This window comes from Phycisphaeraceae bacterium (assembly GCA_020851465.1).
GTDB lineage: Bacteria > Planctomycetota > Phycisphaerae > Phycisphaerales > Phycisphaeraceae > JADZCR01.
The window spans coordinates 1-115343 of sequence record JADZCR010000008.1 but is presented as its reverse complement, the minus strand read 5'-3'; the positions used below and the strand labels follow the sequence as shown (position 1 = coordinate 115343).

66 protein-coding genes (1 of these 66 running past the window's edge) are annotated in these 115343 nt (G+C 59.5%); 31 read left to right on the top strand and 35 right to left on the bottom strand.

The window, feature by feature from the left end; translation table 11 throughout:
- Positions 1–43: the end of a glycosyltransferase family 39 protein gene (locus tag IT444_10790; protein MCC7193256.1), read on the top strand. 1670 nt of this gene lie to the left of the window's left edge; only the last 43 of its 1713 coding nucleotides appear in the window; the start codon falls outside the window, past its left edge; it ends in the stop codon at positions 41–43.
- Between the two features lie 164 nt (positions 44–207).
- Positions 208–846 carry a PilZ domain-containing protein gene (locus IT444_10785; GenBank protein MCC7193255.1) on the top strand — a complete coding sequence of 213 codons (639 nt, stop codon included), beginning with the start codon at positions 208–210 and terminating at the stop codon, positions 844–846.
- Positions 847–983: 137 nt separating this feature from the next.
- Here IT444_10785 and IT444_10780 read toward each other — a convergent pair whose 3' ends face one another.
- Positions 984–1190, bottom strand: coding sequence for a hypothetical protein (locus tag IT444_10780; protein MCC7193254.1), 207 nt, complete (start codon positions 1188–1190; stop codon positions 984–986).
- A 296-nt stretch (positions 1191–1486) separates the two neighbouring features.
- Complete coding sequence (locus IT444_10775) at positions 1487–2995, bottom strand: hypothetical protein (protein MCC7193253.1); 1509 nt, start codon at positions 2993–2995, stop codon at positions 1487–1489.
- A 516-nt stretch (positions 2996–3511) separates the two neighbouring features.
- On the opposite strand from IT444_10775, the gene IT444_10770 reads away from it, so the two are divergent.
- Positions 3512–3961, top strand: a complete 450-nt coding sequence (locus IT444_10770; protein ID MCC7193252.1) for a SprT-like domain-containing protein — start codon at positions 3512–3514, stop codon at positions 3959–3961.
- Positions 3962–3991: 30 nt separating this feature from the next.
- Here IT444_10770 and IT444_10765 read toward each other — a convergent pair whose 3' ends face one another.
- Both IT444_10765 and IT444_10760 read right to left on the bottom strand, forming a co-directional pair.
- Positions 3992–6190, bottom strand: a complete 2199-nt coding sequence (locus tag IT444_10765) for an ankyrin repeat domain-containing protein (GenBank protein ID MCC7193251.1) — start codon at positions 6188–6190, stop codon at positions 3992–3994.
- Positions 6191–6373: 183 nt separating this feature from the next.
- On the bottom strand, positions 6374–7621 hold the full coding sequence (locus tag IT444_10760) for a hypothetical protein (GenBank protein ID MCC7193250.1): 1248 nt from the start codon (positions 7619–7621) through the stop codon (positions 6374–6376).
- A gap of 125 nt (positions 7622–7746) precedes the next feature.
- On the opposite strand from IT444_10760, the gene IT444_10755 reads away from it, so the two are divergent.
- A complete protein-coding gene (locus tag IT444_10755; GenBank protein ID MCC7193249.1) occupies positions 7747–8700 on the top strand; it encodes a methyltransferase domain-containing protein in 954 nt (317 codons plus the stop codon).
- 44 nt (positions 8701–8744) lie between these two features.
- Here IT444_10755 and IT444_10750 read toward each other — a convergent pair whose 3' ends face one another.
- Positions 8745–9629, bottom strand: coding sequence for an OmpA family protein (locus IT444_10750; protein MCC7193248.1), 885 nt, complete (start codon positions 9627–9629; stop codon positions 8745–8747).
- Positions 9630–9706: 77 nt separating this feature from the next.
- Entirely contained in the window at positions 9707–10495 is a 789-nt protein-coding gene (locus IT444_10745) for a MotA/TolQ/ExbB proton channel family protein (protein ID MCC7193247.1), read from the bottom strand.
- Between the two features lie 266 nt (positions 10496–10761).
- Between IT444_10745 and IT444_10740 the strand changes: the two genes are divergently transcribed.
- Complete coding sequence (locus IT444_10740) at positions 10762–11157, top strand: PilZ domain-containing protein (GenBank protein ID MCC7193246.1); 396 nt, start codon at positions 10762–10764, stop codon at positions 11155–11157.
- Positions 11158–11183: 26 nt separating this feature from the next.
- On the opposite strand, the gene IT444_10735 is transcribed toward IT444_10740, so the two are convergent.
- The 3 genes from IT444_10735 to IT444_10725 all read right to left on the bottom strand — a co-directional run bounded on the left by IT444_10735 (position 11184) and on the right by IT444_10725 (position 14109).
- A complete protein-coding gene (locus tag IT444_10735) occupies positions 11184–11510 on the bottom strand; it encodes a pyrimidine/purine nucleoside phosphorylase (protein ID MCC7193245.1) in 327 nt (108 codons plus the stop codon).
- A gap of 104 nt (positions 11511–11614) precedes the next feature.
- Entirely contained in the window at positions 11615–12838 is a 1224-nt protein-coding gene (locus IT444_10730) for a hypothetical protein (protein ID MCC7193244.1), read from the bottom strand.
- Between the two features lie 104 nt (positions 12839–12942).
- Positions 12943–14109 carry a hypothetical protein gene (locus IT444_10725; GenBank protein ID MCC7193243.1) on the bottom strand — a complete coding sequence of 389 codons (1167 nt, stop codon included), beginning with the start codon at positions 14107–14109 and terminating at the stop codon, positions 12943–12945.
- A 437-nt stretch (positions 14110–14546) separates the two neighbouring features.
- On the opposite strand from IT444_10725, the gene IT444_10720 reads away from it, so the two are divergent.
- Positions 14547–15617 (top strand): M20/M25/M40 family metallo-hydrolase, encoded by a 1071-nt coding sequence (locus IT444_10720; GenBank protein MCC7193242.1) that lies wholly within the window; start codon positions 14547–14549, stop codon positions 15615–15617.
- A 56-nt stretch (positions 15618–15673) separates the two neighbouring features.
- Here IT444_10720 and IT444_10715 read toward each other — a convergent pair whose 3' ends face one another.
- The 4 genes from IT444_10715 to IT444_10700 all read right to left on the bottom strand — a co-directional run bounded on the left by IT444_10715 (position 15674) and on the right by IT444_10700 (position 23830).
- Positions 15674–17710, bottom strand: coding sequence for a hypothetical protein (locus IT444_10715; GenBank protein MCC7193241.1), 2037 nt, complete (start codon positions 17708–17710; stop codon positions 15674–15676).
- A 27-nt stretch (positions 17711–17737) separates the two neighbouring features.
- Positions 17738–19333 (bottom strand): aldehyde dehydrogenase (NADP(+)), encoded by a 1596-nt coding sequence (locus IT444_10710; GenBank protein MCC7193240.1) that lies wholly within the window; start codon positions 19331–19333, stop codon positions 17738–17740.
- An 86-nt stretch (positions 19334–19419) separates the two neighbouring features.
- Positions 19420–20430: a hypothetical protein gene (locus IT444_10705; protein ID MCC7193239.1), complete on the bottom strand. Its 1011-nt coding sequence runs from the start codon at positions 20428–20430 to the stop codon at positions 19420–19422.
- 64 nt (positions 20431–20494) lie between these two features.
- Complete coding sequence (locus tag IT444_10700; GenBank protein ID MCC7193238.1) at positions 20495–23830, bottom strand: hypothetical protein; 3336 nt, start codon at positions 23828–23830, stop codon at positions 20495–20497.
- Positions 23831–23963: 133 nt separating this feature from the next.
- Here IT444_10700 and IT444_10695 point away from each other — a divergent pair, with 133 nt between their 5' ends.
- On the top strand, positions 23964–25379 hold the full coding sequence (locus IT444_10695) for a phosphomannomutase/phosphoglucomutase (GenBank protein MCC7193237.1): 1416 nt from the start codon (positions 23964–23966) through the stop codon (positions 25377–25379).
- On the opposite strand, the gene IT444_10690 is transcribed toward IT444_10695, so the two are convergent.
- The 6 genes from IT444_10690 to IT444_10665 form a co-directional block, all read right to left on the bottom strand.
- Positions 25339–26841: a glycosyltransferase family 39 protein gene (locus IT444_10690; protein ID MCC7193236.1), complete on the bottom strand. Its 1503-nt coding sequence runs from the start codon at positions 26839–26841 to the stop codon at positions 25339–25341. The genes IT444_10695 and IT444_10690 overlap by 41 nt on opposite strands.
- Positions 26838–27254: a hypothetical protein gene (locus IT444_10685; GenBank protein ID MCC7193235.1), complete on the bottom strand. Its 417-nt coding sequence runs from the start codon at positions 27252–27254 to the stop codon at positions 26838–26840. The genes IT444_10690 and IT444_10685 overlap by 4 nt, the downstream gene beginning before the upstream one ends.
- A gap of 46 nt (positions 27255–27300) precedes the next feature.
- Entirely contained in the window at positions 27301–30027 is a 2727-nt protein-coding gene (topA, locus tag IT444_10680) for a type I DNA topoisomerase (GenBank protein MCC7193234.1), read from the bottom strand.
- 229 nt (positions 30028–30256) lie between these two features.
- Entirely contained in the window at positions 30257–31222 is a 966-nt protein-coding gene (gene miaA / locus IT444_10675) for a tRNA (adenosine(37)-N6)-dimethylallyltransferase MiaA (protein MCC7193233.1), read from the bottom strand.
- Between the two features lie 102 nt (positions 31223–31324).
- The gene (gene acs / locus IT444_10670) at positions 31325–33328 is read right to left on the bottom strand and encodes an acetate--CoA ligase (GenBank protein MCC7193232.1); all 2004 of its coding nucleotides are present in this window, start codon (positions 33326–33328) and stop codon (positions 31325–31327) included.
- A gap of 122 nt (positions 33329–33450) precedes the next feature.
- Entirely contained in the window at positions 33451–36651 is a 3201-nt protein-coding gene (locus tag IT444_10665; GenBank protein ID MCC7193231.1) for an efflux RND transporter permease subunit, read from the bottom strand.
- A gap of 376 nt (positions 36652–37027) precedes the next feature.
- Between IT444_10665 and IT444_10660 the strand changes: the two genes are divergently transcribed.
- The 3 genes from IT444_10660 (at position 37028) to IT444_10650 (ending at position 40546) form a co-directional block, all read left to right on the top strand.
- Positions 37028–37768, top strand: coding sequence for a PEP-CTERM sorting domain-containing protein (locus tag IT444_10660; GenBank protein MCC7193230.1), 741 nt, complete (start codon positions 37028–37030; stop codon positions 37766–37768).
- A 111-nt stretch (positions 37769–37879) separates the two neighbouring features.
- The gene (locus IT444_10655) at positions 37880–39259 is read left to right on the top strand and encodes a hypothetical protein (GenBank protein ID MCC7193229.1); all 1380 of its coding nucleotides are present in this window, start codon (positions 37880–37882) and stop codon (positions 39257–39259) included.
- Between the two features lie 57 nt (positions 39260–39316).
- Positions 39317–40546, top strand: coding sequence for a BNR-4 repeat-containing protein (locus tag IT444_10650; protein ID MCC7193228.1), 1230 nt, complete (start codon positions 39317–39319; stop codon positions 40544–40546).
- A 28-nt stretch (positions 40547–40574) separates the two neighbouring features.
- Here IT444_10650 and IT444_10645 read toward each other — a convergent pair whose 3' ends face one another.
- Both IT444_10645 and IT444_10640 read right to left on the bottom strand, forming a co-directional pair.
- The gene (locus IT444_10645; protein MCC7193227.1) at positions 40575–41324 is read right to left on the bottom strand and encodes a transglutaminase domain-containing protein; all 750 of its coding nucleotides are present in this window, start codon (positions 41322–41324) and stop codon (positions 40575–40577) included.
- A 174-nt stretch (positions 41325–41498) separates the two neighbouring features.
- Positions 41499–41873 carry a DUF3467 domain-containing protein gene (locus tag IT444_10640; protein MCC7193226.1) on the bottom strand — a complete coding sequence of 125 codons (375 nt, stop codon included), beginning with the start codon at positions 41871–41873 and terminating at the stop codon, positions 41499–41501.
- A 389-nt stretch (positions 41874–42262) separates the two neighbouring features.
- Here IT444_10640 and IT444_10635 point away from each other — a divergent pair, with 389 nt between their 5' ends.
- The 4 genes from IT444_10635 (at position 42263) to IT444_10620 (ending at position 79297) form a co-directional block, all read left to right on the top strand.
- Entirely contained in the window at positions 42263–42886 is a 624-nt protein-coding gene (locus IT444_10635; GenBank protein ID MCC7193225.1) for a hypothetical protein, read from the top strand.
- Between the two features lie 209 nt (positions 42887–43095).
- Positions 43096–78726 carry a tandem-95 repeat protein gene (locus IT444_10630; protein MCC7193224.1) on the top strand — a complete coding sequence of 11877 codons (35631 nt, stop codon included), beginning with the start codon at positions 43096–43098 and terminating at the stop codon, positions 78724–78726.
- Entirely contained in the window at positions 78727–79053 is a 327-nt protein-coding gene (locus IT444_10625; GenBank protein MCC7193223.1) for a hypothetical protein, read from the top strand. It abuts the gene before it with no gap.
- 70 nt (positions 79054–79123) lie between these two features.
- On the top strand, positions 79124–79297 hold the full coding sequence (locus IT444_10620; GenBank protein MCC7193222.1) for a hypothetical protein: 174 nt from the start codon (positions 79124–79126) through the stop codon (positions 79295–79297).
- Positions 79298–79598: 301 nt separating this feature from the next.
- Here IT444_10620 and IT444_10615 read toward each other — a convergent pair whose 3' ends face one another.
- From IT444_10615 to IT444_10605, 3 genes are all read right to left on the bottom strand, one after another.
- A complete protein-coding gene (locus IT444_10615; protein ID MCC7193221.1) occupies positions 79599–81911 on the bottom strand; it encodes a DUF4838 domain-containing protein in 2313 nt (770 codons plus the stop codon).
- 211 nt (positions 81912–82122) lie between these two features.
- Positions 82123–84033, bottom strand: a complete 1911-nt coding sequence (locus IT444_10610) for a chloride channel protein (protein ID MCC7193220.1) — start codon at positions 84031–84033, stop codon at positions 82123–82125.
- A gap of 321 nt (positions 84034–84354) precedes the next feature.
- Positions 84355–85266, bottom strand: a complete 912-nt coding sequence (locus tag IT444_10605; GenBank protein ID MCC7193219.1) for a hypothetical protein — start codon at positions 85264–85266, stop codon at positions 84355–84357.
- Between the two features lie 151 nt (positions 85267–85417).
- On the opposite strand from IT444_10605, the gene IT444_10600 reads away from it, so the two are divergent.
- From IT444_10600 to IT444_10565, 8 genes are all read left to right on the top strand, one after another.
- Positions 85418–86323, top strand: coding sequence for a helix-turn-helix transcriptional regulator (locus tag IT444_10600; protein MCC7193218.1), 906 nt, complete (start codon positions 85418–85420; stop codon positions 86321–86323).
- 532 nt (positions 86324–86855) lie between these two features.
- Positions 86856–87251 carry a cupin domain-containing protein gene (locus tag IT444_10595; protein MCC7193217.1) on the top strand — a complete coding sequence of 132 codons (396 nt, stop codon included), beginning with the start codon at positions 86856–86858 and terminating at the stop codon, positions 87249–87251.
- 141 nt (positions 87252–87392) lie between these two features.
- Entirely contained in the window at positions 87393–88355 is a 963-nt protein-coding gene (locus tag IT444_10590) for an aldo/keto reductase (GenBank protein ID MCC7193216.1), read from the top strand.
- A gap of 85 nt (positions 88356–88440) precedes the next feature.
- Positions 88441–89352, top strand: a complete 912-nt coding sequence (locus tag IT444_10585; GenBank protein ID MCC7193215.1) for an aldo/keto reductase — start codon at positions 88441–88443, stop codon at positions 89350–89352.
- An 87-nt stretch (positions 89353–89439) separates the two neighbouring features.
- Positions 89440–90129 (top strand): RibD family protein, encoded by a 690-nt coding sequence (locus IT444_10580; protein MCC7193214.1) that lies wholly within the window; start codon positions 89440–89442, stop codon positions 90127–90129.
- Between the two features lie 89 nt (positions 90130–90218).
- Positions 90219–91043 (top strand): carboxymuconolactone decarboxylase family protein, encoded by an 825-nt coding sequence (locus IT444_10575; protein ID MCC7193213.1) that lies wholly within the window; start codon positions 90219–90221, stop codon positions 91041–91043.
- 30 nt (positions 91044–91073) lie between these two features.
- Positions 91074–91319, top strand: a complete 246-nt coding sequence (locus tag IT444_10570; protein MCC7193212.1) for a tautomerase family protein — start codon at positions 91074–91076, stop codon at positions 91317–91319.
- Between the two features lie 23 nt (positions 91320–91342).
- Positions 91343–92359: a zinc-dependent alcohol dehydrogenase family protein gene (locus tag IT444_10565; GenBank protein ID MCC7193211.1), complete on the top strand. Its 1017-nt coding sequence runs from the start codon at positions 91343–91345 to the stop codon at positions 92357–92359.
- A 179-nt stretch (positions 92360–92538) separates the two neighbouring features.
- Here IT444_10565 and IT444_10560 read toward each other — a convergent pair whose 3' ends face one another.
- The 6 genes from IT444_10560 to IT444_10535 all read right to left on the bottom strand — a co-directional run bounded on the left by IT444_10560 (position 92539) and on the right by IT444_10535 (position 96759).
- Complete coding sequence (locus IT444_10560) at positions 92539–93501, bottom strand: hypothetical protein (GenBank protein MCC7193210.1); 963 nt, start codon at positions 93499–93501, stop codon at positions 92539–92541.
- Positions 93458–93790 carry a hypothetical protein gene (locus tag IT444_10555; GenBank protein ID MCC7193209.1) on the bottom strand — a complete coding sequence of 111 codons (333 nt, stop codon included), beginning with the start codon at positions 93788–93790 and terminating at the stop codon, positions 93458–93460. Before IT444_10555 ends, IT444_10560 begins: the two co-directional genes overlap by 44 nt.
- Positions 93791–93965: 175 nt before the next feature.
- On the bottom strand, positions 93966–94529 hold the full coding sequence (locus IT444_10550) for a peroxiredoxin (protein MCC7193208.1): 564 nt from the start codon (positions 94527–94529) through the stop codon (positions 93966–93968).
- Between the two features lie 181 nt (positions 94530–94710).
- On the bottom strand, positions 94711–95175 hold the full coding sequence (locus IT444_10545; protein ID MCC7193207.1) for a DUF3592 domain-containing protein: 465 nt from the start codon (positions 95173–95175) through the stop codon (positions 94711–94713).
- Positions 95176–95378: 203 nt separating this feature from the next.
- Positions 95379–95636 carry a tyrosine-type recombinase/integrase gene (locus IT444_10540; protein MCC7193206.1) on the bottom strand — a complete coding sequence of 86 codons (258 nt, stop codon included), beginning with the start codon at positions 95634–95636 and terminating at the stop codon, positions 95379–95381.
- Positions 95554–96759, bottom strand: coding sequence for a substrate-binding domain-containing protein (locus IT444_10535; protein MCC7193205.1), 1206 nt, complete (start codon positions 96757–96759; stop codon positions 95554–95556). Before IT444_10535 ends, IT444_10540 begins: the two co-directional genes overlap by 83 nt.
- Before the next feature lie 193 nt (positions 96760–96952).
- On the opposite strand from IT444_10535, the gene IT444_10530 reads away from it, so the two are divergent.
- Positions 96953–97690 carry a hypothetical protein gene (locus IT444_10530; GenBank protein MCC7193204.1) on the top strand — a complete coding sequence of 246 codons (738 nt, stop codon included), beginning with the start codon at positions 96953–96955 and terminating at the stop codon, positions 97688–97690.
- Positions 97691–97994: 304 nt separating this feature from the next.
- Here IT444_10530 and IT444_10525 read toward each other — a convergent pair whose 3' ends face one another.
- A complete protein-coding gene (locus IT444_10525) occupies positions 97995–98900 on the bottom strand; it encodes a LamG domain-containing protein (GenBank protein MCC7193203.1) in 906 nt (301 codons plus the stop codon).
- A gap of 369 nt (positions 98901–99269) precedes the next feature.
- Here IT444_10525 and IT444_10520 point away from each other — a divergent pair, with 369 nt between their 5' ends.
- Both IT444_10520 and IT444_10515 read left to right on the top strand, forming a co-directional pair.
- Positions 99270–100088 carry a GntR family transcriptional regulator gene (locus tag IT444_10520; GenBank protein MCC7193202.1) on the top strand — a complete coding sequence of 273 codons (819 nt, stop codon included), beginning with the start codon at positions 99270–99272 and terminating at the stop codon, positions 100086–100088.
- Between the two features lie 76 nt (positions 100089–100164).
- On the top strand, positions 100165–102432 hold the full coding sequence (locus IT444_10515; GenBank protein MCC7193201.1) for an autotransporter-associated beta strand repeat-containing protein: 2268 nt from the start codon (positions 100165–100167) through the stop codon (positions 102430–102432).
- A 105-nt stretch (positions 102433–102537) separates the two neighbouring features.
- On the opposite strand, the gene IT444_10510 is transcribed toward IT444_10515, so the two are convergent.
- Both IT444_10510 and IT444_10505 read right to left on the bottom strand, forming a co-directional pair.
- A complete protein-coding gene (locus tag IT444_10510; GenBank protein MCC7193200.1) occupies positions 102538–104391 on the bottom strand; it encodes a hypothetical protein in 1854 nt (617 codons plus the stop codon).
- Positions 104392–104394: 3 nt separating this feature from the next.
- The gene (locus IT444_10505) at positions 104395–106572 is read right to left on the bottom strand and encodes a heparinase II/III family protein (GenBank protein MCC7193199.1); all 2178 of its coding nucleotides are present in this window, start codon (positions 106570–106572) and stop codon (positions 104395–104397) included.
- Positions 106573–106619: 47 nt separating this feature from the next.
- Here IT444_10505 and IT444_10500 point away from each other — a divergent pair, with 47 nt between their 5' ends.
- The 6 genes from IT444_10500 to IT444_10475 all read left to right on the top strand — a co-directional run bounded on the left by IT444_10500 (position 106620) and on the right by IT444_10475 (position 111900).
- Positions 106620–106883, top strand: a complete 264-nt coding sequence (locus tag IT444_10500) for a hypothetical protein (protein ID MCC7193198.1) — start codon at positions 106620–106622, stop codon at positions 106881–106883.
- A gap of 186 nt (positions 106884–107069) precedes the next feature.
- Positions 107070–107237, top strand: coding sequence for a hypothetical protein (locus tag IT444_10495; GenBank protein ID MCC7193197.1), 168 nt, complete (start codon positions 107070–107072; stop codon positions 107235–107237).
- A 467-nt stretch (positions 107238–107704) separates the two neighbouring features.
- Complete coding sequence (locus IT444_10490) at positions 107705–109198, top strand: sulfatase-like hydrolase/transferase (GenBank protein ID MCC7193196.1); 1494 nt, start codon at positions 107705–107707, stop codon at positions 109196–109198.
- A 383-nt stretch (positions 109199–109581) separates the two neighbouring features.
- Positions 109582–110337 carry an SDR family oxidoreductase gene (locus IT444_10485; GenBank protein ID MCC7193195.1) on the top strand — a complete coding sequence of 252 codons (756 nt, stop codon included), beginning with the start codon at positions 109582–109584 and terminating at the stop codon, positions 110335–110337.
- A gap of 160 nt (positions 110338–110497) precedes the next feature.
- Positions 110498–111229, top strand: coding sequence for a type II secretion system protein (locus IT444_10480; GenBank protein ID MCC7193194.1), 732 nt, complete (start codon positions 110498–110500; stop codon positions 111227–111229).
- A 218-nt stretch (positions 111230–111447) separates the two neighbouring features.
- A complete protein-coding gene (locus IT444_10475; protein MCC7193193.1) occupies positions 111448–111900 on the top strand; it encodes a GNAT family N-acetyltransferase in 453 nt (150 codons plus the stop codon).
- 485 nt (positions 111901–112385) lie between these two features.
- Here IT444_10475 and IT444_10470 read toward each other — a convergent pair whose 3' ends face one another.
- The gene (locus IT444_10470) at positions 112386–113228 is read right to left on the bottom strand and encodes a prepilin-type N-terminal cleavage/methylation domain-containing protein (GenBank protein MCC7193192.1); all 843 of its coding nucleotides are present in this window, start codon (positions 113226–113228) and stop codon (positions 112386–112388) included.
- 439 nt (positions 113229–113667) lie between these two features.
- Positions 113668–114666 (bottom strand): hypothetical protein, encoded by a 999-nt coding sequence (locus tag IT444_10465; GenBank protein MCC7193191.1) that lies wholly within the window; start codon positions 114664–114666, stop codon positions 113668–113670.
- Between the last annotated feature and the right edge of the window lie 677 nt (positions 114667–115343).

Here is a 115343-nt window from a genome sequence, read left to right as displayed (position 1 = left end):
CCAGCCGCTGCTCGAGGACTGGGTCGTGCTGTCCGGCAAATAAAACCTGCAGCTAGACCTCCAGTAACCGTGAAATCCAGATATTTCGCGGATCAGATATCACGTTTAAGCGGTGCTCTTTTCCAATCCTTGCCCCTGTTTGTCGTCGCATGAATAGCCCTGCGAATCCCGCCGATAATGTTGGAGGCGCGGTTCGGAGGCACCATCATGCTCATGCAACACCGAGACGTATTTATCTGGATTCCCGACCCGCAGGCAGAGTCAAGGGATCGCGTCCTGATTCAAGGACTGATCGTCGAGTGCGACAGCGAGTCATTTGTTGCGCAGTTTGACGAGCCGCTCGCAGTCGAAGTCGGTGCGAATGCTTTTGCCCACGCCCAGACGAATCGGCAGTTCCTTCAGCAGGCAGTCGTAGTGCAGGCGATTCTGCCCTGTCAGGAAGGTCAAAAACCGCTGGTTGCGTTCACCTGCACGGGTGAGCCGATCTCCGCAGAGAACCGCGAGTCGTTGCGCGTGTCTGTTGGGACAACAAAGATTCCAGCCCGCGTCGCAGGCGACGGCATGTGCCAATTAGTCGATGTCAGCGCAACAGGCTTTGGGGTTTTATCCGCGAGCGATTTTCATGTCGGCGATACGCTTGAGGTCGAGCTTGAATATCGAGAGATCGCCTGCGCCGGCAAGGCACGGGTTCAGAACATGATGGAAACCGGCAGCCGCATGAAACGCTATGGCTTTCATGCTGTCGAAGCTCCTCGCGGACATGGGCAGAATGGCTTACAGGCGGGGCTGGGATTGATCGCCGCCGCGATTCAGAAAGATCAACTCCGTCGGCTGGCCGGCGCATAAGCGGTGATGTGGCGGCGTTGGGCAACCTCTCAAGCAGTAATCGTGCTCACACTGGCGAGCTGCACGTATTTACTGCTCCAGATCCGCGGAATCTTTTGTAGTTACTGGAGTGTGTTACGCGGTCGGTCGGAGTGCTCTCATCCACGAGCAGACAGACGGCGCAAAGCACGCTGACGAACCGGATTGAATCCCAGCACGGCGAGCAGCTTCACCCAGGTAGGCTCGGTGGAGGATGCGAGGATGGCAAGGGTCTGCTTATGGCGGCGGGTCTGCGAGCGATCCGCGGTGATCACATCAATGCTGCGGTAGGAGGTCAGGTGAGTTGTGTTTGAGAGGGTGGTCATGGGTGTGAGTCCTGATGTGTCGTTAAGGTGAATCGATCTTTCTTTCTGATTCCCAGACGGGCGAGGTCAGGGGAGAGGTCTGACCCCGCCGGTTACCGAACTCGTTTCTCAGACACCGGTGGAGAGAACCGGTTCACTTTAAGTGCCGCTCGCGGTGGCGACCAGGAACGGCAGGTTTGTCCAACAAGGACAAAGGAGAGAGAGCAAAAGGAGAGAGTTAGCACTGCAAAGTCGTTATTCAGATGTCAGGTTTCGGGTCGTGATTCGTCAGTCTTATCGAGGTCGCTTGGAGCGAATCAGGCTGCAGCAAAGTGCTGTTGCTTGTATCGCTTTCGGTTAGGTCGTATGAGTGCCAGGGCGATGGTTGTTCCTGCCATGACCGCGAAGCTGGAGGGTTCAGGGACGATCAGCAGGTTGGCTCCGCCGATCCAGCCTTGGCCGGGACCGAGGATGAAGTCGTACTGGAAAGCGAAGGCCAGGTTCGCAGGCAGCCCGCCATTGGTCGTCATGTTGTCAGAGAGAGTCGTAGCGGAGCCGTTGTTCAAGCTCGACAGAATGTTGCCCGCACCGGCGTTCTTCGAGATGGAGAAGTGGTCCGGGTCGGTCAGAGTCGTGGTCTGTGAATCCGAGTCACGTCGTGCATACGACTCGTAGTTTCCGTTAGGGGGATCCAGAGCAGGGTTGAAGTCACCGTCGTTATCCCACTGCCTGACCGTTGAGCCGTCGGAGTTGAGGAATTGCCCCAGGTCGGGGTGGATGTTGTTTTCCTCAGCATTGTTGTAGGCATAACCGAGGGTCAGGTCCGAGTAGTCGAAAATGTGGAAGTTCAGGTTTGATCCCGTCAAGCTGATGACGGAGATCGTTCTGCTGACGCCGACGGTGTGTGAGTACTGCGGGCCGCCGATGAGATCGTACTGAATCATGATCTGGAATCGCGGGTTAGCCCCGTTTTCCTGGTAGGTAATTTCGAGCCGATCGTTGGCGGTATCAACGCTGGGGTTGGTGTCGTAGGCGAAGGTGGAGACGCGGGTCAGATTGGCGTCATTGACCTGACGTTCCGGGCCGTTGCCGACGCGATACCAGAACCACTGTTGATTCACGTCATGGAGCGGAGGCGAAACCGGCTGGCCGAGAATGTACTGCGAGCGCTGGAGGTCGTAGAGCCCGATGGGTGCGGCAACGCTGGGCTGGTAGTCACTCGGCGTCATCGCGGTGCCGTCGAGATTGAAGTAGGCCTTGGACGCCTTATCGCTGAGCACGATGGCCGCGGCGTTGGCTTTGTTATTGGTGCCGACCATCAGCGAGAGCATGAAAGCCATGAAGATCATGCCAGCCATACCCAGGCGGGAAATTCCCGTTTGCAGACGGGAGCTGCGACGGCTGGTTGCGGTCGAGCGTTCGGAATCGGTAATGCCAGGTTCGATGGCGGGCGTGGTGGCGAGGGAGTAGATCGCCTCCTCAAGACGGCTGACGTCAGCCGCGTGCGGCAAGTACATCGTGACGCCGGCACATCGGCTGACCTGCTCGATGATTTCGTGGTGGTGAGTCGCTGCCGCCACGATACGGATGCCCGGGCGGAGCACGCGGAGAGATTCGATGAGAGACATCGTCTGCTCAATCAGCGCATTGCTGAGTTGAACAACGACGACCTTCGGGCCGCGGGTCACGACCTCGCGCAGCAGCGTCTTGATCGCCGCGCCGCTGACCAGAGGCCAGCTATTACGCTCGGCCGCGTCAGTCAGCCCTTCGCTGATCATTTCGCCAGGAGCCACCATCATCACATCTGTTTGGGTCGCGATAGCCATGACAACTCTCCTAAGTTTGTCTCTCACCTCTCCGTGAGGACGCATGTGTAAAAGCATGGCCCGTGCCAGGCCGAAGGCGCGTCCGAAAAGAGATCGGTAAGTCATGGCCACAACTAGAGTTCAAAAATATTTCGAGAAATAAAAAATGTCTTACGACGCGACAAAAGACAGGCTTATTTCATAACCAACTGCGATTTTCATCGATATAAGAATTGAAATTACAAATATTTGCAAAAATATGGCTTATTCTGCGGGTGAGTGTTGTCGTAAACCCTATTTACACAATGTGTTACGATAAAACTTTCGTATCAAAATGCGACCAAATTCTAGTCGTATAATGCACCACTTATGCGTCATTCATCGCTTTTGGCCTCAATAACACGGGTCAGCCATTTCCGATAACTCGTCGGAATGCCGTACTCATTCGCGATGTCTCAAATGATTCGCATTGCAGCGCAGTCTGGATGCCTATCTGTCCGCAGCAGACGCGAGCTTTGCAGCTACCATCAAGAAACCATGGACCTCACTGACGCCCGACAGCTCGCGGTCGAACTGATGCGGCAGCATGGTCTGAGTGGATGGATGTTTTGCTTCGATCACGCCAGACGTCGCTTTGGTTCCTGCAAGCCGGGACGAAAACAGATCACGCTTTCACGGCATCTGACTTTCCTTAACTCTCCGGAGCAGGTCCGCGATACGCTCCTTCATGAGATCGCCCACGCCTTGACGCCAGGCGATGGTCACGGCAGCCGATGGAAAGCCAAGTGTCGTGAGATCGGTGCCAATCCCAAGCGGTGCTACGACGATACGGAAGTGGTTTCGCCCCCGCGACGTTTAGGGGCTTACGTCGTCAGTTGCACGACGTGCGGCTGGTCGGTGTCCCGTCACCGGGCTTCAGCGCGGAAACTGATTTGTCGAAAGTGCAGAAACCCGGTAAAGGTTCAAGCACGCATTCTTCAAAGATAGAAGATGCGTCATCTCACCGCAGCAATCCGTTTATTGTCGGGATTTAAGTATTTCCGCAATTTCTGAATGGCCATTGTGCTTAGCCCAATCCCCTGGTGTTCCTTGAAACTGGGAATCACGCAGCGATGGGTCCGCTCCGCGTGAGAGTAGTTCGTTTACCAACGAGCGGTGGCCGTACCAGGCAGCCTGGTGCAGTAATGTCGGAGCATAAGGATGTGGCAGCCTGGCGTTCACATCTAGCCCGCTGTCCAGAAGCAGATGGATGGCTACAACCTGTCCGTAAGTGGCTGCTGCCTGGGCTGCCGTGAGGCGAGCGGCCTCTGTGGGTTGTTGTGACAACAGGTGTTTAAGCTCGACAATCTGACCCAAAGCGGCGGCGGATAACAGGGTGAGCCTTGCTCCAAGCCGTAGTAGCACGTTTGCTGCGATTGTCTCGTGCTGACTGATGGCAGCGTCCATACCCTCATCAGGAATAGCACCGTTTTTGACAAGCAATTCAATGAGTGGAATTTGAAGCCCCTGTTCTCTGAGGATCGAACAGGACGCCATCAACGCCAGTGTTGAACTGCCTTGATTGTCCTCGGTGGTCGCTGAGACATCAGCTCCTGCGTTGATTATCGCTTGAGCAATATCACAGATATTCGACGGTACCTTTCTGGAACCTCGATGTGGGTTTTGTGCAATGAAGTGCAGGAGAGTGGGATGGCGAAAGTAGGGGCCAGCATACCAGCCCTCCTCTTCGGCACGCATACGCACCAATTCCGGCCGCTGGCGAAGAAGTACCTTCAGTCCGGTTTCATCGCCCGAATCGATAGCGTTTACTGCGGCTCGAAAATCGGGATCCAGAATCCTCACGTCACTGAGCAGCGTGATTATCGTGTCTTTGTCCTTGGCTGCCCCTTCACGTGCTCGGTCTATCGCGAGTTTGCCGTGTCCATCGGCGATCCAATTACGAGCACCATGACAGAGCAATAATTCCACGACTGCTACCGGTCCAGTTTCCGCAGCTCGGCAGAGAAGCGCATCTCCATCGGCTCCACGTTGATTGGGATCGGCACCAGCTTCGAGGAGCAAGGACACGACTTGCGGACGTGCTCGTTGCCATGATTCACGCTTCGGATCAGCGGAGATGACCCCATACTCCAATGGAGTAACCGGTTGGACGAGTCGTTCTCCATTTGACAGACGGAAGGTCGCAGCAATTTTTGTATCAATCTTCCGTCCGAGTCGTTTGATCAGATGTTGCAGCGTTGAATCATCATCCTGATTGGTCGCAATGAGATGAAATATGGGTGTTTGTCCGCCTATGCCATCGATCACTTCAGCCCGCGCATTAATGTCCGCGCCGCAGTCCAGCAGCAGGTCGAGGCATTCGATTTCATTGAACTCAATGGCACAGTGCAGCAGGGTGCCGCCAGCCAGCAGCATGTTCCCATAGGGCATGTCGTGGAAGGTCTGTTGCGTCAGAGAAGGGGCCGCGTCGATGAGTCTTCTTAACTCATTCGCGTCTCCACGATGGATCGCCAGTAATGCCGGTGTAATCTCGGAAGGTATGAAAGCTCCAGACTGCAGCAGCAGGTCGATCATCCGGTGTTTGGTGGTGTTGTTGCCGCGAGCATAGGTACCCAATACGTATGACAAGGCACACTGCTTGCCGTACTTGGTGTTGACAGGCGGAAATGACACATCGCAACCCGCTTCGATCAGCCAGGTCAAGCCTTCAAGTGAGAGGCACTCACCGCAGCCGAAAACGATGGGGCCGTAGTTACTGCCGTACTGACCGTCCGGGTCGGCACCGTATTCCAGGAGCAGATCGAAAATTTGTTTACGGACCTCCAGCACGCTTGGAGCGTCGCCGCCATACCAGGCTGCATGTGCGAGGCCTGCATCAAGATCATGCGGTGTAAATTCACCTGACTTCAGAATACGACGCACCGCATCGAGATCGCGTTGGCGTACCACGGTCGGCAATGGCTCAAATCGTGAGTTCCCATCGCCGATCAGTGTGGTTGCGTTACGACCCATATTCTCAACCATGTGCATCAGCTCGGCCCAATTTCGGCATCCGTACTCGGTGGCCAGCTTCTGTTGAGCTTCGCTGAGTTGTAAGCCTTCCGACTTACTGCGACGTTTGGCTTGTTTGCGAAGATGTTCAGCGGAAGGATTGACCGGAAGGCGTTTCCTCCCGTGCAGATGGCGGGAGGAATGCGGCGAATTGGAGTCGGCCATAGTGAACCCTTTCCCTGGTTCCCGGTGTCCGCAGATTCGGGTTGGAAAATGGTTCGGATGTTCAATCGCAATGCATACGGTGGGTTAAACCCTTCCCGCGGACGGGTCGCGCCCTGAGCACGATCCAATCAAACTAACTTACAAACAACAGAGGTCAAGCCATAACCGACTATCTCTGCGAGATCACGCAGCGGGGTTAGTCAGGGTACGGTTGGGCGGGATTAGTTTTTTTACGATCACGATGAAGATGCCGGTACAGACGAGGTTCAACGCCAGGCTCAGTACCGCGACGGTCAGCGACACTCCGCCGATGCCGTAGCCGATTGAAATGGCGAGTACGCCCGCGCCCACTTCGCCGCGGGGGAACATCGCCACGGATAGAGCCAACCGTTCGCGCAGCGATGCTTGCCTGCGATAACACAACGCGGGAAACATCTTGCCGATGTTTGAAATCAGTGTGACGGCCAGCACGTGAATCGCAACCATGCTCCAGCCGGGAAAGGGTTCATGCGCGGTAACGGTGTCCGGCACTGCCGCTGCAGCATGACTGTCTGTGGTTGCCGTGGTGATAGCGGGCATGGAGAGGCCGACGAACACCATGAAAAGCGCAGAGATAATCGTTGAAACTTGCTGTTCGCGTGCGGTTTCCGGGCCTTCTTCATGTCCTTCGAGCGCATCATCCTGATGCGGGTCAGCTCCGCGCGGTCGGGCCATCATGCAGCCGAGCGCAAAAGCGGGCAGCAATACTTCCATGTGGATCGTTACCTGTTTGTCGATTCGCTCACTGAGCAGCAGGACGCTTTCGCAGGCGAGTGTGATCGCTGCAGCGTAGCCAAAGACCCACGGCCAGGAGATAGGGATCATCCATGCGTGCAGGTAGCGCCAGGCCAGCCAGAGCAGAACCACGATAATCAGTACGACGATCCCAAGCTGCCAGCGGATGCCGACCATGAGCATCTGAAGGGGGATCATGAAGAGCACAGTGTCCAGATCGTCGAAGATCGCCAGCACGCGCGCCTTTTGGAAAACCCATGTGGCCGCCAGTCCTGCCGCCGCGAGCATGGAAAAGAGCACACCCGCCGAAGTGGGGGAGGCGAACCGTGCCTCCAGAAGCGATTCCTTCCACAACTCGCCGCTGTTCCATAGCTCCGCGGGCGCCAGGACGTAAATGAAATAGAGCGTGCAGAAGATCCACGGAAACGCCGCCGCAGTTGCCGCTACAAAGTAGTCCCATGCGTAGGGGCGGAGGTTTCGCTTGTCGATTTCAAACTCATAGCCGACATGAATCATGATGAATGCGAGGCAGAACATCGTGGCGAGCTTGATCGGCAGATTCGCGGCACTGTAGGCATCACCGAAAATTCCGGGCAGTAGCTGCGAGGCGATGAGACCCAGCACGAGCAGCGCGGAATAGAGCAAGACTTTTTTCATGCGGCCGAATGATAAGGCTTCGGATCATTCCTGTGGGGATGTGCCGAGATACCGATAACCAGAATGCAACGTGTTATCGGCTTATCGGGAATGAATCCAAATCGATAATGCCGATTCTTAATCGCATGTCTCAATACGTACACATCGACTCGAACGTCAATATTCTCCACGGCGAGGAAGCCCGTCAGCGGCTTGCCCAGGAAAATGACCGGGCTTATCTCACCAATGGCCGCGGCGTCACGCGCGTGGACCATACTCGCTGGAAAAAGGCGCAGCAGGCAGAGCACACACACTGGTTTCACCACAGCATCACCGCCGACAGCGATCGCAACGAAGGACATTTCGAGGGATTTAACGGCTATCGTGCGCTGCGTGGCCGGCAGTTTGAGAACGCCATCGAGCTGGGCTGCGGACCATTTACCAACATGCGACTGATTGCCGACGTTTGCCGTGTCAAGCAGACAACGCTGCTCGATCCGCTGATAGCCCGCTACCTGAGCCATCCGCACTGCGGTTATGACCAGAACGCCCTGCGTCTGCAATATTCCGCGTGGCTGCATGTGCCGCAGTTTCTGCGCAAGCCGATCGATTCTTTTCGCTGGTGGCGTCGCTATCCGAATTGGCACCGCCGGCTGACCAGCGGGCATACTTTGCCTATTAAGCGGATGATCGACTCCGCCATCGAAGCGATGCCGACGGACGATCGCTACGACCTGGTGGTGATTATCAACGTCATCGAGCATTGTTACGACATTGAAGCGGTTTTTGAAAGGATTCTCACCACGACCCAGGTTGGCGGATACCTGGTCTTTCAGGATCGCTTGTACACGCATGACGAGGTCGCCAGCAAGGTGGATCACCACTACGACGCAGCCCATCCGCTGCGGATCGATGGTGATTTACTGCGATATTTCCTGGCCGCAAACTTCGAACCGCAGTTTGAACGCGAACGCACCGAAGCGATTCTCCAGCGCGATGAGAATGGAAAATATCAGCAAGTCGGCAGCGAGGACGTGATTTACTTCATTGGGCGCCGCAAACCGCGAACCGTTCGGTTTGAGCCTAAACAGAACGCATGATGCCAGGGGCATTGCAGGCTGATGCGGGTAAGACGCGGAGCCGGCTACTCATTCGATGAGGCTCTCGATTCAGTAGCAGGTGCTGGCGCACTTCCGGTTTCCGGAACTTTGAGTGGATTAAGCCCTTCGTTGGATGAGGAGTCGTTCATCGTCTCGTTGGTTACGATGACCTCGACCCGCTGATTACGCCTCTGACCGCTGCGATCATAGACGAGCGGCTTGAGTCGCTCGTTGTCACCCGCAGCGATGAGACGCATCTGCTTCCAATCCAGCCCCGCCTCCGCTAATGCTTTGGCGACGGTCATCGTTCGTTCAAACGACAGAGACATCGCGCGATCCGGTGCCTGAAACGCCTCTGCTGCACTGACATGGCCGCGAATTTCGATCACCAGCCGCAATCCCCTCATGTGACTGGCGATGTCTGCCAGTGTTGCCTCGGCGGAGCTTGTCAGCGTGGTTGATCCATCCTCAAACGGCACCGCGCCGGAGAGCTGGTGGTAATCACCCGGACGGATGGATGAGAGGTCCGCATCATCACCGCGCGGGCCGGGCTCCTGAATTTCCGTTGCACCCTTGCGTTCGAGCAACCGCTGGATGAGCGGGAGATCGGAAGGGTTCATGGAGTTGAGATTGACGGGATTATTAAAAGCCTCGCGCACCGCGATGGAGAGGTCGATAGCATCGGGTTGGCCGGCTCCGCCGCCTGCCGCACCGCCTCCGCCGCCGGTCTCAGCGGGTTTCATGTTCATCGCCAGCATGATGACAAAGAAGCCCATCATCAGCGTCACGTTGTCAGCAAACGAGATCAGCCATTCGGGAGCGCCTTCGTGCTCCTCGTGACCGCCGCCGCCATGCCCGCCCCCGTGGCCGCCGCTGTGAGCGTGGCCGCCTTTTTTCTTGTCGTGATGTTCGTCGTGCTTTTCAGCCATGATTCGACGTTCAAGGTTTGGATTTCACCGGAACTGCGTCATCCTGCGTGAAAACAGGATGGCTCGATCTTCGCTCCTTACGCCGCAGCCTTGAGCTGTGAGCGGCCGGACATCGGGATAAACGCGGTCATCTTTTCGAGGGTCAGCCGGGGATTGTCACCCGCCTGGAGCGACATCACGCCCTGGAGCACCATCTCACGATTGAGGATTTCCTCGGCGGAGCGCATTCCGAGTTTGTCCCCAATGGGACCGCAGATGGCGTTAGCGACGACTGTGCCGTACATCGTCGCGCAAACGGCGATCGCCAGCGACTTACCCATCGAGCCGATCGAGCCGCCTTCGAGGTTGCCGAACATACCGATCTGACCGACGAGCGTTCCTACCAGCCCGTAGCCGGGGCCGTAGAGCTTGATGAGGTCGAAGAATTTTTTGCCTGCCTTGTGTCGCTCCTGCATGGCGAGGATTTCAATACGGAGGGTGGACTCGATTGCGGCGGGGTCCATGCCGTCGATCGCCATGCGCAGACCTTTGACGAGGAACGGGTCGGTGTCTTTGATTCTGGCAACGTCGGATTCGAGGGCGAGGATGCCGTCACGGCGTGCCTTTTCCGCCAGGTCGGTCATGATCTGCACGACCTCGACCGCACTGCGACCTTTCTGAAACAGGAACGACTTGAACCAGCCGCCGACGGACTTGAGCTTGCTCATCGGCATGGCCATGAAGCAGACGGAGACTGAACCTCCGCCGACCATGAGAAGTCCTTCGAGCGAATAGAACATCATGAAGTTGCCGTGGGACGACTCGTAAAAGACGATCCCAAGACACGTCAATCCAATAAAGAGCCCGATGGCACTGGCCTTGTCCATTTCCCGTCTCCTGGATCCGCCCGTCGCTCGGCGCGGAGCCTGCGCGAGGACACTTTCACTCCGTTTTCATCGGAGCGTTAGGCGGGACACTTAATGGCATAGGTGGGGCGGACAAGCGGGAAACCGCCGCGAAACGGTTATCGTTGAAATGGTCGGATCAGAGTTTTTCCAGCTTCGTCAAGCAGTGGTCAATAATTCTCGATTTCAGGCATTATTTTCGCGTTTCATTCATCAAGTCGCTCAATGATTTACCCGATACTCGCACTGTGCGACCGCCAACGAATCCAGTGACGTTTATTGCCGACGCACCTAAGAAGCAGGACAACCGTATCCGTGGCCGGCTGCGGGTCGAACTACTCAAGTGCAAGCTCGGTGATGTACAGGACCTTTCCAGCACCGGCATGCGCGTGCGCCGCCGCGGCCGACTCATGGTTAAGAAGGGTGAAGTTCACGAGGTCACGCTCACCTCACTGGTCGGCAAACAGACTGTGCAGGCGCGTGTGATGTGGATCAAACGAGTCGGCTTCTTCAAACACGATCTCGGATTGAAGTTTGAGGGGCTGACCCCGGAGATCGAAAAAGGCATCACCGCAATTGCTCGGATTTCCGTGGACGCCCGTTTCATCTATGGCGATCATCGCGTCGGCGATCTCAATACCTGATCTCCGATTTCGCGCTCAAAGCCGTTTCACTCAAAGGAGCAGATGTACTCGGCGATGCCGCTCTCGACGGCAATCTCGAAGTACGACTTCCCCGGAACATGGAAGGATGTGCCCGCCGGATAGGTCGTCCAGTCTTTCTGCCCTGCGAGTTTCACCCGCGCCGAACCGGCTGTCATCTCCATCTTCTCCGGCGCGTCTGTGTTGAACTTGAACGTACCCGGATAGATCAGCCCCAGCGTCTTCTTTTTTCCACCGATGTGGACGGAGTGGCTGACAACCTTGCCGTCGAAATAAATATTGGCCTTGCATGTCACGGACACGTTATCGAGCTTTTGAGGGATGGCATCAGCCAAGGGAATGCTCCTGAGGTTTTGAGCAGCGCATTAAAACAACGATCTCTGCAGCGGGCAACCTTAGTCGCTCGCTGCTGTGTGCCTGTCGCTGCTGTGGAGGCCGATCAAAGCTCTGTTTCCACCGCGTAAAGCTGATGGACTTTCGAGCCGCCGATCTTGTCGGCATAGATGAGCCACCGGCCGTCCGCCGAGAAATTGCAATCGACGCCCTGGCCTCGGAACGGCACGTAATCCGTGTGGATCGTGGCGAGCGGGATCAGGTCGAGCTTTGTATTGCGCCAGTCAAAGGCAGCCGCATAGACGTAGCTGTGGTCATGAGTGCCTTCACCACTGACGAAGCGCCCGTCGGGTGACATGTACAGGTGCGAGTGGTAGCAGTTGATCGGATCGGACAGAAAAACCTCGCGTCCGCTCAGATCGGAAATTCCAAGTCGCGTCTGTGCCATCGCATACTCCGCCCAGTGGTGCGTGAGCACCGTTGGGTCCTGACGTCGATCCTGATACGTGTAACCGATGTAGTTAGGATCAGCCCACCAGAACTCATGGGTGACCATCTCGCCGCGTTCCTGTGGTCGAATGGCGTGCAGATCGCTGCCGTCGATGCGCACGGTCCAGATTCGCTGTCCTTGTGTTTCGATCATGTCGCGGCAAAAGCGGATCAGTCCCGGATCAGCCGGTGACGTGTCGATGTGCAGGGGGCAATGTCCTTCGCTCTCGAAAATCTTGTTCGCCTGTCCGGTTTCGACATGGAAGGACCAGATCGCGCCTTTCCGGGGACGGCTGAAATAATGGTTGATCGACTGGACGTCCTTGGTGGTCGGGATCGGGTATGCCTTCAAGTCCTGATGCGACTCGCGGAGTATCACGTGCTTGCCGTCGATCGTGATGTCTTCGACTTCGCCGGGAACATCATCAGGAATGGCGGCGACAAGCCGCGGCTCCGTCACGGCGGCACTCGTGAGATTGATCGACCAGAGTTCACGGCTGTATCGGCGGTCCGATCGGTTCTTGCTCGTGTCCGCTGCCGTGCGGATAAACCAGATGTGCCCGTCGATCTCCCGCACTTTCAGTGCATGAAAGGTATGAGGAATTCGGACAACCTCACCGCTCTCAGGATCGAGAATGATCACATTGCCCTGAGCGTGCTTGGCGTAGGCGAGCATCTTCCCGCCCGGAAGCTGCTTGAAGTACCGGAAGTAGCTCAGGTGCGCACCGTGCTCCATGTCGGTGAGCTGACGAATCTCACGGCCGGTGTTTTCGTCAGTGAAAGTTCGAATGGTGTTGGTGACAAGCATGTTGGTCGGAGGTTCCAATGTCAGAGCGGTCACAGCATGTTTCCTTTAGTTAATCGGCAAAACAGTCAAGAAAGTCCGTAATCTCAGCGATTTCGTCTTGTTTTTAAGTATTCGCCTGGGGGGGGTGAAAAGGGTTGTCATAGATCCACACCTACAGCACAAAGCTGAATCGTGCCGTCCTGTACCGTGTCGGAGTAGAGCAGCCACCTGCCGTCAGCCGAGAAGTCGCAGTTCACATGCTGGCCGGCGAAGGGTGTGTAAGGTGTGTGGATCGTCGCCAGCGGTACGTAGTTGATTTGGGGATTTTTCCAATCAAATCTCGCCGCGTAAACGAAGCTGCCGTGCTCTGTCCCTGATCCGCTCACGAGTTGACCGTTGAATGAGCAATACAGGTGCGTGTGGTAGTGGTTGACGGGGTCGGAGAGATAAACCTGCCTGCCGGTTAAGTCTGCAATACCCAGCCGTGTTTGTGAGTTTGAGTATTCCGCCCAGGGCAGGTCGCGCGCGGTCGGATCGTTACGCCGGTCCTGGTAGGTAAAGCCAATATGTTTTCCGCCGGACCACCAGAACTCGTGAGTCACCAGTTCACCGGAGCTTTGCGGACGGATTTTTCGCAGCTCGCTGCCATCAGTCCGCACGGACCAGATTCGCTGGTCATAAGCCTCGAAGCGATCAATGGCGAATCGCACGAGCGTCGGATCGATCGGGCTGGTATCAACGTGGAACGGACAATGATCGTCCGCTTTGTAAAGCTCGGTCGTTTTGCCGTTGTCCAGCGAGTAGGCGAGCATCCGACCGTGGCGCGGACGCTTGAAGTAATTCCAGAACACGGCGGGATCTTTGGTGTTCGGCAACGGATAAGACGCATTCTGATATTGATGCAGATCGAGCAGAATGACATTGCGGCCATCGCAAGTGATGTCGTGGACAGCTCCGGGTACCTCTGGTGGAACTTGCCCGATACACTCACACGCACCGTCGGGTAGCTTCGTGGAAAAAAGTTCCCGTGTCCGAGGGTCCAGCGTGAAAAGGACGCCATCCGAGACGCGGAGTTTAAGGTAATTGCCGTGGAGCTGGTTCAGCGGGTGCTGCTCGTTGGTGTCGGGGTGAATCAACGCAGCACTCGGAATGTAAGCAATCATCCATCCGCCGGGCAGGTGACGCGGAAGACGGAAATATCCCAGTCCCGCGTGGTCTGCCCCTGCGGTGAGCTGGCGCACGCTGCGGCCGGTTTTCTCGTCGGTCCAGGTACGGACCGCGTGGCGGTGGTGTGCGGTCGTCGAAATGGGGGTGGTGGTGGTCATGATGGTGATTGGCTCAACCTCATCTCCATCCGTCGCGCAACGGATGAGTGGTAACGCGGGGCGCGCGGTAACGCGCCCGTGAGGTTTGGCGTTTTAATCATGGTCGGGGGAGACGACTCGGGTAGGCGTGAGGCTGAGGTCTTTGGTGTTCGACCTCGTGACTCCGAAAACAGCCCGGCTTGGGCCATCTCTGGTTAATCAAAGCTAGAAGCCAACCGGGCGGGTGTCAAGATCGATTACCGCCAAATTGCTTCCGTATCTTTGCATGCCCATCGGTAGGTACTGCCAAATCCCATGAAAAACCGTGAGAGGAACCTCCAAACTCACCAGATTACCCAGGTGAATCTTTCCTTCCATGCCTCCAATGCGTCCCTGGTATTTCCACATCACGGAGTTGGTTCACAACTTCCGCCTGTCATCCTCTATCATTTCGCCCCATGGAACTTCTCGAAAAACTGATTAAGACCGCCGCGGTATCCGGCCGTGAGCATCGCATTCGCGAACTCATCATTCAGGAAACCAAAGGCCTCTTCGATGAAGTGCGCACCGATCCGCTGGGTTCACTGATCTGTGTTCGTCGGCCGCGACCTGCGAAAAATACCCGGAAGAAGGCGGACAACCCGCTCCGCGTGATGCTCGCAGCGCATATGGACCAGATCGGCTTTCTGGTGAAGCACATCGATGGAGCTGGCTTCCTGCGTCTCAATCCCGTCGGCGGATTTGACACACGAAATTTATTCGCGCGTCTCGTCACCGTCTGTCCCGATCCCCGCGATCCGTCGCGCGACCTGCCGGGCGTCATGAATCCGGGAGGCAAGCCGATCCACATTGCCGACGAAGCGGACAAGAACAAGGTGCCTCAGATCAGTGAGTTTGTCGTGGACCTGGGCTTGCCGGGTGACACCGTGAAAAAGCGTGTGAACGTCGGCGACATGGTGGTCATCCGCCCGACGTTTGACGTGGTGGGTAAAACCGCGGTCGGTCAGGCGATGGATAATCGTATCGCCAGTTGGGTTGCGATCCGTGCGCTCCATGAGCTGGAAAAATCTGGCTCCGGGCATCATTGCGAAATTCACTGCGTCTTTACCGTGCAGGAGGAAGTGGGCTGCCGCGGCGCGGGGACTTCGAGCTATACCATCGAGCCGGACGTTACCATCTCGCTGGATACGACATTGTGTGTAGATACGCCGGGTGTCTCGGAAGATCAGCGCGTCAGCAAGCAGGGCGACGGGGTGGGCTTACTGGTCATGGACTCGTCGATGATCAGCGATCTTGAACTGCTCGAAGAGCTTGAACGGATCGGCAAACGCCACAAGATCAAGACGCAGCGCACGATTTTGCCGCGTGGCGGGAATGACGGATATGCGATCCAGATGAAAAATGCAGGTCGCCGGGTGATGGCACTGGTTTGCCCGACGCGCTACATCCATACCGTCACCGAGATGGTGCACCTCGACGACCTCAATGGGATGAAAGATCTGCTGCGTGGATATCTCGCTCAGGCGTGAGATCATGAGTTTTCGGATATCCGCGCTGATGCACGACATTGCGTGAGCGATCGCGGCTATTCCAGACGCCATACCGCCATGGGCCATGTCACCGGCACACCGGGCAGCGTCACTTTCACTCGTCCGCGGCTGGTTTGCTCCGCTTTCATTTTCACCGGCTTCCACACACCCTTGGCGTTCAGAATGGCAGCGCGTCTGGGGGGCTTGGCTGCGCTCAAATCAAAGGAGACACGCTTCCACGGATCGTCCCGCAGGTTGGTCATTCCGATCAACCAGCTTGATCCGTTGCGTCTGACAATCGGATAAACGTCGGGATGGTCACACGCGATCGCAGGGACATTCCCCAGCCAGGTCAGCACCGCCTCAAGCTGCCGTTTGCGGCCAAGGGCGCGGAAGTAGGTCCACAGATCGGTTAGCAGTTGCCCTTCCAGCGCCACGACAGCGAGCCGACCCGCTGCTCCGCCGTCGTACACCACGGTGCCCGGCGTGACGCGCTTGCCGTAGTGATCGAGGAACCATGACACCGGCAGCCCTGTCGCCGGAGTACCGCCAGTCTCGATGGTGAAAAGTTTGGGCGTCTGCCGCAGCGAGATGGCGTCCCCCGCACGGCCGAAGGAGTCGTCCGTCACTTCCTCCATTGCTGCCACTGTCATACCGGTGACTCGCGGTTGGATCGGCAGGCCCTCCATCTGACTCATCGCCGACGCAAATGATCCGTCGCAATAGAGTCCCTCTCGCAGCAATTCCGTGATGCGTTTGGCTCCTAGAGCACGCGCCAGCCCTGCGCCGGTGGCGACGGAGACTGCTTTCCCGCGCGGGGCGAAGGAGACGGGGAATCCAAGGTTGGGTAACACGTAGTCCCACGGACGATGATGAGGCCATTGCCAGATCAAGTCGCCCGTCCAGTCCTGGTGATACGCGATCCTGCCGCTCATGAGCAGCCGCAGGCCGTCCTCCTGTGGATGGGCGGCGACGGCGGCATTCAGCGCACTCATCACCGGCTCGATGGCTTCGATCGCTTCGAAGATTGGATCAATCTCCCGGATCGGCGGGACCATCATCCCGGTAATGGAAAGCGTCACATCCCGACCCATGCCGAAAAACGACGCGACCATCAATTGCATCTGGATGCTGCGCGCCGAGCGGGAGAAGATTCCGCCCGGATAATTTTCGATCTCCGGCCAAAGCTCTGCGTTTTTCGGTACGAGCGCCTGCTGCTGACGCGGATGAGTCGTGCCGAAGAGATACGGCCTTGGATCGCCGCCTGCATAGAAACCAAAACCCGGTCGAATGCGGACGCGACCCTTGGGCCAGAGTCGCTTGATGAGGTCCGGCCAATCCCAACCGTCGAAAAAGCGATGCTCGATGGCGCCGGTCATCAGCGACAGATGCGTGCGCGGACTTTCCAGGGAGACACGTTTCTGAATCCCGCTGGCGATGTCAGCGAGCGACTCGTACTGCATGTTTAGCCACGCCGAACGAATTTTGCCTTCTTCCGCGTAAGGATCGCCGATCGCTTTGACCAGCGACTCGCGCGTGAATTGCCTGCCGGTGCGGCGGCGCATTTCCTCCAGATGAAGCGGACAGAAACAGACCAGCGGTGCGGGATTACGGCCGAAGTACCGGAAGTCATCATCGATCCACAGCGAGTCCGGCTTCTCCGCCGCGAGCATGCCGTACATCTCGACGAGATGTTCAAGAAAGCGCGGATCGAGCGGACATCCCCATTCTTCGGCAGGCGTGCCGTCGTGCCCGATCATGTGTTGATAGGGCACCGGTCGCCGTAACCCCGGCTGCGTGCGCGTAAAGCCGATGGTTTGCCAGACGTTGAGTCCCCAGGGGATGCGCTGTTTGCGAAAAAACTCAAAGAGAGGGCGTACCTCATCCAGCCAGCGGCGCTGCTCATCGAGTGTGATGAGTCCGGGGCCGCGTTCCTCGACCCCGCCGACAAAGACGAGCACGCCGTGGATGCGGCCTTGATCTCGCAGCGAGGTAATTTCCGCGATGGCGCGATCCGTGCCTTGCGGGGCGACACCATAGCGCAGCCAGAAGCGCGGATCATGCTTGTTGGTTCGATGAGTTTTTCGTGTCATGAGTGGGATACAAAAAAGAAGGAGGGTTCAAATACTGTCGCGGGTCGCTTTCCCGTCGATCAAGCGGAGGATACCGCGCGGGTTGGCGTTGCGCAGTTCCGCGGGCAGGAGGGCATCGGGTGTGTTCTGGTAAGCGACAGGCCGGACAAATCGGCGTATCGCGCTGGTGCCGACTGAGGTAAAGCCCGGCGTGGTGGTCGCAGGATAAGGTCCGCCGTGAACCATCGCGTGGCAGACTTCGACGCCGGTGGGATAGCCGTTGAATACGATCCGTCCGACTGTTTGCTCAAACACCCGCACGATTCGCCGCACCAGTTCGGTATCGTCCGCGGAGCCGGTGTGGATGGAGCCGGTCAGGTTGCCGCCGGCCAGTTCGATGGCATCGAGAAGCTGCCGTTCATTTTCACATCGCACCACAAGCGATGCGGGTCCGAATGCTTCGTCGCGGAGAGTCGCTTCACTGATCCATCGTGAAGCGGTAACCTCATAAAGCGATGCTGTCGCGCCTGCTGTCGCGGTACACGCCCCGGCTACGCGAACCTTCACTTGATCGACCTGCTGAAACTTTCCGGTCATCTCGTGAAATGATTTCTGGATGCCCGCGTTGAGCAGGGTGAATGCAGGGGCAGCGGAAATTTTTTCGGTGAGCTTCGCAACGAAGGCATCCGCATCCGGACCATCAAGGACGAAGACCAGGCCCGGCTTGGTGCAGAATTGTCCGCCGCCGAGCGTGATCGATCCGGCCAATCCCTCCGCAATGGTGTCGCGCCTCTCACGCAGCGCGCCGGGAAGGATCACGAACGGATTTAAGCTGCCCATTTCAGCGTAAACGGGAATAGGTCTGGGGCGTGCGGCCGCCAGGTCGAAAAGAGCACAGCCGCCGGATTTAGATCCCGTGAATCCCACCGCCATCGCCGCCGGATGTTTCACCATCGCGGCACCGACTTTAGTTCCTGAGCCTTGCAGCAGAGAGAACAACCCGGTCGGCAGGTTTGTCTGCCGCAGAGCTGCGAGAACAGCCGCGGCGAACAATTCGTTGGTTGCCGGGTGTCCGGTGTGTGCCTTGACGAGGACGGGATTTCCCGCCGCCAGAGCTGACGCGGTGTCACCGCCGCATGCTCCGAAAGCGAAGGGGAAATTGCTGGCTCCGAAGACAACCACAGGACCAAGCGATTGATTCATCCGCCGCACGTCCGGCTTGGGCAGCGGCTGACGATTCGGGTCAGCGCGGTCGATCACCGCGTCCACCCACGAGCCATCTCGGATCAGTGCGGCAAAAAGTTTGAGCTGGCCTGTCGTTCGGGCGCGCTCACCCGTCAGGCGTGCAGGAGGCAGCGCGGTTTCATTCTGGCCAGTTGTCAGGAGTTGATCGCCCAAGGCCATGATCTGATCGGCGATGGCGTCGAGCAGATCCGCCCAGCGTGTCGCGGGCAGGTCACGTGTGGCCGCGTATGCCGACATCGCTGCGGCGAAGGCCTGTTCGATTTCGTCCGCCGTCGCCGCGTGAAAACCAGGCTCCAGCACAGCTCCGGTGGCGGGATTAACAGCCCGTGTCGTCTTAGGATCGCTGCCGACCCACTGGCCGTCGATGAGATTTCGTCCTGTCAGTGTGTGAGTAGTCATGGAAAGGAATCATACGCGCGGTGAAACGAAAAAAGTACGTGCGGAGTTTCCGGAACCCGCTTACGAGCAGGCGGCGATGCGTTTCCTTACAACGGAGTGACGCGCAACAGCGGCACTTCACCGCGGATCAGGTGCAAAGGATTGCGCAGCGGCTTGCCGTAGCCTTTCCACTCCACGCTCATCACGTCGCCTTGCTGGAGCGTGATGCCGCCGCCGAAGCTGAAAGCATCAGCTCCCCAGAAATGGACATGCACATCGCCGGCCACACGGTGCTGGGCGTATTTGAAATGGTGATGTTCCAGATTCGCCAGACTGTGCGACATGTTGGCTTCGCCGCTGGCCAGATCACGCTGCCAGAGCACGTCCTTGCCTCGTTCGACGCGAGCCTGTCCCTTGATGTCATGGAAATCGAAATCGACCCATAGCTCAGGCCCCAGCGAGGCGGTTCGCAATTTACTCGGCGCGAGGTAGAGATAGTTTTTGCGTTCCATCTGATGGTCGGAAAACTCATTGCCTGCGCACATGCCGACGCGCCGCGGCTGGCCCTTTGCGTCGATGAGGTAGATTCCCGCCAGTTCAGCTTCATCGCCGCCGTCGTCGGCGAAGGCGGGCACCTCCAGCGGCTGGCCGTGAGCGCGCAGGATGTGGCCGTTACCCTTGTAAAACCATTCCGGCTGCACACCGGGACGGCTGAAGTCTGCGGGCTTTCCGCCTTCGATTCCCCATTGGAAAATCTTCATCGAGTCGGTCAGGGGAGCCTTTGCCGCCTGTTCCTTCGCGTGCATCGCATCGCGTTGCTTGGCACTGTTGATGTGCGTCAAACCCGTGCCGGTGACATGGCACCGCGCCGGGTCGGTCGGGTGGTCGAAAGGCACGAGCAGTTTCCAATCGCTACGGCCTTCATGGATTTCACGGTAAGGCAGGGATTCACCTCGCTTCTGCGACGAAGCGAAGCTCGCCAGCGATGTTCCTGCTGCCAGAGCAGCCTGTGCCAGGTCATAGGCGGAGCTGTAGCCGTCGAGGAGCACGAGTGATTCGCCTTCGACGACTGCGATGCGACGACCGAGGCGAAGATGTTTAAGTTGGGTCAGGTGCATGCCAGAAACATAAACGATCTGACAACGAGCCACAAAACGCGGCGATCTACATCGCCCCCATGGATCACTTCAGCGGAACGCGCCCCGTGCCCGGCCTGATGACGGTCAGACGGCTATTCTTGAGATCCCACTGGAACTCCTCAGCGGTGTATGGCGTCGGCTCGCCCGGTTCGATGACTTCCACCATGCGGCCGCCCTCACCCTTGAGCGACACGATCTGCGTATCCTCCGTGTAGAGCAGGTGGTCGGTACGGATCACTCGGCCGTTGGCGTGAACGACGACATCCTTGTCAGCACTGATGGCTTTGAGAGTCGGCTGCGTCTTCTGCGACACCCAGACTCCCAGTCCGCCGGTCGAGGCCAGGTCCGCGACGAAACGCTGGCAATCCATCTGCATGAACTCTTTGGAGTCAGGCTCGCGGTGGATCATCTGCACGCCTTCCATCACGGTCATGTCGTTGTGATTGGCGTTGAGAATCATTTTGCCCGTCCACTTCATGAGCGTGTCGCCGCGTCCGCTGAATCGCGTAACCAGGCCGCCTTCGGGCTGTGTAGTCGCATCCGCTTTTCTCGTGTCAGGCCGGTAATCCTGCATCTGCATCCAGCCTTTGCCGTCCACGGTCAGTTCCTCGGTCAGTTCCAGGAAGGTCAGAGTCGGCCCTTCGAGCGTGAGTCGTCGGAGAATGTTGCCGCCGGGATAATCGGCCCACGACTCCGCTTCAAATCGCGCATTGTCACTGGCGACAAGCGACTTGATCGCCTTGGTGCCGCCGGCCATCTGATCGAGCGACATGCCGCGCTTCGATGGAGCTTGCTTGTCGGCAGCTTGCGGGACGGTGACGAACTCAAGCTGCAGATCCCCGCAGCGGAGTTTGGTGGTGTCGAGATTTGAGCGTGACACGATCTCCACTTTGCCCTGGAATTGTGCCTTGCCTGTCGTGTTGTCGTAGAGCATCGCCTCGTTCCAGGTGACGTGGGCGAGGTTGTCCGGCGGGCCTTTGGTTTCGCCGGCCTTTTGTGCCGCGGCAGGCCGCGTGACCAGTTCCTTCTCTTTCCCCGGCGCGATGGCGGATTTAATGGGGAAGTCGAACACGCCCGGCCCCTGCACCCGCACCGTCTGGCTGCCCTGGTGCATCACGAGGTGATTGCCGGTCAGGAGAATCTCATTTCGACGGACACTGGCGGGCTTGCCTTTGACACCGAATAACTCGATCTGATCAGCGGTAGTGTCGGCGACGAGTCGATCCGCTGCGATATCCAGCGGATCCTCGGTGACGATGTGGACGCCGTCACGTGCAACCATCGTTTTCATGACCAGCCGAGCACCTCGCGTTCCCGGATCAAGAGTCATTGCTGCCGGTTTGCTCTGCGCATCAGCAGGCATGGTCGTCGGATCGACGAGGGCCAACCCGACATCGAGCAGTTGAGTCTCCAGCGTCCGACCGGGAAGCGCAGCTTTGACCTTGTTGCGGGCGAGCAGACGTGAGGGTTGCATCTTGCCTTTCGCGTCGGTCGCCAGCTCGATGTCCAGTTCGTCCGAGGTGATGGCTAACTTTTCTTCATCCTTCTGACTCTTGCTCTCGACATGGACGCTGCCTGCCGCGTGGATGGTGTCGAGCGTCTGCTTCCCTTTGATGGGGTCATCCAGTGCCAGCGAGATGGTATCGGCACGCATGCCGAATTCCGGGTGATCCGCCGTCACATCGCCGTGAAAGGCCGCCTGTTTGAGAGCCGTCAGCCGGATGAGTTGTTCGCTGTCCTCTCGCTTGCCTGCTGCGGCTTTTTCCTCGGCTGTTCTGAGGAAGAAAGTCATGTCGAGCCGGTCTTTCCAGCTGATTTTCAGACCCGGCGGCAGGCGATTGTCGGGTCGTGCAGCATCGGGGTTCAGGGCTGCGATCACATCAGGGTCGCTGCCCTCCAGCACACCGCCGCCATCAATACGGCCAAAACCCGTGCCCTGGTCGATGTCGAGTTTCGTACCGCGCAGCCGGCCGCCCATTGCGAGCGAGTCGAGCGTCATGGGAATCTTGTCGTTCCCCGTGAGTCGCACCCGACCGGACTTCGTGAAGTAGTCGAATCCCGCCGCCGAGATGCGCTCCTGGACCGGGCGATTGCCGTTCTTGTCGGGCTTAACGTTGCGCGGATAGGTGGTGACGCGCAGCGGTTTACCGACCAGTGAAAACATCGTGTCATCAGGTCCGTCGATTTCCGCCGGCGGATGGTCCTCCGGATCGACGGTCAGCGCACCGGACCATTGCACAATCAAATCAGTCGGGCTGACATCGGCGAGCACTTTTTCCTCCGGTAGCTTCCACGGATCGACCGGCTGCGTCTGAGCCAGAACATTCTGGGCGACAAGCAATGCCGACGCTGTACGGGGATCACCCGGCAGCAGGGGACGCATCCCGGACGACGACTCCGAAAGCGGCGAGTGCAGCGGAAGGGCGGCGGCGCGATGAGATGGCAAGGGCGGCTCGGATAAAGCTGCTTTTTTCTTTGATCCGCCGAGCAGTTCGCCTTCGCGTCCCGCGTTACGTCCCAGAGCGAAGATCGCCAGCAACTGGTCAGCATCCACATCCATCGTGTCGCTCTGGATACGGACGCGCCGTTCGAGCGTAGCCCGGTAAAACTGCGGAGCCTCGTCGGCCTTGTTCACATCAACCTTGTCATCGACTCCGGCTTTTTTGGTCGTGGCTCCGCCGTTGCGTTCGCTGATGCGGTCGTTGCCGCCCTGTGTCTTGATGCGAATGCTCTTGCCGTAGGGGACTTCGAGATGTTCAAGCCGCTTCTTGCGCGGGTTGAAGGTCATCTGGAGTCCCTTGCCGATAAAGTCGATCCGAGGCGTGGTCAGGTGGACGTTTCCCTCGCTCTCGATCTGACCCAGCTCGATGTCGAACTTCGCATCCTCCAGAAAGACGCGCATGGCGATGTCACCTGTTTCCCGATCGAGTCTTACCGGGCGCTCCTGCGGCCCGTCGAAAAGAGTCAGCACCACGCGGCCGCGAAACTCGCCGTTCCTCGGTTGACGGTCGGGTGCGACGAACGTGCCCTCGACCGCGCGGATTTCCAGCACGCGCGAAGGCGTCAGGTGCATCCGACAGATGGGATTCTTGGCGTCGAGCACGCCTTGCGGTTTGGGTTCCAGCTCGCGGACGAAAATCTGAATGACCTGGCCGTGATCGTTGACACGAGTGATGCGCGTGATGCCTACACCCAGCAGCGGTTGCTCGGTGAGGTCCTGTGCCATTTTCTGCGGATCGACCGGGTGCAGACCGCCGCTCTGCTGCGTGAGCGGTTTGTGCTCGGTCTTTTGCTTGGAAGGTTCGGCGAGCATGGTCAACAGGAGCACCACGCCCGCCAGTGCGAAGGCCGCCGCAATCATAAAGACACGCTTGAACATGGATTCAGTTTAACGGCAGAACGCCCGATGGATGGTGGGGAACGAAAAGAGACGTCATTTTGCCGGGTCGCGGGCAGATCCCGGACGGCTCGCTCCGCGTATTATGTTTTCCCCACTACCCAAGGACATCAGCATGCTCAGTCAGATTTTCAAGGCCTATGACGTTCGCGCAACCTATCCCGACAAGCTCAACGAATCCGCTGCGTGGAAGATCGGCGTGGCGACGGGGCGCTACCTCGGTGCTCATGCGGAGGATGTCGGCGCGCCGGCGGGGGCGATGGCGGACACCGTTCTGGTGAGCCGGGACATGCGGCCAAGCTCGCCGTCACTGGCTGCTGCGTTGATCGAGGGCATCCGTGCCTCAGGCATGAACGTCGTCGATCTGGGCATGTGTGATACGCCGTTCATCTATTTCGCGGTCAACTATCTCGGTGCCGCCGGCGGGGTTCAGGTCACGGCGAGCCACAATCCCGTCCAATACAACGGCTTCAAGATTTCCAAGACGCTGGCGCGGCCGGTCGGTGCGGAAACGGGTCTCAAGGAAATCCAGGCTGAAGCCGAAAAAGTCGGAGAGCGCGGCACGCTTCCCCTCAAGGGCAGTCTGCACGAGCGTGATCTCTGGGGCGAGTACCGTGAGCATGTGCTGAAGTTTCTCACCACACCCAGCCGTGCGATCAAGGTGTTCGTGGACAGCTCGAACGGCATGGGCGGCAAGTTCGTTCCCAGAATTTTCAGCGGACAGAACAACCTTCAGATCATCCCGCTGAATTTCGAGATCACCGGAAAGTTTGTCCACGAACCGAACCCGCTGGTGGCGGAAAACATGATCCCTACGCAGGAAGGAGTACGGAACAGCAAGGCTGATTTCGGAGTCTGCTTTGATGGTGATGCGGATCGCTGCATCCTCACGGATGAAAAGGGACAGATCATCGGCTGCGATCACCTGACAGCCCTGCTGGCGGATTATTTCCTCAGAAAATCGCCGGGCACGACGATTGTGTACGACCTGCGTTCGAGCAAGGTCGTGGAGGAGACCGTCCGGACACTGGGAGGCGTGCCTCACAAGAGCCGCGTCGGTCACGTGTTCATGAAAGCGGAATTGCGCAAGAGCAAGGGAGCCTTCGGCGGGGAACTGTCCGGGCACTTTTATTACCGGGATAATTTCTTCGCCGACTCAGGAGCCATCACCTTCGCTGCGGTGCTGTCGGTGCTCGGACAGTCGAACAAGCCGATCAGCGAGTTGATCGCACCCTACCGAAAATATCCGCAGAGCGGCGAGATCAACTTCCGCGCGGAGGATAAAGCAGGCGTGATGGCTGCGCTGCAAGCCAAATACGAAAAGTTCGCTGACATTGACCATCTCGACGGCGTGACGGTTGACGCCTGGTCGCGTGACGCAGCACGAGGTGGGTGGTGGTTCAACGTGCGGGCGAGCAACACCGAACCGCTGCTGCGCCTCAACGCCGAAGCAAAGACAGCCGCGAAACTCGAAGCAATACTGGCGGAGATCACCCCGATGCTTGGGCATCGTGACACGGGCGGGCATTGAGGTTGTCGCGACTCATCGGCCTCGTGATGGAAAAGATCACCAGAAGTATGATCGGGTAAAGCTGTAAAAAAAGCCGGGTGATCGAATTGGCGATGTGGTAGTACAAATCGTGCGGCGTGATGAGGTAGATCCCGTAAAAGCCGGCAAGTGTGATGCTCAGCGCCGCCAGCGTAGCGGTCATGGCCGGCCACCGTCCGCGCAGGCTGACACCTGCCGCCAAGACGTACACCGCCAGCACCCAGAGCACGAAATGTCCCGGCCAGCGCACGGAAGCGGTTCCGCCGTAGTGGTCCGCCGGCCAGAGCAGATGTTGCCAGACGCCTCTGAATATCTCCGCGTGTCGATCGAGGTCGAAAATCCTCTCCAGCGTGTTTGTCCGATTCTGTTCTTTGAGCACGTCGTTGGTCGCTGAGAGCGAGAGCTTCATCCAGAATACGACTGCGAGGAACGGCAGGGCACCGAGGCCGAATGCCAGCACGTGCCGTAAAACTTTCACACCCCGATTGATGCGAGTGACCGGGGGTGAGGATGCAGCATGATCGGATGCGGTGCCGTTGCTCCGAAACAATTCCGCAATGACGACGCCGACTCCCAGAGCCAGAGTCCAAAGCAGCCCTTCGTTTTTTGTCCACGCCGCAGCGCCTGCCATGACGCCTGACAAGGCGATCCATCGTCCAGCCGCAGGTGAAGCGGTCGCCATCCAGAGGGCGGTTACAGACCCCAGCATGAGAGCCGCGATGGGGACATCGGCATATTGAATGGTCCCGACACCGAGGAACAAAGGCAGCGCCAGCAGAGCCATAACCGCAGCGCAGGCTCGTGTTGTGCCGACTGTCTGGCGCACCGCGGCAAAAAGGATGGCGATGACCGCAGCCATCGACAGCAGCGCGATTCCCGTCGGCGCGAGCAGAGTTTCATGGCCAGCGTAACGCCATAGCCGTTCAATGGAGAGCGGCAGATTCAGCGGGTAATCGCTGTGAACCGAGGCGACAAAGCTATCGCGCCAGTTCATCCCCGCGCGGTACAGAAATCGGGCCCGCACGTTCCAGATGGAAACAGCATCGAAATCGCCAAAGGGTTGACTCCACAACTGCTGAGCTGATCTGCAAAAGAACAGCAGCAGCACCGCGGCCAGCGCGATGGTCGTGATGAAGGCCCATAATCCGCTTCCCCGCCGAGGTGCGAAGTCATATCGAGGCGGCCGCACGAGTTTGAGCAGAACGCCCGCCAGAGCCACCAGCAGCAGATCGACGGTCAGGGCGGTGCCGTATTCCTGAAACGACACGGGCAGCAGCATGAACACTGCGAATCGCGCCGCGGATGTGACCGCCAGCCCCAGCGGCAGCGCAACGGCGCAGCGCACCAGTCGCGTTCCGCTGCCTCGTCCCGCGAGGCTCGTGGCCAGCAGCAGACCGAGCATCCACGAGAGCGTGACGGCGATCAATAGGAAAATGGCACTCATTCGAACCGGAACTCCACGAGTGCCAGCCCGTTGCCTAGATCCACGGTGCGGGCGATGTCGTTCTGGTTCTGAAAGATCCAGGTTTCCAGGCTGCGCTGGTCGTGAAAGTTGGCGATCCAGAGCGATGGATGGTTTTCATAATCAACCACTCGCGGTGCCAGCGTAAATTGCGTCTTGAAATATCCGAGCATCCACTCGTAGGACCACGGCGCAAACTCAGACACGTAGCCGACGAAGGTGCCCGGCGGGAGCTGCATCCGCAGCGGGAGCATGCGGTCTTCGAGGATTTCGAATTCCTGTAACTGTGCCGCACGCGCTTCACGGGTTGGCCAGCGAGTCAGCGATACCCAGACCGCGCTGATGAAGATCACAGCAAAACACGCGAATACGAGCAGGCGACGCCACAGCGGCATAGGTCGATTCTACCGGAGAGGATTGTCACTGACGCGATGGTCGCCGTCAGGCGGCATCTTCAATGGATGAGGCGTCCGGTGGCGGCTCATCATGGGCTTCCGCGCCCTGTACCTGAGGCACGTAACCGTCCGCCACCTCGCGGCCGTCGAGAGTCGTGATCTTCGGCTGCGGATTCGCCCGCTCGTGATCGCTCAACGCCGCTTCGAGTTTCGCCTGCTTATCGGGATCGACCGCCGTCCACGCCAATCGTCCGCGACATTTCGGGAAGGTCGAGCACGACAGCCACGGTCCGCGCGCCGAGCGGCGCAGGTTCAGCGGATTGCCGCACTTGTTGCACGGCAGATCGGTCAGCAGCGGCGGAGTCTTGGGTGCGATGACCCCTCCCTTTTTCGGGTCGAGCCGCACGATGCCTTTGCACGTCGGATAGTTTTGGCAGCCCAGGAACGGACCAAACTTGCCGACCCGCCGCGTCATCGGACCCTTGCAGATCGGACAGGCGATGTCGGAAAGCTCCGGCGGCTGCGGCTTTCCCTCACGGTCGATCTGCACCGCGTACTTGCAATCGGGATAGCGACCGCAGGAGAGAAAACGCCCGCTTTTACCGAAGCGGTACACCATCGGCGCGTTGCATTCCGGGCAGGTGTACTCCGATTCTTCGGTCTCCGCCTTGGCGTGGACCATCGTGCCGTGCGCCGTCTCCAGATATTTCTTGAATGGTCCGTAGAAATTGTGGAGCATCTGCACCCAGTCGTGATGCTCCTCCTCGATCTTGTCGAGTTCCCCTTCCATCTCGCGGGTGTAGGCCACGTCCATGATCGTGGGAAACGCCTCGACGAGCTTATCGGTGACAACCTTACCCAGATCGGTCGCATAGAGCCGTCGGTCACGCTGGGAGAGCTGTGAAACGTAGCCGCGATCCTGAATGGTGGAGATGATTGCCGCGTAGGTACTGGGGCGACCGATGCCTTCTTCTTCGAGCTTTTTCTGAAGCGATGCCTCGTTGAACCGCGGCGGCGGGCTGGTGAAGTGCTGCGTCGGGTCGATGTGCAGCGGCGCGAGCGGTTGCGCTTCCTTCAGCGGCGGGAGCAACGCCTCGTCGCCAGCGTTGGGAATCCCCGACACTTTCAGGTAGCCGTCAAACACCAGCGAGCGGCCGGTGGACTTGAAAAGTGCCATCGGCGCAGCGCCTGCGTCATTTCGTCCCGATTCTCCGTTCTCCGCTGCGATCATCACCGTCGTCGAGTCCCACTCCGCATTGACCATCTGGCAGGCAACGAAACGCTCCCAGATCATGCGGTAAAGCTTGAACTGCTCCTCGTTGAGGTACGAGCGGATTTTGTCGGGCGTTAACGCGGCATCCGTAGGGCGGATGGCCTCGTGAGCCTCCTGCGCAGCCTTGTTGCTTGAAGCGAAAAAGTTCGGCTTCTCCGGCAGATATTTGGCGCCATAACTCCGATCGATGAAGCTCCGCGCCATGTTCAGCGCCTCGCCCGACAGATGCGTCGAGTCGGTACGCATGTAGGTGATCAGGCCGGTAGGGCCACCCATGCCCTTGAGATCGATGCCCTCGTAGAGTTGCTGCGCGACGCGCATGGTGCGCTGGAGCGGGAATCCCAGCCGCGTGGATGCGTTCTGCTGGAGTGTGCTGGTGATGAACGGGCCGGGCGGTCGTGAGCTGACCCGTTTGGTCTGGATCGAGTGGACGTTGTAGCGAGGGGGATTCTCGACGTGGCCGTGGAGCGTGGTGAGGAATTTCGCCGGGCCGCGGCCTTTTTCATCCTGCCGATCATCCGCCGAGTCGAGGGAGAAGCCCAGTTTCCGTGCCGTCGCCAGTGTTTCTTCGCGGTCAACCGCCTTGAATTCCTTGCCGCCGACCTCGACAAGCTCTGCACGCAGCGCGCCGCGCTGTCCGACCCATCCGATCCGCTCGCGGATCGTGCGCGGCTCAGCCTTGTCCGCCGCCGCCAGCCATTCACGCAGCTCACGCGAAAGCGCAGCGGCGTTTTTCAGGTCGGGGGTGAAGTAACCGGTGATCTTCCAAAATTCCTCAGGCACGAACGCTTCGATCAGCCGCTCCCGCTCGACGACCAGACGCACCGCGACCGACTGCACACGACCGGCACTCAAACCGCCCGCGACTTTTTTCCAGAGCAGCGGCGAAACCTGATAACCGACGATCCGGTCAAGGATGCGGCGGGCCTGCTGCGCGTTAACCTTGTTTTCATCAATCGAGCGCGGATGGTTGAAGGCGTTCTGAATTTCACCCTTGGTGATCGCGTTGAAGACCACACGCTTGGCAGTCTTTAATGGCACATCCAGAGCCTGCGCCAGATGCCAGGCGATCGCTTCGCCCTCACGGTCGAGGTCGGTCGCAAACCACACATCCGCTGCGCTCTTGGCGACCTTTTTCAGGTCGGTCACGGTCTGCCGCTTGGCGGGCATGATCTCGTAGGTGGGTTTGAAATCGTGTTCGAGATCGACCCCGGGGACCGGCGGACGCTTTTTGCCCTTCAGACCGGCCGAGCTGCTGGGCAGGTCGCGCACATGCCCGACGCTGGCCATCACGACATACTCGGATCCCAGGTACTTATTGATGGTCTTGGCTTTGGTCGGACTTTCGACGATGACCAGATGCTTGCCGTCGGCATTTCGGGGGCGTCCTCCCGCGGCGCGGCCGGCTTGTCGGGAACGAGGAGATTTCTTCGCAGCGGTAGCGGACGCTTGAGCGTCTGCTGAGGCGGAGTCGGGTTGGGAACGCTTCGTCTTGGCCATGTTATCCTTCAATGCCCGGCATCCGACCGGGCATGCCGGGACTGTGCGTCTATCGACGATTCAGCGTCCGGCTTCCGACGAAAATCGGAGGCTAACTTGAGCAAGCTAAGTGGCAGTTGTCAAGTAATACTTCTCAAGACCATGGAATTAAAGAACTTAAGAGGGCGGCCAATTCTGAGCCTAATACGAACTTTTTTTTCGACTCTCGGTTATACCCTCATCAATACGGTTATTGGACCGCCGCCAGAGCCTTTGCCGTCAATTCCTCCGCAGGCAGCTCATCGGCTGGCAGCCACGTTACCCCCTGATATCGCTTGAGCCAGGTTCGTTGCGACTTGGCAAAACGGCGGGTCAGAATCTTTGTCTTCTCGAATGCGTCATCAAGGCTGATGTCGGACGGCGAGGAGAGATGGTCAAGCACCTGCTTATATCCCAGCGCTTCGCTTGCCTGCGGCCCAAGCAGTCCGGCTTCCTTGAGCCGCCGCGTCTCGGCGGGCAGACTCTCGACGGCTGGATCAGTCGGGAAAAACATCTCCTTCACCCGCGCATTGATTCTGCGGTTGATGGCTTCCACCGGCCAGTCCAACCCCAGCAGAATCGGATCGTGTCGATATTGCGGCGTTTGATCGCGCCGCGACTGGAAAGATTCCCACTGAGTTTGCATCGAGCTTAATGGCTGGCCGGTCAGGTGATGAACTTCCAGCGCACGGACGAGTTTTTTCTGATCGTTGGGATGGATGCGTTCCGCGGAGCGAGGATCGACTTTCTGTAAACGCGCATGCAACTCGTGAGGCGTCAGGATTGACAGCGTGGCGCGGTATTCCGCGTCCTGATCCGGGCCTTCAAACATCCCTTCAAGGAGACCGCGCAGGTACAGGTTGGTCCCGCCGACGATGATCGGTCGCTGCTGCTGCGTCTGAAGCTGTGCGATCAGGGGTTCGGCGCGACTGATCCAGTCAGCGACGGTGAACCGTTCCGTCGGCTCAACGATGTCGATGAGATGATGAGGCACACGATCGCGCAGCAGGCGAGAAGGTTTGGCGGTGCCGGCCTCCATGTGGCGGTAAACCTGCATGGAGTCGGCGTTGATGATCTGCCCGCGCGGAGAGAGTCGCTCCGCCAGCGCCACAGCCAGCTCACTTTTACCGCCGGCGGTCGGGCCGACGAGGACGATGGGGCGAATATGGGACGACACGAAAATCCTGCCACGGGTTTCGACGCGATCCGACATCCCGCGCGACATCCGCGCCGTCGCTGTACCACGGACATCAACGAGGATCACCGCATCGGGAATCGCTTATTCTTCGGTGTCCTTCAATTTCGCCAGCACGGAAAAATCTTCAAGCGTGGTCGTATCACCCTTGACCTCGCCGCCGGCGGCGACTTCACGCAGCAGCCGCCGCATAATCTTGCCGCTGCGCGTCTTGGGTAATGACTCGGTAAAGCGAATCTGGTCCGGTCGGGCGATCGCACCGATCTCCTTGGTCACGTGCTTGCCCAGTTCCTCTTTGAGTTTTTCATCCGGCGTGCGGCCCATCTTGAGCGTGACGAACGCGGCAATGCCGGTGCCTTTGATCTCATGAGGCACGCCGACAACGGCAGCCTCGGCGACGAACGGGTGGCTCACCAGCGCGCTCTCGACTTCCATTGTTCCCAGGCGGTGGCCGGAGACGTTGATCACGTCGTCCACGCGACCCATGACCCAGAAGTTGCCCTCCGGGTCTTTACGCGCGCCGTCACCGGCGAAGTACACGCCCTGAATCTCGCCGAAGTAGGTCTTGACGAATCGCTCACGGTCGCCCCAGATGCCGCGCAACATGCTCGGCCAGGGCTTGCGAACCACGAGGAAGCCGCCCGTGTCGGCGGGCAGTTCCTTGCCGTTCTTATCCACGACGGCGATATCAATGCCGAAGAACGGCCGCGAGCACGAGCCGGGTGTCGTGGTCATCGCGCCCGGCAGAGGAGTGAGCATGTGCCCGCCGGTCTCTGTCTGCCACCAGGTGTCCACGATCGGGCAGCGTTTGCCGCCGATGTGCTCGTGATACCACATCCACGCTTCGGGGTTGATCGGCTCACCGACGCTACCGAGGATTTTGAGGCTCGACAGATCGTGCTTGGCCGGTTCCTGATCGCCCCATTTCATGAAGGCACGGATCGCCGTCGGCGCGGTGTAGAACTTCGTCACCTTATGCCGCGCGATGATGTCCCAGAAGCGGTCGTTGCCCGGAAAGTTCGGCGCGCCCTCGAACATCAGCGTCGGCACGCGGTTGGGCATCACGCCGTAGATGATGTAGCTGTGGCCGGTGACCCAGCCGATGTCCGCCGTACACCAGTGCATTTCGTTCGGATCGTCGCCGTGCAGGTCGAAGACGTATTTGTTGGTCAGGTAGGTAAAAACCATGTACCCGCCGGTTGTGTGCATGATGCCCTTGGGTTTGCCGGTTGACCCCGACGTGTAGAGGATGAACAGCAGGTCTTCGGAATCCATCGGTTCAGCGGGGCATTCGGCGCTGGCTTTGGCCATCAGCTCCGACCACTTGAAATCGCGGCCGGCAGTCATCTTGCACGAGTTCGCCTTCACCCGGTCGAACACGACCACCGTCTTGACGATGTCCGTGGTCTTGAGTGCTTCATCCACCGTGTCCTTGAGCGGTACCACTTTCCCGCGGCGATAGCCGCCGTCGGCGGTGATGATGATCCGGCTCTTGGCGTCATCGACGCGATCCTTGATTGCGCTGGCGGCAAAACCACCGAAGATGATCGAGTGCGGCGCGCCGATACGCGAGCAGGCGAGCATCGCGATCGCCAGCTCAGGGATCATCGGCATGTAGATCGTGACGATGTCACCCTTGCGGACCCCCAGATTCTTGAGCACGTTGGCGAAGCGGCTCACTTCGCTCAGCAGCTCGTTGTAGGTGTAGCGTTTGATCTCCGGGCGGCCGTTTTCCATCGGCTCGCCTTCCCACACCAGCGCGAGCTTGTCACCCAGCCCCGCCTTGACCTGCCGGTCGAGGCAGTTGTAGGCGACGTTGGTCTTGCCGCCGACGAACCATTTCGCGTCCGGCAGCTTCCAGTCGAGAACCTTGTTCCACCGGGTGAACCATTCGAGTTCGCTTGCCTTTTCACCCCAGAACTTTTCCGGGTTGTCGATGGATTCCTTATAGACCTTTTCGTAGTCAGCCATCGACTTGAACCAGGCGACTTTGGAGATGTTGGCTGGCGGAGGAAACTTTCGGTGCTCGTTGAGCAGCGAGTTGACGTTACCGCCGACGATGTTGTTGAGACTTACCGATTGGGTCATGTTGGTCTCCTGCGTTCGTGATACATCCCGCCGAAAAATGAGCGGGGAATTAGCTTAAGGGGATGATCGCGCAGGGGCAAGGTTAGGGGTGGCAGGCATCGAAACCCTGCGCCCTTATCGCCTCACTTTCCCGCGGCGATTTCTGCGGGGAGTGGCGCCGGCTTTTCCCGGCGGGAGGCGAAGCGCAGGTCGTCGAACAGCGAATAAGCCACCGGCGTGACGATCAGCGTCAGCAGCAGTGAGAGTGTCTGACCACCGATGACCACGACCGCTACGGCGCGGCGCTCCTCCGCGCCGGGTCCGGTGCCGATCCACAGAGGCAGCATTCCCGCGACCAGTGCGAGCGTGGTCATCAGAATGGGTCGCAGACGATCGCGGTTACCCCGGATGATCGCTTCGTAGCGAGGCATGCCGTCAGCGCGGAGTTTGTTCATGTGATCGATCTGAAGGATCGAGTTCTTTTTCACGACGCCGAAAAGCACCAGGATGCCCAGGGCCGAGTAGAGATTGAGCGTGCCGCCGGTCAGGTAGAGCGACAGCAGAGCGAAAGGCACCGACAGCGGCAGCGAGAGCAGGATCGTCAGCGGATGGATGAGGCTCTCATATTGTGCCGCCAGGATCATGTACATGAAGATGATCGAAAGGAGAAACGCCCAGAGAAATTCGGTGAAGGTCCGTTCCAGTTCGCGGCCGCGACCGACGACCACCGTGGTGTAACCCTGCGGCAGGCCCAGTTCGGTCGAAGCGTGGCGCAACGCCTCGAGACGATCCGCCAGTGCGTAGCCCGGCCCGATCGAGGCACGGAGATTGACGACGCGCTGACGGTCGAGGCGGTCGATGCGCGAAGCGCTTCCGGTGTCACGGATGGAGGCGACATTGGCAAGTTCGATCACGCCGCCGTCGTTTCGCGGCACGTACAACTGCGACAGGGACGACGCCTTGTTGCGGAAGTCCTCGCTGAGGCGCAGTTGCACGTCGTAATCTTCGTTGAGTGATTCATCACGGAAGCGTGAAATCTCCTCCGCACCGCCGACCATCAATCGCAGCGTGGCTCCCAGGTCGCGGGCGTTGATGTGCAGGTCAGCGGCCCGTTCGCGGTCGAGTTCCACGTGGAGTTCGGGCTTGTCGAGTTTGAGCGTGGTGTCGGCATCGACGATTCCGCCGAGGTCTTTGGATTTGATGCGCAGCTCTTCCGCCTTGGCCGCCAGCACGGACAATTCGGGTCCGCGGATGGCGAAGTCGATGTCGAAGTTTCCGCCGCCGATGTTGAAAGAGGGATAGTTCCGCACCGAGGTGCGCAGGTCGGAGTATTGTGCCAGCTTTTTACGGATCGCCAGCATCACATCGCGTTGCGAGTAATTCCCAGCAAAGGCCTGGCGTGGTCTGCCGTGGATCAGTTCCCGCCACAACCGACCGAGCGAGAAAATCCGTTGTTCATGCGGAGCGATGCGGATATACGCGCTGCCCTGATTGACCTGTCCGAGAAATCCGCCGCCGATGGTCGTGAGCATGACCTGCACGGGCTTTTGGCCGTTGACGACGATCTGACGCACGTCGTCCTCAATGGCTTTCATCGCGCCGTCCATGGCTGAAAGACTCGTACCCTCACGGGCGGTGACGTTGAGGCTGAACTCCGCCTCATCCACGTCGCTAGGCGTGTACTCCTGTCGGACCGCGCGGTAGAGGGGGATTGCCGAAAGGATCACGAGCAGGCCGACAAAGGCGACGGGAATGCGAAAGCGCATGGCGAGTTTGAGCAACGCGGTGTAGCCGCGGTCGATGACGCCGTAAAACCCGCCGCGTGACTTCGCTTCCGCGGCTGCGTGACCGCCGTGGCTGGAATCATTCGTTCGCAGCAGCCGCGCGCTCATCATCGGCGTGAGTGTGAACGACACGAGCAGGCTGACCAGGACCGCGACCGCCGCCGTGATGCCGAATTGGTAGAGAAACCGCCCGGAAATACTCGACATGAACGAAACGGGGACGAAGATGACGACCAGACTCAGCGTCGTCGCGAGCACTGCCAGCCCGATTTCAGCGGTCGCCTCGCGGGCGGCGTCCATCGGGTTCATTTTCTTTTCCTCGACAAAGCGATAGATATTTTCCAGCACGACGATCGCATCGTCGATCACGATGCCGACCATCAAAACCAGCGCGAGCATGGTGACCGCATTGAGCGTGAAGCCCAGCGCCCACATCATGCCGAAGGTTGAGATGACCGAGGCCGGGATCGCCACGGATGCGATGATCGTGGAACGCCAGCTCCGCATGAAGGCGAGGACGACCAGACACGCCAGGACGCTGCCGAGAATCAGGTGCGTGTCGATCTCATGCAGGGCTGCGTAGATGTAGCGTGACTGATCGCGGATGACTTCAACCCGGACGCCCGGTGGTACCTCGTCGAGTACCTGGGGAAGTTTTTCCTTGATCCCCTCGATGACTTCGACGGTGTTGGCGCCGGACTGTCGGACGACATCGAGCACCACCGCCGGCTTGCCGTTGAGCCGGGCGAAGGAGCGCGGTTCGCGATTGCCGTCCTCCGCCCGGCCGATGTCGCTGACCCGCAGCGGTGCGCCGTTGATGTTGGCGATCACGACCCGCTCAAAAGCTGCCGCATCCTTGAGCTTGGCTGTGGTGCGGAGGATCTGCTCCCGGTCGCTGCCGGTGACGTTTCCGCCGGGAACATCCGCATTTTCACGGGCGATGGCATCACGCACCGCAGTGATGGGCAGGCGGTGGGCCGCCAGTCTGTCAGCGTTGACCCAGATGTTGATTGTTCGTTCCAGTCCGCCGGAAAGGTTGATCTGACCCACACCCGTGGATCGCTCCAGTCGAACCTTCACGATCTTGTCAGCGATCTCGGTTAGCTCCCGGATTGTCCGCTCACCTGAGACCGCGATCGAAAGCACCGGCGTCGAGTCATTGTCAACCTTGCTCACCACCGGCGGGTCCGCGTCATCCGGCAGGCGACGCAAGGCAGTCTGCACGCGATCACGCACATCCTGCGCCGCGGAGTCGATGTTCCGATTGAGCTTGAAGGTGGCGATCACCACCGAGGCGCCTGCTCCGGAGATCGAGCGCAGCTCATCAATGCCCTCGACCGTGTTGACGACTTCCTCAATGACCTTCGTGACTTCGCTTTCCATTTCCTCCGGAGAGGCACCGGCAAGCGTCGTGCGGATGCTGACGGTGGGCAGGTCCACCGAGGGAAGTCGATCCACACCTAGCCGCATATAGCTGGTGACACCCACGACCACCAGCGCGAGGATAATCATCGAGGCGAAGATCGGCCGACGAATACAGATTTCGGCTAGTCGTTGCATGAGGGCTGCTTCTACGATCAGGCCATCCCCTGCAGTAATGGTCCGTGTTTGCGGGGGATTAGCTTCCGAGGGTTAGCTTCCGGGGTTGGTTTCCGGGGGGCGGTGGATTTCAGGTGAAACGCGGAGCAACACTTTAGCTTGCAAATAGTATGGAAGCCTGACGGATAAGCTATATCCGTCGGGATTCGATTTCCCTCGACGGGAGCATTGACCGCTTCCTTATTAGGTGGCAAAAAGGTAAAATTTACTCAGGCAGAAGGTTGAAATAGTCTTGAATTCCTAGATTTTTGCGATAGATTTGAGGAGACCGCGTTCAAGGTCGATTTCAGGTTGACCAGTCCGCGGATTGTCGAAAAGCCAACAGGAGGAAGAAAGCATGTCTTCGATGACCTCGCCCCGATTGCTGTTGAGTGCTTCCGTGCTGATGTTGCTGTTCGCAATAAGCGGCATCGCGGAGGCGACATCGCTGACCTTTGAGTTCTACACCGACTCGACCAAGACCACGCGCATAGCCAACGGCGGGTACAGTTTCCAAAACTATGGCGATGCAGTGACGGATTTCGATCCAGCCGGCGCCAATTGGCGATACGGATCAGCCGGTGGCTACACTCCTGACGTCAATGTTGAGTACCGTTACTACCACCCGACTAATCCTCTCGACAATTTTTATACCGGTGCGGTCGCCTACTACAGCCAACCGGGGGATAACTTTGGTGACCTGGCTCAGGTGATCTACAACGGCCAGATTCCACCTTACTACGTTGAAATCCGTCTGATTCCTCTCAACGGAAAAACGGTCACGCTGGAGAGCTTCGATCTGGCGGGTTACAAAACCGACCGCGTCATGCCTCACATCGAGGTCATCAAAGATGTCGGTGGCACGCCCGTCAGCATGTGGGGACCACTGACCAACACCACGATTTCCGGCACGACGCATAACACTTTCTCACCCAACGTCAGTGCGACCGCCGGTCACACGCTCAGCTTGGTTTTCGGGGACGACTCAAACGGCTCACGAGGCATCAGCAACTTTGTCTTCAGCACACCTGAGCCTGCATCGCTTTGCCTGCTGGGGCTGGGTAGCGCGTTGATTCTTTCACGGCGTCAGCGCGGCTGATCCAGATGTTCGTCGTTCATTTCGCATTAATTTCGTCGCAGTCCCCCTGCGGCTCAATTTGATTTTGCGCACTGATTATGATGTCCGTCTTGACTTTCAAGGGACAGGATCATGCTCAAAATCGGATGGGCGTCACGAAGTATTGTGCCGAATCGACCGGCCTTGCTGATGGGGCAAATGCACAATCGCATCGCCCGCGAAGCAATGGACCCGTTAACACTCACCGCCATGGCTATCGAGGGCGACTCTGCGCCGGCAGGCGCAGCGGGCGGAGCCTATCCTCATCGCACGGTACTTGTCTCCTTTGATCTGGTGACCGTCTCCGAGGAGTTGATGGCGGCTGTGCGTCAGCGTCTGGCGCGGACGCTGCCGGAACTGCCTGCCGACAACCTCATCATGACCGGGACGCACACCCATGCGTCTCTGGCGTTCATCGAAGGTTTTTATGTGGACCCCGGCGGAGACGTTATGACCGCGCGAGAATGTATGACGCTGCTGGCAGATCGCGCAGCCGAAGCGGTAGTCGAAGCATGGCGGTCGCTGGCACCGGCGCGGATCGGTCGGGCATTCGGTCATGCGGTCGTGGCGCACAATCGCCGCCCGTATTACGCCGACGGCTCAACGCGGATGTACGGCAATGCTGCGCTGCCGGAATTCCGTGGCATCGAGGGGCAGGAGGATCACTCGCTCGACATGCTTTTTATCTGGGACACCTCCGGCCGTCTGAGTGGCATCATGCTCGATGTGCCTTGTCCCGCGCAGGTGGATGAGCATATCGAGAAATTCTCCGCCGACTTCTGGCATGACATCCGCGTCGAGCTTCGCCGCCGTCTGGGTGAGCGGCTCTGGGTGTTGCCGCTTTGCGGCATCGCGGGCGATCAGTCGCCCCATTTCATCCTCAACAGCAAGCAGGAAGAATTGATGCGCCAACGTCGCGGCATCACGGAACGGCAGGAGATCGCGCAGCGCGTGGCGGGAGAGGTTGAGCGTGCCCTGGCGTGTACAAAACCTGATGATGGCCCGACGCCGGTGATTCACAGCATCAAGCGCGTGACGCTTACGCCGCGTCAGATTTCACGGAAGGAACGCGACTGGTCCGAGAGAGAGCACGCCGCCGCGTTGAAAAGGAATATGGATCCCGCCTCGTGGTGGCCGTCGCGGCTACAGCGCGTGGTGGACATATTCGACGGCAAGCTCAAGAGCCAGCCGGTGAAGGCTGAACTGCATTTCCTGCGACTCGGCGAGATGGTGCTGGCGACTAATCCGTTTGAGATTTACGTGGATTATGGGCAGCAGATCAAAGCCCGCAGTGTCGCAGCCCAGACGTTTCTGGCGCAGATCACCGCCGGCTTGGGCTGGTATCTGCCGACGCAACGCGGTGTCGATGGCGGCAGCTATGGCGCACTGCCCGTCGTCAGCAAGGTCGGACCCGAAGGCGGCCAGGAACTCGTGGAGATCACGGTCAAGGGAATCGCCGAGTTGTTCACCTGACGCATTAAGACAGACCAATCCCGCCAACCTGAATAGTCAGCAGGAAAAGTTAATTCGATGGGGCAGCTCGGCAAACCATTTCTGCTTTCGTCGCAAGGCTCCGACCGTGCGACCGCGTATGGATTTTCAAATAAGTGCGTGACGATAGCCGGCAAAACGCATGTGGTCTGGACGGATGCGCCGGCTCAAACGCGCGGCAGGACGTTTGATCACGCGACGCGCCAGTGGGGGCCAACGATTTCCATCGGAGACGGCGCGGATAATCACAACCACCCGTCGCTGACCGTGGATGCGGCGCAGCGACTGCACCTGACGTTCGGCCCGCATGGTCCGTGGGGTATTTACCCCGATCGCTGGCCCTGCGGTACGTTCAAACACTGCACGGCAACAGAACCCAACTCGCTCGACGCCATCGGCAGGAATGCAGTGGTCGTCGGTTACAACGCGACGTATGGCTACCTGCTTCATACGTATTCGGGCATGGATTGTCTGGTGTATCGCGGCGGGGAGAAGCCGCATCCGCTGATGTTCCAGAGACAACGCCCCGGCAAAGCTTGGGAGTCCGCACGGCCGCTGATGGCGCAGGACATTGATCCTGGATATACCCACCTCGGCCCGATCATCACTTCCGATCATCAGGGCACGTTGTATGTGTCGGGACATTTTTATTCCGAGCAACGCGGGTACTCGCTGGGTGTTGCGCTGCTCAAGTCGGTTGATGACGGCAAGACCTGGGCCGATCTGTCGGGTGCGACAGTCGATACTCCCATCCTGTACGAATCTCGCTTTGCGGTGCCTCACCCGCCTGCGGAGGACGATCCGCGCAACTGGGGGTTGGTCTGTGACTCCCGTGGTCGGCCCTGGATTCTTACAGGCAAGCAGAAGGGCAACGACCGCTATCTGCCGCTGTCACATTGGACGGGAAAGGCGTGGGAAACGGTTGATCTCAGCCGGTTTCTTCCTGCCGATCGCGTACCGACCGATGGCAGCATGACGATTGATACCGCTGACCGCATCCATGTGGTGATCGCCGCATCGACCGCTGCGTCATCGCATACCTGGCGTGATCCGTCCACGGAAGTTTTTTATCTGGCATCGACCGACGAAGGGCGTCAATTTGCGTGTCAGCAAATCAGCACGACAGATTCGGCGGCACCAAGTTGGTTGCCGGCAATTTCACGACCAGGGCCGTTTCATCCTGTCCATTCACCGACGATTCTTTTTACGCACGGCCCGTTCAGCGAGGAGAAAGTTGACAGCGAAGTCTGGGCTGTGTCGGTCGAGTGAACTCGTCGGAACTGCAGCGAGTCGTCGTTCAGTGAACGAAGTGATTGTGGAACCCGATCACTTCAAAGCCATCGAGCGGATTGGGCGAGACGGACATGGCGAAGTCTCCGTCGAGGATGCTGTGGCCGAGTTCCTTGATCAGGTCGTCGCACATTTTTTTGTAGATGGGCTGGAAGTGTTCGCGCATTCTGATATCGCCGAACACATCCACCGCACGTACCGGCTTGCCGTTGAACTCGAAGGCATAGCCGAACGACTCGTCGAGCATCAACCATTGTCCCGCCAGCAGCACTTCCGTGACGCAGTGGCCGTAGTTGCCTGCCCGATTGCAGGCGAAGACGATGCGTGAGGGAATATCAATCACCTGAGTGAGGCAGCAGAGCACGCGGACTTGCTCATTGCACCAGCCGTAGCCCTGCTCGATGAGGTTCTCCTCGGACAACGCCAGATCGGTGGCGAGGCGTTTGCCCTTGTGTTTCCAGTGGTAGCCGGCCCAGGCGACCTTCCGGGAAACCCAGTCATTCAACCGGAGCGCCGCTTCGCGCTGGTCGGATGATCCCGCGGTCACCTCGGCTGCGATTTTTTCCAGCACAGGCCGGGCACCCTTTTGATAAGGCAGGCGGCTGCCGGTGTAGCAGCGGTAGCAGAAATCCACGCCGGCGTCGGCGACGGCGATGTAGTTGAGCGACTGCTCAAGGTCGATCCCACCCACGCGGGGCATGTAACGCTGATCAATGTGGCGTGCGGCGGCGGGGCGGGCGGTGGTCGTGGTGGACACGGGAAACTCCTGTCTGTGGGGACGGAGATTGTAATCAGAAACCACGCCCGGATGGTGCGCAGCGTCAATGAGAGATTGACCTCATTCCGAAATCCCGCGCGAATTGCGCATATAACAAGACCGACGTGTTCCGTCGGCCTTGCTGCGGATGATTGGGGATGTAATTCGACGCGCTTACTTCTTTTTGCGTCGAGTCTCAGCGTTGAGTTCGAGGTTACCAAACTGATCTTCGTGTCTCTTGATCATCTGGGTCAGCGTGATCGCGAGCCGTTTGGCGGAGTAGTAGTTCATGATCGTGCGGTTGGTGACCTGGAAGAGGATTTCGCCGGGTGTCCCGTCCTTGCCGCCGTCGCGCTGGGCGGGCTGGGTGACGAGATTAAGCCCGAAGTCAATGATGACTTCTTCGGGAGAGCTGTTGGTACGGAAGGCGTTGGCGTAGGTTGTCGTCAGGCCGCGCTCATCGATGCGCATGCGGACCTGTCGGCTGCCGACCTGTTCGCGGGCGTGGTTTTCGATTTGCGGATCGTTGCTGGCGGGAGTTTCTGACATGGGAGCGATTCCTGTCGGTTAGGTGGAGATCAGGGTAGGTCGTGGCGAGGGTTTATATCGGACGATTCGCCCCTCGAACACAATCGACAATCACGAGCATTCCTCATCGTGCCATCGACGCACTGACTTGATGCGGCAATGGGAGCTAGCCCCCTAAAATCGGTTGTTGCGAAGTTATCGGCCTCAACTGCAAAACTGCAAAATTATAGCGCAACTGTTGCTTTTTTAGGTATTTTGGGTTATAATCGTACCACTTCATCGTCAGGGTATTTTCGTGTAAAACCACCGTTCTAAACACAATCTTTGAGGAAGGAGAAATAGTGTTTACAAAGCGAGTTACAGCGTTATTGGCTGCGTTTGTGGCGTCATTGGCGCTCGGGTCATCTTTGATGGCTCAGACCCAGGGCGATCCAAGCGTCACTGTCACCATTGAAGTCGAAAACAATGTCCTGAACGTCGGTCAGACGACCACCGCCACGGTTAAGGCTCTGGTCAATAATCCGGACGTTGAGGATGGCATCTTCTCGTTCGACACCGACTTTCTGGTCAGCGATCGGTCGATTCTGCAAGTCGTACCCGGTTCGGTGGTCAGGCCTGACGCATCGTTCGGCAGCGACGGCTCGCTGGTGAATGGCCCCGGTGCGGGTCAGACACTCGAAGGTGTTGCTGGTGCGTACGACGATATCGGTCGCGGTATCGGCTCGCCTCAGATTCTCTTTACCCTGCAACTCATGGCGATGAACGCAGGCTCCACGACGATCAACGTCGGACCATCCATTGATTTCTTCGGCTTTGACTTCCTGCTTTATTCGACGGATACCGGCGGGATTGGTGAAGCAGCATTTCCTCCTGTTCCTGTGAGCTATCCCAATGGCCAGACCATCCGCGTCAATCAGGGTGGCGGCGGAAATCCCGTTCCTGAACCTCAGGTTGCGATGTTGAGCCTGTTGGGGCTTGCTGCGGCGGGGCTCTACGCGGTACGTCGTCCCGCGCGGGCTTTCTCCCGCGCTTGAGATCGCAGGAGTCGAGTGTCTCGTTGGTACTGATTGTCTAGACGTGATAATTCGGGTTTTTGGATGTGGAGAGGGGAAGTGTGATCTGTTACGTCCGAGCATGATCAGTTCGTCAGAAGCCTGTGGTTTACACCACGGGCTTTTGTCGTTAACTGAGCGAACAGGTCGGGGTTTTTACCTCTGTGTTTTTTCCGGTAAGGAGGCCAATCGTGGGCCGATTTTGGAACAGGGTTCGAGCACTTGAGCGTCGCAAACGTCGCAAGCTCCGTCGTTACCAGTCGGAAACCCGTGTATCTGCGCTGGATACACAGGTCCTTCACGGGCATCAGCTCGAAGGGCTTGAGCAACGTGTCATGCTCAGCGACAGCAACCTGACCGTCAGCGAGATCACGCTGCCTTCAACCGTGAAGCTCGGCTCGACTCTTGATCTCTCTTACACCGTGACGAATCAGGGCAACGAGACCACGGACACCTCGTGGTTTGATTACGGTGTTCTTTCACAAGACAACGTCATCGACGCATCCGACCTGCCGATCCTGAACCTGGATGCTTCCGCGCGCGGTCCGTTGGCGCCGGGCGAAAGCTACACCGTGACTCAGGGACTGACGCTGCCCAGCGGGATTTCCGCGGGTACGTGGAATGTCCTCATCAAGACCGACCGCACCAACACCGTTCGGGAAAGCAACGAGCACGACAACCTGCGCTCCACGCCGATCCAGATCGGCTCGCCTGACCTGTCGATCGTCAGTGCCTCGTCGCCGGCTGATGCCGTCTCAGGAGAGACGCTCCAGCTTTCGTGGACCGTGGAAAATAACGGCCCGTTGGCAGCCAGCGGCGACTGGTATGACGCGGTGTACCTTTCGAGCGACGAACAGCTCGACGCAGGTGACACGCAGCTTGCCCGTCAATCATCCGGCCGCGATCTGGCCGCCGGGAGCAGCTACGAGCAGGCGCAATCGCTGGTGTTACCCGATGTGGACGCAGGGCACTGGTTCCTGCTTTACGTCAGCGACGACGCGGACTTGCTGCGCGAGTTGACGGAAACCAACAACGTCAAAGCAGCACCGATTGAAGTGGTCATCGCTCGTACGCCTGCACCGGCAGAAGGGCCGACCTCGCTGCCTTCGGCGACGCCAAGCTCCGGCGTCATTGCGGCAGCATTCGGTGTCGCCGGGACGCCGGTCCCCACACCGCTGACGCGGGTCGCGCCGGCGGGTTCGATGGTTTATCAGGGATCGGTCAACGCAGACATCACCGCGATCAACACGCCGACGACTTACGATTTGACGCTTGATTCGCCCGCCAAACTGTCCGTCCGGTTTACGCCGCTGGATCAGTCGATCGACGGCCACCTCGTCATCAAGAATCCGTTCGGCACCACGATCGGCACAGCGGATGCGGCGGCGGCAGGCTCGAACGTCGCGGTCTTCAATCTCGATGTCAGCTCCGCAGGCACGTACACGATCGACGTATCGAGTGTTTCAGGTACGGGGGGCTATCTCGTCGATGTGCTGCTCAATGCGGAATATGACAACGAATCGGTGACCCGGCCGACGAACGACACGCCGGCGACAGCGCAGAACATCAACGGCTCAGCGATCGCTCTGCAGGGCGGCGCGGATCGCCTGGCGGTGTTCGGACAGGCTGACGGTGACGACGACTACTACTCATTCACCGCGACCGCCAACCAGCCGATTTCACTCGCGGTTGCTGCGGTCGAGGCCGGCGGCACGCCGCTGACGCTGGCACTCTTTGACTCCAGCGATAATCTCGTCGCCATCGGCGCAGCCAGCGGCGCGAATGTCGCTTCCCGCATCGAAGACTTCGTGCCTGCTTCGACCGGCACGTATAAAGCGCGGGTCGTCGGTACCGACGGCACGCTTTACAACCTCGTCGTCACCCGCCGCGCGGCGTTCGGCATCGAACCGAATCTTGCCGCCACGGCCAATCAACCCTCTCCTTTCGGACAGGACATCACCGAGACCGGCCAGGCGATCGGCAACCTCGGCGCCAGCGGTGACAGCACCAGCACCAGCAGCGGCTCGGTCAATCTGGGCATCAACCTCAACGACGGTGACGGTTTTCTCTGGGACATCCAGCGCGACGGCAGCATCAGCAACGGCAGCGTCGATGCTTACGACGGCGGCTTGCGACTGACCGGCTTTTCGAGCTTCAGTACCGCCAACACAGAAGACGGCGGACGCGAAATCGTCATCGGCACGGCCACGATCAACGGCATGAACGTGACGCGGAAGATTTACGTTCCAGCGAACGGAGGCTTCGCCCGTTTTCTCGAAGTGGTCACCAACCCGACCGCCTCCTCCGCCAACTTCACTGTCGGCCTCACCTCCAACCTCGGCTCCGACGGCAGCACGCAGACGATCGGCACATCAAGCGGCGACACGAACTTTACGACCGACGATAACTGGATCGTCACGGATGACTCGAGCGACGGCGGCGGCGATCCCTCGATGCTGCATGTGATCGCCAATGCCGGCGGTATGCGCCCCAGTTCCGTGTCGCGCAGCGGCGATAATCTGACCTACAACTACAACTTGGCGCTCGCCGCCGGCCAGACCGCCATCATCATGCACTTCGCCTCGCAGAACCCCAATCGCGCCGCCGCGCTGGCGAAGGGGCCTCAACTGGTACAGCTCGATCTGGGCGCGCTGGAGGGGATGACGTCTCAGGAGCGCGAGCAGGTTGTTAACTTCGGCATCGTTGATTCGCAGGACGCCTACCGCTTTGCGGCTCAGGCGGGAGATCAACTTTCCATCACGACCGCCACGCCCGGCGACGCACCCAACGAACCCGCCAACTCACTGGATCCGATCGTTGATCTTTACGATCCGAGCGGGGCGATTGTGGCGACCAATGACAACGGTGCTGCGGACGGTCGAAACGTCGTCATCAACTACGTCGTGCCGTCCGGTCAGGGCGGTAGCTATCGCGCGGTGGTGCGCTCAGTGAGCGGTGAGGGCGATTATGTCTTCCGCGTGACCGGTGCGACGGGCACTCTTGATGCGACGATGACGGTTACCGGCTCGACGCCGACCGCTGGTCAGGGGCTTGGCACTCCGCCGGCGCAGATTGATTTTGTTTTCTCCAAAGCGGTGCGCGCCGACTCGCTGGACACCAGCGATCTCCAGATCGACGGCAACGTGGACGTAACCGGCGTCGAGTTGATTGCCTCGAACGTGGTCCGTTTTTATCTGGATACACCCGATGTCGGCGGGACGTACAGCTATTCGCTGGAGGCCGACGCGGTACTTGATCTTCAGGGCAATGGGAACGACGAATACAGCAGCACGTTTTTCCTCGATCGGCAGGGACCAAGCGTTATCTCCGTGACCCCGGACGGCGATGCGGACGCTCCGTTGTCACAGATCGAGTTCACCTTTGATGAATCGCTCATGCCGATCGGCGGCGTCGGGGCAGGCAGTGCAGGCTTTGGTGCATCGGATATCACCATTGATGACATCACGGAATTCACCGGGCCTGACGGCCAGGATCTGCGCAACACCATTTATTCGGTTGATGTCAGCGGCGCGGTGCTGACCGTGTATTTCCAGCAGACCTCGCAACCCGGTCAATACTCGATGACCATCGGGCCGGACATTGAGGACGTCTATGGCAATGCCATGGATCAGAACGGCAACGGCGTCGCCGGCGAGGGAGAGGACGCGTTCAACGTAACTTTCACGCTGCATGCGCCGGACCTGAGTGTCACCAGCACGTCGAACGGCTCGCCGCTGACACGCGGTGGCGAATTCGACATCAGTTGGACGACGATCAACGCCGGCGACGGAGCTGCCAACGGCGGCTGGTACGACGCCATCTACTTCTCCGAAGACAATATCTACGGCAACGGTGATGACGTTTATGTCGATGAGGTCTGGCAGGGGGACCACGACGGACTGGCGGCGGGCGACAGCTTCGACAGCGACTACAGCGGCCGTGTTCCTGTTGATATTCCCGCCGGTGCCCGATTCATCTTCGTCGTGCTCAATGCCTACGGCGATCTGAGTGAATCCGACAATACAAACAATGTCGCGGTCATGGAGACGACGATCGAAGATCCTGATGTCGATTTCGTCATCAACGACTTCACCGCGCCGGCGTCGGCAGTGCTTGGCCAGTCGATCAGCGTGAGCTTTGAGGTTGAGAATACCGGCTCGATCGAAAACAACGTCTCTGGCTGGTACGACCGGATTGTTCTATCCACCAACGATATTTTCGGTGACGCGGACGACACCTACCTGAGCGAAATTTACGCGGGCAATAACGCACCGTTGGCGAGCAACGGTGTCTATACCCAGACGGTCAACGTCACGATTCCCAGCAATGCCATTACCGGCTCGCGGTATCTGCTGGTCAAGACCGACTATTACGGGCAGCAACCCGAAACCGATGAGGACAACAACGTCAGCTCCCGTGCGATCCAGATCAACGGGCCGGATATCGACCTTCAGGTGACCGCCTCGACGGTGCCTGCTCAGCCGCGGATGAACTCGAACGTCGCGTTGAGCTTTACCGTAACCAATGCCGGCTCGACCGTCACGACGGCGAGCAGTTGGAGCGACTACATCTATTTGTCCAGCGATCAGGTGTACGACGCCAGTGACCGACAGCTTACGGGTATCGCCCACTCCGGCGCGATTGATTCGGGCGGCACGTACACGGTGGATCGCACGGTGTTTTTCCCCAGCGATATCAGCGGCTCCAAGTATGTGCTCTTTGTCACGGATCGGTTCAACAATCAGCCAGAGAGCAACGACCTCAATAACACCACCGCAGTGGCGGTCGATATCACCGGCCCGGATTACGTGATCACACAGGCGGTTTCGCCGGCGAACGCCATCGCGGGTGAGACGTTCAACGTGTCCTGGACGGGGATGAACCAGGGCACAGGGTCAAACTTCTCCTACTGGTACGACTACGTTTATCTGTCGAACGACGATGTCTTCGACGGCAGCGATATCTTTTTGAACAACACGCATACGTATTCACTCATTCCGATCGATGCGGGTGAGAGCTACGACCTTTCAATGGATGTCAAGATTCCAGCGGTCGGGCCGGGGAATAAATACCTGCTGTTCGTCGCCGACGGAACGCGCTGGGAGCCGGAGCTGAATGAGAACAACAACGTCCTCGCCCGGCCGATCACCATCAGCACGCCGGACCTGATCACGACGGATGTCGCCGCGCCGACCGATGTAGTTTCCAACGAGACGATCCACGTCACATGGACTGTTCAGAACAGCGACTCCCAGACGTCGGCGATCGCGGACTGGTACGACTACATCTTCCTGTCGAACGACAACGTATATGACGCCAGCGACACCCAGGTGACCTATCGCTGGGCGGGCAATGAGACGCCGCTGGCCGCCGGGCAGAGCTACACGGTGGGGCTGGATATCGCGTTGCCGAACGTCGGATCGGGTGCGAAATATCTGATCGTTGTGGCTGATCGTGACAATGCCCAGGGTGAGACGGACGAGACCAACAACTATCGCGCAGTTCCGATCAACATTACTGCTCCCGATCTGATCGTCGCCGACAGCAGCGCACCGGCCACGGTGGGTGTGGGTGAAGGTTTCAACATCCACTACACGGTGACCAATCAGGGTTCGACTTCCGCGGTGTCGGATTGGTACGACTATTTCTTTATCTCAAACGACGCGGTGTATGACGCATCCGACACCTACATCACGTACCGTTGGGCGGGGAATGAGTCGCCGCTGGCAGCAGGTGCCAGCTACACCATCGATCAGGGAGTGACCATGCCGTATGTCGGCACGGGCTCCAAATATCTCATCGTTGTTGCCGACCAGAATAACAATCAGGGCGAGACGAACGACGGGAACAACTTCCGCGCGATTCCGATCAACGTCACCGAGCCGGACCTTCAGACCACTGCGGGTACTGCTCCGGAAAACGCGACGTTGAACCAGACGATCGCCGTCACCTACACGGTGACTAACACCGGCCCGTCCTCTGCGACGCAGAACTGGTACGACTACATTTTTATCTCCAATGACGCGATCTATGGGAACGGCGACGATACGTTCCTCCAGTACAACTACATCAACGATCCGACTCCGCTGGCGGCAGGCGCCAGCTATGACTTCACCGCCAATGTCACGCTGCCGGGCACGGGTACGGGGCAGCGCTACATCCTGGTGGTTGCCGACCGCGACAACTACCAGCCGGAAAGCAATAACAACAACAACTACCGCGCGATCCCGATCAACATCGTCGCAACTGATCTGGCGGTGACCGACGGTTCGCTTTCCTTCAGCAGCGCAGCGGCGGGTGAGACGCTCACCGCCAACTGGACCGTGACCAATCAGGGTGTTGCCGAAGCGCCGGCAGACTGGTCGGACAACCTTTACCTGTCGCTCGACCAGACGTATGACGCCAGCGACGTGCTGCTCGGCAGCGAGTCGATCGGCACGCAGACGCCGCTGGCTGGCGGGGCGAGCTATTCGATCAGCCGCGACTTCACGATTCCCGCGGGCACCGCATCGGGTAACTATTACGTGCTCGTCTATGCCGACCGCAACAATCAACAGGGCGAGACTAACGAAACCAATAACACCTATGCGATGGCCTTGTCGGTCGGCTCGGTGAATCTACGGCCGACAGCTTTGTCCGCACCGACCGGTGTGATCCAAGGCGGTACGACGCAGAGCTTCTCCTGGACGGTGACGAATGCCGGCTCGTCGGCGACGAATCAGACTTCGTGGACGGATCGGCTCGTTGTCAGTGCGGACGCCATCTACGGTAATGCCGACGACATTACGCTGGGTGATTTCGTTCACGACGGCGCATTGGCGGCCGGCGGCAGCTACACGCAGACTCAGGATGTCGCGCTGCCCAACACGCTGGGCGGGCTTTACTACGTGTTCATGCTTACCGACGCGACCAATGCGGTCGGTGAGGGTACGAACGAAACCGACAACCGGTCCGTGGTCACGGATATGTTCGTGGCCAGTAATGATGCGGTCGGGCCGTTCATCATCAGCCAGATTCCGGTGGGTACGACCAGCAGCAACGTGTCGAGCGTCCGTCTGCGTTTCAATGAGTGGGTCGATGCCTCGACGTTTACCGCGCAGGACGTTTCCCTCAGCGGTCCCGGCGGCGCGATCGGCGGTGTCGGCGTCACGCCGATCAGCAGCTACCCGCTCTCGCAATACGCCAGCACTCTGCTGGGCTTCAGCTCGCAATACAGTACGGGAAATTATTCCGCTGCCCAGACACTCGGCGCACCCAATACACCCGGGTACGGCGATTACGCCACCTCGTGGGCTCCATCAGTAAGTAACGGCACGACCGAGACGCTATCACTTGGTTACGACATCCCCGTTTACGCCACCGGCGTCTCCATTCGTGAGACGTGGGGCAACGGCATGGTCACGCGCATCGAGCTTATTGATGTCGATGGCAATCTGCACGAAGTCTTCGCTGGTGAAGATCCCACCCAGCCCGGAACGGCTGCGGACTTCGTCTATAACTTTACTCAGACCGATTACCTCGTCCGCGGCGTGAAGATCACCATTGACACCAACCACAATCTCAGCACGTGGGAGGAGATTGACGCGATCCAGCTCCGCGGCCAGAGGCCGACGGACTCCGGTTACACCGACACGTTCGACGTGACCTTCCCGACTCAGAGCGCGGAAGGAATCTACAACATCAACGTCGGTCCGAACATCAACGATATTTCGGGCAACTCGATGCAGGGCGGTGCCAACATCCTGAACTTCAGCGATGATTTTGAAACCGGTGCCAAAGCGCAATGGAGCGCGACGGACACAGCCGTCAGCGACGGGACATCACGGATTCTCGGCAGGTTTACCAACCAGACCGTCAATCTGCATCTGGCGTCACTCCCCGAACACACGCAGGTGCGGCTGGTGTTCGACTTTATTCCCATCGACAGTTGGGACGGCGGCGGTGTCGGCGGCGATACGTTCGGGTTCGACTTCGACGGGCAGAACCAAAGCTCGTGGACTTTCAGCAACTTCAACGGCGCGCAGACATTCCCGCGCCAGCCCGACGTCGGCCCGGCGAACTTCCTCTACGGCGGCTGGCCGGAGGCTATCTACCGTGACATCGAGCAGACCGTTTCGCACACCGGCGATGATCTGACGATCAACTTCATCGGGTCCGGTCTCCAGGACATCAACGACGAAAGCTGGGCGATCGATAATGTTCGTGTCTTCCTCGACTCGGCGACGCCGGGTGTTTACCCCGGCACCTTCACGATTGACAAGACGGGGCCGTCGGTTTCGTCGGTGACGCCATCGGGTGTGGTTGAGCCGCCGGTGTCGCAGTTGGATGTGACTTTTAACGAAGCGATTCAACAGGCGACGTTCGGCGTCGATGACGTGACGCTCACCGGGCCGGCCGGCGCGATCGCTGTCACCGGCGTGACGCGCATCAGCGGAAATACCTATCGCCTCGCATTCGCTTCCCAGACCGAATCGGGAACCTACAACCTGACCATCGGCCCCAACGTGCTCGACACGGCTGGTAACTCGATGGCGGCGACGTTCAACGGAACCTTCGCCATCGGCGTCGCGCCGGATCTGGCGGTCACCGCGTTCATGGCACCGGCGCAGCCTCTGGTAGGCAATCCGGCGCAGGCGGCTGTGAGCTGGACCGTGACAAACCAGGGCGCGACCACCACCACTGAGAGTCAGTGGGTGGACCGCGTTTACATCACGACCAACGACACGGTGGGCGACGGTGACGATGTGCTGCTCGGCGAGTTCACCCACGACGGCGCGCTGGCTCCGGGCGGTGCATACACGCAGGACCAGACCGTGACGCTGCCGCCGAATCGGACCGGCACTTTCAAGCTGTACGTGGTCACTGACGCCGCCGACGATGTTTCCGAGAGCGGCTCTCCGCTGAACAACCGATCCGCGCTGGCACCGATTCAAGTGACGGTTCCTTACGCGGACCTGATCATCGAGACGGTGTCCGCTCCGGTGAACGCTCAGAGCGGTCAGAATGTCGAAATCGGCTGGCGTGTGCGGAACCAGGGTGTCGGCACAACGAACGTGACGAGCTGGAACGACCGCATCATGATCTCCGCCAACGACACGCTCGACGCCAACGACGTGCAGGTCGGTCTGATCAATCACAGCGGCAATCTGGCCGCCGACGAGACCTACTCGACGACAGCGATGGTGAAGTTACCCAACGGCGTGTCGGGTAATTTCCACGTCTTCGTCATCACCGATTTCAACAACAACGTTTACGAGTATCAGTTCGACAACAACAACAGCGCGCGAACAGTTGATCCGATCACCATCGCGGCCACGCCCGAACCCGACCTCCAGGTTTCCGGTCTCAACGCTCCGATCAGCGCGCAGCCCGGTCAGACCGTGGCGGTGGACTGGACCGTGACCAACAGCGGTACGGGCGTCGCGCCCGGTCCGTGGGTGGATCGTGTTTACATTTCCACCACCGGCACGCTTTCGGGTGCGACGTTGCTGGCGACCGTCCAGCGCGCCGCTGATCTGGCGTCCGGCGCCAGCTACTCCGCGGCTGCGAATGTCACGATTCCCAATCTCGGCGACGGCAACTATCGCATCATCGTCGTCACTGATTCGGACAATGCTGTTTACGAAGGCTCAAAGGAAGGGAACAACCTCCGCGCCAGCGCGGGTGTCGTCGCCATCGGCCACTCCGATCTCCAGCCGCAGATCGAAAGCCCGGCATCGGGGACGGCGGCGCAGTCCGGCTCGAGCATCAACGTCTCCTGGCGTGACGCCAACGTCGGCACCGCCAATGCCGTGGGCGCATGGGTGGATCGCGTTTATCTTTCGCAGAACACCACGCTCGACGGCAGCGACAAACTCCTGGCCGAGGTTGCCGCCAACGGCCCGATCGCCAGCGGCTCCAACCTGCTGCGTTCGACCAATGTCCAGATTCCGCTTGAGGTTTCGGGTAACTGGTACCTGCTGGTTGTCAGCGACGCGACCAACACGGTCAACGAATACGGTGCGGAAACCAACAACGTCGCATCATCAGCGCTCAATGTCACGCTCGCGCCATACGCGGACCTGGCGGTGTCGAACGTGACCGCACCGGCGATGTCCATCGGCGACCCGCTCAAGGTGACCGTTGGCTGGACGGTTTCCAACGTCGGCACGGGGGCCGGTCAGACTTCAAGCTGGAACGACCGCATCGTCGCCTCCGGGAACGCCATCGTCGGTGACGGCGATGACATCACGCTGGCGACCTTCGCCCATTCCGGTGCCATGGCGGTGGGGGAGAGCTACACGCGGAGCGAGTTGATCAGCCTGCCGCCCGCGTTCCAGGGTCGTTACCACCTGTTCGTCCGCACGGATGTGAACGACGTCGTGTTTGAAAACGGCTCGGAAGCCAACAACGCAGCTGAGCCTGCGAGCTTCTTCGATGTCACAACGATTCCGTACTCGGATCTTCAGGTGGCAGCCGCCAGCGCCGACGCCACAGCCTCCAGCGGGCAGTCGTTCAGCTTCACCTGGGATGTGACCAACAACGGCATCGCGACGACGAATGTTTCGTCGTGGTGGGACTCGGCTTATCTCGCCACGGATGCGGAAGGGGCCAACATCGTCACCCATCTGGGCAATTTCAACCACGTCGGCGCGCTGGCGGTGGGCGATACCTACACTCGCACCGGTCAGGCGACGCTCCCGCAAGGGATCAGCGGTACGTATTACGTCGTCATCGTCACCGGTGGCCCTTACGAGTTCATCTACAACAACGCACTCAACCGCCGCGTGAGCGGCCCGATCAGCATCTCGCTGACTCCGCCGCCCGACCTGACGGTGACCGACATCGTTGCGCCGACCGATGTGCTTTCCGGCTCCAAGATCGACGTGAGCTGGACCGTGACCAATCAGGGCGCGGGTGACGCCATCGGCGGATGGTCCGACTACATCTACATGCAGGAAGCGGGTAATCCGAACGCTCCGAAGATCTCGCTCGGTTCGTTCGGTTTCGGTAATCCGATCCAGGCTGGCAAGTTTTATCAGCGATCCGAACAGGTCACGCTCCCGACGAACATTCAGGGCACGTTCCGTATCGGTGTGGCGACCAACTCAAACAATTCGCTTTACGAACACGGTGCGACCACTAACAACACGACGCTCGACGATCAGACAATCACCGTCACGCTCTCGCCGCGAGCTGATCTCCAGGTGCAGGGTGTCACCGCGCCTGACACGGTTCAGGCAGGCGGCACGGTTGCGCTTAACTTCACCGTCATCAATCAGGGCACGGTGGCGGCCGGCGGACGCTGGACGGACAACGTCTATCTCTCGCTCGACAGCACCTATTCAGGTGACGACATCCTCATCGGCTCGCTTCAGAATGAGTCGGCACTGCTGCCGGGCGAGCAGTACCAGAGCACGACGCCGAGCTTGGTGATCCCGCGTCGCTTCCGTGGTCCGGTGTTCCTGATTGTCGTGACCGACACGGGTAACTCGGTTGACGAGTACCCCAACGACAACAACAACACCGCCGCGGTACAGGTCAATGTCAACCCGCTGCCGCCCGCCGATCTGGTCACCAGCAACGTCGCGGCACCTGACCAGGCGTTTGACGGGTCGGTCATCACGGTCAAGTACAAAGTCACCAACCTCGGCATCGGTGAAACCGATCAGGACGGTTGGACGGACACGATCTGGCTGACGACGGATCGCGGTCGTCCGTTCCCGACGATCACGCTCAGCGACGGATCATCGGTCCCCGGCGACACGCTGCTGGGCAGCTTCGGTCACAGCGGTTCGCTGGAAATCGGAGAAAGCTATGAGCAGACGGTGCAGGTGCGTCTGCCCAGTCAGATCACGGGCCAGTACTTCATCACACCCTGGAGCGATTCGTATCAGGTGGTGACGGAAGACACGCTGGACATCAACATCAACCCTGACGATCCCAACGAGCTGGATAACAACAATTACAAGGCTCGTCCGATCACGATTCTGCTGACTCCGCCGCCGGACCTGATTGTCTCGACGGTCAGCGCGATGCCCGCCGCTGTGGGCGGTGAAGATTTCACGGTTAACTGGACCGTGAAGAACCAGGGCAACGCCACCACCAACGCGGGCGGCTGGAGTGATCAGATTTATCTCTCCGACAAGCCGACGATCAACGAGCCCGGCGCGAACGCGCAGTATCTGGGCGATGTGGCCCATAGCGGAGACCTGGGTGTCGATCAGACCTACAGCGCCTCGCTGACGGTCAAACTCGCGCCCAACGCTCACGGCAAGTACGTGCTGGTCAAGACCGGCTCGTCAGTGTGGGAAGGCCCCTACACCGACAACAACACCAACATTGGTGCGACCAACGTCACGCCGCTGCCTCCGGCTGATCTTCGCGTCATGTCCGTCACGGCGCCCAGCCAGAACTTCTCAGGCGAAAAGGCGACGATCTCCTGGACCGTGCAGAACTTTGGCCCGACGATGTGGAGCGGGACGCAGTATTGGAACGAGCGAGTCTTTATTTCCCCTGATCCGGTCTTTATCCCCGGTCGGGCGACACCCCTGGGTGATTTCACGCATGAAGTGAAGCAGCCGCTGGCGACGGGTCAGAGCTACACCGAGACCCGCGAAGTCACGCTGCCCGCAGGTATCGGCGGGGAGTACTACATCTACGTCTTCGTGGACACCGGCGCGAAACAGACGCTGGCTACCGGCGGAAACGAGGGCAACTACAACTACTTCAGAAGCAATGGTTACGAAGACCCGGCAAACAACCAGGGCAGCACGCTGATCCCGGTGACCTATCGTGAGCCTGACCTGCAAGTGACCAACCTCGTCCTGCCTGCCGTCACGCCGCACTCAGGTGACACGATCCACGTCAGCTGGACGACGACCAATCTGGGCACCCGCACGACACGCCAGAGCGGTTGGCTGGACCGCGTGTACCTTTCCCGTGACGCATCGCTGTCGAACGATGACCAAACACTCGGCACGTTTGCTCGCAGCGGCCAACTGGCTCCCGGTGCGTCGTACGACGGCGGGTTGGATGTGCTGCTGCCTGATGGAATCTTCGGCGACTTCTACGTGCTGGTGTTCACCGATTCAAACCTCGATGGCTCCACGCCGCCCGGCTCGGCAGGCGTGGGCTTTGAGTATCTGGTCGATCAGACCATGGCGCGGGTGCCCGAGTTCTTCGACGAGGGCAACAACATCACCGGCGCGTCAATGCCGATTCTGCTGACAACGCCTCCCGATCTCCAGGTGACGCAGGTGCTCGCCCCGACGCAGGCGACGACCGGTCAGTTCTTCGACGTGACCTACACCGTGACCAACAACGGCGGCGGTGACACCTCGCCGCGTCAGAGCAAGTGGCAGGATCTGGTTTACCTGTCGCGCGATCAATTCCTTGATCTGAGTGCGGATCGTTATCTGGGGTACATCGAGCACACGGGCGGACTGGCAGCGGGGGACTCCTACGAGATCACGCAGGCGTTCCGTGCGCCGAAGGACCTCACCGGGCCGTTCTATGTCTTTGTCATCACTGATCCGGCCCGCTACAGCGTGCGCGGTGATGTGTTTGAAGGCGATAACGAGTCGAACAACGCGCGCCCGACCGCGGTGCAGATGTTCATCAACCAGCCGCCGCCGGCCGATCTCCAGGTGCTCGCCATCGACGTGCCTCCGTCCGCCAGGTCCGGGGACACGATCACCGTTTCGTGGAATGTCACCAACCGGGGCAATCCGGTCAGCGGTACCTGGACGGATGCAGCGTATCTGTCGAGCGATTCGACCTGGGACATCAACGACCGCCCGCTGGGTCGCGCGACATACACCGGCGTGCTCAACACGGACGGCAGCTACACGCTCTCCGTCACCGCCACCTTGCCGCCGGCCAAGCCCGGCCAGTACCGCATCATCGTCCGCCCTGACATTTACAACGAGGTGTACGAAGGCGCTAACGAGGCGAATAACAAGACCGCCTCGGCTGACCCGCTCAACGTTACGGTTGATGAACTTCAACTGGGCGTACCGCTGGCGACGACGCTGAGTACCGGACAGGACCGACTCTTCCAGGTTTCCATCGGTCTCAACCAGACGCTCAAGGTCACCATCGACGGCAACGGCGGAGCAAACGAACTTTTCATCCGCGGTGACGATGTGCCCACGGCCTTCCGCTACGATGCCTCCTACTCCGGCCCTCTCGCGCCGGATCAGACCGTCGTGATTCCGGGCACCACAGCCGGCACATATTTCATCCTCGTGCGAGGCCACTCAGAGCCGAGCGAAAATACGCCGGTGGTCATCCTCGCCGAAGCGGTACCCTTCAGCATCATCGATGTCAGCGCGGATCGCGGCGGCGACAGCCGCTACGTCACCGCACGGATCACCGGTGCGCAGTTCCAGCAGGGTGCGATCGTCAAGCTTTCACGTCCCGGCATCGATGAACGTGAGCCGGTCAATTATCAGGTCGTTGACAGCACGACGATCATCGCGATTTTCGATCTGCGTGAAGCTCCGCACGGGCTGTACGACATCAAGGTCATCAACCCTGACGGCGCAATCGCCTACTCGCCGTATCGCTACCTCGTCGAGCGTGCGCTCGAGGCGGATGTGGCTGTCGGCATGGGCGGCCCGCGCGTGCTGGCACCCGGCTCGGTGGGCACCTACGGCGTCTCGGTCAAGAACCTGGCGAACGTCGATGCGCCCTACGTCTTCTTCCAGATCGGCACACCCGAACTGGGCAAGAACGAGATTCTTTTCAATCTCCAATACACCGTCCTGACCTCGAACATCAACGGTGCCCCCGAAGACACGCTGCCCGGCGTGCCGTGGGCGAGCATCGACTCAAAGGTCAACACCAACGGCAACAACCTCGCGCCGGCGTATATCTTCGATCTGGCCAACGGCGGATGGGCCGGACGCACTTTCAACATTCACACGTATCCCGGCCTCAATGAAATCCTGGCACAGGATCCGACCAACTTCGCCAATCTCCGGCAGCGCATCTACGACATGTATCCGGAGTTTGTCGGCCAGCTTGATAACGGCCCGGAAGACCTCGACAAGATTTATCCCGGCCTGACTTCGATCTACCTGTCGGTCGCTGGTAATGGCGGCCCGCTGGAAGGGATCGAGGATGAGGACATCGCGTTTGTGTTCAATATCACGGCTTCGGCGACCGCGCTGACCCGCGATGAGTTCATCGCGATGCAGAAGGCTGAGGCTCTGAAACTGCGAACCAGGATTCTTCAGGACTCCAGCTCACCGCTGGCACTGGTCGTGCTCGCGTCCGATCCGACGCAGTGGAGCGATGCGTACCTGGCTGCGCTGGAACAGGCCGGCCTGCTCCGCGAGCCGGACGATGCGCCGCCGATTCGACAGAATCCGCTGGTCATCAGCCTCATGGCCACGCTGGCGACCGGTCTGCTCGTTGGTCCCGCCGGCGATCAAATCGTTACCGACGGCAATCTGGTCTCCTTCTTCAGCAAGATCCACGAGTGGTATGGCGACACTCCGGGCGTCGAGGGCTCAGCGGACATTCCTGACCCCGAGACGTTCAACCTCCACACCTCGCGCCCGACGCACACCGAAACCTTCAAGGTGTTCGTGCCCTATGGCGATGCACGTGTGGATATCCCGCCGTTTGCGCCGGTGATTCCGCCCGACTTCAGCAGCTTCTTCAACGGCGCGGGAACGGTCGGTCGTCAGGCGACACTCGTTGGCCCCATCGGTGCGGGCAATCAGAACTTCATCCCCGGCGTCTCCGGCGGTCAGGCGATGCCGTTCACGATCAACTTTGAAAACCCGGCAAACGCCTCGACAGCCGTGCAGGAAGTGCGCGTCGTCACACAGCTCGACAGCGACACCGATCCGCGGTCATTCCGACTCGGCGATGTCCGGCTGGGTGATATCACGCTGCACATGCCTGACGGACGCGGCGCGTTCCAGGGCGACTTCGACTTCTCGACCAGCAAGGGCTTCATCCTCCGCGTGAGCATGGGTCTCGACCCGATCAGCAACGTGGCGACCTGGCTCTTCCAGGCGATCGACCCGGAGACCGGCGAACTGCTCGAAGACACCAGCAAGGGCTTCCTGCTGCCCAACAACGCGGAAGGTCGCGGCTCGGCGTTCGTTACCTACACCGTTTCCCCCAGCGATGGGCTTGCTACGGGAACGGAAATCTCCGCACAGGCGCGCGTTCTTTTCAACAACGCACCGCCGCAGGACACGCTGACGGTCAAGTACCTCGTTGATGGCGTCGCGCCGACCACGACGCTCACCTCACAGGTACTCGCCAGCGGTACCGATTACCTGCTCAACTGGTCCGCGACGGACGATGACAGCGGATCAGGCGTCAAGGCGGTAACGGTGTACGTCGCCACCGACGGCGGCGACTTCATGATCTGGAAGAGCCAGACAACCGACACGTCGGGTGTTTACAACGGTGAAGCCGGCCACACGTATGAGTTCCTCGCCCTGGCGACGGACAACGCAGGCAACAAAGAGCTGCCTCCGGTCGGCATTGCTGCACCTGATGATGGTGGCGGCGCCAACCTCGGTGCGCTTCCGACCGTTCCGAGCACGACACCGGAAGACCTCGGCCCGGGACCGGAGCCGACCGGCCCCTCGACGAACTCGCTCTTTACCCAGGTACAGGATGGCATTCCGTCGATTCCGTCCCTGACACAGCCGGCGGATTATGACGTTGTGTTCGCGCCGTTCTCCGGTCGCGCCTTCGCCACCGGTATCGGTCAGAGCCAGGCGGGCATCGGCTCGATGGCTATCGCAGTCCGCGCTGACGGCAAGGTGCTCGCCTCCGGCGGGCCGGCGCGTAACCAGATTTTCCTGCTCAATAAAGACGGCGGCGCGGCTGGCGCACCTCTGGCGACGCTCGACGTTCCCGTTTTCGACATGGCTTTCGATGAAACGGGCAACCTCTGGGCGACCACCGGCGGCGGCGCGCTTCTGCGCCTCGACGCCAACACCGGCCAGATTCTCGAACGCATCGGCGACGGTATCACGCAGGCACTGGCGGTCGAGCCGGGCACCGGGCGGCTGTATGTTTCGTCGGGCAACGGCATCGAGGTTTACAACCCGGCGACGGGCAAGTTCACCCACTTCAGCAATACCCGCGTGGGTAACCTCGCGTTTGACAATGACGGCAAACTCTGGGGTGCCGTCTGGCCGTACCGCGGTGATGTCGTGCGATTCGACAGCAAGGGCCGCGCTGAAGTCATGGTCGAGCTGACCACAGCGGTGGACTCGATCGCCTTCGGCAAAGCAGGCAGCTCGCTGGCGGGTCTGCTCTTTATCACTTCCAACGATGGTCCCAAGGGCGGCATCGGCAGCGAACTGACGATGGTGGATCTGGCGACTCTCAACAAGGTCGCGGTCGCCCGTGGCGGCAGCCGTGGTGACATCGTTCGCACGACGCAGGACGGTCGCGTCCTCGTGAGCCTCACAGACCAGATCGACGTGCTCAATCCATCGCTGGCTCCGCGTGTCGTGGACACGAACCCGCCTGCCGACGCGATTGTCGCTCTGCCGCGCGGCACGGTTCAGGTCGTCTTCGATCACGACATGCTCGTTGACACGGCGAGCAACCCTGATTCGGTCATCAACCTGAATAACTACCAGCTCTACGGAGACAAGAGCGGTTACGTGACGGTTCGTTCGGTGATCTACGACGCTGCGACACGCACTGCGGAGATCAGCTTCGATGCGCTTCAGACGGATGAGTTTGTCCTGACCGTCGCCAGCCGCATCCAGAGCACCGAGGGCCTGGAACTGGGCAGCGCGTACCAGACGCAGTTCCGCACGGTATCCAACTTCGCGGCCTTCGTGAATATCGAGTTCATCAATCCGCGGTCGGAGCGCAACAGCGACACCGCTTCCTACGACGTGAGAGTGACGAACATCGGTGACTTCGACCTGCTGGCGCCGATGATGCTCGTGCTTTCTCCGACGCGGCCGTTCACAGGTGAGCCGCTCGATGCGTCGATCCTGGAGGAGCCGGATGTCTATGTCATCGACCTGACCAACAATCTGCCCGGCGGCAAGCTCGCGCCGGGTGAGTCGTCGATCATCCGCACGATCACGATCGACAATGCCGTCGCGCAGCGACTGCACGTGAGCCACGGCATTTACGCCAACGAATATCCCAACGCCAGCCCGATCATCGACTCGACCGCGGTGGTGGAAGCGACCGCCGGCCAGCCGTTCGCCTATGACGTTGAAGCGCACGACCCCGACGGCGTGGGTCTGGCGTACCTGCTTTACAAGGCTCCACAGGGCATGACGATCGATCCGGCGACGGGTCTGATCTCCTGGGAGCCGACCGTTGCAAGCCCCGCCAACGCGCCGGTTGAAGTGATGGTGTTTGATTCCCGTGGCGGCTACGACATCCAGTCGTTCACGATCGCCGTGGCGGGAGTCAATCAGGCACCGAGCATTACTCCGCTGCCTGCGCAGATCAACGGCAAGGAAGGCGAACTGCTTGAGATCGTCATTTCCGCGACCGATGCGGAAAGCGATCCGCTGATTTACTGGGCGGATCACCTGCCGGCTGGTGCGTCATTTGACCCGACCAGCCACACGCTCAGTTGGACGCCCGGCCCGAACGCGGCGGGTATTTATCAGAACGTCACTTTCGTCGCCAGCGATGGTCTGCATCAGTCCACCGTCACGACGACGCTCCAGATTTCTCCGGCGAGTCAGGCTCCGAGCCTGCTGCGTCCGTCCGACCGCGTGGTGCGCGAGGGCGACCAGCTTCGCATTCAGTTGCAGGCCTCCGACGCCGAGGGCGAGACGATCACTTACTCCAGTGCCTTGCTCCCGCCCGGCGCGCTGCTGGACCCGAACACGGGCTTGTTTGAGTGGGATGTTCGTTACATTCAGGCGGGCGAGTTTGACATTCCGTTCACTGCCAGCGACGGCGTGCGCTCGACGACACGGACGACGCACATCACGGTTCTCAACGTCAACGGCGCGCCGGTGTTTGACCAACTCGGCACGTGGCAGGTTCAGGAGGGTGCGTTCCTGACGTTCCGTGCGTTCGCATTCGACCCGGATAACCCCGGCTACGTTCCGCCCACCCGCCTGCCGGACAATTCGTTGACCGACCTAGAGGGTACAGCTCCGTCAGTGACTTATCAGGTTTCCGGTCTGCCTCCGGGTGCGACCTTTGACCTGGAAACGTCCGAGTTCAAGTGGACGCCGACCTATGACCAGACTGGAAGCTACAACGTCACCTTCACCGCGACGGACAACGGCGACGGTACGGGCGTACCGCTGACGAGCACGGTCACCGTGCCGATCAACGTGTTCAACACGAACCGCGCGCCGGAGATCCCGGAACTGAATAACGTCAGCATGAATCGCGGCGAGACGCTGACGATCGACCTCGCGGCAACCGATGCCGACGGCAACCCGATCACCTTCACGGCGCAAAGCTCGCTGCCGTTCTTCGCGCTGCCGTCGTTCGCCACGTTCACCGATAACGGCGACGGCACAAGCCGACTCGTGATGACGCCGGGCGTCGGTGATCGCGGCAACTACACCATCACCGTACGGGCGTTTGATAACGGTGACGGCGGCGGGGCTGGCGCGGTCCTCGTGGCCGAACGCTCCTTTGTGCTGACGGTCAACTCCCCCAATGAAGCTCCGATCCTGTCGTTCATCGGCAGCAAGGTGGCGGTCGCCGGCCAGAAGATTTCGCTGCTGCTCAAGGCCAGCGATCTGGATCAGGACGATCTGACGTTCGAAGCGACCAATCTGCCCGCCGGTGCGACTCTCACGCCGCAGGCAACCTATGGCACGGCTCTGTTCGAGTGGACCCCGACGAGTGCGGACATCGGGTCACGGTCGATGACGTTCACCGTCACCGACAGCGGCAACGGCGTGCCGGCGAATGTCGCATCCGACAGCGAGACGATCACGCTGGTGGTTCGTGCTGCCAACGCGGCTCCGTTGCTCAGCCCGGTTGGTAATCGCGTGGTGTCCGAGCTGTCCACGCTGAATATCCAATTGGCTGCGACCGATCCTGACAATGATCCGCTGGCTTACAGCGTCAGCAATCTCCCGCCGGGCGCGAGCTTTGATGCGGCGACCGGTCTGCTCACGTGGAAGCCGCACCTGTTCAATGCTGGAACCTATCCGGGCGTGGTCTTCTCTGTCAGCGACGGCAACCTGACCAGCAGCGACACGATCACCATCACGGTCAGCAACCTCAATCAGGCTCCGACCGTCACCCCGCTGCCTTTGCAGTCAGGTCGGGAAGATTCACTGGTCCAGTTCAACGTGATCGCCAACGATATTGATGGCGATCCGCTTGCGTTGGCATTGACCTCATCGTTGCCGGCGGGTGCGAAGTTCAACGCCGCCACCGGTCTGTTCACCTGGAAGCCCGGCTATGAACAGGCCGGACTGTATTCGTTGACATTCACCGCGACCGACCCGCAGGGTCTGGTGGGTACGACGACGGTGAAGGTCCGCATTGATAACGTCAACCGTGCGCCGACGCTCAACGTGTCGAACCACGCGGCGGTACTCGGCGAGCCGTTGACCTTCAACATTCCTTCCGCCGACGCCGACCTGAACACGACGTTGAGCTACTTTGCTCAGGGCTTGCCCGAAGGGGCGACGATCGACGCGCAGACCGGCCAGGTGAACTGGACGCCCGGCCCCGGCCAGGCGGGTGATTACATCGTGGTCTTCGGTGTGTCAGACGGACAGGACTCGACGACGCAGTCGGCACTGATCCGAGCTTCGGTCACCCCGCAGGCTCCGACCGTAGTGATCGAGCTGACGCCGAGCTTCCCGGCTGTTCCCGGCCAGAAGGTCATCATCCACGCGGCGGCGACAAGTCTTGCGCAGATCGCCAGCCTGACCGTGAAAGTCAATGGGCTGGCCGTCGCGCTCGATTCCTTCGGCCGCGCTGAATACATCCCGACGACACCCGGTCAGATTGCTGTTGAGGCGATCGCCACGGATGTGGACGGGATGGTGGGTCAGGCGAATGCGGTGCTGAAAGTCCGTGATCCAGCGGATGTGCTCGCGCCGGTCGTGAGCTTCAACCCGCTACTGGGATTGAACGCTCTGACTACGACGAGCGACGTGCTGGCCAGCGTGTCGGATACCAATCTCGACTCCTGGACACTTGAGATTGCGCGGTTTGGACAGGCCGACTTTGCTGTCCTCGCGCAAGGCACGGCGAATGTCGCCGATGCAGCCATTGCGAGCATCGATCCTACGCTCGTTGCCAACGGCTTCTACACGCTGCGACTGACCGCGACGGATATCGGCGGGCGGTCATCGGTGGCAAACGTCGTGGTCGAAGTGAATACGGCCGCCAAGAACGGCCAGTATGTGCTGAGTCAGACGGACATGGCTGCGATACTCGACGGGACGAGCTTCGAGCTGGACCGTGCGTACGACTCACTCATGCGTGACGTGGATCACGGACTGGGTTACGGCTGGCGCTTGGTGCAGCGCGACTTTGATATCGAAGTCTCGGTACCGGATACCGGCCGTGAGGAGTTCGGTGCATACAACGCGCTGTCGATCGGCTCGCGGCTGTTCCTGACATTGCCCACGGGTCAGCGCGTCGGCTTCACGTTCCAGCCTGTCAAGCACACGCTGGTCGGTGCGGCGTCCTATTACACGCCGGCCTGGGTCGCCGACCTGAGCAACGGCTGGACGCTTGAGTCCGCCGACGCCAAGCTCACTCTTGGCGGTGAAAAACTTTACGATCTCCAGACCGCGCGTTCGTACAACCCCGCCAGCGGCCGCTTTGACGGTGCGGACTACACGCTCACCGGGCCGGACGGCACGAAATACCTCATCGATGCGACACGCGGCACGCAGGAAATCATCACGGCTGACGGCAAGCACATGGTCTTCACCGATGGCGGCATCACAGCCCCCAATGGTGAGACGATCGGCATGCAGCGCAGCGATGACGGCCGACTCTCGGCACTCATTGCGCCTGACAGCAGTCGCGTGATTTACAACTATGACGCTGCGGGCAATCTGATCGCCGCCCGCAATCTCTCGACCGGTGCGTCGAATCGATACGGATACTCGCTCACCGATCCGCATCTGCTGGTTGTCGGGGTGACGCCGTCGCTGACGGCTGCGACCAGTGTCGGCGCGGTGGTGACATATCCGGCGGGTGCCGGCCTGCCGCTGGTGTCGCCGGTGATTGCCGATCTGGGCAGCACGGGCCAATTCACGCCGGTGGTGACATCGGGTGAAATCACGCAGGGTGAAACAGCGAACTACGCCTTCAGCCTGCGCGATTCCGAGTTGGCTTCGACTACGCAATCGGGCACGGTACTCATCGGTATCGGAGTTTCCGCCCGTAGCGGCAGTACGCTCAATCCGGCCGTCGCAGGTCTGGACGGCCTTACGCCACTGGTGGCCCGCGAACTTAACGGCGTGTCATACGCTCTCTATGCCGTCAGTGCATCGGGTCTGCACAGCATCGCGCTGACAGGTCTCAACGGCTCGTCCGGTGAGTTTGATCTCAAAGTCTTCGTCGCCGGCGATGTCAATCTCGACGGCAACGTGAATGGTCTCGACGGCGCGGCGCAGGCTCTGGCACTGGGCAGCCAGGCGGGTGATGCGAACTACAACCCCGCTGCGGATACGAATCTCGACGGCGTGGTTAACGCCACCGACGTTCAGATCATGGGAGCGAATTACGGCTTTGTCGCCAATCGCGCGCCGGTCGTCGTCGATGGCAATACGCTCACGCACAAGGATCTCGAAGTCCGTTTCGATGCTTCGACGATTGCGACCGATCCGGAAGACGACACGATCTACTACCGCGTGGTCAACGTGCAGCACGGCTCTGCCCGCCTCGCGGCTGACGGCAAGACGGTGATCTTCCAGCCGGCTGCGGATTACAGCGGCACGGCGAGCTATCAGGTTATCGCTGACGACGGCTTCGGGACCTCGGCGCCGGCGACCGTGACGGTGAACGTCAGCACGGCAGCACTGACCAATCTCCAGATCGTCAATCGCAATCCGCGCATCGATATCGGCGAGGTCCAGGCCCTGACGGTGCTCGGTGATTTCGAGGATCAGCAGGATGTCGTACTCGCGCCGTCTTACCTGAACTTCCTTTCCACCAATGTCGGATCGGCTGCCGTTGGCGCTGACGGCAGAGTCACCGGTCTGTCGGACGGCACCGGCGTGATCGTCGTCTCCAGCCACGGCATCGTCGCGGCGACAGCATTCCAGGTCGGTGAAACCCCGGCTGCGGATCAGCCGCTGGCGATCAACGGCGTCAACGTCAACCCGGCTGCGATTCTCCTCGCCAGCAACGGCGGTCAGCAGCAGTTGCGCGTACGCCTGCCCGATGGCAGCGAGGTCACGCTCGGCTCGACGGGAACGAACTACTACTCGAGCAACTCGGCAGTCGTGTCGGTCAACGCAGACGGCTATGTCACCGCTGTTGCCGCGGGTAATGCTTCGATCACAGTCACGCACAAGATGGCTGAGGTAGTTATTCCGGTCGTGGTCCAGCAGGTGCTGACAAGTCCGTCACAAGTCGGACAGCAGGGCGGCATCGTCGAAGGCGGCGGCGCCCAGGTCATCATCCCTGAGGGTGCGCTGGCGTCGGATACGCTCGTAAGCATCACGCCGATCACTCAGCAGCAAGTCGGCCTGCCGTTGTTCGAGCCGTTCGAGTTCGCCGGTGCGTTTGAGCTGGACCTCGGCGGTGCGGTGCTGAGCAAACGGGCGCAGATCGTTCTGCCGGGCAGCGGGCTGGCGGCGGGCACGAAGGTGGTCTTCCTCCGGGCCGGCACGACCACCGACGCCGACGGTCAGACGGTCAATGCGTGGTATCAGGATGAGGTAGGCGTCGTCGGTGCCGACGGCAAGATCCGCAGTGACGCATTCTCGGCTTCGCAGGGTGTGCTTCACAGCGGCAAGTACATAGTCGCCACGGCTGCGTCCAACGTGTCGGCTCAGGTCGCCGGCAGGATTCAGCTCAACAACCCGCTGGCGGCGACATCGCTGGGCATCAGCCTCGAAACCGAGGTCAACGTACCCGATGCGCCGGTGGGCGGCGGCTCATTCAGCGAAAGCAGCACACCGTCACTGGGCGCTGCTGAGGGCGGCGTTGTTCAGAAGATCAAGCTCGTCATCAACACGGTGCTCGACTCGATCTCGTACGGCTTCAGCTTCATCGCCAACATCTTCGCTGACTTCACCGCATGGCTGGGCTTTGGTAACTACAACTTCGACATCGTAGAGCGCACGACCGAGGGTCTGGCGCAGCGCACGAGCGTCGGCGTTCAGGTTGACTCGACGGTCAACAGCTTCACGACCTCTTACGCCAACGCGGTCCTGCCTGCGAATCACCCCAGCGGCAAGCCGATCATCTCCAGCATGAGCTTCGGCTTTGCCACGTTCGGCGCCGACCTGAAACCTGCGGTCACACTCGATGTTCTGCGGATGCTCTGGGCGGGCGCGCCGGAAGGGGTCGGCTCTTCGATCGATGACATCTCGGTGGTCTTCAAGGATCTGGGCACCGGTCGTGAGACGGTGGTCCAGGGCAATCAGATCATTCAGGTCAACGCCCAGCAGATCAAGATCGCCATTCCGCCAGGCGTGGTGCTGGGCACCTCGACGGTTCAGGTTCGTCGGCATCAGAACGTGATGGCTCCTGGCCCGAGCGGTCCTCCCGTCGCGACGCCGGAAGATGTCATCAGCGCGCCGGTCATGATCCGTCCGGAGAGTGTGTATGTCTTCTCCGCTCTGTCGAGCAATAAGGGCGTGGCTGTCATCGACGGTAATACCTTTGATCTCAAGGCTCGCATCCAGCTCGACGGCGGGGCGTACACCGGGGCACGCTCGGTGGCGATCACCCGTGACGGCACGCGCGGCTACGTGGCGATGCGCAGCTCCGGAAAGATCGCGGTCATCGACGCCATCGCGTTGCAGCAGGTGGATATCGATCCCAGCACGCCTGCGGTGGACAACATCGCGCTCCCGGCGGGGGCGGCACCGTTCTGGGTCGCCACCGACGGCGACGGTTCGTATCTCTACGTCTCCGATGAATACACAGGCTCGGTGTACGTGATCGACACGCGCATTGGGTCGGCGACCTATCACAAGCACATCCGCACCATCAACGTGGGCACGGCAGCCAAGGGCCTGCGCGGGATGGCGGTCAGCAAGGACGGCCAGCGGCTTTTTGTCGCGGCTCCGGGCGACACGCTCTTTGGCGGTCAGGCCAGCAGCGGTGTGCCGGGCAAGGTGTACGTGATTGATGTCCAGTCGGACAGCAGCACTCTGTGGAATGTCGTTGGTGCGGTTACGGCGGGCAGGGAAGTTTACGGTGTGGCGGCTACCTCCGATCCGCGCACGATGATGGTGACCGACCGTAAGTCAGACACCAATGGCTTCGGCGTGATCGACGCCAACCTCGGCATCACCTACGTAGGCCTGAACCTCGGCAGCAACAGCGACTACCTGGACGCCAACAATGCCGAGGGTGTCGTGGCACTTTCGGACAAGACATTCGCGTTCACCGCGAACTACAACGCCTTCCTGCAAGGCGTACCGTCGCACGATTTCGCGATGCATCCGGGCAAGGAGATCGGCGGCAACATCGGCATCATCATGGATCCATTCGGTCCAAACCGCCGACTCGTGGCGGTGACTCGAATGGTGGACACTTCGTTCCCTGACAGCATCGCGCTGTCGCCGGATGAAAAATACCTCTACATCGGCTACCGCTCGGCGCACACGATTTTTGTGTACGACGTGGATGCGATCAAAAACGCCATCGCGACCCATGCTGACTTCTTCCTCGAGCGCCAGCCGCTTGATGAGCTTGAACCGAGCGTGTTTGTCCGCGAGATCGTCACGGGCGGCCTGCCTAGCGGTATGGCCACGGGCAACGTATCCGTGCGCAATCTCACCCCGGACCTGGCGGTGCAGGCGTTTACCCCCAACCCGGTGCCTATGGGCGCGGCCAGTACCATTTCCTACAAGACGCAACTGGTTGCCGGCAGCAAGCTCGGCGCAGCCACGTCGTGGAAGGAAGCATTGTGGCTCACCGACGACGGCGCGGTGGACGGCAACGGCTGGGAATACAAGCTGGGCGAAGCGACGTTCTCATCGGTCGGCGATCACCAGATCGAGGTGACGATGCCGGTCCTCGCCGATGTCGCGGGAGTCAACAAGGTCACCATCGACATGCTCAAGACAGGCATGAAGTGGGTGCTTCTGGTTGATTCGGATGATGAGATTTTTGAAGCAGACAAAGTCAACAACCGCGCGGTAGCCGAGCTGAAGCTCAAGCTGCCCGATCTGGTCGTGCAGGAGATCATCCCGCCGGTGCTTGCGTTTAACAGCAAGCTGGGCAACCTGACCTACAAGGTCAAGAACAACGGCAATACCAAGCTGCTGCCGACCGACGATTGGGAAGAACAGCTCTGGTTGGGTACCGATGACAACGTGCTCGCGCCCGACGATCTGGCCAATGGCGTCTGGCACGTCATGGTCGCCTCCGGTGCGCAGCTTGTGGGCACGAACGGCCCGCTGGACGTGGGGCAGACACAGACGCGAACCCTCAAGCCAGACCTGACCGGCATTGAGCTGCCCAGCGGCATTAATCAGGAGTCGCTCAAGTGGATCGTGCTGCTTGACCGTGAGGTCGGCCAGACCGAGGAACAGGCCAAGCCCGGCAAGGTTCTTGAACCGCACGACATCGACAACGCGCTGACGTACAACAACAAGTTCTCCGTGGACGCGGGTGAGATCGATCTGGACCCGATCAAGGTCGTCGCCATCGGCGGACAGTTCACCTACAACGATGCGCTGGAACGCTTTGAGTACAACGGCGAAATTCAGGTCGGCTTCAAGCCCAACAAAGACACGAACGAAGCCTTTGTCCCGCTGCTCAAGCTCTCCGGCCAGATGTGGTACAACCGCGACGAGGTTTACGCCAAGGGTGTCTTCTCCTCGCTGGTGGGCGGGATTACCGCGCCGCTGTGGAACGGCGAGTGGCATTTCAACCTCACGCAGAAGATCGTTAACGCATTCGATGAAGTCAGCCAGGACCTGGCAGGTGACTACACGCTCGGCGGTGTCGAGTTCAAGTTCGCCGGGATGAAGTTCGTCAAGGCACCCGGCGCACCTGTCACCGATGCGCACATTGAGTTCCGCGGTGAAGCCAAGCTGCCCGATCGTTTAGGCGGCTGGACCTTCAGCGTCAACAGCGAGAACGATTACCTCAAGTTCTCCGCCAACGGATTCCAGCTTGTCGGCGGCATCCACCTCGATGCCGGCAAGGACTACAAGGCTGATCTGGGCGGATTCAAGATTGAAGCCAAGGACATCTGGGGCAAGTACGAACCCGGTTCGACCCCCGGCTCGCTGGGGACATTCAAGCTCGGCGGTCAGTTCCTGCTGCCGCAGTGGAATACGACCGTCGATGTTCTCGAGCAGAAGAATCAGTACTTCCGCTTCACGGTCAACACCAGCGGAGAGGTCGAAACCGGCTTTGTCGGTCAGATGAAGATCGATGCTGTTCAGATCAACACCGACTGGTCGGTCAAGAAGATCGTGCTCGACCTCAACAGCGAGGTCGATGCGTGGAAGGTCACGGGCAAAGCCGAGGTCCACGGTCCCAACGGCGCGCTATTCAACATGAAGGTGAAGATCACGCCTGCGGCGGGGATCGAGCTTTCGCTGGATCTGGCACCCAATGCGACACCGCCGACATTCAAGCTCTTCTCGATGGATGTCGCGCCGACGAAGTTTGTCTTCCGCTCCGACCGCAAGCCCGGTCAGGGTGAGGATTGGGATCCGGAGCTGGAGGTGGCAGGCAAGATCACGCTGCCGCTGAATCTGACGGGCCCGAAGGCGGAGATCCTCGGTCTGGACGGCCAGGGCGAGTTCTACTTCGACGTCCCGCAGGACAAGCCGATCAAGATCAACAAGGACGGCGTCGAAATCACCGACGGCGAGCTGTCTGTTTCCGGTAAGTGGAACATGAAGCTCTTCAACGTGATGACGGTGAAGCTCGAAAATCTCAAGCTCAAGTTCCACATCAGCCCCGCGGCGCGCTGGGCGGAGTTCCGCGGCAAGCTCACGTTCCCCAACGTGCAGAACTTCACGTTCGATTTCTCCGGCCCGGACAACTACATCAAGCTCACCGACGGCGGCGATCCGGAAGTCGTCGGCGCGATCAAGTTCGACGGTCCGGTCAACATCACGCAGGACGGTAAGTGGAATCTCAAGAAGATCGAGATCACGGTCGATTCGGTGAATAACAAGTACACCGGCAAGGGCACACTGCTGGCCAACGGCAAGGCGATCCTGATCAAGGTCGAGATTACAGTCGACAACTTCATCATCGATGTGAAGACATCCCCCGGCCCTGAGTTCCAGCTCATGGGTATGGACTTCGACATCACCGAAGCCAAGCTCATCGCCGACCGCAAGCCCGGCGAAGGCGAAGATTGGGATCCGCAACTGGAAATTCGCGGCAGTGTCAAGCTCCCGGCTGCCCTGGGCAACCTCACCGTGGATGTCAACACCGGCAAGGGTGTCATCATCAATGGTGACGGCTTGTCCGTGGACGGCGGCAAGATCCTCCTGCCCGGCAACAAAAAGATGAAGGCGGTCAACCTGATCGACTTCACCATCACGGACGCTTCGATTAACTTTGACCTCTCGACTCCGGGCCAGGAGTCGGCGGAGATCAAGGGCACCTTCAAGATTCCGTCGCTCAACAACGCGACATTCAACTTCAGCGGAAACAATTACCTCAAGCTCAAGAACAGTGATGCCGGCATCGATGTGGGTATCAAACTCGATTTCCACCTCGATGAGCTGCCGATCTGGAACGATTGGAAGCTCCAGGACATCGATCTGGCGGTTGAGAAGCCGCTGGGCACGGACCTCTCGCAGGCTACCGCCAAGGGCACTGCAAAACTCAAGACCCCGAATCAGACCATCGGTGTCGAGTTCGAGTATGCCGACGGCGGAATCAAGGAAATCTCGATTACCACGGACGAGGGCGATGACTTTACTCTCGCGGGTGTCGCCGTTGACGTGCGCAAGCTCACGATTGTGCCCGATCGCAACCCCGGAGTAGGCGAAGACTTTGACCCGGATATCAAGATTCAGGGCAAGCTGACCCTGCCCGACAAGTTCGGCGGCATCGTCGTCGAAATCGCGGAACCCAACGTCGTCGAGGTCAACAGCGACGGCATCTCCATCAGTGGTGGTGCCATCACCATCCCTGACTTCGACATTACATTCTTCGGCCTCAAGATTCACGGCGAAGGTCTGAAGATCAGCTTCTCCACCCAGCCGGTGATGAAGTTCAAGATTCAGGGTCTGGTCAATCTGCCGCAGGTGTTCGACCTCGAAGCAGACTTCCGCGAGGAGAACGGCGGGTACATCCAGATCACCGAGGAGCCGGGCGGACTGCCGAAGGTGGACGTGATCGGCAAGATCAAGCTGGAGGATGTGAAGATCGTTCCCGGCGTGTGGGAGCTTGAGAAGGCGATGCTTGAGATCGACACAGTGGCCGGTCTGATCAAGGGCGAAGCGAAGATCAAGATTCCGCCGGGAATGTCGATCGACGCCGGCCTGGGTTTTGTGGACGGCAAGCTCAACTTTGTGAAGCTCGAATACTCGCCTCCGCCGCCAGGTATCGCCATCGGTACGACCGGTGCGTTCCTCCAGCTCATCGGTGGGCAGGTGGATCACATCAGCCAGAACGGAAGCCCGCCGATCGAGTTCGGCGGCCACATCGGCGTCAGCGCCGGCCCGACGGTCAATATCCCGCTGCCATCATGGGCGGGTGGAACCTTCGAGGGCGTGTTGGTCGGTCTGGATGTCGAGGGCAAGCTCGACAAGAACAAGATCGCTGCGGACGGCACGATCAAGATCATCAGCGGTCTGGCGACCGGCCACGGCCATGCAGAGTTGAACTGGAACCAGGGCTTCCTCAAGGCCAATGGTGACTTCACCATGGCCGGCGGTCTGGTCACGATGACCAGCAGCTTCACCGCGGATTCAAGCATGAATCTGTCGATGTACGGTGATGCGACGGTGCATCTGCCGTCGATCCCGCTCACACCGCTGGACGGTCAGACACTCGGCGGAAGCAAGGGGATGCTCACCACCAACGGCGGCAATGGCTTTGTCGCCGGCTGGGGCACCGCCACGCTGCCGATCGTCGGTGATGTCGTCCTTGGCGTGCAGGTCAACTTCGACGGCAGCTTCAACATCATCAACAGTCAGGAAGAAATCCCCGGCCTTGGCGGTGCTTCCATCAGCTCGGCGAGTTCCGCCGGTGGAGTGGGGGCTGCGGTCGAAGGGCTGGACTTCGGCGCGGCTGCGGCGGCGACGCGATCCTTCAACGTCGGCGCCGACGAACCGAGCCTCATGATCTCAGCACTGTGGGAAAACGAGGCCCCTGACACGATCCTCGAAATCGAGGATCCGCTGGGCAACATCTATCTGAGCAACAACCTGCCCGTTTCGTCGGATGTCGCACTGGTTGATTTCTACTCAGGCGATACGAGCAAGACGGTGGTGTTCCGTAATCCGGTGGAAGGCACCTGGACAGCCCGGATCGTCAACGCGGACGCGCTGGGTACGGTGAAGTTCAAGGCATTTGTGGAGTCGGTCGCTCCGACGGTCGGCATCGTGTCGCCCTCGACTACGGTCACCGGCCCGTCGGTGCAGCTTGAATACAACGCGGTCGATCCTGATTCCGACGCCAGCGTCGCGCTTTATTACGACACGGACGCCAGCGGATATGACGGCGTACTCATCGCCGACGCCCTGGGCGAGTTTGACGGTGTCTCCGGCTACAACTGGGACACCTCGACAATGCCCGCGGGCGACTACTACATCTACGCAGTCGCCAAGGACGGCAATAACGCGCCGGTCTTCTCCGCCTACTCGACCGGTAAGGTCCACGTGGAGAACGGCCCGGCGGCGCAGATCAGCGGCACGGTCTATGAAGACCTCGCAGGTAACGGCGTCAAGGACGCGACTGATCCGGCCATGGCAGGCTGGACGGTCTTCCTCGACCAGAACGACAACAACATTCTCGACAGCGGTGAGATCAGCAGAGTCACCGATGCGCAGGGTAATTACGCCTTCAGCGTGCCTTCACAGGCGACCTACCGTGTCGTACAGGTGGCGCAGTCCGGCTACGTTCAGTCTTCGCCCAGCGAAGCGGCAAACACGGTCGAATTGCTCCTGGGTACGGATGCGCCGAACCAGAACTTCGGTGTCTTCCGCTCAGCAACGGTCAGCGGCACGTTGTTCAACGATCTCGACGGCGACGGCCAGCTTGATGCGGGCGAACCGGGCCTTGCCGGACGGACGGTCTTCATTGATGCCAACGATGACGGCCAACTCAACGTCGGCGAGCGTTCGATGATCACCGATGGTCAGGGCATCTACTCATTCGATAACCTTGGTCCGGGCGTGGTCAGCATCCGTGAGTTGAAGCAGGACGGGTGGACATTCACGCCGGCGGCGGTCGTGGCCACGACGAGCGGGGCGACAGCGACAGCCAACCTCGGTGCGTTCGAGCTTGGCAGCATCAGCGGCCGTGTCTTTACCGACGCCAACGCCGACGGCTCGTTCAACACGGGTGACACGGCGATGTCTGGCCGTACCGTGTTTATCGATGTCAACGGCAATCGCACGCTTGATGCCGGTGAGGTCAACACACTCACCGACGTCAACGGCAACTACTCGTTCACGAATCTGGCTGCGGGCACTTACAGCATCTCGCAGGTGATCGTCGGCGGATTCACGGCTCCGGCTCCGTTGGGCGGCGCGTACAACATCACGATCGATCAGAGCGGCGAAGATGCGACGGGTAATGATTTCGCCAATCGTCCGCCGGGCCTGCTCAATGGTTCGTTCGATATTCCCGCGGGTCAGGCCGGCTCAGGCTGGATCATCCGCGGTAATGCGGGCGTGCAAAACGGTCTGGGTCAGCTCGGCGAAGGCGATCCGCTCTTCTCCGGCTTGGAGCAGACGTTTGTCATCCCGCAGGGCATCAAGGTTCTACGCTTCACGATCATCACCGCGGACCTCAACGCGGAAAGCTTCAACCCGTCGGATGCGTTCGAGGCGGCACTGGTTGATCCGCAGACGCTCCAGCCGCTGGTCCCGGTCATTGACCTGTCCAACAGCGACGCGCTGCTGAACCTTCAGCACAACGGCCAGTTCTACCTGGGTGAACTGACCTCCAAGCGGTCGGTTGGCGGCTCGGATCTGGGTGCCAGCGCGGTTGTCACCACCGTGGATGTGGACCTGAGCCACCTGACGGCCGACACCGCGGTGACGTTGAAGTTCGATCTGCTTGGCTTCGGTGCCAATAACAGCCTCGTTCAGATTGATAACGTCCAGCTTCTCACCGATGCGAGCCAGCCGCCGATCCTTGCGGTTGATCTGGCTACGGTGAGTGACTCCGGCACCGCAGGCGATCATGTGACCAACATCACGCCTGTCACCATCGTGGGCGTGTCTGATCCGTCAACCACTGTGCTGCTCGATGCGGACAACGACGGTGCATTTGACGATGGCGTCACTGTGACAGACGCCAGCGGCTCGTACCACTTTGATAACGTGATCTTGGTCGAAGGCACCAACACGATCCGCGTGCAGGCGACGAATGACACCGGTCCGTCAGAGGCATCGGTCGTGATCACCCTCGACACGACGCCGCCCACACAGCCGGTGTTTGATTTCGACCCTGCTTCGGATACCGATCCTGATGGCGACCACACGACCAGCCACTCGGTGGTGAGCTTCGTCGGCCAGACCGAACCGGGCCTGATCGTTACCCTCGTGGGTACGGGTCAGACAGCGGTCGCCGATCAGACCGGCAGGTTTGTCTTCACCGACATTGCGCTGCCTGATGGCGATAGCACCTGGACGACTCAGGTCAGCGATGCAGCGGGGAATACATCCAGCTTTACCTCGACGTTCACCCGTGTCGCACCCAACGAGACGGATGCTCCGGTCATCACGGCTGGGCTGCTTAACGATACGGGCAGCAGCGCTACTGACGGCATCACTCGTGACCCCAGTGTCAAAGGCACGGTCAGTGACGCCAGCCCGATCGCGGCTTTCCTGGCCGGCATTGACGGAACGCCGCTGGCGAACTTCGTCAATGTGCTGGCGGATCTGATCGGCGGCGGGTTCAACTTCAGCGCTTCCCGCATGGCGGAGATCAACGGCAGCCCGCTCAGTCAGGGCACTCACACCCTGCACCTGCGTGCAACCGATGATTACGGCAACATCTCGCCGGTCTTCGATCTGACCTTCACACTCGACAACAACGTCACTCAGCCTGTCTTCGACCTGGCGCCAGATTCGGATACCGATCCGGATGGCGACCTGGTGACCAATGAAGCAGTCGTGACGCTCATCGGTCATACCGATCCGGGCGAACGGGTTACGCTCGTCGCATCCGGCGATACCACGTTCGCGGATCAGAACGGCACCTTCACCTTCACAGGCATCCTGCTTGTGCCGGGTGAAAACTCGTTCACCGCCAAGGTGACCGACCTGGCCGGCAACGAGCTCAGCTACACCGCGACGATCACCCGCACCGTGGTGACGGACACCGATGCTCCGGTCATTACCGCTGCACTGGTCGCCGATACCGGTGTGGATGCCAGCGATGGCCTCACCAACGACGCCCGCATCACCGGCACGGTCACGGATTTCAGTGCCATCACCAGCTTCGTGGCTGGGTTCGACGGTACACCCGTGGCAAACTTCACCAACGTGCTGAGCGATCTGGCCAATGGTGTGTTCAACTTCAGCGTGGCGCGGCTTGAGGAAATCAACGGCGGCCCGCTGGCTGACGGCGTCCACACCCTGCACCTGCAGGCTACCGATTCAGCGCAGAACACCTCCTCGGTCGTGGATCTGACCTTCACGCTTGATCGCACAAGCCCGACGCTGATCCAGCCGATCGTCGTCAACAAGGGCAATGCTCAGCGGTCGTTCATCGTGCTGGAAATGAGCTTCAACGAGGCTTTGGCCGGCACGTTGACTCTTGATGATCTCGTGCTCCTGCGCAATGGCACGACCAATGTGCCGTTGACCGGAGCACTGCTCACCATCGATCAAGCGACTAACAAGGCGACGCTCGATCTCCGCAACGTCGCAGGTCTGACCGATGGCGAGTATGAGCTGCATGTGCTGCCCGACAACGTCACCGATGCTGCCGGTAACACGCTTGATGTGGACGGTGACAACCTCGGCGACGGCCAGACGGGTAAGTTCGCGGCAGTCGCGTTCTTCCGCCTGCTCGGTGACGCCAACGGAGATCGCGTGGTTAACGGCCTCGATCTCCTGCTGGTGCGCAAGACGCTCAACAGAGTAGTCGGTCAAACGGGTTATAACGTCAACGGTGATGTCAACGGCGACGGTCTGATCAACTCCGCTGATTCGACAGTCGTCGGCAACAACCTCAACCACACCGTGCTCCAGCTTACGCCGGCGCATCTGGTGGTCGAGGAGTCCAGTGACATCGCCAACGATCGTGCGCTGACATTCGGCAGTCACCTCGTGGGTACGGGTGAGTCGCTGGATGTGGTGCTCCGTAATGACGGCCAGAAGCCGCTCACCATCGCTGCACTGCAGATCATCGGTGCCGATGCGGGAGATTTCTCGTACAGCGTAGTTGGTCAGGAGACTACGTCCGGCTTTGTGCTCTACGCGGGCGAGTCCCGAATAGTCCGCGTGAGCTTCACCGCAGGCGGAACGGGTGCCCGTGCTGCGAGCCTCAGGTTCTGGCACAACGACACGACGCAGGCCAGCCCCGCAGCGATCACGCTTGCAGGCACGGGTGATGCTCCGGTGCAGGGTGGTAGCTTCCAGGTCAATTCCTTCGGGTCCGACTCGGAGGAGATCACCGTCGTTACACCGCCGAGCAATCCTGAGGTCACCGGACAGGGTACTGCGACGGCAGAGCCGCCGTTCACCCCGCCGCAGGAGCCGGACGTTGTTCCGCCGGTGGCGGTTGGTTCGACGGAGACCCCCGTGGTTGATCCGGTGCCGACGGTCGTCAACGGACCTGATCTCACCGGTCGGTTGTCGAAGATCTCTCTGCCCAGCGTGATTGTGCCGGGTGATACGGGTTCCGTGAGCTATGTGGTGACCAACAGCGGCAATCTTCGCGTCCGCGGCCGGATGGATACCGCTATCTACGCTTCGACCGATGATCTGCTCGATTCGAGCGACGTGCTGATCACAGTTGTCGATCACGATATCAATCTTGGATCACAAGCGAGCATGAAGCTCAACTCCAAGATCACGATCCCGACGACCTTGGCTGCGGGCAGCTACCGTCTGCTGCTGGTCACGGACTCTTCAAATCAGATCGTCGAGATGGATGAGAGCAACAATGTCACGGCCAGTGCTTCGGCTCTGCCGGTGGCCTGGAAGTTCGGCAATTTCGACGGTCGCAGCAACGTCACCCTCAAACTTCGTGACGATCAGGGGCAGGACGTGAAGTTCAGCCTCGGCGGCAAGGGCATGGGCCAGGTCACGGGCGACGCATCACTCTTCAATCTGGCGGTCAGCGGTACTGATTCCAGGACCACGGTCAAAGTCGCTGGAACCTCAAGTCAGCCGGCGCATCTGGGGCAGATCAATCTGATGGGGCCGCTCAAGAGCTTTGACGGCACGACTGCGAGCCTGCTGGGAGATCTGACGACATCGAACAGCAGGATCAAGGCTCTGACCCTCCACTCAGTGGGTACGCCATCGCTGCTCGAAAAGATTCGGAGTATCGGCTCGATTGACAAGTTCAAAGTCGTCGATGATTAAGTGACCAACCTGACGAATCCTTTCCGGCGAGTCCCTTCAACAAGGATGCGCCGGTTTTTTTTGCTGGATTGTTGCGCGGCAGACGACGGAAAGCTGGCGGTGAGAGTTCGGGCAATCATTCCCCGCGGCGTGTCGGAGTTCATGCGCAGCCGTGACGCTCAGCAGCGAAGGGTGGTTGTTTTGTCGCAGCGCGAAATTGTGCTGCGCGATTATCTTCAAACTGTTGATTTATATTTTGCGGCAGGTATAAATGAGCGTGTTGATTCTTGTGATGGCCTTTTGAGCGAGGAGAAAATTATCTGTCACGGCTTACATGAGATGCGGTAAGCGGACGCGGGAGAAAATCATCGTCGTTTGTTTTGTGGTTCTCCACACCCTTTTTAGGAAGGACTCTTTTATGGCCAAGGCGAAGCGCACCACACATCGAAGCTCGAAGGGCAAAAAGCTGTACGCGGTTCGAGACAAGGAAGGGAAGTTCAAAGACATCCAGACCTACGAGCGAGCCCATCGCGCTGACCTTGCCAAGAAGAGCAAGGCCGAAAAGAGCAAGGCCGCGAAGAAGAAAAAGTAAATCAATCTGAGAAGGAGAGCTATCCTTCTCGATCATGGTGTACAACCAGCCAGCCGTAGCTTGGTCATGTCCCGCTCATCGCAGAAGTACTTTTGCTGAGAGGAGATCATGACGGAGCTACGGCTGTCTTATGCGCGGACAGTTGCTGAGGTTTCGTTTTGTATGGAGAGGTAATTGGCCTTGGCGAAAGTCATCGCGATGAGATCAGGTCGGAAGAATACAGCTGCGAAAGAGCGATGGGTGCGCCGGACGAATCAATCAGTTGTGGGTCTTGTCCGTCCGGCGTCTGAGAGGTTCAACCTCATTTTGGCGTGGTGTAGATCAGCACGGGTCTGACAATCCCGCCAGTGCCGATCTCATTGGGAAAGGTGTTGTCCACGGAGATCAGCAATTCATTGTTTTTGCTCGCATGGGCCGCATTGGTGATATCCACTTCCCAGCAACCGAAGCTGCCGACGTATTTTTCGCCCAGGTCCTGATGATTGAGCCAGACATGCACACGGCTGTCGAGACCTCCGAACCAAAGCATGACCTTTTTCGTGCCGTCAACCGCAGGCAGCGGTGCGAATGAATGACGGTACCAGATCACGCCGCGAAAAAAGGTGTGTCCCTGTTCATCGAGTGCCGCAGAGTAGGTCTTGAGCGGCTCCCATTTCGCTCCGTCGTCCGGCATCTTCCCGGATGGTTTGGAGCCGTCTTCTACTGCTTCAAGATGAGCGTCCAGTTCGTCGGGCAGGGTGAGGATGACCTTGCCCTCACGCGCCACCCGGCCGGCATCCTTCAGCGTGCGGTAATGAAACAGCTCGAAATATCGTTCGATGTTGGGTGACCACGACACGTTCTTGCCGAAGAAGACGGGATACTTATCGAACCCCGCGCGGTAATTGGCGATAAAGGCTTCGCCCTGTTTTTGCGCTTCCATCAGATCGCAGCGGTTCAACGCATCGCGTGCTGCGAAATATGTTTTTGCAAACGTCAGACTGAAGCGGACGATTTCCACACGCTGTTCGAAAACGCCTTTGCCTCGGCTGGCATTTTCCGCATCGATGAGCGACGCTTCGAGCTGCTTCATCACCTGAGGCGTGAGGATGCGGTGCATCCCCCACACGCCGCCTGCGAAAACTTTGGTGGATTCGTAGGCTTCTTCCAGCGTGGTGTCGTAGGCTCGCATGGCTGCCGCCGCCGGGCCGTAATAGGCGGGATAGTATTCGTCCAGCAGGGCGTTGACGTCTGACTTGGTGTCCCACAGCAGCCGAGCCGCGACGAAATTCCCCGGCATCATCGTGTGCCAGTTGGGATGTGACTCAGCGGTGAAATCGCGCACACCCCATTCGTGCAGCAGCGGAATATTGCGAGTCCAGATCACCCGCCGGGTGTAGGGCATGGCCATATCCGCCAGGTTGAAGTTGTAAAAATACGTACCGACGCGAGGCGAAACAGCAGTCCACCCCTTGAAAAGCTCTGCCAGCATCTGCGATGTCGGGGCGTCCGGAGTTCCCATGCTCACGTAACGGTTGAATGAGATCGGCGCGATCACAGGCACCACACGCGCATCGGGCTTTACTTTCCGAGGCGGCTGGATGTAGTTCATGTACGCCAGCGTTCCAAGTTTGAACTCCAGTCCCGGCGACTGACGTTCTATCTCGGCGCAGATGTTATTCAGGAAAGTAATCCACGCATCGGAGAACGAAGGCATTCCCAGAATCGGCTCGCGTCCCGGACTGTTCATCGCGACGACTTCAGGCCGATCGTCCCGGAGGTAGCCGTCATCGGGCGAGATGGTGATGAATCCCCGTGCCTGCTTGCCGCTCTGTCCGCTGTGCGAGCTACGGTCAAGAAGCTCGATGGCTCGTTTCGCAAAAATCTCAACGACTCGCGGGTTTGCCATGTTGGGGAAATAGCCCGCCTGTCCGTTGACGACGCTGTAAAAGTCGGCGTGCTGCTCCGCCTGACGTTTCTTCCAGCCGGGCAGTGAGGCACCGAAAGTATGCATGGCGTGACCGCAGGGAATCGTTGCGTCACCCAGCCGGTTGCGGTACATCCAGCGCAGCTCATCGCCGGGGCGACACCAGAGCCGACGAGTCATGAAATCAGGGGCAAACTCGCGGCGACCGATTTCGATATCCACCGTTTGTCGTTCAGGTACCACCTCGCCGATCGCGCCGGGCGCATACCAGCGGACACCCAGATCACCAAGTAATTGAGAGGCTGCGTAATAGACAGCACGCCGTGACTGGCCGGCGAGCACTATGCGCTCCGGCGTCACGTCCAGCACATAGGTGTCGCCATAAGGCGTGGGGTGTTCCCATTTATCCTCAGTCCGCCCGACATAAATCGGAATCAGTCCATCAACGGGTACGTCGGAAATGGGTATCTCCGTGCCGCTCATCCGACCCAGATATTGCGCCAGATCATCGGCAGCCCATTTGAGGAACGGAGTCTTGGGCGACCAGTTGAAAGCATCGGGTTCGATGAACTTTTCGTCATTGCTGACGACCACGCAGCATCGAGCTTTGCCATTCTCCGCCAGCAAAAGGCGCGGAGTGTTCTCAGCCGCTGCAACCTGCGCCACGGATACAAGAGTCGCTAGCAGACAGAGCATCAAGCGTTGCAAGCAGCCCTCCGTATCAGATGGTCCGCACCTCTCGTCGCGGATGGTTCAACGAGCAAAATATGAGACGGCATTATCGTATGTATTCGACGGGGTGGGAGATCGTTTTACGAGATGATGGGAGATCGTCGAGAACCCTAGCGAGCGATAACGGATACATCGCGGCAGGCCGCCCAACGGTTGAAGGAAGGATGAAGGTACAGGGCAGCCGCCGTCAGCCGGTCAGTTCGAGGTGGTAGCGGCGCATGAGGTCCGCACGGGAGAGGAGACCCATCAGCTCGCGATGTCCGGTGTCGCTGGCAGTGGGCGCGAAGACCGGCAGATAGTCCACCTCCAGACGGGAAAACGCCTCGAATGCCCTGTCGAGTGTGTCGGTAGTAACGAGCGGCGGCACATCGGATCGCACCAGGTCACCCGCCAGCAGAAGCGAAACAGAGTCCGGGGCGAGCATCATGGTGCGAACATCGTCGAGAGTGAGCAGGCCGAGGTACTTACCGCGACGATCAATGATGACCATGTCGGAGGAAGCACGGGGAGTGCCGTGACGGATGAGATTGGCAGCGGGTTCGCAGGGATCGATCGTTTCGGCAGGGCGGAGCGGAACGTCCTCGACACTGATGCGGCGAAGCGCGCTGATGCCCGTGGGTGATCCCAGCCCGATACCCTCGGCTCGCAAGGGGAGAGTGTAGATGCTCTCCTTGACGAGCAGTTGTTGGATGAGAGTCGCAGTGACGACGCTGAGCATGGCAGGGAGCATGACCTGATAGTTCCGCGTCAGCTCAAAGAGGAGGATGATCGCCATGAGCGGCGCCTGAATAGCGGCGGCGAGGACGGCCCCCATACCAACCAGTGCGTAGGAGCTTGGTTCGATGGCGGGGAAGAAATGGTGAAGCACGATACCGACCGCTCCTCCGCCGGTGGCACCGATGAAGAGCGACGGAGCAAACACTCCGCCTGATCCGCCGCTGCCGAGAGTCAACGAGGTGGCGACAATTTTGAGGATGCTCAGCACCGCCAGCAAAGCCAGCGTGAGCACAGCAAATTGTCCGGCGGGAGTGTTCATGCCGGTGTACCAGGCAGGTTCGAGGGAGCGGAGGATCGTGGGGTATCCGCCGGCGAAAATAGGCACGTAGCTGTCGAGGGCGAACCGCCCAGCTGGACCTCCCAGGTAGCCGTCGTGACGGAACAGGAGAATCACCGCTACACCGCAAAGCCCAGAAAGTCCGGCACCTAGAGCAGGGTGATAGCGGCGGGGGAGACGTTGCGCCAGACGATCCGATAGGTGTTCGACGACGGCAGTCCCTCGCGTGAACATCACCGCCAGGATGCCGCAGACCGCGCCCAGAAAAAGGTAATAGGGCATCTCGCCGAAGGTGAAATGGTAAGCGGCACTACCTGCGGGTATGGCGAAAAGTCCGCCTCCGCCGGAAGCGGTGATCGTCTGATACATGACGGTGGCAACGACGGAACTGACAACAACGGGAGTGAAAGTGCGGACGGAGAAGTCGCGGAGTAAAACCTCCATGGCGAAAAGGACGCCGGCGATGGGAGCGAAGAAAATGGCGCTGATCCCAGCCGCGGCACCGCAGCCGATAAGGGTAGGCAGATTCCGACGAGAGATCCCGGCGGTCGATCCGATGATCGAGCCAACGGACGCTCCGATGACAGCGATCGGAGCTTCGGGTCCAGCCGATCCGCCGGTGCCGATGGTCAGCGTGCTGGTCAGCAGAGTTTCCAGACCGAGCGTTCGACGAAGGCGGGCCGCCTTGCGGATCAGGGCAAAGATAATGCCCGATACGCCGTGCAGTCGGCTGTGTTCGGTGTGGAAGATATAGCGCACCATCACGACGGCCAATCCGCCGACAGCGGGGAGCAGCGGTAAGAGATACAGCCGACCGGAGGTAATCCCCAGACCTTGGCTGAGTTTGTAAAAGTAGTAGTGCTCGATGAGTTTGAGCGTCCGCTCGAAAACCCAGACCGCTCCGCCCGCCGCCAGTCCGATCACCACCGACAAACCGATCAACAGCGTCTCTTCACGAATGCCCCAGTGCGCCAGCCGTTGCAGCACGTACAGTCGCCAGACCGCAGGCATCTTGCGCATCTCGTGGAGGATGTCTTCTTTCATGTGCGGACGGATTGAACGAAATTCGGGTTCGCTAAATTTATACGGATTACGTTTGATCCTTGCGTGATCGTGCTTTCATCTCCCGGAGGGGAAAGAGGCAGGATCAAGGCATTACGATCCGGTCGCGGAATGCGTGGGTCTCCTCACGCAGCACCGGAAAATGTTGTGCCTGCAATCGAAGTTTGAATGATAGCAATACCTGCGGAATCCGGTTCCAGAGGTATTGCGATTCAGATGGTCAATAGGATTGACGCAAGTCGAAAAGAGGAGCGAGTACCTGGCAAGGTGCGGACATTGTTGCGCGTGAGTAGGCCGAGGTACTTACCGCAGCCGACGCCACGTTCGGCGACCTGAGCAGCTCAGCGTCATCAGTACCAGCAGTGCGGCCGATGCGGGTTCCGGCGTGAAGTATCTGCTATCAAGGTAGTCGTACACGTTGTCCACCTCGGTCGCGGAGAGTGCGCGGTTGTAGATAAGGATCTCGGCGATGTAGCCGGTGAAGGCGTAGTCGAGCACGGTGCTCTCGGCACCGATGATGCCATTGAAGTTGCCGGTGGGGAAAGTGGTGTCCGCAACGGACGTGACCGCTGCACCGTTGACTTCCATTGACCAGCCGGAGCCGCCGCCTTTCGTCTTGACGTATGAGGTGATGTAGAGTTCGTTCGCGTCGAGATTCACGCCGGTGCCCAGGTGCGGCGAGCCGCCTGAGCCAGCCCAGCCCAGTGCTGCCGGTGCGGTCGGCTCAAGCTGACCCAGACCGAATGCCCATCGGATGCCCGGACTTGGCGATCCTGATGAACCACCGCTGGCGACCACGAACTGCACCGCGGCGTTTTCCGGCGAACGCAGCGGGTCATGCGTTCCCTGCGCGACGAAGAAAATCGTCATGCCCGAATACGTGTTCGCGTTGGCGAGCGTGAAGCTGAGGAAGTCCCGGTTCGACTGCGTCGGGTTACCGAAGCCGTCGAAGAACAGCACCGGGTGGTTGCTCAGAATGCCGATGTTTGCCGTCGTCAAAAGCGGTCGCTGTGATGCCGTGCCCTGCGTGGCGTTCTGCACCACAGCTATCGCCTGATCATCCCATTGCGAGACCCGACCGTTGATATCCGTGGTCACTCCTGTATCCGACTTAAGCCACAGCTCCAGTCCGCTTGTTACCGGACCGGCTTGGGCGGCATGTCCCGACAATAACGCGATCAGGACAGCGATAAACGGAGATAATCCCTTTCTCATCTCTAAACCTCGCATTTTTGACCTCGTGTTACGATTAGTAACTTTGCCGGTAAAATAGCCCTCTCTAGCCGACAACATGAATTCTGACACCGGAGTCCGTCTGATGCCATGCACCGGAAGAATATATTTTTGCACTTTTGTAACCTGACCTATGCAGATCGACTGGTCTCAAGTTCGCGTTCATCTCCGCAGCACGGTCCGCCTCCGCTGGCGGCATGGTGTATCGATTGATCCCTGGTGGGACCACCGCGTCAGATCCGTTAACGCCACTCTCCGCGCCCAGAGCCTCTGGTACTTCTGGGCTGGTCGGGGCAGGATGAAACTCCGCGCCGGATGGCAGGACCTGCAACCAGGTTCCTGCGTCTGGCTCACTCCCGGATGGTCGTACCAGACGACGCAAGACCCCAAAGACCCTTTGGGGATGAACCTGATCCAGTTCGACCTGATTGAACCCGATGGTTCGGTTCGGTCGTGCGACCACAATCAGCCGGGCGAGCTTGTCAAGCTGCCCAGTGCCTCGATGGTGGAGCAGATCACCTCGCGCATTATTGAGCTGCTGATGGGTGCTGGCCTGAGCGAAGCGTGGATCGTCCGCGACGGACCTGTTCGTCAGGTCGCCACCGCTTTGCTCACAGCATTGCTGATGGACCTCGACGCTGCCACCGACACCGCCCCGATTACCGCCGAGTCCGGCTTGGCGCAGCACCAGTTTTACTTGATCAAGAACATCCTCGATGAGCGCACGGTCAGCCCTGAATCGTTCCCGTCCGTCACGCAGATCGCGCGGCAGCACGGCTTTAGCCGGGGACATTTCACCCGTGTATTTCAAAAGGTGACCGGTCTTCCACCCAACGAGTTTTTCATCCGCCGACGAATTGATCGCGCGTGCAATCTGCTCCGCGGCTCACCGCTGACGATCAGTCAGATCGCCGAAGCTCTTGGTTACCAGAATGTGCATTTCTTCTCGCGACAGTTCAAGCATCGTGTCGGCGTGACGCCCGTTGTCTTTCGCAAGAGCGGCGAGCCATCGGCGGATGCTCATCGCGTGTCGGAATAAGCAGAATAGGCGGGAACTCGTCAAATAATCGCATTTATTCAGCGCAGCCGCTTGTGCGGTGTGTTGAACTGCGTTTTCGCTTTACGTTCACTTGCGAGGGATGGGGCGAGCTGAGTTATACCCGTGACCGCCGATGATTGAAGATCATCAGTCCGCCGAGGTCGCATTCTGCGTCAGGATATAGCTGCGATCAAAATCAAAGCTCGCCCAGTGCATAGGGTCGATTCTCGATAGTGCATCGTGATACCATGTCACAATGCCCAACCATTCGCCGTGATGGAGGAGTTTGAATCGCGGGATGCCGTGTCGGCACTTTTGACTCCCAAGAGGTCTTCGAGAGTCATCGCCGCTTGCATCCTTCCGGACGCACGGGAAGAAGGGAAGGAGGCGAGCAATGGGCATCAGCAGAAATGATCCAGCCGAGATGGGCCGCCGCAATTTCCTCAAGGTCGCCAGCCTCGCCGTGCTCGCCGCTCCGGCGATGAGCTACGCACAGGCTGAGGGTCGTCCGATCAACCGACAGGAGCAGCACATGAAGATCACGAGAAACGGTTCGCAGCCGTCCAGCAAGGGTCCGGCCGAGTACTTCACGGGCACCGTTCGCATCGACTCCCGGTTTGAGGGCACCGATGCGGCCCGCGTTAGCGGTGCGACAGTCACGTTCGAGCCTGGGGCGCGCACGGCGTGGCACACGCATCCGCTTGGCCAGACGCTCCTCGTCACCGTCGGCCTCGGCTGGGCACAGGTTGAGGGTGGCCCCGTCGAGGAGATCCAATCTGGCGACATCGTGTGGTTTCCTCCCAACGTCAAGCACTGGCACGGAGCATCACCGACGACGGCGATGACGCACATCGCCATCGCCGAGAAGCTCGACGGAAAGAACGTTGAATGGATGGAAAAGGTCACTGATAAACAGTACCGCAAGTAATGCACCACCCGTTATGAAAGGAAAACCGAGATGGACAATCGCCGCAATGACTCGGATCGTTCGGATGCTTCGTTGGATATCAGTCGTCGTGAAATACTGATCGCTGGTGCGGGCCTCACGGTGGCACCGCTGTTGGGGACGATGATTCCCGGCTGGGCGGCTGCTCAACCCACCTCGAACGAGGCGAATAAACCCGTCGCCGCCAAGAGTCCGCTCACAAAACTCAACAACGGAGTGCAGATGCCGGTCTTCGGCGTAGGCACCTTTGCGCTGCCCACCATTCAGGCGGCCGATGTCGTCCACTTCGCCCTGACCAACGGCTACCGGCTGATCGACACAGCCAAGAACTACGGAAACGAGAAGGAGGTCGGCGAAGGCATCGCCCGTAGCGGTGTGCCCCGGTCCGAACTGTTCGTCACCACGAAGCTCTGGATTGAGGACTTTGGGTACGACGAGGCGCTCCGTGCCTTCGATCTGAGCGCGAAAAAGCTCGGACTCGACCAGATCGACCTCTACATTCTGCACTGGCCGGTCCCGACCGACTTCAAGAAGACGATCGCCGCATACAAGGCACTTGAGAAGCTCTACACCGACAAGCGGGTCCGCGCGATTGGTGTGTCCAACTTCAAAGCGGATCACCTGAAGACGCTGATGGACCAGACGCAGGTCGTGCCGGTGCTTAACCAGATCGAACTCCACCCGTACCTTACACAGAATGACATGCGCGAGTTTCACGATCAACACGGCATCAAGACGGAAAGCTGGTCACCGATTGGCGGCTGCTTCCGTATTATTCCGAAGGATCCGACCAATATCGTCGATGTGCTTCAAGATCGGGTGCTCGTCAACCTGGCCCAGAAGTACAAGAAGACCACCGCGCAGATCATCCTCCGCTGGCACAACCAGCACGGGCTTATCGTCATCCCCAAGTCCCAGCACTACGAGCGACTGCTGAAAAACATCGACATCTTCACATTCGAACTGGCCGCAGAGGAAATGGCCGCGATCGACGGTGTGAATCGGAATCTTCGCGGCGGACCCGACCCGGACAAATTCGACATCCCGGCGTTTAAGGAACTGATCCGGAAGCGCGACGGACTGTGATGGGAAAAGTACTCGACGGCGAGCCGGAGACGTTCGACTAGAACTCGCACCCGATCACGATCGATGACTGATGAGGAGAACAGCCATGACAACGCACACCATTCCGAAGATCACCCTGAACGACGGTGTCACGATCCCGCAGATGGGGTTCGGCACCATGAACCTGTCGAATGTTCGTGACAATAGCCCGGAGAGCCACGAGGTCACTGCGAAGGGCGTCGAAGCCGCGATTGCCGCCGGCTACCGGCACTTCGACACGGCCCAGATGTACGTGAACGAGAAGGGCGTCGGGCTGGGCATCGCCAGGTCGGGGATCCCGCGAGCGGAATTTTTTCTCACCACCAAGCTCGGCAACGGCAACCACCGACCCGACGACGTGCGACGCTCCTTCGATCAAAGTCTCGCAGACCTCGGCGTCGAGCAACTGGACCTGTTCCTCATGCACTGGCCGCTCCCGACCTTGTATGACGGGGACTACGTTTCCACGTGGCGTGCCATCACCCGTCTCGTCGATGAGGGGTTGTTACGGTCGGCTGGTGTGTCGAACTTCCAACCCAACCACCTGCAACGCATCATCGGTGAGACGGGACGTGTGCCCTCCGTGAACCAGATCGAGGTTCACCCTTACTTCGGACGGCGAGAGATCTTCACTGCATGCGCCAGACACAGCATCGCGGTCGAGGCGTGGAGCCCGCTGGGACAGGCCAAGGTGCTGGGCGATACCACGCTTGGCGCGATCGCCCGCAAGCACGACCGATCCGCAGCCGAGATCGTGCTGCGCTGGCACACGCAGCAGGGTCGCATCGTGATCCCGAAGACCGCGACGCCCGCGCGCATGGAGCAGAATATCGCGGTCTTCGACTTCACGCTCGCGCCCGAGGATCTTGCAGCCATCGATGCGCTCAACAAGGGCGAGGCCGGCCGACGCGGGCCGAACCCCGATACCTTCGACTGGATTCCGTCCGCCTCGAACCCAACTCCAACGGTGCGGCGATGAGCCGTCACGGCGAAGTAATGGAAGGAGCGACGAGAAGATGATGAGCCTGAGCGCAATTCGACGGATCTTCACGAGCGGGGAGGTCTCATGAAGCCCTACGTCATCTGTCACATGGCTGCCAGTATCGACGGCCGTACCCTGCTCAACCGTTGGCGTCCCGAGGGTGTGGTCGCCGAAGGTCTCTTCGAGCGCGTCTACCAGGAACTCGCGGTCGATGCCTGGATCGTCGGCCGCACCACCGGTCAGGAGTACGCCAAGGGCAAATCGTACCCGGCTCATTCGGAAGAGCATTTTTCGCGAGAGCCGTGGTTTGCCCAGCGTGATGCGAAGGCATACGGCGTCGTGCTTGATCCCCATGGAAAAATCGCCTGGGGAAGGTCGGACGTCGAAGGCGACCACATCGTGGTCGTTCTGACCGAACAGGTGCCCGATACGCATCTGGCGGGCCTCCGCACAGACGGAGTGTCGTACCTGTTTGCCGGAGAGTCGCAACTCGACCTCCCGCGCGCCTTAGACAGCCTCGCTCGGGAACTCGGGGTCAAGCGTCTCCTGCTCCAGGGCGGGGGCGTGACCAATGGTGCGTTCCTGCGCGACGGGTTGATCGACGAAATCAGCCTGATTCTCTTTCCCGCCATTGATGGCGTCGAAGGGGCACCGTGCGTCTTTCAGTCGAGTGAAGCGGACGGCAGCAGGCAGGCGAAGGTCACGTCGATCACGCTGGCCAGTCACCGTGTACTGGACGGCGGAGCCGTGTGGCTCCGGTACACCGTGCGGTGAGAGTGGGTTTGAATGGACATGGCGGTGAGGATCGACTCGCACAGTGACTGAAGTGCAACGGGATGATATCCGGGCTCGGAGGTGATCGCATGAAACGACTCGTCGCTACGTCCCTCGCGATCTCCGTACTCTCGTTGGGGGCATTGCTTTACCCGGTCGCCTCGGCATGGCGCGCGCCGGAAAAGGCCGATGCCGTGCCGAAACACGACATTCGCTACCCGACCATTACCACGAAGGAGATAAGCATGGTTTCTCCAGCCCTCGATCGATACACGCAAGACACCGTCCGCGGCGGCCTGTGGAAGCGTTCCGGTTTGTCCCCGCGAGACCGGGGCATCGTGACGCTCGCGGCGCTCGTCGCCCGGAACCAAACTGTCGAGATGCCCTATTACCTCGACCTGGCGCTCGACAGTGGCGTCAAGCCGGGAGAGGTCTCCGAGATCATCACGCACCTCGCGTTCTACTCCGGGTGGGGGAACGCCATGTCGGCCGCGGCCGTCGCGAAGGACGTCTTCGCCCACCGCAAGATCGGGGCTGATCAGCTGCCTGCGGCTTTGCCCGACCTTCTCCCCCTCGACAAGGCCGCCGAGGCGAAGCGTGCGGCGACCGTCGAGCAACAATTCGGGGCTGTGGCCCCAGGGCTCGTGCAGTACACGACCGACATCCTGTTCCACGACCTGTGGCTGCGTCCCGGCCTCGCGCCGCGGGATCGGAGCCTTGTCACAGTCAGCGCGCTGGTCGCGTCCGGCCATGTCGCTCAGATGCCCTTTCACCTCAACAAGGCGATGGACAACGGCCTGACGCAGGCGCAGGCGGCGGAAGTCATCACACACTTGGCTTTTCACGCTGGCTGGCCGAACGCCATGTCCGCTCTCCCGGTCATGAAGGATGTTTTCGAGAAGCGTCCCAAATAGAGGCAGAAGCCCGATATCGAGGAGGAAATCATGCCGCACGTCATCGTCAAACTCTGGCCCGGTAAATCCGAGCAACAGAAAGCCCGACTCGCCGAGCGAATCACCCAAGCCGTCACGGACGTACTGGGCTACGGCGAGGAGTCCGTCTCGGTCGTGATGGAGGAGGTCGACGCGCGGGACTGGGCAGAGAAGGTCTACAAGCCCGACATCGTGGGCAAGCCGGAGCAGATGTACAAGAAACCGGGTTACGACTTGTCCGATTTGCCGTCATCATGAGAATCACAGCGAGGAGATGAATCATGCGAGGAGCAATCCTGTACGGCCCGCGCGACGTCCGCTTCGAAGATCGCGAGATGCCTAGGATCGAAAAGCCGACGGACGCGGTCATCCGTATGGCTGCGACGTGCGTGTGTGGCTCAGACCTGTGGCCCTACCGCGGAATACAGCCGATCAGCGGTCCGCAGCCGATGGGACACGAATACTGCGGCTTCGTCGAGGAAGTCGGCAATGCGGTGAAGAACGTGAAGCCCGGCCAGTTCGTCGTCGGCTCATTTGCCACCTCGGATAACACCTGCCCGCATTGCAAGCACGGCTACCAATCATCTTGCATGCAGCGAGAGTTCATGACGCGGGCGCAGGCGCCCTTTCTGCGCGTCCCGCATGCGGATGGCACACTCGTGCCGACCGAAGACACGCCGTCTGAAGATCTGATTCCGAGCCTGCTGGCGACGTCCGACGTGCTGGGTACGGGCTGGTTCGCCGCCGACGCTGCGAACGTCAAGCCGGGATCGACCGTCGTGGTCGTCGGCGACGGTGCGGTCGGGTTGCTCGGTGTTCTCTCGGCCAAGCAAATGGGTGCCGAGCGCATCATCGCGATGAGCCGCCATGCAAAGCGCCAGACCCTCGCCCGCGAGTATGGCGCGACCGACATCGTGACCCAACGTGACGACGAGGGCGTGGCCGTCATCAAAGACATGACCAAAGGTGTTGGCGCGGATTCGGTTCTGGAGTGCGTCGGTACGCAGCAGGCGATGATGCAGGCGATCCGTTGCACGCGGCCCGGTGGGTACACTTCCTTTGTCGGAGTGCCGCATGAAATGAAACTCGACGGCCAAGACCTTTTCTACTCCCATGTTCACCTGCATGGCGGTCCCGCACCCGTGCGGCGATACCTGCCAAAGCTCATCGATCTGGTGCTGAGCCGCACTATAAACCCCGGAAAAGTTTTTGACCTGAGATTGCCGCTGAATCAGGTGGCTGAGGGCTACCGAGCGATGGATGAGCGAAGAGCTATCAAAGCCTTACTCCAGCCCTGAGGTGCTGGTGAAATGGCTAGTCGTTTTTATTTTTGTTCTTGCGTGTAATCGCAGTAGCCGAAGAGGCCGGCGGCGGCGTGGGCTACCAGAGCGTGCGGGAATTTTAGGGAAAGTTGCTGGCGGGGAAGAAAAATAATTAAGCATGAATAAAACAGAATCGAAGACTGTGCCTCCGGCTATCAAACAGCGAACTTATCGTGGATCGCCCGCCACACCGCGGGGTCGCCGCCGAGGAGTTCCCACACCGAGATGCCGCCGATGTCGAACGTATTGACGAGGTCGAGCAGGTACGCGAATGTTTCAGCGTTGTTGATCCACGCCAAATGCGTCGATCCGTCGTCATCGATGTATCGCAGGTAATACACGTCGTAATACATCACGTAACCCAGACCGCACACGGATCGGCGCGCGAGGTCTTCGATGCGGCCTTGGTCGTACAGCGCGGCCGATTTTTCAGGAGCGGTGAGGTTCCAGTCCACTGAGTGAATGCTCAGCCCGGCGACGACGCGGTCACGAGGCACCTTCTGGAGCGTGTAGGACAGCACGTCGCTCACCCACGGGACCGTAGCGGTCGGGCCTACGAACAAGGACGGGGGAACATACATGTCGTAGCAGAGGACCCGAAACTGATCCACGACGGCACCGACCCGTTCGGCGTCGATGAACGGCTCGACGCCGTTGCGTGCGTGATACAACGCAACCCGCTCGTCCACTGCGCCCGCGCAGATGCTCACGACTTTACCCGCGTCGTGCAGCCTCTGGGCCAACAGGCACATGAAGTCGGTATAAGCGTTCCGTATGTCGCCGGGGAGTCCCTCGTAATCCACGTCCACGCCGGTGATGCCCGGCCTGTCTGTCTCGCGCAGATAGAAGTCCACGAGTTGCTCAGGGTGCCGCTTGATGAGGTCAATGGCCTGCGCATTCGGGTGGTCGGAACCGCCTGCCAGGATGAGCGCCCCGACGTTCGCGTCTTTGCAGACATCGAGGATGGCCTGCTCCTTGCGAAGATCGCGTTTCTGGTAGTTAGCCCACCCGATGCTGATGTCGTCGAACAGTGCAGCGTGCCGCGTGAGCAGCTCCAGCCCCTGGTCGTAAACCTCAGTGTTGAACCACGCTGACACGTGACGCCTGGCTTTGGGCATCGCGGTTACTCCTGACAAGCCATGATGATTCAGAACTCCCGACAGGCCCCCGGCCTACGGCCCCGTCCCGCCACGGCGGCGCAGCGTACCACGGATCGGGGCATGTGTACTTGGACATCATGATCCTGCCGTCGAGGAAACTGAGTGTGTCACGGTGTTCGGTGAAGATCCCCAGATTTCGCCGATGTCCGTGCGCGTCGAACATCTCCTCGTTGTTCTGGAGGAGGCGGGATAGTTCGTCCCACGTGCGGTCTGCACCGCTGTTGCGGACGGCCTGAGCGAGCGTCACCAACCGCCATCGAAACCGTTTGTCAAGGGAGTTTTCCAGCGTTCTGCGAATGCTTACTGGAGATGATTCGTGAAATCATCAAGATCAACCGGGGACCACGGACGCGGGGTTTACCTGTCAGCAGGCGGTGTGGTTTGCCTGAAGTCGTGGCGAGGTCGGCGAGGCATTGACTTTTTCATGTGTTTGCTTTGAACCAAGCCAGCACATCCTCGGCGTTCTGATTTGGCGGGAAGACCGGATAGAACACCTTTGCTATGCGACGATGATTGCCAATCAGCGTCAATCGCTTGAACAGTTCCATCCCGGCGGCCTGAAAAGTGGGCAGCCCGAGCTGATGCTTCAGCTTGAGTCCAGAATCACTCAGCAAGTGAAACGGCAGATGAAGTCTGTTCCGAGCCTCTCGCTGGTAGTCGGAGTCTTGAGTGCTCAATCCAAAGACACGGCTATTGAACGCTTGCAGCTCCGCGTAATGGTCTCGAAAACCACACGATTGCGGCGTACATCCCCGTGCGCCTGGAATGACGTCCCAGCCATCAGGCAGCGCAACGCCTGGCCGACCCGTCATTGGGTAGATGTATAGAACCCAATAACCCTCAATGTCTGCCAGATTCACCTCGGAGCCGTCAGTACTCAGCAACACCAATGGCGGCATCTCCAAACCGGGAAGATGGTCGGCAGCACCGTCATCTACCGGAACGGGCAAGCCTTCCGGTAGTGGAAAATCATTATTTGCTGACATGTCAGCTCCCTGCGTTCAACGATCAAACTCAGCGACCCGGCACCCGGATGCACTGATTGCGAACTCCGACATTATGCCGGGTTCGCCGCAGTGCCCGGGCTGGGTGTCTTAGAACTGGCTATTGCTCTGAGTCATCGAAGCCCGGAGCTTTCTTGTTGCTGCGGCCTTGCGACCGGCTGCGTCAAGGTGTCGCCGGTTTCTGACGCCGTGCCAGCCAGACTCCAAGAAGCGCGAAAAGCGCTGTCATCGCACCGCACCAGATGAAGCCTGCCTTTTGCAGAACATCTCCGTCTGGCTGCCGCAGGCTCGAGTCGTCGATTTCGGCTCGTTCCGGCTCGGCGGGAACGTACACGACTGGCCACTTCTGACCGACCGCGTACTTGTACGGCGGGTAGGCCAACAGGTCTTGATTCCGGGACTTGAACTCGATCGCGCGGCCCTCGGCCGTCGTGAATGTGAGAACGGGCACCAGCCGAATACGCCTTCCATTCTCGTGATCGATCTTGACCACTTGCCCCTCAGCTCTGCCTGTGGCAGCCGCGCAGAATGCGGCCTTCCGCGCATTCGACTGGTGAAGCAATCCAATTGCCCCAACGACCGGGACCGTGGATGCGAGCCACGCCACAACCAAGACCTTCCGGATCATGTGCGCTTCTCCCTCTCCAAGTCCGCCGAACAGAAATTAGCCGCCCCCATCTAACATCCCGGCAACGCTCTGGGGGCCGGCATAACGTCCCCGCACACGCGGAGACGTAATCCATATTATTTGCCATCAAACGATAACGACTCCCATGTTCCGCTGTTGGCCCGCCAGCATGTTCAGATGGCTGAGCATAGCACGCTCCCTTGCTAGCTCGCGGCTGGGCTGCGCACGGCTGATGGACTACGGTTTACGACAGAAGTGTAGATCATCGTCATTTTCGCATCGTGGTGGATCAGGAGTTCCTGCAAGGCTCGGATGTCGTATCCATTCTTGAGTAAGTGCGTTACGAATGAGTGCCCGAAGGTGTGACAGGAGGCTGGCTTAGTGAAGCCGACGCGATTGATGGCGGCTCGCTCCGCTCTGCCGGGCTTGCATCCGAAACCGCGACGGTGTTGTGCCGACAACTTTACGGAACACCACCGCGAGCCGGGCGGAACTGCTGAAGCCACAGCGCGAGGCGATGTCAGGCATGGGACGCTCGGTGGTCGTCAGCAGTTCCTTGGCCAGCATAATCCGTGTGCGATGAAACTCGTGCAGCGGTGTTCGGCCAAGGTTTCTCATAAACTCCCGTTCGAGCCGGCGCCGCGACATGGGAACCGCCTGAAGCAGTTGTTTTACACCGACGCCGAGATGGGCATTGTCGCGGATGAAACGCACGGCTGCGGCGAGGTTGGCGTCGTCAGTGAGAAGAAAATCACTTGACTGTCTGGCGACGACGCTCTCCGCTGGGAGCATCAGCGGCGCATTCGGTGCGGTTCCGCCATCCATCAGATGTTGAAGCATCGCCGCGGCTTCGTAGCCGACCCGTTCAAATGGACCGATGACGCTCGTGACATACGGCGGTGCGAGCTGCGAGTAGATCGGGCAGTTATCAACGCCTACGACGGCGACGTGATCCGGCACATCAATCCCCGCATGGCCACAGATGCGGATTAGCATTTGGGCCATCAAGTCGTTGAATGCCATCACGCCGACGGGCTTGGGAAGCGAGCGTACCCACGCAAGGATCGCCGCTTCCTGTTTGGGCCGGCAGAGGGGCGCATCGCGGTAGAGGCGGCACTCAAATCCCGCTTTGATAACCGTGCTGGTGAAACCGCGTTCCCGATCGGCGTCAGCGTGGTGTGTGGTGAGATTGAGGTATGCGAAACGGCGCAGCCCTCGCGCGAGGAGATGCTCCGCTGCGACTGCGCCGATCGACCGCTCATCCACCCCGACCGAGGGCAGCACTGACGGGCACGACGCCATGACCAGCACCGTCGGTACTCCAATATCGAGAAGCCGTCTCTCATCGCGATGCGGTCGAGTGAGAAACATCAACATCCCGTCGGCTTTGTGGCGTACCCACGCCCAATCGACATCCCAATAGTCCATTATGCGCAGCGACCAACCTGGCGCATGTTGAATAAAGGCACTGATACCGCCGACGGCTTCGCGGAAGCTCGAATCGCCGATCGGAACCGCCAGACCGATCTGGCGGTCTATTGTGCGATTAGAGGCGAGTTTGAACGGGTGATTGACGTATTTCATAAAATGGTTATGCGCATTATAGTGTGGCCGTGATTGTCGTTTGAGGGATAATTGACGCACAAATCTGTGCCTCGTCTCTTTCTATGAGGGCCGGGGATTACGGAATCATGCGGTCGCGTGGCGAAATGAGAGGCGATTGAAATCCATCGGTTGCTCGATCGGAGCATTCGGTAGCAAAGGAGAAAGAAAGAAAATGAAGGCTTCCAACCACCTGATTGTCTCGTTACTTGCAGCCACGACAGTGCTCGGCACCTCGCTCGCCTCGGCGTCGATCGTGCAAACGAACCAGGCCAGCAATACCTCGCAGACGGCGTTTCCTCTCGCCAGCGCGCCGGGAGGGACGACGAATCTCATATCCGGGATGGCGAGCGTGGACTCCGGGTTTACGGGCGCAGGAGGGAGCAACACAGCGGCGTTGACCAATAACACACACGGAACGAATACCAGCCTGCCCGCCACAGGGTTCGATACCAATGGCATATGGACGAGCACCTATACGTTTGACACCACCTTGAATACCGCAGGATACGACCTCGTGCAGGTTGACACCTTTGCAGGCTGGACGACCTCCCGCTCTGATCAGAAGTATGAATTGTTTTACTCGACTGTCTCCGCGCCAAGCACTTTCATCTCACTTGGCATCTTTCACAATTATTTGGTTGAGGAGGGCTTCGGGCCTTCCTATCCCGCAATCTCAAACGCTTCGACGCATACGAAACTCAGCTCGTCAGGCGGGCCGATTGTGTCCAATATGAAATCGCTGCGGTTCAGCGTCATGGCCGTGGATCCCTCCTCCGTCAGCCCGAACCCCGAAACCGTATTCCGCGAGTGGCAGGCATTCGGTTCTCCCACTACGGTGCCGGAGGCAGCAACCGGAGGGTTGCTTTCGATCGGCATCGCCGCGGCACTGCGACGACGCACGCGCAGGTAATTGAGTTCGTGTCGCGCGAAGGCAAGGGCCAGCATTTATTTTATTGTCACGGTCGGGGTTCAAGCTGCTCGAACGGCTGCTCGTCATCTCATCGGTTCGCCCCACGGCCATGCAGTGCCTGTCTTTCCCACGCAGGGTAAGAGCTGCTCCAATGGTTTGGTACCGCGGTTCAATAGGAGACGGATGCTCGCTGCTTGTTGGCGGCGTGCCCGGTTAGAGCCGCTGTCGCTGTTCTCCGGTTCATCGCAAAACCGCCTGTAACAACCGCTGCGGACGAACCGGAGCCGCACACTCCCCCCAGGAGTTACCGCTGCCGGCGTCGGATCAACAGCAATCCGCTGCATCCCAGCAGCAGGACGGAGGACGGTTCGGGGATTGCTGCGTTGTAGTGGGCGGTGATTTGAGCCGCCGAGAGCACACTGTCGTAGATGGCGATTTCATCGAGGTGGCCGTTGAAGCTGTGAGGGTGGGGAGCGCCGCTCACGGGGATTCCAATCTGGGCGGCGAACTGGAAGTCGTCCGTTGTGAAATTTACTGTGCTAGTCGCCGTGCCCTCTAAATTGCCGTTGAGATAAAAGGAAAGGTTGTTGCCACTCCGTACGAAGACGAGGTGATACCACGTATTCTCTGCGATGTCGGGGCCAAACGAATTGCCACTCACGCCATTAGCGTAGAACAATTTCTTCGGGGTAATTCCGGAAAGCGTTCCATTCACTCCGATCCCATCGATGGCGGTAGCGGTGCCGCCGCGCGAGAATATGTACGACAAGGAGCTGGGCGTGGAGTACTTGAGGTTGGTGCCGTTGAACCAGAACTCAACGCTGTAATTCGAGCTGATCGTGACGCTCGCGTTCGCCAAGAGTACGTTGTCAGCGGCGGTGTTAGGGACACCGGAGACGATACCGTCGAACTTCGTCGCTACGTTCGCGGCATCCATGCCCGGAAACGCCGCCGGGCGGGGGCCGAGCTGGCCCAGAAGGGGTCCTGGGCTGCCGACTAAAGCTGTGCCGCCGTTGCGGTAAACCCCGTTGTTCGAGCCGCCGAGCGAGGCGCTATCGGTGACCGTGGTCGTACTGTCGTTCATCTCATAGTACACGGTCGGGCTATCCGCCAGCACGGCGGTGCTGTAAACGGACGCATGCGCCGCCGATGCGAGCAGAAGGGCACCGGCTACAACACCGCTGACGGCTGCGAAAGGGACTTTTTTCATCGGGTATTCATCCTCTCCTGGGCGTGGACGACCTGTGATCCCTGCAAACCCCGTCATTATAACACAACTCGATTCAATGTGCAAGAGAATAATTTCGTTTAAACGGATATTTTTTGCAGGGGGCGCCCACGGTTGTCCAGAAGCCGTTGATCAACCTGCATTGGCTCCGTGCTGGCGGCTTACCTTGGTCACCCTCTGCTGCGTAATGAAGCGTCTCCGTACCCGCCTGTGACCCACGCTGACATAATTAGGAAGGTTCGGTAACGGCAAGGCACGCAAAAAATACTAAAATTAGGAATACGTTAGTGTTGCAATAAACTATTTCTGAGGTATTATGGCTTGGATACTGGAATCCCAGAAGAGTGGTTTATGGCCGTAAGCTTAGAAAAAATTGCCTACTACAACCTTCGAAGCCGGATATTCACCGGCGAACTGGTACCCGGGAGCCAGCTTTCGGAGACGGCGTTGACGAAGGAAATCGGAGTGAGTCGAACGCCAGTGCGACATGCGCTGCGTCAATTGGAAACTCAAGGATTGGTGGTTCAGGTGCCGCGGGTCGGGGCATTTGTTCGCGTGCCGAATGATCGAGAAACCGACGAGATTTTTCATCTGCGTGAGGTTTTGGAATGCGAGGCGGCAGCCTTAGCGGCGCAGAACGCGAATACGGATCAAATAGAAGCCATAGTGCGATACGAGCGAGAGTATCGCGCCGTGGCGGCGGAGATGCGGGCGCAAGGGCCAGGCGCGACGAGCAGCGAGATGGGAATGCGGGCGCTCAAGGCAGATCTCCAGTTCCACTGGATGATCCTTCGAGCATCGGGCAACCGGGCCATTACGCGGGTGGTGATCGATTCCATGCTGCAGACGCGTACTCGGAAGTTTGACGTTCAGGCAGGCGCGGGCTGGGAAGGGCTGATCCGCAAGCTGACGCTGATCTCACGCGAACACCTGCGCGTGAGCGTGGCGATTCGACGGCGCGATGCGCAGACGGCACGCGATGCGATGGCAGCCCACATCCGCCAGGCAAAAGTCAACTACCTCGCTCTGCTCGATGCGCACGAGCGGGAAGGCGTCGGCGCGGACTGGTCACCAGCGGTGAAGCTGCTGGTCGGGCAGATAGAACGCGATAGGGCGGATGAGTTGAACGAGACCGATTTTCTTTCCGTGTTGACTGGAGCTAATAACTGACGCTTTGCGCGGGCGAGTGCCTGCGGCGTCTTCATGTGCTTGATCATTTCAAAGGCTGGAACTTGGAGGAAAAACCATGAGAAAGACCTTGCAACTCGCTCGTCGCTCGTCTTTGTTGGTTATTCTGCTTGCCGGTTACGCCGGGAGTGCCGGGGCTGCGACGTTCACCTGGGACGGTTCGGACAACGACGGCGACTGGGGTAACGCCAACAACTGGAGCAGTGCTCCGGCGTTCGATGGCACGGACGACATCGTTTTCTACTCCACGCTGGGCACGGACACCACGACGACACTGGGTGCCAATCGCGACATCAACAGCCTGACATTCAACGCCGGCGCGTCGAGCGCGTTTTCCATTGACGGTGACACGCTCACCATTGAGAGCGGCAACATCACGCGGAATTCAGGCGGCGGCAATCACACGATTAACTCCGACGTCGTGCTGGGCAATAACGGCACGTGGTACAACGGCACGGGAACCCTCTCCAGCATGCTGGTCGTAAACGGGGTGGTCAGCGGCGGCTTCAACATCACCAAGACCGGCGCGGGTACGTTGTCACTGACCAATACGGCCAACAGCTATACCGGGCAGACGATCCTCTCCCAAGGCGTGCTCCGAATTTACGGCGACGCTCCCAGCGGCAGCAACGGCGTGCTGGGCAACACCACGTCAGCAGTGGTGATGGGCACCACATCGAGCGGTTCGAGCACGATCAAACTGAGCCAATACAACGGCAGCACAACGGTGGGACGCGACATTCACGTAACCAACAACGGCACCGGGGCGGTGCTGATCGGAACGTACAGTGCGTCGAATGTCGTCTATTCAGGCGACATCCTGATGGACCGTGCCACGACGCTCAACACAGAAGCCGGCGGGTCGGCGACGTTCAGCGGCGTCATTTCCGGCGTAGGTGCGCTTCGTCGCGACGGCAACTCGGCCAATGTCGCCATCATCAACGGGGTGAATACCTACACGGGCAATACGTACTTTGACTACGGCTACACCTATGTCGTCGGGAATGTCGCACCCAGCACCGACGGACCGCTGGGGAACAGTGCTAACCCGATCCAGTTCACCAACACCGGCGGCGGCATCGTGGGCCTGATGACCCACGGGTCTTACACGATCTCCCGAGACATCACGATTACCGCCGGTGGCAGCGGGCGAAAGATCACGTTTGCCGCATCTGCGGCGGGTGCCGGCGTTATTACCGTTCCGATTGTGTTGGCGGACACCATTCGCTTAGGTGCCGTCACGGGCAGCAGCCTCACGTTTACCAACACGCTTTCAGGTAACCCGGTAGGAGACCTGACCATCGGCAGCGGCTCGGGTTTCAGCGGAGGCACGGTGAGTTTGGCGGGTAATAACACCTACACTCTTTCGGGCGGGGGCGTGGTGCTGCTGGACGGTGGCGGCTTACTGAACATCGCCCACGACTCGGCGCTGGGTAACAGCGCGAATCTGCTTCGGTTCGCGAATGGAGCACTGAGCGTCACCGGCAACCGCACGATTGCCAACCCCATGGACGTCTTCCGCACTCCTTCGTTCGGCGGAACTGGAAGTCTGACTGTCAACGGCACAACGACTCTGCGAGACGGCACCTACGCATGGGGCGTATATATTCCTGTGACGCTCAACGGCACGGTAACTGACGCTGCGCAGACGCGGGGTATCACGAAGAGCGGGACATCGGTGCTTAACCTCGCCGCCCCCGGCGGTAACACGTACGACGGCGCGACTTCCGTCACGCAGGGCACGCTGCTGGTCAATAACACCAGCGGCAGCGCCACCGGCACGGGTACGGTCACGGTCGCCAGTGGTGCGACGCTCGGCGGCAACGGGAGAATCCTCGGCAGCACGTCAATAAGCAACGGCGGGATCGTTTCACCGGGCAACAGCGCAGGGCTGCTGACGATCGACAACAACTTCTCCTTCGGCGGCACGTTGTCGCAGTTCGTCGTCGAACTCGATGGGTTCGGGGCGTACGACCAGCTCGCGGTCAACGGAACGGTGACACTCAACAATGCCACGCTCTCTGCGATTTCGATCGGCGTCGTTCCGGACAGCTCGCTACTATTCATTCTCATCAACGACAACACCGACGCGATCAGCGGCACGTTTAACGGTCTCGCCGACGGAGCGACGGTGAGCATCGGCGGGCTGTTCTCGGGCACGGCGAAGATCAGCTACTTCGGTGATTCAGGCTCAAACTCGATCACCGGCGGCAACGATGTCGTGCTCTACAACTTCCAGAACGTGCCCGAACCGACGAGTCTCGCGCTGCTGGCATTAAGCGGCATGGTGATGATGCGCAGGCGGCGGGTATTGCCGAGCAAGTGAACGTGACGAGGATTAACGTCAGGGAATAAGCGTCGCCGCGAGGTTAACGTCACTCGAGGTTAACGTCACTATTGAGTCTTCCGACACGCGGTCGCTGACCCAGGCTCAACTCGTCCGCATCCGCATCAGGCACGGCCCATTGATGAAGTAGAGGTGGCCGTCAGGTCCGATGCTGGCGCCAAACCGGCTGTGAAAGGCGGCGTAGGTGTTGGTGCAGTCCTCGTAATCCGCGAGCCGTTCCTTTGTTTTGAGATCACGATCGACTGCAAACACGCACCGATCCGTGAGACCCCATATTTTGCCGTCTTTGCCGAACACGAGGCTGTTCTTCAGATGCTCGCCCATGCCGATCTCGGGGAGCGTCGTGACGATGCGCTTCTCGCGCAGGCTGTAGGCGAATATGGTCGCGCGGTAATCGTGCAGACCATAGACCCAGTCCCCGCCGTCGTGCAGCCATGAGGTCACCATGCCGTGGTCGTGAATCACCGGCTCGGACGAAATTTCTTTCCCGGTATCGGGACAGATGAAGGTGAAACGAATCGTCTTCTCGTCGCCCCGCGTTTCGCTCGCGAGAAGCTGTTGAGTCCGCGACAGATAGACCAGCGACATCAGCCTTGTGTTCGGATAGATCCATCGCGACACGGCTTCCGTGTTGGCGTCGATCCGCACGACGGCGGAATCTTCACAGCCGTAATCGCCGTAGGCAGCGAAATAGACGTTGTCGCTGGGGTCAATCGCTCGCCCGTGGACGCGGTGGACGTGCAGGCCGACGTCCTTCATCGGGCCGAGTTGCTTCGGGTTCGCCTGCTCGCTGCGGTCGAGCCGCCACGGCAGGTTGGGATCGTATCGGACGAGATACGCCCCCGGATATGCGGCGAAATACAATCGCCCGCGCGACGCCACCATGTTGTAAATCTCACCGAGCGCAGGCGAGGGATTGCCGTAGTTTGTAAACCGTTCCGAAGCAGGATCGAACGACATGAGATAGAGCGGCAGCACCCCGCCGACAAACAACCGATCATCGCAGCGCTCGATTGAGAAAAGCCGCTGCGGCCTGTCGTGCCGCTGCATGGTGAACGTCCGCGTTTCGCCGGTCGGCGCGACGACGGTCACTTCCTTGCTCACGATCCGGCTGATGTAGGTGCCGTCCGACAGCACATAAGGCAGCATCTTCGCCATGTCGTAGCTCATCGCGAGTTCGTTGTTGCCCACGATGGTGCGAGAGATGCGCGTCTTCGCCGGATCGACAAACTCGCCTCGGCCGCCGCGAAGCTCGATCCATTTCACAACCGTATTAGCTTGACGCGAGTTCGGAATCACAATCACGCGCCCGTCGGCGTCGCTGACGATCTCCCCATCCGGGCATTCCGATCCATCCGTCATGTGAACAGCCGTTCGCGTGCCGGTTCTGGCGTCGATCTGCTCGATCTTGCCGCCGTTCCGTGAGTAGGCTTGCCCATCGAGGCCGATATAAACGCCTTCGCTTGCATCGGCGAATCGTGTGAAGGATTTGGCGACCGGATCGAAGCGCTGGGCAGGCACGCCAGCAAACCCGCCATAGATCATCGCGCCGTCCGGCGCAGCCGCGGGTCGGTGATAGTAGTCTCCGCCGCTGGGGCAGGGTGCCACCACACGCAGGCCTGGCGATTTCCAATCCCAGACGAGCACATGCCACACGCGCTGGTTGGCTTTCGGATCGACGCGGCAACCTGCGAGATAAAGCCGGCCGTCACGCCCCTGCGTCGCCCCGCGCGAGGTCAGCGTAACGAGTGGGTCTTCCGGCACGAGGTGCGCGCTTCGCCCGGATTTCACGTCGATCCAGACGATGCCGAACTCCAGCGTCGAATGGATGATGATTTCTTCACCCGTCTCCGGGCGAATGGCGAACGAGCCTGACGCCCAATCGTCATTCGCCGAGCCGTAACCGGCGATGCCAAGGTTTTCAATACTGTATTTCATCGCTTACTTGTCGAGCTTCATCGGCTTGCCCGCCACTTCAAGTCGTGTGCCCTCATCGATCGCGTGGGCGAGTACCTTGCCCGACTTGCGTGAACGACGTACGACGCACCAATTGCCCCTGGCCACAACATCACCCGCTTCGAGGAGGTGATGCTCATACGCCCAGATAATCGTGTCTTCCACGTTCTTGAACGTCACTCGCATGGCAAGTGAGTTGTCGAGTGAATCGAGCCGTTCGACCTTCGGCGCAGCAGCGCCTTTCTTGCGCGGAATCATCAGCGACATGAACCTCCCCGCGTAGCTGCTGACTTTTGCCAGCAGTCGCGGTCGCGCGAACGACGGGCCGTATTCTTCGTTCCCCACCAGCCGCACGTAGTCAGCCTGCAGCTCCAAGGGGTCCTTCAAGATGTACTTCCTAGAGCCGCATAGTTTCAACTCATGTGACCACTCGAGAGTACTGGGCTTCGGGTACTGATTCGGAAACGGCATGCCGATGTGCACGTCGAGCAAGTTGCCGTGGTTGCTGCCTTGCACCGTTGCGTGACCGTTGTGGAGTTTGATTTTGTGCCTGGGATTGACCTGCATCTGCCACCAGAACTCGTGGAAGTCGTTGTTCTTGTTGATGTCTTCCACCGTCCACACATAGCTCGGCACGCCGGCGTTGGTCGGGTCTTTCACCAAGCCGAGGGTTCGCCGCGCCCAGTAGCAGTCTGAGGTCTGCGAGGAATCCACTGACGACGTATCGACGAAGGCATCGGGGCGGTATCCGGTGAGTCGCGATGCGTAGTGGGTCATCCGCCACTCACCGTTGGTACTCACGCCCGGCTTGCCATCGACCAGCACGACGTTGTGTTGATCCTGCTCGATGTTGTAGCGTCCCGTGTCGATCGCAAAGTACTCACCCAGCGACGAGAGGCTGAAGTGCCCGCCGCTGTCGTGCGCGTGGCCCTGTCCGGCCGGTGTGCGATGCGACCCGTCGAAGACGACGAACGTGGCGTCGGATTTCCAACTGCTGCGGAACGTCACAAGGCCGCGATCGCGATCGGCGTACTGCGTCGGCACTCGCGCCTTTGATGGATGCACCGGCGGCTTGAGATCTTCCACCGTCACGAGCGAGGTGTAGTCAACGGGGATCTGGTAATCGCGCCCGATAAACAATTCGGGATGATGCAGCCGACGCTTGCTCATGTCCCGCGGACCGGAGGTGGCGATGGGATAGGAAAGCTGACCGTGCAGCCAGAGCAGCACGCGGTCGTTCGTCGCCGCAGCGATGCGCGGGAACACCGGCGCGCGGTGGCCGAAGTCCGCGCCGTAGTCGCCGGTATTCGAGAGAGCTTTGCCCCACGGCTGCACGAACGCGAGCATCGACCGGCCAAACTTCAGGTAACGCGGGCACCGCGTGTAAGCGTCATAGACACCGGCGCGGCGCGCCACCTCAATCAAGCTCGCCAGATCCGACGTCATGAGGGTGCCGTAGCCGATGTCTTCGTGCGCGTAGCCGTTCTCGCCGAGTTCAGAGTAGAGCGAAGCCTCGAGGTATTGCAGCAGCAGCGTTTTCTCAGCCGAGAGGTCTGGTACGCCTGGATCACCTTCAACCGCGAACACGCCGTGCAGCGCGGTGATCATCCCGGCCATCGGGATGTTGGCGGCTGCGCAGCGGAGAAAGTTATTTTTGCGAATCATTTCGAGCGATTCGCGGATTGACGCCTGCACTGCCCAGTCGGTGTAGTTTCGACGCTCCATGTCGGTCATGAAGTTCGCCACGAGGTCATACGCGTGATGAAGCGTGTATCGCGTGCCGTAGCCGTACCGTGAGCGGTCACGGTTCCATTTCGCCTCGGCCTTCGGGATGCCGTCGAGCACCTTCTTCACGGCGTTGATCGCACGCTCGTTCTGGTCGATGACGCCCACGATGGCGATCGAGCAAAGCGCCGCTCGCGCCCGGCTGAGTTCCGGGAAGTTTTGATGTTGCGCCTCGCATTGCGAGTCAACCATATCTTCGACGGCCTCAACCGCTTCGACCAGCGGCCCGACGTATTCTCGCAACGCCTTCATCAGCTTCTTCGCCACGCCGGTCTTCACGATCTTGCGGAGGTGCGCGATGCTTTTGTCATCTACCAGTAAGCGTGGGTGCACACGCTTGTGATAGAGCGGTGCCGCTACGCCAAACTCAAAACTCATGGAAGTCTGCTTTCGACAAATGAACCCCGCGAGGGAAAACAGCCTTTGTGTCACTTTACCCGCATGCGGAAAAGATGGGTACCGCTGGCGAAGTACAGGTGGCCGTCATCACCGAAGCACAAGCCGAAGCGATTGACCGAGCCGCCGGCATGGTCCTCGTATTCCGCGATCACCTCAACTCCGCCGCCGTCGGGCGGTACGAGGTGCGCGCTTCGCCCGGATTTCACGTCGATCCAGACGATGCCGAACTCCAGCGTCGAATGGATGATGATTTCTTCACCCGTCTCCGGGTGAATGGCGAACGAGCCTGACGCCCAATCGTTGTTCGCCGACCACTCGTGTCAACGTACGCGACTTCAAGTCCGTCGATGCGCTCCACATAACTCCCGTCGCTGAACAGCAGGGGGGAGTTCGTCGGCGTCAGGCGGATTTTTGCGCGGTCGATCGGGTGCGTCTCTCCATTCTGCAACTCGTACCAGCATGCCCCCGAAAGTTGGATGATGACGCGCCCCGCTGAGGAGCGTGCCCATCTCCAACTCGACATGGATTCGATGCTCGACGGCCTGACGCCAGAACTGCGGCAGGTTACCGAGATGCTGCAGACCAAGTCCGTTTCCCAGGTCGCCCGCGAACTGGGCAATTGCGAGCCAAGGGTGAACAGGTAGGGCCCGAATCGCGCGATGATTACCGTCGGACTGTTCGCGGAGGATGACGGGGTTGGAACAAGCATGAAGCGACACTATGGCTCTCGTATCCAGGAGCTTCAAAAACGATTCCCCTGCAACCTGAGCAACGGTGCGACGATGGTGGAAAGATCTGAGGGGTAAATTTCTGTGCAACCAGCCCGGTGTCCTTGTCCCTCTGCCTATGAGGTGTGCAAATGGTGAAACATTTCCGACATGGCAAATCTGAAAATCGTCGTGCCTGATGATATCGTAGGCATGTCAGGACGGCTGACCCCCGAGTCTGTGGTGTTTATCTGGAGATTGATCTGCATACTCATCGGGCATTGTCCATCGAACGGATCGAGTTCAAGACGGATGTAACTCCGCCGCCGTTTACTGCATGTTGATCTCGCAAACCATCAATATGGTCGATCGTTCTACTTCCAATCCCAAGAATCAGTTTCATTATGAATCAAATCAGTTCATCCGAAACTTCGGCTTTATCAAAACGCCCCAACATCCTGTGGATCACGACCGACCGTCAGCAACACAGCACGCTGGGCTGCAACGGTAATGCGTGGGTGACGACTCCGAATCTTGATGCCATGGCGGCTCAGGGTGTCGTGATGGAGCAGGCGTGGTGCCAGAACCCCATCTGTGGTCCGAGCCGGGCCAGTTTTCTGACCGGGCGTTATCCCAGCACCACACGGATGAATCGTAATGCCCAGCGCATTCCACCTTCTGAAAAGGTTCTGCCCCGTCTGCTGGCTGATGCGGAATATGTGTGCGGTCATGCAGGCAAGTTTCACCTCGGGCCGTCCAGTCCGCCGATCGCAGACTGGTGCGAGCCGCGGATCGATGACGGCTATCGCGTCTTTGACTGGTCGTTGCACCCGCCTGCCACACCGGTCAGCCCATATACGGCATGGCTGAGCGAACACGGAATTGAGTTCAAACGTGAACCGGTAGCCGGGTCAAAATATGTGACTTTCGGTATGGATGAGAAGACCAGTAATACGGCCTGGATCACTCAACGGGCGATCAATTTCATCAACGTCAGCCGTACGCTTGATCGGCCGTGGTTCTTCACCATGAACATTGAAGACCCGCATGATCCTTACGATCCCCCGCGACGTTATCTGGAGCCTTATCTTGACCGGCTGGATGAGATTCCGTTGCCGACGTATCAGCCCGGTGAGCTGGAGAACAAGCCGATTTTCCAGCGAATCGATCGCGAGGGTGTCTGGGGCGGGGGAAGCGGCTATTTCGCAGCCAGTGCGATGACCCCGACGGATCATCGCATGATTCGTGCGGCGTACTGGGCCATGATCGACCATATCGATTACCAGGTCGGCCGGGTCATGAAGGTTCTGCGTGAAACCGGGCAGTACGAAAATACAATCGTTTTGTTCATGTCTGACCATGGCGAGATGCTCGGAGATCACGGCATCTATTTCCAGGGTGCGTATTTTTATGAGCAGATGATGCACGTGCCCTTGTTGATGCAATGGCCCGCCCGCTTCAGCAAGGGGTTGCGATCCCAGGCGCTGGTGGAATTGGTGGATATTGCTCCGACTTTACTGGAGGCGACGGCCACACCACCTTATGCGGGGATGCAGGGGCGGTCATTTCTGCCGATTCTTACCGGGCAGAGCGATCCTTCCACTCACCGCGACAGTGTGTACTTTGAGTATCACCGCGCCATTCCGGGTGGCTATCACAAGGTCGGTCATGCTTATCTGACAGGCGTGCGAAATCGTCAGTATTCGCTGACGGCTGTCCACAACCAGGTTCAGAGGCCGTCGGGTGAACTTTATGACCTGATGCACGACCCGGGTGAGGTACGGAACCTGTGGGACGATCCATCGGCAATAGAGATCAAAGCTCAGATGTTACAGCTATTGGCCAGCCGGATGGCCCAGACGATTGATCCGCTGCCGATCACGGAGGCCGGGTACTGAGCAGGCTGACGGCGAGACTTCAGATAGCCGGCCGTACATCTGATCGTTAACCATAGGTCGTTGACCACGGGCCTCCGGCATGGTCCTCGTATTCCGCGATCACCTCAACTCTGCCACCGTCAGGCGGCACGAGGTGAACGCACCGATTCGTCAGCCCCCAGATGCAGCCGTCCGTGGCCTTCGCCGAAGCTGTTGCGCGGGCCTGTATCCCCGTGTTGTCTCGTCTCCTCGTAACATCTCTCCAGCGGGCGTCCGACAACCTTGGCAAGTTCGATGGTTTTTGCACGAAGTTGCAGCGCGACGCTCCGCCACAACATTACGATGTAGCTCGCAGTGAGATCTCATCGACGGATAGAATCATTACATACCTCAAGGAGACAACAATGGCGGGACAGAAACTCAAGGGCAAAACGGCTTTGGTCGGCGGTGGGGCGAAGAATCTCGGCGGACTGATCAGCCGACAATTGGCCGAGGCCGGCGCGAAAGTGATCGTTCATTACAACAGTGCCTCAACCAAATCCGACGCGAACGCCACGGTCGCCGCCATTAAGAAGGCAGGCGGTGAAGCGTTTGCCATTCAGGGTGATTTCACCAAGGTCGCCGACGTGGCCAAAGTATTCGCTGCGGCCAAAGAGAAATTCGGCGGGCTTGACGTGGCCATCAATACCGTCGGCAAGGTGCTCAAGAAGCCGTTTACGGAAGTGACCGAAGCCGAGTACGACGAGATGGCCGCCGTCAACGCCAAGACCGCGTTCTTTTTCATTCAAGAAGCGGGCAAACACCTCAACGACGGCGGAAAGATCTGCACCATTGTGACCTCGCTGCTGTCTGCGTACACCGGCCTGTATGCGACCTATGCCGGCGGGAAGGCCCCAGTCGAACACTACACGCGGGCTGCGTCCAAAGAGTTCGGGCCGCGAGGCATTTCGGTGACGGCGGTAGGGCCGGGACCGATGGATACCCCGTTCTTTTACGGCCAGGAGACGCCGGAAGCGGTCGCGTACCACAAGTCTGCATCAGCTCTGGGTGGCCTGACCAAGATCGAGGACATCGCTCCGCTGGTGCTGTTTCTCGTCACCGACGGCTGGTGGATCACCGGCCAGACGATCTTCGCCAATGGCGGATATACCACTCGGTAGCCATGCAGCCTCCGGTTGTGGCACAAAAGACTTGCGGATGTGTCGCATTTCCTGAGTTGGTGCTTAAAAAGGAGGCGGGAGCCATATTCTGACGATGTTCAATCGTAATCCCTGTCTCTCTGCTTTCTCCTCGACCTGCGTTTTTGCCGGACGACCCCAAATGAAAAGCAAGTGCTCGACGTGCGTCCGGGGGTTTACAATGATCGAACTGCTGGTCGTCATTTCGATCACCGCGATGTTGGTTGCGCTATTGCTGCCGGTGCTGGGAGCGGCCAGAGAACACGCGCGGCGTGTGGTTTGTGCCGGCAACCTCAGCCAGGTGGGGTTAAGCACGTTCACCTTTGCCAACGACCACAAAGGCGAAGCCTATCTGCGCAGTAAATTTAATTATGAGCAGGGGTGGAGTTACCCTTCGGTGAGGTCATACGGCGGCGCCAGCACGGAAGAAGGTTGGATCTACTGGCAGCCGTTGCTCTACTACCTCCATCGGGACACGCGGATTTTCTACTGCCCGTCGGCAGTGACCACGCCCGGCTCGTCGATAGGCCGCAACGCCTATTGTGCCCAGATGTACGCGCGGGGTTATCAGATTCATTCCGGCCTTTACGAAGCGACGAACTTTGCTCTGCCGCGCCCGGCCAGCGCGCCATGGCCGGTGGCGGACTACAAACTCGATCGCGTACTCGCCACCACGCCGCTGGTGTTTGAGTACACCAAGGGAACCGGAAGCGTCTTTTTCTTTTCACCTCCGACGGGGAATCATGGCTCACTGGAAAACCCGCAGGCTCTGAACCTGCTCTGGGGTGACGGCGGGGTCTCCATGGAAACCCGCTCCTTCGCGTACAGCACCAGCCTCGGCGGAGAATGGATGCCTACCGGCAGACGCCGATAGCCGCTCACCGCGCACTGACCGCGCGATCCCGCACGCTCGGATAGGGCCGACATTTCCGTCGCACACCCAGCGGAGCGACCTGAATGGGTTAGTGCTTTTCGTCCTTTTCTTACTTACCCGGTGCGAGTTCAAAAATAGCGGAAGGTACTGAAGACAGTCTGGATGGTGACGATGGAAATCAGTTTTCCATGCTCACTGATCGCTATAAAATCCCGACCGTGAGTGGTTCCATAACTCTCATTCCGATCGGCCGCGACGGCATCGCACGCGGCTGTACAGCGAACCTTTCGGCAGTCGCGGGTGAAGCTATCCGGGCTACCGTGGGCATGTATGAGGCTTTGGGTTTTGAAGAGCCGTGGATTTGCTACTTGGCGATGGCGGACAGTGCCGTCGTGGGAACCTGCGGCTTCAAGGGGCCACCTTGCGAGGGACGAGTTGAGATCGCTTACTTCACGTTTCCTGACTGCGAGGGAAAGGGCTTCGCCACCGCGATGGCTGCCCAACTGGTGGGAATTGCCCAGGGACATACATCGCAGCCCATCATTGCCGCCCAGACTTTGCCGCAGCGCAACGCCTCGCATCGCATCCTTGAGAAGCTCGGATTCCAGCATGCCGAGACGATCCTGCATCCCGAAGACGGCATCGTGTGGGAATGGCGGCTGCCGTTTTAGTAGTGCCAGAGTTCCAAGCCGCGGTAGGGTTCGGTGCGAACGGATCTATTGCTTGGCCGCTCTCTGTTTACGAGAGAGTCAGAGAGTGCGCCCCGTCACGCCAGTGGGCGAGGCGGAACGCCTATCTTCCCAGTTCCCGAAACACTTTCTTTATATGCTCTCTGCGGCAGACGGCGCAAACGCCCTTAGCGTGACATCATTGCCGTAGCGAGACCAATGTCCGAGGCCGCTCCGACAATCTAGAGCCACGGTTTACTCGCCGCGTGAAGTATCGGGTTGTGCTTCGACCAGCGTGCGGAGGGTTTCGCGGTGCGGCGCCAGGAGCGGCAGCGTGTTATCGAGTCTGCGCGTCAGTTGCGCTATGTCCGCGATATACGCGGTATCCAGCAGCTAAAATCCGGGGTTTAGAGGAGCAGATAAGTCGAGAGATAAAAACCGCCGTTGTTTGATGCGGCGCGGGACAGCAGCAAAGCGCAGTTGATTGTTTACTGCTCCAGGTTATACGCCCACCAGTATCGCTTTGTGGTGTTGTTGTACTCACCATCGCCCGAGCCGAGGTCTTCGTCTTTATGAAACTCGTGATGGCCGTCCACCATGATGGTGTTAACGCCCCCCAGATGGCGCGTGAAGTTTTTATCGTAGTAGCCGCCGTTGATGCTTGACCCGCACATTTGGCTCCAGAGAGTGTAGTAAAAATCTTCGCCGTCGAGCCAGAAGATTTTGTGCCTCGGGCTTACCACGTTGGTTAAGAGGATGGGATCGCCGTTGTAGGCGTACCAGTGACCGCGACCCCATGACTCGGTGAACCAGGGCGGTCGATTTTTGTAATCGGAGAATCCCGACCATCCCATGTGCGAGAAATATCCGGGCCCCCAGATGTGACCCGGATCGAAAACGGTCTTTGAGGTTGGACATCGAAATACTGAGTAATTGTTGTCCAGGTATTTTCGAGCCATGTAGCGCTGGGCATAACCATACTGCGGTGTCGCGCTGTAAATTCCCGGCGGCGTCGGGGGAGTCCAGTTCGGATTTGCATAGGGAAGTCCCGTCACAAAATATGCGGGATCAATGCCGGTGACGTCTTTCGGCGGGTTACACATACTCGGCAGCCGGTCGATGGCGTCATAGGTCCACAGCGTGGCGGCGATTACGGATTGGCGAGAGTTGCTCGCACAGACAATGGCCCTCGCCCGCTCTCGCGCAGCCGCAATGCTGGGTAAAAGAATCGCGATAAGCAGCGTGATTATGGAAAGGACCACCAGCAGCTCGACCAGGGTAAACCCTGACCTGTCACCCGCGCCGATTTGCCTGATCCTCCGCGGCATCATCACGGCTCCATGTTTTTGCGAGACCAGAGATGCAGACGCTCATTTTATATAACCAATATCGGTTCAAATCAAGAGTAACACGAATGATGCGTGATTTCCTGTATGTTTTTCGGAGTTTTCACGCCTGACATGGTTGCTGCGATACGCCGCGAAATCACTGTTAACGCTGGCTAGGTGATGGAGTTCCGCTATCGAACAAAGTCGGCTTGATCGCAACGGCATAAAAAGCTGCGAGACATCACGATTCGCCGACTCACCTTCCAGCAATCACTTTTGCGAAGTAGTTACCGTTTTCAAGTTGCTCGCTTGCCAACTCATTCTTCCGGGCGCAGCCGAAACATCGCACGACGAAGTGGAGCGTAACGCCCCAAGCTCTGCGACTCGGCACTTAGCACCATCTGCTGCAACCGGTTGTTAGGCCACCTCGGTATCGACAGCGTCACTGAAGAGGCCAGTCTCGTGCTGAATACCAATCCAGTACTCGTAAGGCGCGGAGTGTGTTCCACCGGCTCGGCCGGCCCTCACCGTCGTCCGTCTCGACCGGCATCTTGCCGGGGTACTGGGTCTCGAGCGGCCACGTGCCGTCGTCGTCACGCTTCGACGCCACCAAGGCGATTGCCTCGGCTACGCGCTCGTCGGGCGCGTGGCCAGCGCGGCGCAGGTATTCGAGCCCCCTCAGCACGTCGTAGTGCCACCACGTTGGGAAGGCGAAGCGCGTCCACACGGCGTCGCCCTTGCGATCTCGTTCAATCACCTCGCCGGTCGACTTCCGGCGGAAGAGACGACGTTCGAGGAGGTACTCCTGCCCGCGGAGGCGGGCCCCGGTCAGCTCTGGATTGCCCCCGGCGGCTCGTTCGTATTCGAGCAGGGCTTCGAGCACGCAGATCGTGGTGTTGAACGACGACCGCGTTGAGCCGATGGCGGCTTCGCAGTTCCAGCCGCCATCAGGTAACTGTTCGGCGAGCAACCGGTCGACGATGCCCCGGACGTCTTGGCCGAAATAGGCACCGACCAGCCCGACTTGGCCGTTGATGCAGGGCTCGACCTCGCCGGCGAAGAAGGGGTTGTCGTCCGCTTCCTGTGGACCGCATCCTTGCCATGTTACGCGGCCACGGACGAGTTCCACTGCGTGCCGTGCCTCGTCGCTGGCGGGATTGAGCCCCATCTCCCGCAAGAGCAATAGGACGTGCATCGTCGAGTCCCACCCGCGGTTCCACGCCGCGCCACCCCACCGCCCGTCGGGTGCTTGGAGGCTGAGCAACCGCGCGCCCACGCCCTCGGTAGCGACCCTTGCACGCTCGGCAGCGACCTTCTCAGCGCTCTCATCAGTCAGGTCACGCATCACCTGCCAACGGATCGAAGGGTCAGAATCAAGCAGCCAGCGGATGACCGATCTGTTTGACGTCGAGACTTGTCGTCTGGCTGGATTAGCCGCCATCCACTGGCTCCTGCCTACCTTGGTCAGAAAACGTCGTTGGTGTCCTATCCATTGATAATCTCACGAAAGGACCATCCATTCACAAGATGGCAACCTATCGAATCGCGCGAGTATACATCAGCATCAAGGGTTTTATTATCAAGACATCTTGGATCCCCGTTCTGGGTTTACTCCAACTATCCGCGTAAAAGAAGCCATCTTTGCTCGAATAATATTCGGGTTATCTTCCGACATGGGAACACGATAAACCTGACGCAGCAGATTCACGAGCTTTGCTGCGTTCGATATTTGTCATCCAAAACGTAAGCTGCCTGCGCTCATTGGATAAATAATTACCTTCGCTGCCATGGTCCAGAGGGTGGAAAGCCATGGCATGACCCAATCGCATTGAGTCGTCCGATATCGAAGCTTTTTTGTGCTTCCTTGCTGTGAAGAAGAACGTAGCGACTTCAATTCATAATCAGGCGTTGAGCGCGGTGGTGTTCGCCCACCGCGGTGTACTCAAGAAAGATTTCGGTGAATTTACAACGGTTACGTGGCGGCTACCGCTCTAGAGCGTGTTATGCACTTATCGCGAAACTCACGACCGCCTTGTTGAGCATGATGCAGGCGAAGGCCATCAGGTGAACCCCGGCCAGCGTCTCGGGCAGCCGCTCGTAGTCCTTAGCCAACCGCCT

Bases quoted from the DNA above. Each gene is read 5' to 3' on its own strand.
- IT444_10785 (MCC7193255.1), top strand. From the start codon at position 208: ATGCTCATGCAACACCGAGACGTATTTATCTGGATTCCCGACCCGCAG.
- IT444_10780 (MCC7193254.1), bottom strand. From the start codon at position 1,190: ATGACCACCCTCTCAAACACAACTCACCTGACCTCCTACCGCAGCATT.
- IT444_10775 (MCC7193253.1), bottom strand. From the start codon at position 2,995: ATGGCTATCGCGACCCAAACAGATGTGATGATGGTGGCTCCTGGCGAA.
- IT444_10770 (MCC7193252.1), top strand. From the start codon at position 3,512: ATGGACCTCACTGACGCCCGACAGCTCGCGGTCGAACTGATGCGGCAG.
- IT444_10765 (MCC7193251.1), bottom strand. From the start codon at position 6,190: ATGGCCGACTCCAATTCGCCGCATTCCTCCCGCCATCTGCACGGGAGG.
- IT444_10760 (MCC7193250.1), bottom strand. From the start codon at position 7,621: ATGAAAAAAGTCTTGCTCTATTCCGCGCTGCTCGTGCTGGGTCTCATC.
- IT444_10755 (MCC7193249.1), top strand. From the start codon at position 7,747: ATGTCTCAATACGTACACATCGACTCGAACGTCAATATTCTCCACGGC.
- IT444_10750 (MCC7193248.1), bottom strand. From the start codon at position 9,629: ATGGCTGAAAAGCACGACGAACATCACGACAAGAAAAAAGGCGGCCAC.
- IT444_10745 (MCC7193247.1), bottom strand. From the start codon at position 10,495: ATGGACAAGGCCAGTGCCATCGGGCTCTTTATTGGATTGACGTGTCTT.
- IT444_10725 (MCC7193243.1), bottom strand. From the start codon at position 14,109: ATGACCACCACCACCCCCATTTCGACGACCGCACACCACCGCCACGCG.
- IT444_10720 (MCC7193242.1), top strand. From the start codon at position 14,547: ATGGAACTTCTCGAAAAACTGATTAAGACCGCCGCGGTATCCGGCCGT.
- IT444_10715 (MCC7193241.1), bottom strand. From the start codon at position 17,710: ATGACACGAAAAACTCATCGAACCAACAAGCATGATCCGCGCTTCTGG.
- IT444_10710 (MCC7193240.1), bottom strand. From the start codon at position 19,333: ATGACTACTCACACACTGACAGGACGAAATCTCATCGACGGCCAGTGG.
- IT444_10705 (MCC7193239.1), bottom strand. From the start codon at position 20,430: ATGCACCTGACCCAACTTAAACATCTTCGCCTCGGTCGTCGCATCGCA.
- IT444_10700 (MCC7193238.1), bottom strand. From the start codon at position 23,830: ATGTTCAAGCGTGTCTTTATGATTGCGGCGGCCTTCGCACTGGCGGGC.
- IT444_10695 (MCC7193237.1), top strand. From the start codon at position 23,964: ATGCTCAGTCAGATTTTCAAGGCCTATGACGTTCGCGCAACCTATCCC.
- IT444_10690 (MCC7193236.1), bottom strand. From the start codon at position 26,841: ATGAGTGCCATTTTCCTATTGATCGCCGTCACGCTCTCGTGGATGCTC.
- IT444_10685 (MCC7193235.1), bottom strand. From the start codon at position 27,254: ATGCCGCTGTGGCGTCGCCTGCTCGTATTCGCGTGTTTTGCTGTGATC.
- topA (MCC7193234.1), bottom strand. From the start codon at position 30,027: ATGGCCAAGACGAAGCGTTCCCAACCCGACTCCGCCTCAGCAGACGCT.
- acs (MCC7193232.1), bottom strand. From the start codon at position 33,328: ATGACCCAATCGGTAAGTCTCAACAACATCGTCGGCGGTAACGTCAAC.
- IT444_10665 (MCC7193231.1), bottom strand. From the start codon at position 36,651: ATGCAACGACTAGCCGAAATCTGTATTCGTCGGCCGATCTTCGCCTCG.
- IT444_10660 (MCC7193230.1), top strand. From the start codon at position 37,028: ATGTCTTCGATGACCTCGCCCCGATTGCTGTTGAGTGCTTCCGTGCTG.
- IT444_10655 (MCC7193229.1), top strand. From the start codon at position 37,880: ATGCTCAAAATCGGATGGGCGTCACGAAGTATTGTGCCGAATCGACCG.
- IT444_10650 (MCC7193228.1), top strand. From the start codon at position 39,317: ATGGGGCAGCTCGGCAAACCATTTCTGCTTTCGTCGCAAGGCTCCGAC.
- IT444_10640 (MCC7193226.1), bottom strand. From the start codon at position 41,873: ATGTCAGAAACTCCCGCCAGCAACGATCCGCAAATCGAAAACCACGCC.
- IT444_10635 (MCC7193225.1), top strand. From the start codon at position 42,263: ATGGCTCAGACCCAGGGCGATCCAAGCGTCACTGTCACCATTGAAGTC.
- IT444_10620 (MCC7193222.1), top strand. From the start codon at position 79,124: ATGGCCAAGGCGAAGCGCACCACACATCGAAGCTCGAAGGGCAAAAAG.
- IT444_10610 (MCC7193220.1), bottom strand. From the start codon at position 84,033: ATGAAAGAAGACATCCTCCACGAGATGCGCAAGATGCCTGCGGTCTGG.
- IT444_10605 (MCC7193219.1), bottom strand. From the start codon at position 85,266: ATGAGAAAGGGATTATCTCCGTTTATCGCTGTCCTGATCGCGTTATTG.
- IT444_10600 (MCC7193218.1), top strand. From the start codon at position 85,418: ATGCAGATCGACTGGTCTCAAGTTCGCGTTCATCTCCGCAGCACGGTC.
- IT444_10595 (MCC7193217.1), top strand. From the start codon at position 86,856: ATGAAGATCACGAGAAACGGTTCGCAGCCGTCCAGCAAGGGTCCGGCC.
- IT444_10590 (MCC7193216.1), top strand. From the start codon at position 87,393: ATGATTCCCGGCTGGGCGGCTGCTCAACCCACCTCGAACGAGGCGAAT.
- IT444_10585 (MCC7193215.1), top strand. From the start codon at position 88,441: ATGACAACGCACACCATTCCGAAGATCACCCTGAACGACGGTGTCACG.
- IT444_10580 (MCC7193214.1), top strand. From the start codon at position 89,440: ATGAAGCCCTACGTCATCTGTCACATGGCTGCCAGTATCGACGGCCGT.
- IT444_10575 (MCC7193213.1), top strand. From the start codon at position 90,219: ATGAAACGACTCGTCGCTACGTCCCTCGCGATCTCCGTACTCTCGTTG.
- IT444_10570 (MCC7193212.1), top strand. From the start codon at position 91,074: ATGCCGCACGTCATCGTCAAACTCTGGCCCGGTAAATCCGAGCAACAG.
- IT444_10565 (MCC7193211.1), top strand. From the start codon at position 91,343: ATGCGAGGAGCAATCCTGTACGGCCCGCGCGACGTCCGCTTCGAAGAT.
- IT444_10560 (MCC7193210.1), bottom strand. From the start codon at position 93,501: ATGCCCAAAGCCAGGCGTCACGTGTCAGCGTGGTTCAACACTGAGGTT.
- IT444_10550 (MCC7193208.1), bottom strand. From the start codon at position 94,529: ATGTCAGCAAATAATGATTTTCCACTACCGGAAGGCTTGCCCGTTCCG.
- IT444_10545 (MCC7193207.1), bottom strand. From the start codon at position 95,175: ATGATCCGGAAGGTCTTGGTTGTGGCGTGGCTCGCATCCACGGTCCCG.
- IT444_10535 (MCC7193205.1), bottom strand. From the start codon at position 96,759: ATGAAATACGTCAATCACCCGTTCAAACTCGCCTCTAATCGCACAATA.
- IT444_10530 (MCC7193204.1), top strand. From the start codon at position 96,953: ATGAAGGCTTCCAACCACCTGATTGTCTCGTTACTTGCAGCCACGACA.
- IT444_10525 (MCC7193203.1), bottom strand. From the start codon at position 98,900: ATGAAAAAAGTCCCTTTCGCAGCCGTCAGCGGTGTTGTAGCCGGTGCC.
- IT444_10520 (MCC7193202.1), top strand. From the start codon at position 99,270: ATGGCCGTAAGCTTAGAAAAAATTGCCTACTACAACCTTCGAAGCCGG.
- IT444_10515 (MCC7193201.1), top strand. From the start codon at position 100,165: ATGAGAAAGACCTTGCAACTCGCTCGTCGCTCGTCTTTGTTGGTTATT.
- IT444_10510 (MCC7193200.1), bottom strand. From the start codon at position 104,391: ATGAAATACAGTATTGAAAACCTTGGCATCGCCGGTTACGGCTCGGCG.
- IT444_10505 (MCC7193199.1), bottom strand. From the start codon at position 106,572: ATGAGTTTTGAGTTTGGCGTAGCGGCACCGCTCTATCACAAGCGTGTG.
- IT444_10495 (MCC7193197.1), top strand. From the start codon at position 107,070: ATGATGACGCGCCCCGCTGAGGAGCGTGCCCATCTCCAACTCGACATG.
- IT444_10490 (MCC7193196.1), top strand. From the start codon at position 107,705: ATGAATCAAATCAGTTCATCCGAAACTTCGGCTTTATCAAAACGCCCC.
- IT444_10485 (MCC7193195.1), top strand. From the start codon at position 109,582: ATGGCGGGACAGAAACTCAAGGGCAAAACGGCTTTGGTCGGCGGTGGG.
- IT444_10480 (MCC7193194.1), top strand. From the start codon at position 110,498: ATGAAAAGCAAGTGCTCGACGTGCGTCCGGGGGTTTACAATGATCGAA.
- IT444_10470 (MCC7193192.1), bottom strand. From the start codon at position 113,228: ATGATGCCGCGGAGGATCAGGCAAATCGGCGCGGGTGACAGGTCAGGG.
- IT444_10465 (MCC7193191.1), bottom strand. From the start codon at position 114,666: ATGGCGGCTAATCCAGCCAGACGACAAGTCTCGACGTCAAACAGATCG.